Source organism: Streptomyces sp. NPDC036813 (assembly GCF_055609245.1).
Genome location: NZ_JBVJPV010000003.1, coordinates 1 through 115,343 on the forward strand (window position 1 = coordinate 1; position 115,343 = coordinate 115,343).

Annotated in this window: 91 protein-coding genes (1 of these 91 running past the window's edge); 52 read left to right on the forward strand and 39 right to left on the reverse strand. The window is 70.7% G+C overall.

What is annotated here, in order from left to right; genetic code table 11:
* The 4 genes from ACZ67Q_RS07625 to ACZ67Q_RS07640 form a co-directional block, all read left to right on the forward strand.
* The coding region (locus tag ACZ67Q_RS07625) for a ricin-type beta-trefoil lectin domain protein (RefSeq protein WP_471177806.1) at positions 1-6,540 on the forward strand (6,540 nt) is incomplete at its 5' end.
* 95 nt (positions 6,541-6,635) lie between these two features.
* A complete protein-coding gene (locus ACZ67Q_RS07630; RefSeq protein ID WP_471177809.1) occupies positions 6,636-7,373 on the forward strand; it encodes a hypothetical protein in 738 nt (245 codons plus the stop codon).
* 76 nt (positions 7,374-7,449) lie between these two features.
* The gene (locus ACZ67Q_RS07635) at positions 7,450-7,545 is read left to right on the forward strand and encodes a putative leader peptide (RefSeq protein ID WP_469930871.1); all 96 of its coding nucleotides are present in this window, start codon (positions 7,450-7,452) and stop codon (positions 7,543-7,545) included.
* Positions 7,546-7,628: 83 nt separating this feature from the next.
* On the forward strand, positions 7,629-9,029 hold the full coding sequence (locus ACZ67Q_RS07640; RefSeq protein ID WP_471177812.1) for a sulfatase family protein: 1,401 nt from the start codon (positions 7,629-7,631) through the stop codon (positions 9,027-9,029).
* On the opposite strand, the gene ACZ67Q_RS07645 is transcribed toward ACZ67Q_RS07640, so the two are convergent.
* The 4 genes from ACZ67Q_RS07645 to ACZ67Q_RS07660 form a co-directional block, all read right to left on the reverse strand.
* Positions 9,026-9,673 (reverse strand): response regulator, encoded by a 648-nt coding sequence (locus tag ACZ67Q_RS07645; protein ID WP_471177815.1) that lies wholly within the window; start codon positions 9,671-9,673, stop codon positions 9,026-9,028. The two genes, ACZ67Q_RS07640 and ACZ67Q_RS07645, sit on opposite strands and share 4 nt — an antisense overlap.
* Positions 9,663-10,943, reverse strand: a complete 1,281-nt coding sequence (locus ACZ67Q_RS07650) for a sensor histidine kinase (protein ID WP_471178895.1) — start codon at positions 10,941-10,943, stop codon at positions 9,663-9,665. Before ACZ67Q_RS07650 ends, ACZ67Q_RS07645 begins: the two co-directional genes overlap by 11 nt.
* Before the next feature lie 95 nt (positions 10,944-11,038).
* Positions 11,039-11,773: an ABC transporter permease gene (locus ACZ67Q_RS07655; protein ID WP_471178898.1), complete on the reverse strand. Its 735-nt coding sequence runs from the start codon at positions 11,771-11,773 to the stop codon at positions 11,039-11,041.
* A gap of 5 nt (positions 11,774-11,778) precedes the next feature.
* Positions 11,779-12,681 (reverse strand): ABC transporter ATP-binding protein, encoded by a 903-nt coding sequence (locus ACZ67Q_RS07660; RefSeq protein WP_471178901.1) that lies wholly within the window; start codon positions 12,679-12,681, stop codon positions 11,779-11,781.
* Between the two features lie 265 nt (positions 12,682-12,946).
* On the opposite strand from ACZ67Q_RS07660, the gene ACZ67Q_RS07665 reads away from it, so the two are divergent.
* The 6 genes from ACZ67Q_RS07665 (at position 12,947) to ACZ67Q_RS07690 (ending at position 22,808) form a co-directional block, all read left to right on the forward strand.
* Positions 12,947-14,728, forward strand: a complete 1,782-nt coding sequence (locus tag ACZ67Q_RS07665; protein WP_471177819.1) for an ABC transporter ATP-binding protein — start codon at positions 12,947-12,949, stop codon at positions 14,726-14,728.
* A complete protein-coding gene (locus ACZ67Q_RS07670) occupies positions 14,725-16,581 on the forward strand; it encodes an ABC transporter ATP-binding protein (RefSeq protein WP_471177821.1) in 1,857 nt (618 codons plus the stop codon). The genes ACZ67Q_RS07665 and ACZ67Q_RS07670 overlap by 4 nt, the downstream gene beginning before the upstream one ends.
* Positions 16,578-17,879 carry an MFS transporter gene (locus ACZ67Q_RS07675; RefSeq protein ID WP_471177823.1) on the forward strand — a complete coding sequence of 434 codons (1,302 nt, stop codon included), beginning with the start codon at positions 16,578-16,580 and terminating at the stop codon, positions 17,877-17,879. Before ACZ67Q_RS07670 ends, ACZ67Q_RS07675 begins: the two co-directional genes overlap by 4 nt.
* Positions 17,880-18,322: 443 nt before the next feature.
* Positions 18,323-20,365 carry a M4 family metallopeptidase gene (locus tag ACZ67Q_RS07680; RefSeq protein ID WP_471177825.1) on the forward strand — a complete coding sequence of 681 codons (2,043 nt, stop codon included), beginning with the start codon at positions 18,323-18,325 and terminating at the stop codon, positions 20,363-20,365.
* A 231-nt stretch (positions 20,366-20,596) separates the two neighbouring features.
* Positions 20,597-22,237, forward strand: coding sequence for a M4 family metallopeptidase (locus tag ACZ67Q_RS07685; protein WP_471177827.1), 1,641 nt, complete (start codon positions 20,597-20,599; stop codon positions 22,235-22,237).
* A 58-nt stretch (positions 22,238-22,295) separates the two neighbouring features.
* A complete protein-coding gene (locus ACZ67Q_RS07690) occupies positions 22,296-22,808 on the forward strand; it encodes a DUF1990 domain-containing protein (protein ID WP_471177830.1) in 513 nt (170 codons plus the stop codon).
* A gap of 534 nt (positions 22,809-23,342) precedes the next feature.
* Here ACZ67Q_RS07690 and ACZ67Q_RS07695 read toward each other — a convergent pair.
* The gene (locus ACZ67Q_RS07695) at positions 23,343-25,958 is read right to left on the reverse strand and encodes a glycosyltransferase family 1 protein (protein WP_471177832.1); all 2,616 of its coding nucleotides are present in this window, start codon (positions 25,956-25,958) and stop codon (positions 23,343-23,345) included.
* 334 nt (positions 25,959-26,292) lie between these two features.
* On the opposite strand from ACZ67Q_RS07695, the gene ACZ67Q_RS07700 reads away from it, so the two are divergent.
* From ACZ67Q_RS07700 to glgB, 4 genes are all read left to right on the forward strand, one after another.
* Positions 26,293-28,386 carry an alpha-1,4-glucan--maltose-1-phosphate maltosyltransferase gene (locus tag ACZ67Q_RS07700; RefSeq protein ID WP_471177835.1) on the forward strand — a complete coding sequence of 698 codons (2,094 nt, stop codon included), beginning with the start codon at positions 26,293-26,295 and terminating at the stop codon, positions 28,384-28,386.
* Positions 28,383-30,083 (forward strand): maltose alpha-D-glucosyltransferase, encoded by a 1,701-nt coding sequence (gene treS / locus ACZ67Q_RS07705; RefSeq protein ID WP_471177837.1) that lies wholly within the window; start codon positions 28,383-28,385, stop codon positions 30,081-30,083. Before ACZ67Q_RS07700 ends, treS begins: the two co-directional genes overlap by 4 nt.
* Positions 30,084-30,185: 102 nt before the next feature.
* Positions 30,186-31,598 (forward strand): maltokinase N-terminal cap-like domain-containing protein, encoded by a 1,413-nt coding sequence (locus ACZ67Q_RS07710; RefSeq protein WP_471177840.1) that lies wholly within the window; start codon positions 30,186-30,188, stop codon positions 31,596-31,598.
* A 44-nt stretch (positions 31,599-31,642) separates the two neighbouring features.
* Entirely contained in the window at positions 31,643-34,087 is a 2,445-nt protein-coding gene (gene glgB, locus ACZ67Q_RS07715) for a 1,4-alpha-glucan branching enzyme (protein ID WP_471177842.1), read from the forward strand.
* A gap of 260 nt (positions 34,088-34,347) precedes the next feature.
* Here the strand turns inward: glgB and ACZ67Q_RS07720 are convergent, their stop codons facing one another.
* The 4 genes from ACZ67Q_RS07720 to ACZ67Q_RS07735 form a co-directional block, all read right to left on the reverse strand.
* Positions 34,348-36,609, reverse strand: coding sequence for a HelD family protein (locus ACZ67Q_RS07720; RefSeq protein ID WP_471177845.1), 2,262 nt, complete (start codon positions 36,607-36,609; stop codon positions 34,348-34,350).
* A 144-nt stretch (positions 36,610-36,753) separates the two neighbouring features.
* Positions 36,754-37,086, reverse strand: a complete 333-nt coding sequence (locus ACZ67Q_RS07725) for a thioredoxin family protein (RefSeq protein WP_471177848.1) — start codon at positions 37,084-37,086, stop codon at positions 36,754-36,756.
* Positions 37,083-37,511 (reverse strand): MerR family transcriptional regulator, encoded by a 429-nt coding sequence (locus tag ACZ67Q_RS07730; protein WP_471177850.1) that lies wholly within the window; start codon positions 37,509-37,511, stop codon positions 37,083-37,085. Before ACZ67Q_RS07730 ends, ACZ67Q_RS07725 begins: the two co-directional genes overlap by 4 nt.
* 29 nt (positions 37,512-37,540) lie before the next feature.
* Complete coding sequence (locus ACZ67Q_RS07735) at positions 37,541-38,059, reverse strand: Lrp/AsnC family transcriptional regulator (protein ID WP_471177853.1); 519 nt, start codon at positions 38,057-38,059, stop codon at positions 37,541-37,543.
* 94 nt (positions 38,060-38,153) lie between these two features.
* Here ACZ67Q_RS07735 and ACZ67Q_RS07740 point away from each other — a divergent pair, with 94 nt between their 5' ends.
* Positions 38,154-39,056: an NAD-dependent epimerase/dehydratase family protein gene (locus ACZ67Q_RS07740; RefSeq protein ID WP_471177856.1), complete on the forward strand. Its 903-nt coding sequence runs from the start codon at positions 38,154-38,156 to the stop codon at positions 39,054-39,056.
* A 1-nt stretch (position 39,057) separates the two neighbouring features.
* Positions 39,058-39,957 (forward strand): aldo/keto reductase, encoded by a 900-nt coding sequence (locus tag ACZ67Q_RS07745; RefSeq protein WP_471177858.1) that lies wholly within the window; start codon positions 39,058-39,060, stop codon positions 39,955-39,957.
* Here the strand turns inward: ACZ67Q_RS07745 and ACZ67Q_RS07750 are convergent.
* Complete coding sequence (locus tag ACZ67Q_RS07750; RefSeq protein ID WP_471177861.1) at positions 39,941-40,570, reverse strand: maleylpyruvate isomerase family mycothiol-dependent enzyme; 630 nt, start codon at positions 40,568-40,570, stop codon at positions 39,941-39,943. The genes ACZ67Q_RS07745 and ACZ67Q_RS07750 overlap by 17 nt on opposite strands.
* Positions 40,571-40,661: 91 nt before the next feature.
* Between ACZ67Q_RS07750 and ACZ67Q_RS07755 the strand changes: the two genes are divergently transcribed.
* Positions 40,662-41,102 (forward strand): MarR family winged helix-turn-helix transcriptional regulator, encoded by a 441-nt coding sequence (locus tag ACZ67Q_RS07755; RefSeq protein WP_471177863.1) that lies wholly within the window; start codon positions 40,662-40,664, stop codon positions 41,100-41,102.
* Positions 41,103-41,176: 74 nt separating this feature from the next.
* The gene (locus ACZ67Q_RS07760) at positions 41,177-42,307 is read left to right on the forward strand and encodes a GNAT family N-acetyltransferase (RefSeq protein WP_471177866.1); all 1,131 of its coding nucleotides are present in this window, start codon (positions 41,177-41,179) and stop codon (positions 42,305-42,307) included.
* On the opposite strand, the gene ACZ67Q_RS07765 is transcribed toward ACZ67Q_RS07760, so the two are convergent.
* Both ACZ67Q_RS07765 and ACZ67Q_RS07770 read right to left on the reverse strand, forming a co-directional pair.
* The gene (locus tag ACZ67Q_RS07765; RefSeq protein WP_471177868.1) at positions 42,304-43,077 is read right to left on the reverse strand and encodes a DUF2127 domain-containing protein; all 774 of its coding nucleotides are present in this window, start codon (positions 43,075-43,077) and stop codon (positions 42,304-42,306) included. The two genes, ACZ67Q_RS07760 and ACZ67Q_RS07765, sit on opposite strands and share 4 nt — an antisense overlap.
* An 86-nt stretch (positions 43,078-43,163) precedes the next feature.
* On the reverse strand, positions 43,164-44,837 hold the full coding sequence (locus tag ACZ67Q_RS07770) for an MFS transporter (RefSeq protein WP_471177871.1): 1,674 nt from the start codon (positions 44,835-44,837) through the stop codon (positions 43,164-43,166).
* A gap of 163 nt (positions 44,838-45,000) precedes the next feature.
* Here ACZ67Q_RS07770 and ACZ67Q_RS07775 point away from each other — a divergent pair, with 163 nt between their 5' ends.
* Positions 45,001-45,621: a TetR/AcrR family transcriptional regulator gene (locus tag ACZ67Q_RS07775; protein ID WP_471177873.1), complete on the forward strand. Its 621-nt coding sequence runs from the start codon at positions 45,001-45,003 to the stop codon at positions 45,619-45,621.
* A gap of 175 nt (positions 45,622-45,796) precedes the next feature.
* On the opposite strand, the gene ACZ67Q_RS07780 is transcribed toward ACZ67Q_RS07775, so the two are convergent.
* Positions 45,797-47,194, reverse strand: coding sequence for a cation:dicarboxylate symporter family transporter (locus tag ACZ67Q_RS07780; RefSeq protein WP_471178903.1), 1,398 nt, complete (start codon positions 47,192-47,194; stop codon positions 45,797-45,799).
* A gap of 142 nt (positions 47,195-47,336) precedes the next feature.
* Here ACZ67Q_RS07780 and ACZ67Q_RS07785 point away from each other — a divergent pair, with 142 nt between their 5' ends.
* The 7 genes from ACZ67Q_RS07785 (at position 47,337) to ACZ67Q_RS07815 (ending at position 54,568) form a co-directional block, all read left to right on the forward strand.
* Complete coding sequence (locus tag ACZ67Q_RS07785) at positions 47,337-48,965, forward strand: sensor histidine kinase (protein ID WP_471177876.1); 1,629 nt, start codon at positions 47,337-47,339, stop codon at positions 48,963-48,965.
* Positions 48,962-49,681, forward strand: a complete 720-nt coding sequence (locus ACZ67Q_RS07790; protein ID WP_471177879.1) for a response regulator — start codon at positions 48,962-48,964, stop codon at positions 49,679-49,681. The genes ACZ67Q_RS07785 and ACZ67Q_RS07790 overlap by 4 nt, the downstream gene beginning before the upstream one ends.
* 16 nt (positions 49,682-49,697) lie before the next feature.
* The gene (locus ACZ67Q_RS07795; protein WP_471177882.1) at positions 49,698-50,603 is read left to right on the forward strand and encodes an amidohydrolase family protein; all 906 of its coding nucleotides are present in this window, start codon (positions 49,698-49,700) and stop codon (positions 50,601-50,603) included.
* A 75-nt stretch (positions 50,604-50,678) separates the two neighbouring features.
* Complete coding sequence (locus ACZ67Q_RS07800; protein ID WP_471178906.1) at positions 50,679-52,052, forward strand: extracellular solute-binding protein; 1,374 nt, start codon at positions 50,679-50,681, stop codon at positions 52,050-52,052.
* Positions 52,049-52,909 (forward strand): carbohydrate ABC transporter permease, encoded by an 861-nt coding sequence (locus ACZ67Q_RS07805; RefSeq protein WP_471177885.1) that lies wholly within the window; start codon positions 52,049-52,051, stop codon positions 52,907-52,909. Before ACZ67Q_RS07800 ends, ACZ67Q_RS07805 begins: the two co-directional genes overlap by 4 nt.
* Positions 52,910-52,917: 8 nt before the next feature.
* The gene (locus tag ACZ67Q_RS07810) at positions 52,918-53,757 is read left to right on the forward strand and encodes a carbohydrate ABC transporter permease (protein WP_471177888.1); all 840 of its coding nucleotides are present in this window, start codon (positions 52,918-52,920) and stop codon (positions 53,755-53,757) included.
* 97 nt (positions 53,758-53,854) lie between these two features.
* Positions 53,855-54,568 carry a helix-turn-helix domain-containing protein gene (locus ACZ67Q_RS07815; protein WP_471178909.1) on the forward strand — a complete coding sequence of 238 codons (714 nt, stop codon included), beginning with the start codon at positions 53,855-53,857 and terminating at the stop codon, positions 54,566-54,568.
* Between the two features lie 130 nt (positions 54,569-54,698).
* Here ACZ67Q_RS07815 and ACZ67Q_RS07820 read toward each other — a convergent pair whose 3' ends face one another.
* Positions 54,699-55,724 carry an ATP-dependent 6-phosphofructokinase gene (locus ACZ67Q_RS07820; protein ID WP_471177890.1) on the reverse strand — a complete coding sequence of 342 codons (1,026 nt, stop codon included), beginning with the start codon at positions 55,722-55,724 and terminating at the stop codon, positions 54,699-54,701.
* A 227-nt stretch (positions 55,725-55,951) separates the two neighbouring features.
* Here ACZ67Q_RS07820 and pta point away from each other — a divergent pair, with 227 nt between their 5' ends.
* The 3 genes from pta (at position 55,952) to pyk (ending at position 60,797) form a co-directional block, all read left to right on the forward strand.
* Entirely contained in the window at positions 55,952-58,054 is a 2,103-nt protein-coding gene (pta, locus tag ACZ67Q_RS07825) for a phosphate acetyltransferase (protein WP_471177893.1), read from the forward strand.
* Complete coding sequence (locus tag ACZ67Q_RS07830) at positions 58,051-59,253, forward strand: acetate kinase (RefSeq protein WP_471177895.1); 1,203 nt, start codon at positions 58,051-58,053, stop codon at positions 59,251-59,253. The genes pta and ACZ67Q_RS07830 overlap by 4 nt, the downstream gene beginning before the upstream one ends.
* 113 nt (positions 59,254-59,366) lie before the next feature.
* Positions 59,367-60,797 carry a pyruvate kinase gene (pyk, locus tag ACZ67Q_RS07835; protein ID WP_471177896.1) on the forward strand — a complete coding sequence of 477 codons (1,431 nt, stop codon included), beginning with the start codon at positions 59,367-59,369 and terminating at the stop codon, positions 60,795-60,797.
* A gap of 92 nt (positions 60,798-60,889) precedes the next feature.
* Here pyk and ACZ67Q_RS07840 read toward each other — a convergent pair whose 3' ends face one another.
* The 4 genes from ACZ67Q_RS07840 to ACZ67Q_RS07855 all read right to left on the reverse strand — a co-directional run bounded on the left by ACZ67Q_RS07840 (position 60,890) and on the right by ACZ67Q_RS07855 (position 65,214).
* Positions 60,890-62,257: a hypothetical protein gene (locus ACZ67Q_RS07840; RefSeq protein WP_471177897.1), complete on the reverse strand. Its 1,368-nt coding sequence runs from the start codon at positions 62,255-62,257 to the stop codon at positions 60,890-60,892.
* A complete protein-coding gene (locus ACZ67Q_RS07845; protein ID WP_471177899.1) occupies positions 62,247-62,786 on the reverse strand; it encodes a DUF6114 domain-containing protein in 540 nt (179 codons plus the stop codon). The genes ACZ67Q_RS07840 and ACZ67Q_RS07845 overlap by 11 nt, the downstream gene beginning before the upstream one ends.
* Before the next feature lie 148 nt (positions 62,787-62,934).
* Positions 62,935-63,600, reverse strand: a complete 666-nt coding sequence (locus ACZ67Q_RS07850) for a DUF6230 family protein (RefSeq protein ID WP_471177900.1) — start codon at positions 63,598-63,600, stop codon at positions 62,935-62,937.
* A 642-nt stretch (positions 63,601-64,242) separates the two neighbouring features.
* Entirely contained in the window at positions 64,243-65,214 is a 972-nt protein-coding gene (locus ACZ67Q_RS07855; RefSeq protein WP_471177902.1) for a tetratricopeptide repeat protein, read from the reverse strand.
* 257 nt (positions 65,215-65,471) lie between these two features.
* Between ACZ67Q_RS07855 and ACZ67Q_RS07860 the strand changes: the two genes are divergently transcribed.
* Complete coding sequence (locus ACZ67Q_RS07860; protein WP_471177904.1) at positions 65,472-66,092, forward strand: TetR/AcrR family transcriptional regulator; 621 nt, start codon at positions 65,472-65,474, stop codon at positions 66,090-66,092.
* A 4-nt stretch (positions 66,093-66,096) separates the two neighbouring features.
* Here ACZ67Q_RS07860 and ACZ67Q_RS07865 read toward each other — a convergent pair whose 3' ends face one another.
* The 4 genes from ACZ67Q_RS07865 to ACZ67Q_RS07880 form a co-directional block, all read right to left on the reverse strand.
* A complete protein-coding gene (locus ACZ67Q_RS07865) occupies positions 66,097-67,797 on the reverse strand; it encodes an acyl-CoA mutase large subunit family protein (protein WP_471177906.1) in 1,701 nt (566 codons plus the stop codon).
* 95 nt (positions 67,798-67,892) lie between these two features.
* Positions 67,893-68,231 carry a DUF3817 domain-containing protein gene (locus ACZ67Q_RS07870; RefSeq protein WP_471177908.1) on the reverse strand — a complete coding sequence of 113 codons (339 nt, stop codon included), beginning with the start codon at positions 68,229-68,231 and terminating at the stop codon, positions 67,893-67,895.
* Between the two features lie 77 nt (positions 68,232-68,308).
* Entirely contained in the window at positions 68,309-68,818 is a 510-nt protein-coding gene (locus ACZ67Q_RS07875; RefSeq protein ID WP_471177910.1) for a MarR family winged helix-turn-helix transcriptional regulator, read from the reverse strand.
* Between the two features lie 33 nt (positions 68,819-68,851).
* Positions 68,852-70,114, reverse strand: a complete 1,263-nt coding sequence (locus tag ACZ67Q_RS07880; protein ID WP_471177912.1) for an MFS transporter — start codon at positions 70,112-70,114, stop codon at positions 68,852-68,854.
* A gap of 86 nt (positions 70,115-70,200) precedes the next feature.
* On the opposite strand from ACZ67Q_RS07880, the gene ACZ67Q_RS07885 reads away from it, so the two are divergent.
* Positions 70,201-71,184, forward strand: coding sequence for an ArsR/SmtB family transcription factor (locus ACZ67Q_RS07885; RefSeq protein ID WP_471177914.1), 984 nt, complete (start codon positions 70,201-70,203; stop codon positions 71,182-71,184).
* A gap of 5 nt (positions 71,185-71,189) precedes the next feature.
* On the opposite strand, the gene ACZ67Q_RS07890 is transcribed toward ACZ67Q_RS07885, so the two are convergent.
* Positions 71,190-71,486, reverse strand: a complete 297-nt coding sequence (locus tag ACZ67Q_RS07890; protein ID WP_469810663.1) for an MTH1187 family thiamine-binding protein — start codon at positions 71,484-71,486, stop codon at positions 71,190-71,192.
* The gene (locus ACZ67Q_RS07895) at positions 71,483-71,827 is read right to left on the reverse strand and encodes a DUF3817 domain-containing protein (protein WP_471177916.1); all 345 of its coding nucleotides are present in this window, start codon (positions 71,825-71,827) and stop codon (positions 71,483-71,485) included. The genes ACZ67Q_RS07890 and ACZ67Q_RS07895 overlap by 4 nt, the downstream gene beginning before the upstream one ends.
* A 161-nt stretch (positions 71,828-71,988) precedes the next feature.
* On the opposite strand from ACZ67Q_RS07895, the gene ACZ67Q_RS07900 reads away from it, so the two are divergent.
* The 4 genes from ACZ67Q_RS07900 (at position 71,989) to ACZ67Q_RS07915 (ending at position 74,636) form a co-directional block, all read left to right on the forward strand.
* Positions 71,989-72,621 carry an AIM24 family protein gene (locus ACZ67Q_RS07900; RefSeq protein ID WP_471178912.1) on the forward strand — a complete coding sequence of 211 codons (633 nt, stop codon included), beginning with the start codon at positions 71,989-71,991 and terminating at the stop codon, positions 72,619-72,621.
* A gap of 1 nt (position 72,622) precedes the next feature.
* Positions 72,623-73,273 carry an AIM24 family protein gene (locus tag ACZ67Q_RS07905; protein WP_471177918.1) on the forward strand — a complete coding sequence of 217 codons (651 nt, stop codon included), beginning with the start codon at positions 72,623-72,625 and terminating at the stop codon, positions 73,271-73,273.
* Positions 73,270-74,067: an AIM24 family protein gene (locus tag ACZ67Q_RS07910; RefSeq protein ID WP_471177920.1), complete on the forward strand. Its 798-nt coding sequence runs from the start codon at positions 73,270-73,272 to the stop codon at positions 74,065-74,067. The genes ACZ67Q_RS07905 and ACZ67Q_RS07910 overlap by 4 nt, the downstream gene beginning before the upstream one ends.
* Positions 74,068-74,159: 92 nt before the next feature.
* Positions 74,160-74,636 (forward strand): MarR family winged helix-turn-helix transcriptional regulator, encoded by a 477-nt coding sequence (locus ACZ67Q_RS07915; protein ID WP_361631810.1) that lies wholly within the window; start codon positions 74,160-74,162, stop codon positions 74,634-74,636.
* A 131-nt stretch (positions 74,637-74,767) separates the two neighbouring features.
* Here the strand turns inward: ACZ67Q_RS07915 and meaB are convergent, their stop codons facing one another.
* Complete coding sequence (meaB, locus tag ACZ67Q_RS07920) at positions 74,768-75,724, reverse strand: methylmalonyl Co-A mutase-associated GTPase MeaB (protein WP_471177922.1); 957 nt, start codon at positions 75,722-75,724, stop codon at positions 74,768-74,770.
* A 43-nt stretch (positions 75,725-75,767) separates the two neighbouring features.
* Positions 75,768-76,967 (reverse strand): acetyl-CoA C-acetyltransferase, encoded by a 1,200-nt coding sequence (locus ACZ67Q_RS07925; RefSeq protein WP_471177924.1) that lies wholly within the window; start codon positions 76,965-76,967, stop codon positions 75,768-75,770.
* Between the two features lie 150 nt (positions 76,968-77,117).
* Between ACZ67Q_RS07925 and mce the strand changes: the two genes are divergently transcribed.
* The 7 genes from mce (at position 77,118) to ACZ67Q_RS07960 (ending at position 87,297) form a co-directional block, all read left to right on the forward strand.
* The gene (mce, locus tag ACZ67Q_RS07930; RefSeq protein ID WP_471177927.1) at positions 77,118-77,558 is read left to right on the forward strand and encodes a methylmalonyl-CoA epimerase; all 441 of its coding nucleotides are present in this window, start codon (positions 77,118-77,120) and stop codon (positions 77,556-77,558) included.
* A 233-nt stretch (positions 77,559-77,791) separates the two neighbouring features.
* Positions 77,792-82,024, forward strand: coding sequence for a polarized growth protein Scy (scy, locus tag ACZ67Q_RS07935; RefSeq protein WP_471177929.1), 4,233 nt, complete (start codon positions 77,792-77,794; stop codon positions 82,022-82,024).
* A 240-nt stretch (positions 82,025-82,264) separates the two neighbouring features.
* Complete coding sequence (locus ACZ67Q_RS07940) at positions 82,265-83,200, forward strand: cellulose-binding protein (protein WP_471177932.1); 936 nt, start codon at positions 82,265-82,267, stop codon at positions 83,198-83,200.
* Positions 83,201-83,296: 96 nt separating this feature from the next.
* Positions 83,297-84,256 (forward strand): ABC transporter ATP-binding protein, encoded by a 960-nt coding sequence (locus ACZ67Q_RS07945; protein WP_471177935.1) that lies wholly within the window; start codon positions 83,297-83,299, stop codon positions 84,254-84,256.
* Positions 84,257-84,259: 3 nt separating this feature from the next.
* The gene (locus tag ACZ67Q_RS07950; RefSeq protein WP_471177938.1) at positions 84,260-85,030 is read left to right on the forward strand and encodes an ABC transporter permease; all 771 of its coding nucleotides are present in this window, start codon (positions 84,260-84,262) and stop codon (positions 85,028-85,030) included.
* A 120-nt stretch (positions 85,031-85,150) separates the two neighbouring features.
* Positions 85,151-86,437: an ABC transporter ATP-binding protein gene (locus ACZ67Q_RS07955; protein WP_471177940.1), complete on the forward strand. Its 1,287-nt coding sequence runs from the start codon at positions 85,151-85,153 to the stop codon at positions 86,435-86,437.
* On the forward strand, positions 86,434-87,297 hold the full coding sequence (locus ACZ67Q_RS07960; protein ID WP_471177943.1) for an ABC transporter permease: 864 nt from the start codon (positions 86,434-86,436) through the stop codon (positions 87,295-87,297). The genes ACZ67Q_RS07955 and ACZ67Q_RS07960 overlap by 4 nt, the downstream gene beginning before the upstream one ends.
* Positions 87,298-87,304: 7 nt before the next feature.
* Here the strand turns inward: ACZ67Q_RS07960 and ACZ67Q_RS07965 are convergent, their stop codons facing one another.
* Positions 87,305-87,637, reverse strand: coding sequence for an ATP/GTP-binding protein (locus ACZ67Q_RS07965; RefSeq protein WP_471177946.1), 333 nt, complete (start codon positions 87,635-87,637; stop codon positions 87,305-87,307).
* A gap of 242 nt (positions 87,638-87,879) precedes the next feature.
* Between ACZ67Q_RS07965 and ACZ67Q_RS07970 the strand changes: the two genes are divergently transcribed.
* A complete protein-coding gene (locus ACZ67Q_RS07970) occupies positions 87,880-88,908 on the forward strand; it encodes an LLM class flavin-dependent oxidoreductase (RefSeq protein ID WP_471177948.1) in 1,029 nt (342 codons plus the stop codon).
* A gap of 82 nt (positions 88,909-88,990) precedes the next feature.
* Here the strand turns inward: ACZ67Q_RS07970 and ACZ67Q_RS07975 are convergent, their stop codons facing one another.
* Entirely contained in the window at positions 88,991-89,383 is a 393-nt protein-coding gene (locus ACZ67Q_RS07975; RefSeq protein WP_471177951.1) for an SCO5389 family protein, read from the reverse strand.
* A gap of 275 nt (positions 89,384-89,658) precedes the next feature.
* Between ACZ67Q_RS07975 and nucS the strand changes: the two genes are divergently transcribed.
* Positions 89,659-90,330: an endonuclease NucS gene (gene nucS, locus ACZ67Q_RS07980; RefSeq protein ID WP_471177953.1), complete on the forward strand. Its 672-nt coding sequence runs from the start codon at positions 89,659-89,661 to the stop codon at positions 90,328-90,330.
* 68 nt (positions 90,331-90,398) lie between these two features.
* Here nucS and ACZ67Q_RS07985 read toward each other — a convergent pair whose 3' ends face one another.
* From ACZ67Q_RS07985 to ACZ67Q_RS08005, 5 genes are all read right to left on the reverse strand, one after another.
* A complete protein-coding gene (locus ACZ67Q_RS07985) occupies positions 90,399-92,924 on the reverse strand; it encodes an ATP-binding protein (RefSeq protein ID WP_471177956.1) in 2,526 nt (841 codons plus the stop codon).
* Positions 92,925-93,235: 311 nt separating this feature from the next.
* A complete protein-coding gene (locus tag ACZ67Q_RS07990; protein WP_247463973.1) occupies positions 93,236-93,559 on the reverse strand; it encodes an STAS domain-containing protein in 324 nt (107 codons plus the stop codon).
* A 146-nt stretch (positions 93,560-93,705) separates the two neighbouring features.
* Entirely contained in the window at positions 93,706-94,554 is an 849-nt protein-coding gene (locus ACZ67Q_RS07995) for a 3-hydroxyacyl-CoA dehydrogenase family protein (protein ID WP_361631778.1), read from the reverse strand.
* A 326-nt stretch (positions 94,555-94,880) separates the two neighbouring features.
* A complete protein-coding gene (locus ACZ67Q_RS08000; protein WP_471177959.1) occupies positions 94,881-95,417 on the reverse strand; it encodes a hypothetical protein in 537 nt (178 codons plus the stop codon).
* Positions 95,418-95,472: 55 nt separating this feature from the next.
* Complete coding sequence (locus ACZ67Q_RS08005) at positions 95,473-103,233, reverse strand: golvesin C-terminal-like domain-containing protein (RefSeq protein ID WP_471178915.1); 7,761 nt, start codon at positions 103,231-103,233, stop codon at positions 95,473-95,475.
* A 1,289-nt stretch (positions 103,234-104,522) separates the two neighbouring features.
* Between ACZ67Q_RS08005 and ACZ67Q_RS08010 the strand changes: the two genes are divergently transcribed.
* Both ACZ67Q_RS08010 and ACZ67Q_RS08015 read left to right on the forward strand, forming a co-directional pair.
* Entirely contained in the window at positions 104,523-105,002 is a 480-nt protein-coding gene (locus ACZ67Q_RS08010) for a hypothetical protein (RefSeq protein ID WP_471177962.1), read from the forward strand.
* Between the two features lie 50 nt (positions 105,003-105,052).
* Positions 105,053-106,045, forward strand: coding sequence for a L,D-transpeptidase family protein (locus tag ACZ67Q_RS08015; protein ID WP_471177964.1), 993 nt, complete (start codon positions 105,053-105,055; stop codon positions 106,043-106,045).
* A gap of 40 nt (positions 106,046-106,085) precedes the next feature.
* Here the strand turns inward: ACZ67Q_RS08015 and ACZ67Q_RS08020 are convergent, their stop codons facing one another.
* Positions 106,086-106,637: an SMI1/KNR4 family protein gene (locus ACZ67Q_RS08020; protein WP_471177967.1), complete on the reverse strand. Its 552-nt coding sequence runs from the start codon at positions 106,635-106,637 to the stop codon at positions 106,086-106,088.
* 88 nt (positions 106,638-106,725) lie between these two features.
* On the reverse strand, positions 106,726-107,154 hold the full coding sequence (locus tag ACZ67Q_RS08025) for an ATP-binding protein (protein ID WP_471177969.1): 429 nt from the start codon (positions 107,152-107,154) through the stop codon (positions 106,726-106,728).
* An 84-nt stretch (positions 107,155-107,238) separates the two neighbouring features.
* Here ACZ67Q_RS08025 and ACZ67Q_RS08030 point away from each other — a divergent pair, with 84 nt between their 5' ends.
* Both ACZ67Q_RS08030 and ACZ67Q_RS08035 read left to right on the forward strand, forming a co-directional pair.
* On the forward strand, positions 107,239-108,087 hold the full coding sequence (locus ACZ67Q_RS08030) for a helix-turn-helix domain-containing protein (RefSeq protein ID WP_471177971.1): 849 nt from the start codon (positions 107,239-107,241) through the stop codon (positions 108,085-108,087).
* Positions 108,047-108,238 (forward strand): DUF397 domain-containing protein, encoded by a 192-nt coding sequence (locus tag ACZ67Q_RS08035; RefSeq protein WP_471177974.1) that lies wholly within the window; start codon positions 108,047-108,049, stop codon positions 108,236-108,238. The genes ACZ67Q_RS08030 and ACZ67Q_RS08035 overlap by 41 nt, the downstream gene beginning before the upstream one ends.
* Here the strand turns inward: ACZ67Q_RS08035 and ACZ67Q_RS08040 are convergent.
* Positions 108,235-108,873: a TetR/AcrR family transcriptional regulator gene (locus ACZ67Q_RS08040; protein WP_471177976.1), complete on the reverse strand. Its 639-nt coding sequence runs from the start codon at positions 108,871-108,873 to the stop codon at positions 108,235-108,237. The genes ACZ67Q_RS08035 and ACZ67Q_RS08040 overlap by 4 nt on opposite strands.
* A gap of 80 nt (positions 108,874-108,953) precedes the next feature.
* Between ACZ67Q_RS08040 and ACZ67Q_RS08045 the strand changes: the two genes are divergently transcribed.
* The 4 genes from ACZ67Q_RS08045 (at position 108,954) to ACZ67Q_RS08060 (ending at position 113,130) form a co-directional block, all read left to right on the forward strand.
* Positions 108,954-109,739: an ABC transporter ATP-binding protein gene (locus tag ACZ67Q_RS08045; protein ID WP_471177978.1), complete on the forward strand. Its 786-nt coding sequence runs from the start codon at positions 108,954-108,956 to the stop codon at positions 109,737-109,739.
* Positions 109,740-109,749: 10 nt separating this feature from the next.
* Complete coding sequence (locus tag ACZ67Q_RS08050; protein ID WP_471177981.1) at positions 109,750-110,499, forward strand: ABC transporter permease; 750 nt, start codon at positions 109,750-109,752, stop codon at positions 110,497-110,499.
* A 13-nt stretch (positions 110,500-110,512) separates the two neighbouring features.
* Complete coding sequence (locus ACZ67Q_RS08055; protein WP_471177983.1) at positions 110,513-111,085, forward strand: cob(I)yrinic acid a,c-diamide adenosyltransferase; 573 nt, start codon at positions 110,513-110,515, stop codon at positions 111,083-111,085.
* A gap of 224 nt (positions 111,086-111,309) precedes the next feature.
* Positions 111,310-113,130, forward strand: a complete 1,821-nt coding sequence (locus tag ACZ67Q_RS08060) for a glycosyl hydrolase family 18 protein (protein ID WP_471177985.1) — start codon at positions 111,310-111,312, stop codon at positions 113,128-113,130.
* A 63-nt stretch (positions 113,131-113,193) separates the two neighbouring features.
* Here the strand turns inward: ACZ67Q_RS08060 and ACZ67Q_RS08065 are convergent, their stop codons facing one another.
* The 3 genes from ACZ67Q_RS08065 to atpD form a co-directional block, all read right to left on the reverse strand.
* On the reverse strand, positions 113,194-113,640 hold the full coding sequence (locus ACZ67Q_RS08065) for a DUF2550 domain-containing protein (RefSeq protein WP_471177988.1): 447 nt from the start codon (positions 113,638-113,640) through the stop codon (positions 113,194-113,196).
* Positions 113,641-113,772: 132 nt separating this feature from the next.
* The gene (locus tag ACZ67Q_RS08070) at positions 113,773-114,147 is read right to left on the reverse strand and encodes a F0F1 ATP synthase subunit epsilon (protein WP_361631758.1); all 375 of its coding nucleotides are present in this window, start codon (positions 114,145-114,147) and stop codon (positions 113,773-113,775) included.
* A 114-nt stretch (positions 114,148-114,261) separates the two neighbouring features.
* Positions 114,262-115,343, reverse strand: the 3' portion of a protein-coding gene (atpD, locus tag ACZ67Q_RS08075) for a F0F1 ATP synthase subunit beta (RefSeq protein ID WP_469810629.1). Its footprint extends 355 nt past the window's final position; only the last 1,082 of its 1,437 coding nucleotides appear in the window; the start codon falls outside the window, past its right edge — the gene reads right to left on this strand; its stop codon occupies positions 114,262-114,264.

Sequence of the window (115,343 nt, forward strand, 5' to 3'; positions counted from 1 at the left end):
ACCGACGCGGACAACGGCAACGGTGCCTACAAGGGCGAGTACTGGGTCGTCACCACGAAGGACGGCACGCGTTACTACTTCGGCCTGAACAAGCTTCCCGGCTGGGCGTCGGGCCAGCCGACCACCGACTCCGTCCTCACCGTTCCCGTGTACGGCAACCACGAGGGTGAGGACTGCTACAAGGCCGGTGACTGGGCCCACTCGTGGTGCACCCAGGGCTGGCGGTGGAGCCTGGACTACGTCGAGGACATCCACGGCAACGCGATGTCCCTGTGGTGGAAGAAGGCGCAGAACTACTACGCGCGCAACTTCGACTTCAAGGCGCCGGTCGTCTACGACCGTGACGGCTGGCTGGACCACATCGACTACGGCCAGCGCAAGGACACCCTGTTCTCCGCGACCGCTCCGGCCCGGGTGAACTTCACCGTCGCCGAGCGCTGCCTGGACGAGGGCACGCTGACGTGTTCGGACGCCAACTTCGAGGACAAGGACCCGGGCAAGTACCGCATCTGGTACGACACCCCGGCCGACCTGAACTGCAAGCAGGTCACCTCCACCTACAAGACGAAGTGCTGGAACGCGGGCCCCTCGTTCTGGAGCCGTAAGCGGCTGACCCAGATCCAGACCTCCGCGCAGCGCCGCACGGACACCACCGCCCGCCAGGTCGTGGACCGCTACGCGCTCAAGCAGAGCTTCCCCGTTCTGAAGACCGGCCCGAACACCGCGCTGTGGCTGGAGTCGGTGCAGCGCACCGGCTACGCCCGCAACGGCAGCACCGACCGCAGCGTCACCATGAACGCGGTGCGTTTCGAGTCCAACGCCGAGGACATGCCCAACCGGGTGATGCGCCCGGGCGACCCGCGCCCGGGTTTCTCCCGGCTGCGGATCGCGCGTGTCATCAACGAGTACGGCGGCGAGACCGTCGTCACCTACAAAAAGCCCGAGGGTGACTGCGCGACCGGCACCAACCTCCCGGACAAGAAGGACACCGCGGGCCTGAAGGCGAACACCCGCCTGTGCTACCCGTCGTTCTGGGCGCCGGACCCCGAGGTCGAGGACATCGACTGGTTCCACAAGTACGTGGTGGACTCCATCGAGGAACTCCCCAACGTCGACGGCGCGTTCGCGACGAAGACGGCGTACGTCTACAAGAACCCGGGCTGGAAGCTCGCCGACCAGGAGTTCACCAAGAAGTCCACCCGGACCTATTCGCAGTTCGCGGGCGTCGAGCAGACCACCGTGATCACCGGTACCGATGACGCGTCGATCGGCTCCAAGCGCTCCAAGGCCGTGACCCGCTTCTTCCGCGGCATGGGTGACACCGTGCCGGTGAAGGACATCACCGGCACCGAGATCGCCAAGGACCGCGAAGCGTTCGCCGGCCGTATCGCCGAAGAACTCGACTACAACAACGCCGACGACGCCGACACCGCATGGGTGTCCCGCTCGGTCACCGTCCCCGAGGCCACCGAGCTGGCCCACCGCGACCGCGACGACGGCCTCGACCCGCTGCGCGCCTGGCGCGTCACCGAACCGGACGAGATCGCCTACACGAAGTCGTCCGGCACCAACAGCGACGACACCCGCACCGAACGCGTGGTCAAGACCCACACCACCTACGAGCCGACCTACGGCCTGCCGGTGCTGGTGGAATCGCTGGGTGACACGGGCAAGACCGGCGACGAGTCCTGCACCAAGTCGGAGTACGTCCACAACACGGCGAAGAACCTCATCGGCCTGTCCAAGCAGGTTCTCGAGTCGCCGACGACCTGCGCCGCGGCCAACTTCGCCGACCTGTCGACCCTCAGCGGCGGTACGCGGACGGCGTACGACGGTCAGGGTTACGGAGTCGCGCTCGCCGATACCACCAAGGGTGAGGCGTCCGAAACCTGGTCGATCAACGGCGACGGCAACGGCTGGCAGTCCGACGGCACCACCGAGTTCGACGCCATCGGCCGCGTCACCCGCACCACGGACCAGGACCACAAGACCGCGGGCCTGATCACCTACGAGCCGGCCACCGGCCAGGTCTTCAAGATCACGGAGACCAACGCGGTCGGTCACTCCGAGACCCGGGAGCTCGAGCCCGGTCGCGGCACCACGACCAAGACCACGGATGCGAACAACCACGTCACGCAGGCCGAGTTCGATCCGCTGGGGCGGGTCGAGAAGGCTTGGGCTGCTGACCGCGCCCCATCTGACACCGTGGTGCCGGACTTCCGCGCCGTGTACACGGTTCCGCCGTACGTGGAGGGCGAGGACCGCAAGCCGTCCTACGTCACCACGTACTCGCGCGGCTACAACGACAAGATCGACACATCTGTCACGATCTATGACGGTCTCGGCCGCGAGCGGCAGACGCAGGAGCAGGCGGACGGCGGCGGCTGGCTGATCACCGACACGCTGTACAACAGCTCCGGTGAGGTCTGGCAGACCAACAACGCCTACCTGACCTACGAGTCCAAGCCCGGCGAGCTGTTCTCCCCGGAAGCGGACACGCAGGTCCCCAACATCACCCGCTACACCTACGACGGCTCCGGCCGCGTCCTCCAGGAGACCCCGGTCCTCAAGGTCGCCGATCCGCTGACCAAGGAGACCGTCTCCAAGGAGGTCCCGGAGCGGGCCACCAAGTATGAGTACGGCCTCGACTGGTCCAAGGTCGACAACCCGCAGGGCACCTCCGACTACCGCATCTACACCGACGCGCTCGGCCGCAGCTCCCGGGTCGACACCTTCAACCCGGACGCGCCCGGCGGCTTCACGTCGATGAAGTACGAGTACAACGCGCGCGGCCAGCTCGCAAAGGCGACCAACTCCGCTGATGCCGCGCACCCGTGGACGTGGACGTACGACCACCGCGGCCGCACGGACACCGCTACCGACCCGGACACAGGTACCACACACAACACCTACGACACCCACGACCGCGTTCTCACCACGACGAACGCCCGCAACACCACGATCTGGCACGGCTACGACCAGCTGTCGCGCCCGACCGAGCAGCGCCTGAACGACGCCAACGGCGCCCTTCTGGCCAACCTCACGTATGACTTGGCGCCTGGTGGCAAGGGCATGCCCTACACCGCCACCCGCTACACCGACGGTGAGGCCTACACCCAGCAGGTCAACGGCTACACGAAGGACTACCAGCCGACCTCGACCACGCTGACGCTGCCGACCACTCTGGCCTCCACCTGGGGTCTGGACTCGTCGTACACGTACGACTACAAGTACGCCGACAACGGCATGCTGGAGGAGTCCACGCTGCCGAAGATCGGCAAGCTCGGCTCCGAGAAGCTCGTCGTCCGGTACAACGAGGACGGCAAGCCGCTCTCCATCTCCGGCAAGGACTGGTACGGCTCGGAGACGGTCTACGACCCCTACGGCCAGGTGCTGCGCTCCACGCTCGGCGCCCAGCCCTACCGGGTCTGGACGCAGAACACCTTCGACGAGTCCAGCGGTGAGCTCAAGGACCAGCAGGTCTACCGGGAGAAGAGCGACGACCAGTCCCTCGTCTCGGGCAACCTCGTCTCCAAGCGGTCGTACACCTACGACCCGTCCGGCAACGTCACCTCCATCCAGGAGGGGGCGACCGGCATCGACGAGCGCCAGTGCTTCGCCTACAACCCCCTGGGCGAGCTGAAGACGGCCTGGACCTCCAAGGACCAGTCCACCTGCACGGCTCCCAAGAACACCGACGGTACGCTGAACGTGGCGGCCGGCAAGGACAACTCCGGCTACTGGCAGGAGTACGAGTACGACCTGCTCGGCAACCGCACCAAGCTGACCGAGAAGGACCTCGGCGGTAACACCGCCAAGGACGCCACGACCACCTACGCCTATGGCAAGGCCGACGGCAGCCAGCCGCACACGCTGACCAAGGTGTCCAAGACCTACACGACCCCGCAGGGTGCGCAGGTCAAGGCCGAGGCGGAGCGACTGTACGAGCTCACCGGCGAGACCAAGACCATCACCTCGATCCAGAACGGTGACAAGCAGTCGCTGAGCTGGACCTACGACGGTCAGGTCGACCGGATCACCGGTGCGGGCACGGGCGGCGAGACCCCCTATGTGGGTCTCGCCGACAAGTGCCTCGACCTGAGGTCCGGCCTCGCAGTTGCGGGTACGGCGCTTCAGCTCTACGGCTGCAACGCCTCCCCGGCGCAGAACTGGCGCTTCAGCCAGACCCCGGGCGGCACCAACCCCGACCAGGGCACGCTGAACGTTTACGACAAGTGGTGTGTCCAGCCCGCCGGCAACACCGCCGGGGCGGCTGTCCAGATCCAGAAGTGCGACGGCTCGGCCGGCCAGGAGCTCAAGCGCAACGCGTCGGGCCAGCTGACCCACGTGGCCTCCGGGCTCTGCCTCGCGGTCCAGGGCGCCAACTCGGCGAACTCGACCCCGATCGTGCTCGCCGCCTGCGACAGCACCAAGGCCGAGCAGCAGTGGTTGCCACAGAACGACACCCGCTACATCTACGGCCCCGACGGCCAGCGCCTGCTGACCGTCAAGGGCAAGCAGGCCACGCTGAGCCTTGGTGAGGCCGAGGTCACCGTCCAGAAGGGCGGCGTGCTGGTCAACACCCAGCGCACCTACGACGCCCCCGGCGGTGCGGTCATGCGCTACGCCTACGGCACCGGCGCCGACAAGCTGGTCGCCATCAGCGGTGACCATCAGGGCAGCCCGTACGCCGAGGTCGCCCTCGACGGCGGCATGTCGGTGCGGATCCGCAAGCAGGACCCGTTCGGCAACCAGCGCGGTACCGACACGGCCGGCGTCAACATGCAGACTCATACCGGCTTCCTGGGGTCGCCGCTGGACGACAGCTCCGGCTTCGTGCCTCTCGGAGCGCGTCTGTACGACCCGGTGGTGGGACGCTTCCTGTCCGCCGACCCGGTGCTCGACTTCAACGACGTCCTGCAGTCCAACGGGTACGCCTACGCGCACAACAACCCGGTGACGTTCTCCGACCCGTCGGGCGAGTCCATCGTCCTGACCGCTTCCGAGCGGGCCGCGGCCCTCGCGGGCGCGGGTCTGTCCGCGGCGCAGGTCGCGCAGGCGCAGGCGATGCAGGGCAAGTCCCTCACCTCGGTCATCCTGGCCGTGGCGTGGGAGACGCTGAAGGACTTCATCGGCATCAACGACGCCATGGCGTGCTTCGGCGGCGACATGTGGTCCTGCATCAGCATCGCGGTCGACGCCATCCCGTGGACCAAGCTCGGCAAGATCCCGTCCGTCATCAAGGCCGTCAAGCGCACCATCAAGGCCGTCGAGTCCTTCAAGGCGGCCAAGAAGGCGGCCGAGATCGTCCTCAAGGCGGCCAAGGCAGCCGAACGGGCAGCGCTGAGGGCGAAGAAACTCGCGATCGAACGCGCCAAGAAATTGGCGGCGCAACGAGCGAAGAAGAGAGCCGCAGAAGCAGCCAAGAGAGCCGCGGACAAGGCGGCGGACGCAGCCAAGAAGACCGGCAACCGCGTCCAGAAGCAGGCCCAGGCCAAGGCGGCCCCGAAGGTGTCGTCCCACACCCGCGGTGGCGGTGGCGGCGGCAAGGGCGGCGGCGGCAGCGGCGGGAGCTCCAAGCCCGGCGGCAAGTCCGGCGGCTCCTCCAAGAGCAACGGCGGATCAAGCGGCAGCGGCGGCTCGGGCAAGGCCGAGGGCGGCGAGAGCGGCGGGACGTGCAACAGCTTCGTCCCGGGCACCAAGGTCCTCATGGCCGACGGCACCACCAAGCCGATCGAGCAGGTCAAGACCGGCGACAAGGTCGTCACGACCAACCCGAAGACCGGTGAGCGCCGCATCGAGGCCGTCACGGCCGAGATCACGGGCCACGGCCTGAAGCACCTCGTCAAGGTCACGATCGACACCGACGGCAAGAAGGGCAGCAGGACGGCCCAGGTCACCGCGACCGACGGCCACCCCTTCTGGGTCCCCGAGCTCCACTCCTGGATCAAGGCCACCGATCTGCACGCAGGCGAATGGCTCCAGACCAGCGCGGGCACCTACGTCCAGATCACCGCGATCGACCGCTGGACGGCCCAGGAAGCCACCGTCCACAACCTGACGGTGTCCGACGTCCACACGTACTACGTCGTGGCGGCCGCCACTCCCGTTCTCGTCCACAACTGCGAGGCGAAGCAGTGGGAGCCGTTCCGAGAGGGTGTCGACCACAGCGACCAGGGCACCCTTCCGGCGGACGCCGGCATCGGCCATGGCGCGTCCCTCGCCGAGGGCGAGTACCACTTCATCGTCCGACCGGATGGATCGGTCCGCGCGATGGAGAACTACTCGATGTGGGATCTCAACGCCGACGCCGGACACACTGCCCTGGGTGATCGACAGCCCGTCATCATGGCAGGAACGTTCGACGTGGACGCCGATGGTGCGATCTCCCGGATCGACAACTTCTCCGGCCACTACCGGCCGGCGGACGAACCCGGGTACAGACCGCTCCTGGACATCACACGTGACGCGTTCCGCCGACACGGTTGGAGCTTCGACGACTCCGCTTGGGATTACTACTCGGGGCCGCCGGGCCACTGAGCCGGTGACGTGACTACCGGGGGCAGCCTCTTCGAGGCTGCCCCCGGTAGTCTTTTCCGTATCCGGGAACGAATTACCTGCGGAGGAGTCGCGACATGGTCCAACCGACTCCCCCGAGCCCCGACGTACCCCTCATACGCCTGCTGGAGAGTGAGACAGCCACATCCGTGGACCCGAGGCTCCTGGAAACGGCGCGGACACTGCGGGACCGTGGAGAGGCACTCGGTGAGACCTTTCTGTCCCGATGCGCTGACGCCCTCGGTCTGCGCCTGCCGGATCTCTTCCTCATGGCCGGGCTCGCTTTGCCGCCACAGGAGTTCCTGCTGGACGAGCGCGTCGGTCGTGAACTGCCCACTCTCGTGCGGGAAGCGCTGTGCCTCCCGACGGAAGAGGTGCGCCGGCTGCGGCAACGCGCGCTTGATCTGCCCCGGACGCCGATCACCATTGCGCCGCGGCCGTCCCGGTCCTACGAGCAGTACCCGTCCGGCCTCGGGGGCCTACTCGTGAGCATGCTCGCCGTGCGCAACCTCCACTGGACCGCATCGGCCAAGGTTCTGTACCTCATGAGCGGTGTCTATCTGTCGGCTGCATCCATCGGGGCGGTGGGACGCGGTGACAGAGAGATCGACGGCGCCCTGCTGGGGGGACTCGGCTCGGTGCTGGGCCTGGCACCACCGATACTGAGCGCACTCAGTGGTCTGCCCGCGCACTCCATCGTCCCCGAGCCGACTCCTGAGACGGTCGAGGTGTCGGGACTGCTCTGGGACGTCCGACGCCTCAGCGCAGCGCAGGTGGCGGAGCTCAGCGAGGCAGCCGCACGCCGTCGCACGTGAACGCCGTATGACAACACCCCTGTGGTCGGCGACGGCGTATTGACGCCCGTCCCCCCGCCTGGCACCGTCCCTGATCATGAGGCTCTCCGCTGTCCGCACAGCCGTGTGCGTCGCGCTCGTGGCGCGGCGGCACGTCGACCTGTGCCGTCAGGCCAGCGCGATCTGTAGCTGAGGCGCGGCCTCCGCCCTCCCCCTGCCTTCCTTCCCTCCCTCGCCGTGCCCGTCCTGGGGCACGGCCGCCTCCGAGGATCCGAAATGTCTGCAATATCCCGCCGTGCCTTCACCGGCCTGATCGGCGGCGGCGCCGCGACGGCCGTCGCCGGTACGGCCGCCGCCGAAGCCGCCGTTCCCGCCGAGCGCCCCTTCCGTGCCCGTGAGCGCGCGCACGGCCGCCCCGGCAAGCGCCCCAACATCCTCTTCGTCTTCGCCGACGACCTCGGCTGGGCCGACCTGTCCGTCTACGGCGCCCCGCACATCAAAACCCCGAACCTGGACCGGCTCGCCGCGCAGGGCGTGCGCTTCACCGACGCCTACTCCGGCTCGGCGACCTGCTCCCCGACCCGGTTCAGCCTCTACACCGGCCGCTTCCCGGGCCGTGCCAAGGGCGGCCTGGCCGAGCCCATCGCCAACCGCTCCCAGGGCCTGGACCCGCACCACCCGACGCTCGCCTCGCTGCTGAAGAAGGCGGGGTACGCCACCGCCCTGATCGGCAAGTGGCACTGCGGCTGGCTGCCCGACTTCAGCCCCACCAGGTCCGGCTGGGACGAGTTCTTCGGCAATTTCGGCGGCGCCCTCGAGTACTTCTCCAAGCTGGGCCAGCTCGGCGACTACGACCTGTACGAGGGCGACGCCGAGTACAAGGACCTGCGGTACTACACGACCGTACTGACCGAGCGGGCCGTGGAGTACGTCGGCCGGCGGCACGAACAGCCGTGGCTGCTGAACCTCAACTTCACCACCCCGCACTGGCCGTGGCTCACCGAAGACGACGAGGAGACCGCCGCCGGGATCGCCGCGAAGGTCCGCGCGGGCAACGTGCTGGGCGCGCTGCTGCACAACGACGGCGGCTCGGTGGAGAAGTACACGGAAATGGTGCAGAGCCTGGACCGGGCCGTCGGCGAGGTGCTGGCCGCGCTGCGCCGCTCCGGCCAGGAGGAGAACACGATCGTGGTGTTCTCCTCCGACAACGGCGGGGAGCGCTTCTCCTACCAGTGGCCGCTCAGCGGTGAGAAGGCCTCACTGCTGGAGGGCGGCATCCGGGTGCCGACGATCCTGCGCTGGCCGGCCCGCATCGACGGCCGGCAGGTCAGCCATGTCCCCGTGTACACCCCGGACTGGACGGCGACCCTGCTGGAAGCGGCCGGCGCCCGCCCCGACCCGGCGTACCCGCTGGACGGTCACAGCCTGGCCGGTTACCTGCTGCGCGGCGAACGGGCGCCGGAGCGCGACCTGTTCTGGCGGGTGCGGGGCAACCGGGCCCTCAGAAGGGGCGACTTCAAGTACTACCGGGACGCCGACGGCAAGGACCACCTCTTCGACCTCGCGGCCGACGCCCGCGAACAGGCCGACCTGTCCCCCGACCGGCCGGAGCTGCTCGCCGAGCTGAAGGCGGCCTGGGAGAAGGTGGACGCGACCCTGCTGCCGTATCCCGGTTAACCCAGGATCCCCCGGTCGTACCCCACCGCCACCGCTGCCGCGCGGTCGTTGACGCCGAGTTTGGCGTACAGGTGGGTGAGGTGGGTCTTCACCGTGGCCTCGCTGATGAACAGTTCGCGGGCGATCTCCTTGTTGGAGGTGCCCTTGGCGACCAGCGCCAGCACCTCCCGCTCGCGGGCGGACAGCGGCTCGTTGCCCGGGGACTTGGGCGCGCGGACCGCCGAGACCAGGCGGGAGGCCACCGCCGGGGAGAGCACCGTGCGGCCCTCGGCGGCGGCCCGGACCGCGGTGAACAGCTCCTCGCGGGGCGCGTCCTTGAGCAGATAGCCGGTCGCGCCGGCCTCGATCGCGGGCAGTGTGTCGGAGTCGGTGTCGTACGTCGTCAGGACGAGCACGCGGGCGCGGGCACCGCGCCGGGTCAGCTCCCGGATGGCGTCCACCCCGCCGCCGCCCGGCATCCTCAGGTCCATCAGGACCACGTCCGGGTCGAGGGCGGCGGCCCGCTCGACGGCCTGCACCCCGTTCGCGGCCTCGCCGAGGACGGTGAAACCGGGGGCGGAGGCGAACATGCCGCGCAGTCCGTCCCGTACGACGGGATGGTCGTCGACGATCAGCAGGGAGATGGGCGTCGTCTCATCGGTCATGGCGCACCAACGGTACGCGAGCCGACAGGGCCGTGCCGTACCCCGGTTCGGACTCCACCGTGAAGGAGCCGGCGATGCGTTCGGCACGCGCGCGCATGCCGCCGAGGCCGAAGCCGCCGGCGCTGCTGCGCTCGGGCAGGGTGAGCGGGTCGAAGCCGCGGCCGTCGTCGCGGATGTCGAGGACGACCTCGTCGCCCATGAAGGACAGGGTGACCCCGGCGCGGGTCGCGTCCGCGTGCCGGGCGGTGTTGGCGAGGGCCTCCTCGGCGATGCGCAGCAGCGTGGCGGAGACCTCGGCGTGCAGTTGCTCGGCGGTGCCGGTGACGGTGAAGTCGGCGCGGACGCCGGTGCGTTCGCCCCAGGCGGCGACGGTCTTCTTCAGCGCCTCGGGCAGTTCGTCGCGGTCGAGGGCGGCGGGGGCGAGGTTGTGCACGGAGCGGCGGGCCTCGCCGAGGCTGTGCCGGGCCAGGTCCATCGCGCGCACGGTGTGGTCGCGGGCGAGGTCCGGGTCGGGGGTGTTCACGACGACCTGGAGCTGGGCGATGATGCCGGTCAGCCCCTGCGCGAGGGTGTCGTGGATCTCGGCGGCCAGCCGCCGGCGCTCGTCGGCGACGCCCGCCTCGCGGGCCTGGACGAGCAGCTGGGCGTGCAGCGCGGCGTTCTCGTCGAGGGCCTGCTGGAGCGCGGTGTTGGTGCGTTCCAGTTCGACGATGGTGTCGGCGCGGGCCCGGGAGCGTTCCTCCTCCTGGTGGGTGAGGTGGCCGACGACCATCCACAGCACGTTGTTGACCACCAGCATCCCGAAGAACACGCCCCACTGCGAGGCGTTCTTCAGGGGCAGCCCGCCGGACTGCGAGCCGGCCAGGGTGACGGACGTGGCGAACAGGCCGATGCGGTGCCGGCCGCGTCCGGGGATCAGCTCGTCGGCGTCGAAGTAGCCGGTCACGGCGTACAGGGCGAAGAAGGGGTTGAGCCAGGTGAGCGCGAAGGCGATCGCCCAGCGCACCGCGTAGAAGACCGCGCCCGCGCGGGAGGGGGTCCGGCGGCGGCGCCCGGTTCCGGTGGCGGGGCCGTGCGGGCGGAGGTCCCAGTACAGGTGGAGTGCCAGCGCCGCGCCGACGAGCGCGGCGGCCGCGTACCGCCGGCCCGGCCCGGCCATGATGTCCTGGGTGGCCACCGCGATGAGCGTGGCGATGCCGAGCATCCCGTACGGGCCCCAGCGGTGGAACTGGTCCCACCGCTGTTCGAGCTGCGTGTCCTTGGCGACCATGCCCCCAGTCTGCATACGACCGCTCCCTCGTCCCGGCATACGACCGCCGCTTCCGCCTCGGTCAGGATCTCCCGCTCCTTCGCGCATGCCGTCGCCTACTCCCAGCGGAACCAGCGCACGGCCGCGCCCGTCAGCAGCACCGTCCAGACGGCGAGCACCCCGAGGTGGCCCCAGCCGGGCCAGTGGCCGGCGGCGGCCTGGTTCAGGGCCTGCGCGGCGGCGCCGAACGGGGTCCAGCCGACGATCCGGGCGAGGAGGTCCGGCATGGCCTGCACCGGCACCCATACGCCCGCGCAGAACATCATCGGGAAGAACACCGCCGAACCGATGGCGCTCGCGATCTTCGTCGTGCGCGACAGCGCGGTGACCACCGCGCCCAGCGCGAGGCCGGCCGCCGTCGCGAGCAGCAGGGCGAGCAGGTATCCGGCGGTCTGCCGGGGCAGGGCCACGTCGAAGGCGATCCGGCCGACGGCGAGCGCGAGCAGCGCGGAGAGCAGGGCGGCACCGCCGTACACCAGCATGTGGGCGGCGAGCAGGGCGGAGGGGCGGACGGGCGTGGCGGACATGCGGCGCAGGATGCCGCGCTCGCGGTATCCGGTGACGGTCTGCGGCAGGCTCTGCACCCCGCCGACGATCAGCCCGAGCAGCACCGTCACCGGCACGTACACGTCGACTGTGCGCAGGCCGCCGAGGGAGGCGTCGGGGTGCCGGAAGGACGGGATGGAGCCGAGGATCGCCAGCAGCAGGGCCGGGAAGAGCAGGATCCAGAAGAGGGCTGCTGGTTCGCGGCGGAACAGCCGGATCTCGGTGCGCAGCACGGCGGGGTTCAGGGCGTTCATCGGGCGGCCTCCGTCAGGTCCAGGAACGCGTCGTCGAGCGTGGCGTCGGTGACGCGCAGCTGGTGGGCGGTGATGTGGTGGCGGGCGAGGAGCGTGATCACGGCGTTGACGGTCTCGTCGGTGCCGGAGAGCGTGACGCGGCCGTCCTTGTGCTCGACGCGGGCGAGCGCGGGCAGCGCGGCGAGGGCGCTGTCGTCGAGCGGCGCGGACGGGGTGAAGCTGATGACGGTGGCGCCGGCCGAGCGGCGGATGAGCCCGTCGGGGGTGTCGAGGGCGGCGACGCGGCCCCGGTCGATCACCGCGACGCGGTCGCACAGCCGCTGGGCCTCCTCCATGAAGTGGGTGACCAGCAGGACGGTGACCCCGCTCGCGCGGACGTCCTCGATCAGCTGCCAGGTGTCGCGGCGCGAGCGTGGGTCCAGGCCCGTGGTCAGCTCGTCGAGGACGACGACCCGGGGGTTGCCGATCAGCGCGAGGGCGATGAACAGCCGCTGCTTCTGCCCGCCGGACAGCTTGGCGAAGCGGGTGGTGAGCTTGTCCGTCAGCCCCAGCCGTTCGGCGAGCGGCCGCCAGTCGAGCGGGCGGTCGTAGAAGGCGGCGTACAGCTCCAGGGCCTCGCGCACGGTGAGCTTGGGTTGCAGCTCGCTCTGCTGGAGCTGGGCGCCGAGCACCCGGGCGACCTGCTCGCGGTCGGCGACCGGGTCGAGGCCGGTGACCCGGACCCGCCCGGCGTCGGGGACGCGCAGGCCCTCGACGCACTCGACGGTGGTGGTCTTGCCGGCGCCGTTCGGGCCGAGGATCCCGAAGATCTCGCCCTCGCGGACGCTGAACGAGACGCCGTCGACGACCGGGCGGCCGCCGTAGGACTTGCGCAGATCGGTGACTTCGATGACAGGGATGTCGGTCATGGCACCAGGGTCCCGGCGCGGCCCGGTCCGCGGCATCGGCCTTCGCGCTCGAGCCGGCATCAGCCGATCGGTTGATAGGGCGCTACGACGTCGCCTCCGACACGGCGCTACGACGTCCCCTCCGGCACGGCGCTACGGCCTTGCCTCCCGCACGTGCCGGGCCGCCGCCCTGCCGTGGTCGTAGGTCCAGCGGCGGAGCCCGGTCCGTCCGAAACTCGGTGGGCGATGTCAGTGGCAATCCGTAGGCTCGCTGCTGATGTCCACGACACGTGCAACCACCCGGGACCGGTCCGCCGTTCGGACGTTGCTGCGCCTGTGGCCGTATGTGCGGCCCGTGCGGGCGCGGCTGTCCGTCGCGGCGTTCGTCGCGATCGTCGCCTCCTTGGTGGGGCTGGTGATCCCGCTCGTGCTCAAGTGGATGGTGGACGGTCCCGTCGCCGACCGGGACCCGGCCGGGGTGTGGCTCGGCGCGCTGTACCTGCTGCTGCTCGGCCTCGCGGAGGCGCTGCTGTTCGGGCTGCGGCGGTGGCTGGTGGCCCGGCCGCTGTCGCACGTCGAGGCGGAGATGCGGGCCGATCTGTACCGGCATCTGCAGCGCCTGCCGGTGGCCTTCCACGACCGGTGGGCGTCCGGGCAGCTGCTGTCGCGCGGCACCACGGATCTGATGCTGCTGCGCATGTTCCTCGCCTTCCCGCTGACGTTCCTGCTGGTCAACGGAGTGACGATCGTCGTCGGCGTGCTGATCATGCTGGCCCAGGACTGGACGCTGGGGCTGGTGATCCTCGGTCCGGTGGTGCCCATGATCGCGATGTGCATGGTCTTCGAGAGGCGGTACGCCGATGTGGCGCGCCTCGCGCAGGACCAGGTCGGCGATCTGACGACGGTCGTCGAGGAGAGCGTGCTCGGCATCCGGATCATCAAGGGCTTCGGCCGGCACCGCAGCCAGGCGCACGCCTTCCGCAAGCTGTCGCACACCCTGCGCGGCACGGAGCTGCGCAAGGCGCGGCTGCTGGCGGTGATCTGGGCGGTCATCGTGACGCTGCCGGAGGTGGCGATCGGGGCGGCGCTGGTGGTGGGGGCCGTGCAGGTCGCCGACGGTGACCTGTCCACGGGCACGCTGGTGGCCTTCCTGTCCACGGCACTGGCGCTGCGGTGGCCGGTGGAGTCGATCGGCTTCCTGCTCGCGATGAGCCAGGAGGCGGCGACGGCGACGGAACGGTACTTCGAGGTGATGGACGAGGTGGCGGAGTCGTCGGACGTGCCCGCGCGGCCGCGGTACGACGAGGAGGGGCTGCGTCTGCACCAGGTCACGTTCCGCTACCCCGACGCACCCCCCGACGCCGCGCCCGTCCTCGACCGGGTCGATCTGCACATCCGCCCTGGTGAATCCATGGCCCTGGTAGGCGGTACCGGCAGCGGCAAGACGACCCTGACGGCGCTCGTCCCGCGGCTGCACGAGGTGACCTCCGGCAGGATCACGCTGGACGGCGAGGACATCACAGCCATGCCCCGCGAGGTGCTGCGCGCGAAGGTGGCCGTCGCCTTCGAGGAGCCCACCCTGTTCTCGGCGAGCGTCGGCGAGAACGTGCTGATGGGCGCCGGGGAGCAGGCGGGTGTACCCGAGCTGGAGCGTGCGCTCGCCGTCGCCCAGGCCGACTTCGTCGACGCCCTGCCGCAGGGCCGCGACACCCAGGTCGGCGAGCAGGGCCTGAGCCTGTCCGGCGGCCAGCGCCAGCGTCTCGCGCTGGCCCGCGCGGTCGTCGGCCGGCCCCGCTTCCTCGTCCTGGACGACCCGCTGTCGGCGCTGGACGTGCACACGGAGGCCGCGGTGGAGGCCGCGCTGCGCCAGGTGCTCGCCGACACCACGGCCCTGATCGTCGCGCACCGTCCCTCCACCGTGCTGCTCGCCGACCGCGTCGCGCTGCTGTCGGGCGGCCGGATCGCCGCCGTCGGCACCCACCAGGAGCTGCTGCACACCAACGCCGAGTACGCGCACCTGATGTCGGGCCTGGACCGCCCGGAGGAGGACGAGAGATGACGGCCCCCACGACGTCCGTCCCCGCCGCCGGCGAGGACGAGCCACCCCGCCCGGGTCACGACGGCGACCCCTTCGACCGGGACGTCCTGCCCTCCCCGCCGGGCGCCACCGGCGCGCTGCTGCGCTCCCTGCTCGCGCCGATGAAGGCGCGGGTCGCGCTCACCACGCTGGTGCTGCTGCTCCAGCAGGCGGCCGTGCAGGCGGGCCCGCTGCTGGTGGCGTACGCCATCGACAGCGCCGTACCGGCGTTCCGGGACGACCGGCACGGCCCGCTGATCGCGGTCGCCGTCGGGTATCTGCTGTGCGCGGCCGTGTCCGGGGCTCTGCAGTTCGTGTTCATCGCCGCCTCGGCGCGGGTCAACCAGGACGTGCTGCTCGATCTGCGCGGCCGGATCTTCCGGCACGCCCAGGCGCTCAGCATCGACTTCCACGAGCGCTACACCTCGGGCCGGCTCATCTCCCGTTCCACCACGGACGTGGAGTCGCTGCGGGAACTGCTGAGCGAGGGCCTGCAGGAGCTGGTCACGGTCATCCTGTCGTTCGTGTACATCTCGGCCATGCTGCTGTGGCTGGATCTCGGCCTCGGCGCGGTGGCGGTGGCCTCCTTCGTACCGCTGTACCTGCTGGTGCGCCTCTACCAGCGGCGCGCGGGAGAGGTGTTCCGGCGGCGGTCGACGGCGATCGCCTCGGTGATCGTGAAGTTCGTGGAGACGATGAACGGCATCCGGCCGGTGCGCGCCTTCCGCCGCGAGGCGGCCAACGACGCCGAGTTCCGGGTGCTGAACCGCCGCCACGAGCGCACCAACGGCGACGCGCTGCTGGAGATGGCCCGCTATGTCGTCGGCTCGCGTCTGGTGGCCAACACGGCGGTGGCCGCCATCGTCCTGTGGGGCGCCTACCGGGTGGCCGACGGCTCGCTGGAGCTGGGGATCCTGGCGGCGGCGGTGCTGTATCTGCGGCGGCTGTACGACCCGATCGACCGGCTCGGGATGTTCCTGAACTCCTACCAGTCGGCGGCCGCGTCCCTGGAGAAGATCGCCGGGCTGCTCGCCCAGACGCCGACCGTGCCCGAGCCGTCGCAGCCGAGGGAACTGCCGCCGCTGAAGAGCGAACAGCCCGGCCGCGAGGTCGTCTTCGACGGCGTGCGGTTCGCCTACCGCACGGGCGGCGAGGTGCTGCCCCGCTTCGATCTGACGCTGCCGGCCGGGCAGACGGTGGCCGTCGTCGGCTCCACCGGCGCGGGCAAGTCGACGCTGGCCAAGCTGCTCGCCCGGTTCTACGACCCGAGCGAGGGGCGGGTGCTGCTCGACGGCGTGGACCTGCGCGAACTGGCTGTGCCGGAACTGCGGCGCGGGGTGGTGATGGTGACGCAGGAGGCGTTCCTGTTCTCCGGCACGGTCGCCGAGAACATCGCCATCGGCCGCCCGGAGGCGAGCCGGGAGGAGATCGAGCAGGCCGCGAAGGCGATCGGCGCGCACGAGTTCATCAGCGCGCTGCCCGACGGCTACGACACCGACGTCCGCAAGCGGGGCGGCCGTATCTCCGCGGGGCAGCGGCAACTGGTCGCGTTCGCGCGGGCGTTGCTGGCCGATCCGTCCGTGCTGATCCTGGACGAGGCGACCAGTTCGCTGGACATCCCCGGGGAGCGGGCGGTGCAGCGGGCGATGGCGACGGTCCTCCAGGGGCGTACGGCGGTGGTGATCGCGCACCGGCTGTCGACGGTGGAGATCGCCGACCGGGTGCTCGTGATGGAGCACGGCCGGATCGTGGAGGACGGCACCCCGGCGGACCTGATCGCGGGCACGGGCCGGTTCTCGGACCTGCACCGGGCATGGCGGGAGAGTCTGGCGTGACGGCCACCGACCGGCGCCCCGGCGCCCCCACGGGGCCGTTACCCGGCGGGGACGACACCGAAGTCCTGCGGGTGCCGGGCTTCCGGCGTCTGTGGTCCGCGAACAACTTCCGGTTCGCGGCGTCGGAGGTGGCCGGATTCGCCCTGCCCGTCACCGCGCTCGTGCTGCTGCACGCGTCGCCGCTCACGATGAGCCTGATCTTCGTGTGCAGCCGCGCCGGGTATCTGACCGTGGGCCTGCCCGCCGGCGTGTGGATCGACCGGATGCGCAAGAAGCCGGTGCTGGTCGCGGCGGACGTGGCCTACGCCCTCGCCTTCGGCAGCATCCCCGCGGCCCATCTCCTCGGTGTCCTGACCGTGGCCCAGCTGGCGGTGGTGGCGCTGGTGGTGAGTCTCGCCGGGGTCTTCTTCGACGTGGCGCACAGCAGTGTGCTGCCGCAGGTGCTGCCGCGGCGCAGGGTGGCGGACGGCAACGCACGCCTCCAGTCGTCGGAGACGGCGCTGCGGGCGCTCTCCCCCGGGCTCGCGGGCGTGCTCACCCAGAGCGTGGCCGCCCCAGTGCTGTACGCCTTCGCCGCGCTGTGCCATCTGGCGTCGATGCTGCTCCTGCGGCGGCTGGAGCCGGAGGGCGACGTGGCCCGCGGCCGGGACGCGGCCGAGCGCCGGTTCGGGCGGGAGATCGCCGACGGCCTGCGTCTGCTCTTCCGGCAGCCACTGCTGCGCCTGCTGCTGCAGCAGGCGGCGCTGAACAACCTTGGCGCGGGTGTCGTTCTGGCCATGCTGCCGGTGTTCCTGCTCGGCGAACTGAGCCTGTCCGCCTGGCTGTTCGGCCTGCTGTCGACGCTCGGTGCGGTGGCGGGGTTCGCCACGTCCCTGCTGGCGCCTCGGCTGCGGCGCCGGTGTGGGGAGATCCGGATGACGCTCGTGTTCTGCGCGCTGGCCCCCGTCGCCGTCGTCGCGGCGCCGCTCGCCGGGGACTTCCGGGGCGCGGCGGTGCCCCTGATGGCGCTGGCGGAAGTGCTCATCAGCGTGGCCGTCGTGGGCCGGGCGGTGTCCACCGCCGGACTGCGGGCGCGGGTGACACCGGACGCCTACCTGGGCAGGGTGACGGCCGCCTACAGCGTGGTCACCCAGGGGGCGACACCGCTGGGGGCGCTGGCCGGCGGGCTGATCGCCGGGCACTGGTCCACGGGTGCGGCGCTGTGGGCGGGCGCGCTGGTCATGGCCGTACCCCTGCTGCTGCTCCTGCTGTCACCGCTGGCCGGGCACCGCCGGTTGCCCGCCGAGTGGGAAGTCTGACCATCCGTCAGGCCACCCGTCTCGTACCGTCCGCCTGACCGCCCGACCGCCCGACCCGACCGCCCGCCCGACCGTCCGGCGCGCACCCGGGCGTCCGCCCGGCGTCCGGGTCGTCGGCCCGCGTTCGGGCATGCGACCGGCGCCGTGGGCGTGCGTCCGGGATTGCCGCCGGCGGGCCAACAGTCCGCATACCGAACATGAACATCCGGTCAACGGACGATTTCCAGCCAACTTCCTGACGCGCTCCTGACAGGAGCCGAGATCTCCTGCCACTCTTCCCACGGCCACTGCACAGCAACCCCACAGACCCTCCCTCGCTGTGCCGTCGCCGATCGCACTGCCGCACGTGTGTTCACGCACCTCCCAGTTCTGCCCGGACGGCTCGATCGGCCGCCCGGTCTCCCCTGGCCGCGCGATCCGCGGCCACGCAGAAGGAGTCAGTGTTGAGAAGCAGTTCCTCGCGCAGACGCACCTCCCACACCCTGCACCGCCGGGCGGCCGGTGTCGCCCTCGTCGGCGTCTCCGCCCTGCTCGCCGCGGCCGTCCAGTCGGGCGCCGCCAGTGCCGCCCCGGCCGCGCCGGTGGCCGGCAAGGCGAACCCCGCCCACATGGCCGTCAAGCTCTCCGCGTCGCAGCGCGCGGAGCTGCTGCGCGACGCCGACGCCGCCAAGGCGCAGACCGCGACGCGGATCGGTCTCGGCTCGCAGGAGAAGCTCGTCGTCCGTGACGTGATCAAGGACGCGGACGGCACGCTGCACACCCGCTACGAGCGCACCTACGCCGGCCTGCCCGTCCTGGGCGGCGACCTGGTCGTGGACAGCTCCAAGGGGCAGACGCAGCGCGTCATCAAAGCGACGAACGCCCAGCTGAAGGTCGCGGACCTCACCGGCAAGGTCGCCCGGGCGACCGCCGAGCAGCGGGCCGTGCAGCGCGCCAAGGCCCTCGGCTCCTCCAGGACGACGGCCGACTCCTCGCGCAAGGTGATCTGGGCGGCAAGCGGCAAGCCGGTACTCGCCTACGAGACGGTCGTCGGCGGCCTCCAGGACGACGGCACCCCGAACCAGCTGCACGTCATCACCGACGCGGCCACCGGGCAGAAGCTGTTCGAGTTCCAGGGCATCGAGAACGCGACCGGCACCGGCAACACCCAGTACAGCGGCACCGTCCCGCTGACGACGACCCTGTCGGGTTCGACGTACACGCTGAACGACGGCGATCGCGGCGGCCACAAGACGTACAACCTGAACCACGGCACGTCCGGCACCGGCACGCTGTTCTCCCAGACGAGCAACACCTGGGGCAACGGCACCACGTCGAACGCCGCGACGGCGGGTGCCGACGCGCACTACGGCGCCGCGGTGACGTGGGACTTCTACAAGAACACCTTCGGCCGCTCCGGCATCCGCAACGACGGTGTGGGTGCCTACTCCCGGGTGCACTACGGCAACGCGTACGTCAACGCGTTCTGGGACGACAGCTGCTTCTGCATGACCTACGGCGACGGCTCCGGCAACGCCGACCCGCTGACCTCGCTCGACGTGGCCGGCCACGAGATGAGCCACGGCGTCACCTCCAACACCGCCGGGCTGAACTACTCCGGCGAGTCGGGCGGCCTGAACGAGGCCACCTCCGACATCTTCGGCACCGGCGTGGAGTTCTACGCCAACAACAGCTCCGACCCCGGTGACTACCTCATCGGCGAGAAGATCGACATCAACGGCAACGGCACCCCGCTGCGCTACATGGACAAGCCCAGCAAGGACGGCGGCTCCGCCGACTCCTGGTACTCGGGCGTCGGCAACCTGGACGTGCACTACTCGTCCGGCGTCGCCAACCACTTCTTCTACCTCCTGTCGGAGGGCAGCGGCGCCAAGGTCATCAACGGCGTCAGCTACAACTCGCCCACCTCGGACGGACTTCCGGTCACCGGCATAGGCCGGGACAAGGCGCTGCAGATCTGGTACCGGGCGCTGACCACGAAGTTCACCTCCACCACGAACTACGCGGGCGCCCGCACCGGCACCCTGGCGGCGGCCGGTGAGCTGTACGGCACCACCTCCGCCGAGTACAAGGCGGTGCAGGACGCGTGGGCGGCCGTCGCGGTCGGCTCCCGCTCGGGCGGTGGCGGCGGCGGCGGCACGGTGTTCGAGAACACCACCGACGTCTCGATTCCGGACAACGGCCCGGCCGTCACGTCGTCCATCAACGTCACCGGACGCACCGGCAACGCCCCGTCCAACCTCCAGGTGACGGTCGACATCGTGCACACCTGGCGCGGTGACCTGGTCATCGACCTGGTGGCCCCCGACGGCTCGGCGTACCGCCTGAAGAACTCCAGCGGTTCGGACTCGGCGGACGACGTGCACGCGACGTACACGGTCAACGCCTCGTCCGAGGTGGCCAACGGCACCTGGAAGCTGCGCGTCCAGGACGTGGCGTCCTACGACACCGGCTACATCGACGGCTGGAAGCTGACCTTCCCGTAAACCGTCGTCCCACGGAGCAGGGTTCCGCCCCGGTGGTGCAACTCCCGGGGCGGCGCCCGCTTTTTACATTTCGGAAACGTTTACCGGACAGTCAACTTTCGGCCAACATCACCTCGGGGTCATGACATGTACGCGTCCGAGGTGCCAGTCTTCCCTCACCCGCCGCACAACCTCACGACCACCTCGGCCGGTTGCCCCACAACCGGCCGGTCTCCCCCACAAGGAGCTTGTGTGTCCAGCCCCTTCGCGCGTCACAAGCGCACCACTCTGGCCATCGCCACCGCCGTCGCGGCCGGAGCCCTCCTCACCACCGGTCTGACCACCGGTTCCGCAGCCGCCCAGTCGTCGGCCCCCCTCGCGGCCGCCCCGGCGCAGCTGTCCGCGGCCGCCCGCACCTCCCTCATCCAGGAGAAGCAGGCCGACGCCGCCGCCACGGCCCACCGGATAGGCCTCGGCGCCCAGGAGAAGCTGGTCGTCAAGGACGTCGTCAGAGACGCCGACGGCACCACGCACACCCGCTACGAGCGCACCTACGCCGGCCTGCCGGTCCTCGGCGGCGACCTCATCGTGCACCAGGCGGCGTCCGGTGCGGCCAAGGGCGTCACCAAGGCCGTCAACGCCACCATCAAGGTCGCCTCGCTCACCCCCGCCCTGGCCCCGGCCAAGGCCGAGAAGCAGGCGCTGACCGCCGCTCGGGAGGCCGGCTCGCAGAAGACCGCGGCCGACTCCTCCCGCAAGGTGATCTGGGCGGCGAGCGGCAAGCCGGTCCTCGCCTACGAGACGATCGTCGGCGGCCTCCAGGACGACGGCACCCCGAACCAGCTGCACGTCATCACCGACGCGGCCACGGGCAAGAAGCTCTACGAGTTCCAGGGCATCGAGAACGCGACCGGCAAGACGCTGTACTCCGGCACGGTCAGCCTCAACTCCGTTCAGTCGGGTTCGACGTACCAGCTCACCGACACCGCGCGGGGCAACCACAAGACCTACAACCTGGCGCGCAAGACGTCCGGTACGGGCACCCTGGTGGCCAACTCGACCAACGTCTTCGGCACCGGCACCGCCTCCACCTCCTCCTCCGACCAGACCGCGGCCGCCGACGCCGCCTACGGTGCGGCGGAGACCTGGGACTTCTACAAGAGCACCTTCGGCCGCTCCGGCATCAAGAACAACGGCGTCGGCGCCTACTCCCGCGTCCACTACGGCAACGCGTACGTCAACGCCTTCTGGGACGACAGCTGCTTCTGCATGACCTACGGCGACGGCTCGGGCAACGCCGACCCGCTGACCTCGCTCGACGTCGCGGGCCACGAGATGAGCCACGGCGTCACCTCCAACACCGCCGGGCTGAACTACTCCGGCGAGTCGGGCGGCCTGAACGAGGCCACCTCCGACATCTTCGGCACCGGCGTGGAGTTCTTCGCGAACAACGCCTCGGACCCCGGTGACTACCTCATCGGCGAGAAGATCGACATCAACGGCGACGGCACCCCGCTGCGCTACATGGACAAGCCCAGCAAGGACGGCGGCTCGGCCGACTACTGGTCCTCCACCGTGGGCAACAAGGACGTGCACTACTCGTCCGGTGTCGCCAACCACTTCTTCTACCTCCTGTCGGAGGGCAGCGGCGCCAAGACGATCAACGGCGTCAGCTACAACTCGCCCACCTACAACGGCTCCGCCGTCACCGGCATCGGCCGCGCCAAGGCGCTGCAGATCTGGTACAAGGCGCTCACCACGTACATGACGTCCACGACCAACTACAAGGCCGCCCGCACGGCGACCCTGAACGCGGCGTCGGCGCTGTACGGCTCCACCAGCGCCGAGTACAAGGCGGTCGCCGCCGCCTGGACCGCGGTCAACGTCAACTAGCGCACCCGGCGGCACCCGGAACGGAAACGTTCCGGGTGCCGCCGTACTCTTGGGCCCCATGTCCTTCACGTACGAGGCGGTCGGCGCGACCCGCGAGGACCTCGCCGCCTGCCCGCCCGGCTTCCGCCCCCTGCACGTGCGCACCCGCCTGGGCGAGGGCGAGGCGGTCTTCCGCCGGGCCGCCGACGCGGTCCTCACCTGGGAGATGCACCGGGAACTTGGCGTGGGCATCGACGCGAGCGCCGACCGCGCCGCCGAGGGAGTCGACGTCACCGTCACCCTCGCCGGCATGATCAAGGCCCCCTGCCGCATCGTCTGGACGACGGACGAACCCCGCCGGGCCGGCTGGGCCTACGGCACCCTCCCCGGCCACCCCGAATGCGGCGAGGAGGCCTTCGTCGTCGACCGCACGGGCGACGGCACGGTCTGGCTGACAGTGGCCGCCTTCAGCCGCCCGGCCAAGTGGTACGCCAAGGCAGGCGGCGCAGCCACCAGAGCCTTCCAACACGCCTACGCCCACCGCTGCGGCACCGTGCTCCGCAAACTCTGCGCCCCGCAGGACGAGTCCTAGGGGGCGTCTCGCCGGCCTGCACCCGCGTACGGCGGGAAGGGGACACGGCGGGGAGTGGCCGCCCGCAGCGTCCGGCACCGGCACAGGGCGCCCCCGTCGGAAACGGGCGGCCGGACCGAGGACGGACACTCCCCGCCGGGGCCCCGACCCACAACGCACCGCAGGCGAGGACACCAGCCCACCACGCACCGCAACGGGCCGCCGCAGGCACCCAAGGGGCGCGGGGAACGGCGCGAGCAACCACCCACGCCCCGCAGCCGAACCACGACCCAGGCGCCGCAGGCACAACGCACCCGCAGCCGAACCACGACCCAGGCGCCGCAGGCACAACGCACCCGCACCCGAACCCTGACCCGGCACCGCAGGCACAACGCACCCGCACCCGAACCCTGACCCGGCACCGCAGGCACAACGCACCCGCACCCGCACCCTGACCCGGCACCGCAGGCACAACGCACCCGCACCACGAACCCTGACCCGGCGCCGCAGGCACCCACGCCGCAGGCACCCCGCCATGCCGCCGACAGGCACCCGCTACCTCAGCAACACCCCACCCTCCCCCATCTCCTCCGCCGGCACCGAGACCAGCCCCAGCTCCGCCCCGGCCGCCAGCAGCCGATGCGACGGCAGGATCCGCACGGTGTACCCGTAGGGCCCGGTCCGCTCCAGCGACAGCGGCCCCTCGTAGCTCCACCGCCCCTCCGCGTCCGGCCCGCCCACCGGCTTCAGCGGCACGGCCGTCCCCCCGGTGATGCGGTCCTCCGCGTCCACCCGCCCGGACACGACCTGTACCTCCACGTCCTCCGGCCCGAGATCACCGAGCTGCACGCGCACCCGCAGGGTCAGCGTCGTCCCCAGTTCCGCCGTCGCACTGGTCGCCGACGTCTCCACGTGATCCACGGACACGGCCGGCCAGGCTCCCCGCACGCGCGCCTTCCACTCCGCCAGCTCCCGCGCCACCTCCGGCCGCAGCACCCGGTGCGCCTGCGCCGCCGGCGCGTACAGCCGCTCCACGTACTCCCGGACCATGCGCCCCGCCAGCACCTTCGGCCCGAGATGCGTAAGCGTCTGCCGCACCATCTCGATCCACCGGTCCGGCAGCCCGCCCCGCCCCCGCTCGTAGAACCGCGGAGCGATCCGCTGCTCCAGCAGCTCGTACAGCGCGGCCGCCTCCAGATCGTCCCGCCGGTCGGGATCGGTCCCGGCACCGTCGGCCGTGGGGATCGCCCAGCCGAAGTCGGGCTGGAACCACTCGTCCCACCACCCGTCCAGCACGGACAGGTTCAGGCACCCGTTCAGCGCGGCCTTCATCCCGGAGGTGCCGCAGGCCTCCAGCGGCCGCAGCGGGTTGTTCAGCCACACATCGCACCCGGGGTACAGCTTCTGCGCCATGGCCATGCCGTAGTCCGGCAGGAACACCAGACGGTGCCGCACCCGCGGATCGTCGGCGAACCGCACCAGCTCCTGCACGAGCCGCTTGCCCCCGTCGTCGGCCGGATGGGCCTTGCCCGCGACGACGATCTGGATCGGCCGCTCGGAGTGCAGCAGCAGCTCCATCAGCCGGTCCCGGTCGCGCAGCATCAGCGTCAGCCGCTTGTACGACGGCACCCGCCGCGCGAACCCGATGGTCAGCACGTCCGGATCGAGGACGCCGTCGATCCACCCCAGTTCCGCGGCGCCCGCGCCGCGCTGCCGCCACGACGCCCACAGCCGCTGCCGCACCTCGGTCACCAGTTGCTCGCGCAGATCCCGGCGCAGATCCCAGATCTCCTGGTCGGAGAGGTCCGCGACGGAGTCCCAGCGGTCGGAGCCGCCCACGGTCAGCGCGTCCTCGGCGCGCTGGGCGCCGATCTGCCGGGCGCCGAGCCGGAACACCTCCGGGGCCACCCAGGTCGGTGCGTGCACCCCGTTGGTCACGGAGGTGATGGGCACCTCCTCGGGGTCGAATCCCGGCCACAGTCCGGAGAACATCTCCCGGCTCACGCGGCCGTGCAGCAGCGACACACCGTTGGCGCGCTGGGCGAGCCGCAGCCCCATCACGGCCATGTTGAACAGGTTCGGCTCACCGCCCGGGTACGTCTCCATGCCGAGCCGCAGCACCCGGTCGACGTCGATGCGCGGCAGCTCGGCGTCGGGCCCGAAGTGCCGGGCCACCAGCTCCCGGTCGAAGCGGTCGATGCCGGCCGGGACGGGCGTGTGCGTGGTGAACACCGTGCCGGCCCGTACCGTCTCCAGCGCGGAGTCGAAGTCCAGCCCGGTGTCGCACAGCTCGGCGATGCGTTCCAGGCCGAGGAACCCGGCGTGCCCCTCGTTGGTGTGGAAGACCTCCGGGTCCGCGTGCCCGGTCAGCCGGCAGTACGTCCGTACCGCCCGGACGCCCCCTATCCCGAGCAGCATCTCCTGCAGCAGCCGGTGCTCGCTGCCGCCGCCGTAGAGCCGGTCGGTCACCCCGCGCTCGCCGAGGTCGTTCTCCTCGACGTCGGAGTCCAGCATCAGCAGCGGTACCCGCCCGACCTGGGCGACCCAGATCCGGGCGAGCAGCGAGCGGCCGCCGGGCAGGGCGAGGGAGACCTGGGCGGGGGTGCCGTCGGCCTCCTCCAGCAGCGTCACGGGCAGTTCGTTCGGGTCGAGCACGGGGTAGTGCTCCTGCTGCCAGCCCTCCCGGGACAGGGACTGCCGGAAGTAGCCGTGCCGGTACAGCAGCCCCACCCCGATCAGCGGGACGCCGAGGTCGCTGGCCGACTTGAGGTGGTCGCCGGCCAGGATGCCGAGACCGCCGGAGTACTGCGGCAGTGCGGCGGTGATACCGAACTCGGGCGAGAAGTAGGCGACGGCGGCGGGCAGATCGCCGGACTGGGCCTGGTACCAGCGCTCGCCGCTCACATAGTCGTGCAGATCTCCGGCGACCGCGGTGAGGCGGCGCAGGAAGCGGCGGTCCTGGGCCAGTTCCGCGAGCCGGGCGGGCCGCACACTGCCCAGCAGCCGGACCGGGTCACCGCCGGATTCGGCCCACTGCTCGGGGTCCACCGACTGGAACAGGTCACGGGTCTCCGTATGCCACGACCAGCGCAGATTGCGCGCCAGGTCGCTGAGCGGGCGGAGGGGTTCGGGGAGAACGGGTCGGACGGTGAATCGACGGATCGCCTTCACAAGTCACCTCGACGCGAGTGGCTGCCGCCGGCACACCGGGATGTGCCGGCTCGTCCCTTACGACGGTACCGGCGCGGGTGCCCGCCTCGCCGGGGACCGGGCCCGCAGACCCCCGTTCGGCCTGAATCGACCCCGTGTGTGGACACCCGGCTGGAAACGATCCGGTCTTGTGCGTAGACATACGCGTGAGTAGTTAACAAAGTGCCGGATTGCCCACCAGAAGAGTGTGGGAAGGCTCCTCCGGTAGTTACCGGGGTACCCCTCTTGGCACAACTGCAGACCAGACCTCCCCACAGCCATCCGCCCACCCACGTTGACGCGGACAGGAGCGGTCATGCCCGCCACGCACCACTCGTCAGCACCCCCGACCCAGAGCACCGCCGCACCCCCGAAGTCACCCCCGGAAGCGGCCGCGCGCACCGCCGTACCCACGACGGCCGCGCCGGCCACCGCCGTGGGCCGGATACCCGTCCTGGACGTCCGCCCGGTCGTCCAGCGCGGCCGCCGTCCGGCCAAGGCGGTGACCGGCGAGTCGTTCGAGATCTCGGCCACCGTGTTCCGTGAGGGCCATGACGCCGTCGCCGCCAATGTCGTCCTCAGGGACCCCGAGGGCCGCGCGGGACCCTGGACGCCGATGCGGGAGCTGGAGCCCGGCACGGACCGCTGGGGGGCCACGGTGACCGCCGGGGCGCCCGGCCGGTGGACGTACACCGTGGAGGCGTGGAGTGACCCGGTGAGCACCTGGCGCCACCACGCGAAGATCAAGATCCCGGCCGGCATGGACACCGAGCTGGTCCTGGAGGAGGGCGCGCGGCTGTACGAACGGGCCGCCGGGCCGCTGAGCGGCGAGCAGCGGGACGTCCTGCTGGACGCCGTCGCCGCCCTGCGCGACGAGGGCCGGCCCTCCGCCTCCCGGCTGGCCGCCGCGCTGACGCCGGAGGTGGACGCGGTGCTGGCCGCGCATCCGCTGCGCGACCTGGTCACCGCCTCCGACCCGCTGCCGCTGCTGGTGGAGCGGGAGCGGGCGCTGTTCGGGTCCTGGTACGAGTTCTTCCCGCGCTCGGAGGGCACGCCGGAGCAGCCGCACGGCACCTTCCGGACGGCGGCGCGGCGGCTGCCGAAGATCGCCGCGATGGGTTTCGACGTCGTCTATCTGCCGCCGATCCATCCGATCGGCACGACCTTCCGCAAGGGGAAGAACAACACCCTGACCGCCGAGCCGGACGACGTGGGCGTGCCGTGGGCGATCGGCTCCCCGGAGGGCGGTCACGACACGGTCCACCCCCGGCTGGGGACGATCGAGGACTTCGACTGGTTCGTGGGGCAGGCCCGCTCGCACGGTCTGGAGGTCGCCCTGGACTTCGCGCTCCAGTGCTCCCCCGACCATCCGTGGGTGCAGAAACACCCGGAGTGGTTCCACCACCGGCCCGACGGGACGATCGCCTACGCCGAGAACCCGCCGAAGAAGTACCAGGACATCTTCCCGATCGCCTTCGACGCCGACATGGACGGCCTGGTGGCCGAAACCATTCGGGTGCTGCGGTACTGGATGGACCACGGGGTGCGGATCTTCCGCGTCGACAACCCGCACACCAAGCCGGTGGTCTTCTGGGAGCGGGTGATCGACGACATCAACGCCTCCGACCCGGACGTGATCTTCCTGGCCGAGGCGTTCACCCGCCCGGCGATGATGCACACCCTGGCCCAGATCGGCTTCCAGCAGTCGTACACGTACTTCACCTGGCGCAACGACAAGCAGGAGCTGACGGAGTACCTCACGGAGCTGTCCGGCGAGGCCGCGACCTATATGCGGCCGAACTTCTTCGCCAACACCCCGGACATCCTGCACGCCTACCTTCAGCACGGCGGACGGCCCGCCTTCGAGGTCCGCGCGGTGCTGGCCGCGACCCTCTCCCCCACCTGGGGCATCTACTCCGGCTACGAGCTGTGCGAGAACACCCCGCTGAAGCCGGGCAGCGAGGAGTACCTGAACTCGGAGAAGTACCAGCTCAGGCCGCGTGACTGGGAGGCCGCCGAGCGCGAGGGCCGCACCATCGCCCCGCTGATCACCCGCCTGAACGACATCCGGCGCCGCAGCCCGGCCCTTCAGCAGCTGCGCGACGTGCACTTCCACCACGCCGACCAGGACGCGGTCATCGCGTACTCCAAGCGGAGCGGTTCGAACACGGTTCTGGTGGTGGCGAACCTCGATCCCCACCACACCCAGGAGGCCACGGTCTCGTTGGACATGCCGCAACTCGGCCTGGACTGGCACGAGATGACGCTGGTGCGCGATGAGCTCACCGGCGAGACCTATCACTGGGGCAGGGCCAACTACGTGCGACTCGAACCGGGCCTGAGGCCCGCGCATGTCTTCACCGTCCTGCGACCGTCCATCCCGCAGACCGGAGGGTCACCCACAACATGATCGTCAACGAACCCGTCCCGGACAAATTCGAGGACACCCCGGCGAAGGACCGGGATCCCGACTGGTTCAAGCGTGCCGTCTTCTACGAGGTCCTCGTCCGGTCCTTCCAGGACAGCAACGGCGACGGCGTCGGCGACCTCAAGGGCCTGACCGCCAAACTCGACTATCTGCAGTGGCTGGGCGTCGACTGCCTGTGGCTGCCGCCCTTCTTCAAGTCACCGCTGCGGGACGGCGGCTACGACGTCTCCGACTACACCTCGGTGCTCCCCGAGTTCGGTGACCTGGCGGACTTCGTGGAGTTCGTCGACGCCGCCCACCAGCGCGGCATGCGCGTGATCATCGACTTCGTCATGAACCACACCAGCGACCAGCACCCGTGGTTCCAGGAGTCGCGCAACAACCCCGACGGGCCCTACGGCGACTACTACATGTGGGCCGACGACGACAAGCAGTACCAGGACGCGCGGATCATCTTCGTCGACACCGAGGTGTCGAACTGGACCTTCGATCCGGTGCGCAAGCAGTACTTCTTCCACCGGTTCTTCTCCCACCAGCCGGACCTGAACTACGAGAACCCGGCCGTGCAGGAGGAGATGATCTCCGCCCTGCGGTTCTGGCTGGACCTCGGCATCGACGGCTTCCGGCTGGACGCGGTGCCGTATCTGTACGCGGAGGAGGGCACGAACTGCGAGAACCTGCCCGCCACGCACGAGTTCCTGAAGCGGGTGCGCAAGGAGATCGACGCGCAGTACCCGGACACGGTGATCCTCGCGGAGGCCAACCAGTGGCCGGAGGACGTCGTGGACTACTTCGGCGACTTCGAGTCCGGCGGCGACGAGTGCCACATGGCCTTCCACTTCCCGGTCATGCCGCGCATCTTCATGGCCGTACGCCGCGAGTCCCGCTACCCGGTCTCCGAGATCCTCGCGAAGACGCCGCCGATCCCGTCGGGCTGCCAGTGGGGCATCTTCCTGCGCAACCACGACGAGCTCACGCTCGAGATGGTCACGGACGAAGAGCGCGACTACATGTACGCGGAGTATGCCAAGGACCCACGGATGCGGGCCAACATCGGCATCCGCCGCCGGCTCGCGCCCCTGCTGGACAACGACCGCAACCAGATCGAGCTGTTCACCGCCCTGCTGCTCTCGCTGCCCGGGTCACCGATCCTGTACTACGGCGACGAGATCGGCATGGGCGACAACATCTGGCTCGGCGACCGCGACAGCGTGCGCACGCCGATGCAGTGGACGCCGGACCGCAACGCCGGCTTCTCCTCCAGCGACCCCGGGCGGCTGTTCCTGCCCACGATCATGGACCCGGTCTACGGCTACCAGGTCACCAACGTCGAGGCGTCCATGGCGTCGCCCTCCTCGCTGCTGCACTGGACCCGCCGGATGATCGAGATCCGCAAGCAGAACACCGCATTCGGACTGGGGTCCTACACCGAGCTGCCGTCGTCGAACCCGGCGGTGCTGGCGTTCCTGCGCGAGTACGAGGACGACCTCGTGCTGTGCGTGCACAACTTCTCCCGCTTCGCCCAGCCCACCGAGCTGGACCTGCAGAGGTTCGAGGGACGCCACCCGGTAGAGCTGTTCGGCGGAGTGCGCTTTCCGGCCATCGGGGAGCTGCCGTACTTGCTCACGCTCGCAGGCCACGGTTTCTACTGGTTCCGGCTCCGCAAGGACGGCGCCTAGGGCTGAGAACCCGGGACGGGGCGGTTTCCACCGTCCCGCCCGGGGCACGCAAGAGTAAGCCCCCCGCCCCACCCCCCTCCCCCGGGGAAAGGACGTGACGCCATGGCGGAAACGGTCACCGTCTCGGGTACCACCAGCCCCGGCCTGCTCGCGTCACTGGATCCACTGTTGCGCGAGTGGCTGCCGAGGCAGCGCTGGTTCGCGGGGAAGGGCCGCCCGGTCACCGGTTTCTCGCTGGTGGCAGCCACCGAGCTGCTCCCGGCGTCGGGCCGCCTGGGCCTGTACCACCTGCTGGTACGCGCCCACCAGCCGCACACCCTGGGCGCCGCCGACACCCACCCCGGGGACTGCTACCAGCTGCTCATAGGCGCGCGCGAGGCGCTGCCGCCCCGGCTGGCGCCCGCGCTGATAGGCCATGTCACCGACGGCCCGCTCACCGGGCGCACGGTGTACGACGCCCTGTACGACCCCCGGCCCGCCGATGTGCTCCTGGAGGCCCTGCGCTCCCAGGCCCGCATCGGCGGGCTGCGTTTCGAGCGGGTCCCGCAGCCGGAGATACGGCCCGGCCTGGTGCCCCGCGTGATGACGGCCGAGCAGTCGAACTCCTCCGTCGTCTACGGCGACACGTTCATCCTGAAAGTGCTGCGCCGGGTCGTCCCCGGCGTCAACCCCGATCTGGAGCTGCCGCTGGCCCTGGCCCGCGAGGGCTGCGCCCGGGTGCCCGCGCCGGTGGCGTGGATCGAGGCGGACCCCCAGGACACGACGGACCAGGCCGGCGAGCCGTACGTCCTCGGTGTCCTCCAGCCCTTCGTGCAGGGCGCGGCCGACGGCTGGGAGCTGGCGCTGCGGCAGCTGGCCAAGGGCGAGGACTTCGCCGCCGAGGCGCGCGAGCTGGGACGCGCCACCGCCGAGGTGCACATGGCGCTGGCCCATGCGCTGCCGACCGTCACGCTCGGTCACGCGCAGCTGGAGCCGCTGGTCCGCGGCATGATCGAGCGGTTGGACAGCGCCGTACAGCAGGTGCCGGTGCTCGGCCCGTATGCGCCGGGGCTGCGGACCGCCTTCGAGGCGCTGGCGGACCTGGCCGCCGAGGGGCACACCTGGACCGCGCAGCGCGCGCACGGCGACCTGCACCTGGGGCAGTGCCTGCGCTCCCCCGCCGGGGACTGGGCCCTGATCGACTTCGAGGGGGAGCCGGCCCGGCCGCTGGCCGAGCGGCGGATGCCGCAGCCGGTGGTGCGGGACGTGGCGGGCATGCTGCGCTCCTTCGACTACGCCGCGCACTCGGCCAAGACGCCGGCACCGCAGTGGGCGCGCACCTGCCGCGCCGCGTACTGCACCGGATACGCCGAGGCGAGCGGCTTCGACCCGCGCACCGACCCCGTCCTGCTGCGCGCCTATGAGACCGACAAGGCCATTTACGAGGTCGTCTACGAGGCCCGGCACCGCCCGGACTGGCTGCCGGTGCCGATGGCGGCGATCGAGCACCTCGCTGCCGTGCCCGACCCGAGCTGACCGGCCCGCCGTCCGACCGACGTCCCCTTCCAGGAGGCTCCCCCGTGACCCCCCGTCGACAGTCCAGCGGTTCGGATCCGAAGAAGGCCAAGAAGGCCGCCAAGAAGACGGCGGCCGACAAGGCGGTGAAGAAGACGGCCCCGGCCGAGGAGACCCCGCGGCAGACCGCCCCGGCCGAGGAGACCCTGCGGCAGACGGCCCCGGCAAAGGGCGCGGCGGTGACGGCCGCGCCTGCCGCGGAGGTGCCGCGGCAGGATGCGGCGCCGCGCGTTCCGGACCCGGAGGTCACCGTCCCCGTCCCCGTCGCTCCCGCCCTGGACGACGGTGACCGTGAGCGTCTGCTCGCCGGGACGCACCACGATCCGCATGCGGTGCTCGGCGCCCATCCGGCGGCGGGCGGCGTTCTCGTGCGGGCCCTGAGGCCCTACGCCCTGTCCGTCACCGTGGTCGCCGACGGGGTGCGTGCCGAGCTGCACCCCGACGGGGACGGCTTCTTCTCGGGCCTGCTGCCGCTGCGCGAGGTCCCGGCGTACCGGCTGCTGGTGGCGTACCGCGACACCGTCCTGGACACCGAGGACGCATACGGTTTCCTGCCCACCCTCGGCGACCTGGACCTGCATCTGATCGGCGAGGGACGGCACGAGCAGCTGTGGGAGGTGCTCGGCGCGCACCCGATGACACACCAGGGCGTGGCCGGCACCCGCTTCTCGGTGTGGGCGCCGAACGCGCGCGGGGTGCGGGTGGCCGGCACCTTCAACTACTGGGACGGCACCGCCTTCCCGATGCGCTCCCTGGGCTCCACCGGGGTGTGGGAGCTGTTCGTGCCCGGCGTCGGCGAGGGTGAGCTGTACAAGTTCGAGATCACCCGGCCGGACGGCTCGAAGACGCTGCGGGCGGACCCGCTGGCCCGGCGCACACAGGTCCCGCCGGAGACGGCGTCGATCATCACGTCCTCGGACTACGAGTGGAACGACGAGGAGTGGCTGGCGCGCCGACCGGAGGTGCCCGCGCACGAGGGCCCGTTCTCGCTGTACGAGGTCCACCTGGCCTCCTGGCGCCCGGGGCTGACGTACCGTGAGCTCGCCGAGCAGCTCCCGGCGTACGTCAAGGACCTCGGGTTCACGCACGTGGAGCTGATGCCGGTCGCCGAGCACCCCTTCGGCGGTTCGTGGGGCTACCAGGTCACCGGCTTCTACGCGCCGACGGCCCGGCTCGGCACCCCGGACGACTTCCGGTACCTGGTGGACAAGCTGCACCAGGCCGGCATCGGCGTGATCATGGACTGGGTGCCGGCGCACTTCCCGCGCGACGAGTGGGCGCTGGCGGAGTTCGACGGGCGGCCGCTGTACGAGCACTCCGATCCGCTGCGGGCCGCCCACCCGGACTGGGGGACGCTGGAGTTCGACTTCGGCCGCAACGAGGTGCGCAACTTCCTGGTCGCCAACGCGGTGTACTGGTGCGAGGAGTTCCACATCGACGGTCTGCGCGTGGACGCCGTCGCCTCCATGCTCTACCTGGACTACTCGCGCGAGTCGGGCCAGTGGACGCCGAACCAGTACGGCGGCCGGGAGAACCTGGACGCGGTGGCGTTCCTGCAGGAGATGAACGCGACCGTGTACCGGCGGGTGCCGGGCGTGGTGACCGTCGCGGAGGAGTCCACGGCCTGGGACGGGGTCACCCGGGCCACGCACCACAAGGGCCCGAGCGGCTTCGGCGGGCTCGGCTTCGGGCTGAAGTGGAACATGGGCTGGATGCACGACTCGCTGCAGTACGTGAGCCACGACCCGATCCACCGCAGGTACCACCACCACGAGATGACGTTCTCGATGGTGTACGCGTACAGCGAGAACTACGTGCTGCCCATCTCCCACGACGAGGTGGTGCACGGCAAGCGGTCGCTGGTGTCGAAGATGCCGGGCGACTGGTGGCAGCAGCGCGCCAACCTGCGCGCCTACCTGGCTTACATGTGGGCCCACCCGGGCAAGCAGCTGCTGTTCATGGGCCAGGAGTTCGCGCAGGGCTCGGAGTGGTCCGAGGTGCGCGGCCCGGACTGGTGGCTGCTCGACCCGTCCTACGGCGCCGAGCCCGACCACCGGGGCGTGCTGGACCTGGTCCGCGACCTGAACGCCCGCTACCGGGCCACCCCGGCGCTGTGGCAGCGGGACATCCACCCCGACGGCTTCCAGTGGATCGTCGGCGACGCCGCCGAGGACAACGTCTTCGCCTTCCTGCGCCACGACGCCGACGGCAGCCCCCTGCTCGCGGTGTCCAACTTCGCCCCCGTGGTGCGCCCCGACTACCGCCTCGGCGTCCCCGACGACATCCCCGCCTGGCACGAGGTGATCAACACGGACGCGGCCCGCTACGGCGGCAGCGACGTCACCGGCCCCGACCCGGTCAAGCCGGAGCCGCAGGGCTGCCACGGCCGCCCCGCGAGCATCCGGCTCACCCTGCCCCCGTTGGCGACGGTGTGGCTGCGGCCTGCCTGAGCGCGGCGGCGGGGCCAAAGTGGTCCCGTTGCCGGCGGCGGCCAGCGGCCGTGGCTGCCGGCCGCCCGGATGACGCGGCTGCGGCTGGGGGCCGTCCGGATCTCGCGGCTGCCGCCCCTCGGGCGGGCTGCGGGGCGGGACGCCCCGGTCGACTGCTGCCAGAGGTCACGGCCCTCGCGGGGCGCATGCGGAGGGGCGCGCGCCCTTGGCGGAACCCCGCCGAGGCCGGCCCGAAGGGCCCGGACCCGGCGGGGCGCTCGTCACCGGGCCGCTTCCGCCATGCCCTGCGGCAGCTCCCCGGTGTGCAGGACGCCGAGGCGCTGGGTGGCGCGGGTGAGGGCGACGTACAGGTCGCTCGTGCCGTAGCGGCCGGGCTCGACGACCAGGACGGAGTCGAACTCCAGGCCCTTGGCCTGGCGCGGGTCGAGCAGGACGACGGTCCGCGTCAGGTCGGGCTCGGCGCCGGCCGTCACGCCGTCCAGCCGCGCGGCGAGGCGGCGGTGCAGCTCGCGCGGCGCGATGACGGCGAGCCGGCCCTCCGCGGGGGTCAGTTCGGCGACGGCCTTCTCGACGGCGCCGGGCAGGTCGTCGGTGCCGCGCACCCAGGGCCGTACGCCGGTGGAGCGCACGGACTGCGGGGGCTCGAAGCCGGGGTGCTCGGCCCGCACGACCGCCGCCGCCAACTCCATGATCTCTACGGGGGTGCGGTAGTTGACGCCGAGGCGGGTGTGCTCCCAGCGGTCTTCGACGTAGGGCGCGAGGATGCCCTCCCAGGAGCCGACGCCGGCCGCCTCGGCGGTCTGCACCGGGTCGCCGACCAGGGTCATCGACCGGGTCGGGCTGCGGCGCATCAACAGCCGCCACGCCATCGGCGACAGCTCCTGCGCCTCGTCGACGATGATGTGCCCGAACGCCCAGGTGCGATCGGCCGCGGCGCGGTCGGCGGCGGAGCGGTGGTCTGCCTCCTCCTGGCGTTCGGCGAAGCGCTCGGCGTCGATGATGTCGTGCGCGGACAGCACCTCGGACGACTCCGGGTCGTCCTCCTCCTTGTCCTCGAACTCGTACGTCCGGGAGGCGTAGGAGACGTCGAGGACGCCCTGCGCGTAGGCGATCTGCGTCTCGCGTTCCCGCTCGGCGCGGGCTCGGGCCTGCCGGTCGTCCTCGCCGAGGAGTTCGGCGGCCTCGTCCAGCAGGGGCACGTCGGCGGTGGTCCAGGCCCGGGTGACCGGGCGGCGGATCGCGGCCGCGTCCTCCTCGCCGAGACAGCCCTCCGGCTCGGCGAGGAAGTCGGCGACCAGGCGCTGCGGGGTGAGCACCGGCCACAGCTGGTCGACGGCCGCCCAGACCTCGGGGTTCTCGGCGAGCTCGTCGCGGATCTGCGTGATGTCGCTCGCGTCGAGGAGGCTGGAGCCGTCGTAGGGGTCGGTGCCGACGCGCTCGGCGTACAGCTCGGTGAGGGTGTTGAGGATGTGGCCCTCGAAGTACTCGCGCGCTGCGTTGTGCGGCAGCTTGGTGGCGCGGGTCTTCTCCCGGGCGACGGCCACGAGCCCCTCGTCGAGCATGAGGACCTCGCGGTCGTGCTCGACGGCGATGACCGGGTCGGGCAGCGCCTGCCGGTCGCGTACGACGGCGGCGAGCACGTCGGCCATCTCGGCGCGGCCCTTCACCGCGGCCGCCTCAGGGGTGTCCGTGGCCGTCGCCCTGACGCCCGGGAACAGCTCGCCGACCGTGGCGAGCAGCACGCCGGTCTCGCCGAGGGAGGGCAGGACCTCCCCGATGTAGCCGAGGAAGGCCGGGTTCGGGCCGACGATCAGCACGGCCCGCTTGGCGAGCAGCTCGCGGTGCTCGTAGAGGAGGTAGGCGGCGCGGTGCAGGGCGACGGCCGTCTTGCCGGTGCCGGGACCGCCCTCGACGACCAGCACCCCGCGGTGGGGCGCCCGGATGATCTCGTCCTGCTCGGCCTGGATGGTCTGCACGATGTCGCTCATCCGGCCGGTGCGCGCGGAGTTCAGCGCGGCCAGCAGTACGGCGTCGCCGGTGGGGTCCTCGTGGCCGGTGCGCTCCTGGTCTCTCACGTCGAGGAACTCGTCGTGCAGATCGGTGACCCTGCGTCCCTCGGTGGAGATGTGCCGGCGGCGGCGCAGGCCCATCGGGGTGTGCCCGGTGGCCACGTAGAACGGCCGGGCCACCTCGGCACGCCAGTCGATCAGGATCGGGGTGCGTTCGGTGTCGTCCTCGCGCAGCCCGATCCGGCCGATGTGGTGGCCGGTGCCGTCGGTGAAGTCGATCCGGCCGAAGCACAGCGAGCCGTCCACCGCGTTCAGCGCGGCGAGCAGCCCCGAGCGTTCGGCGACGAGGATGTCCCGCTCCAGGCGGGCCTGCATGGGCTTGTCGCCCTGCGCGAGCGCGTCCTGGACGGCGGACTCGGTGTCCCCGATCAGCGCGTCCACGCGCGCGTACAGCCCGTCGATGAATTCCTGCTCGTGCCGCAATTCATCGTCCGGAAATTCGGTGTTTGACAATTCCGCTCCCGCCCGGATATACTGTGCTCACTTAAGCTTCTTCGTGACCTCTCCCAAGAGAAGTCGCGAATGAACAAATATAGCGAAAGAAATCCCCCGAGCACAATTGCTCGGGGGATTTCCCGCATCCAGGGCGCGGGGCGCTCAGAGCACGTCGTCGAGCTCCTGGAGCAGCCGCCGCTTGGGCCGGGCGCCCACCATCGACCTCACCGGCTCACCGCCGGAGAAGACCATCAGCGTGGGCGTGGCCATCACGCCGTATCCGATCGTCGTCTCAGGATTGCGGTCCACGTCGATCTGCACGATCTTGATCCGATCGCCCTCCTCGGCGGCGATGGCGCCCAGCACCGGAGCGAGCTGCCGGCACGGCCCGCACCATTCGGCCGTGAACTGCACCAGCACCGGCAGGTCCGCCCCCAGCACCTCGTCCGCGAAATCCGCGTCCGTCACCTCGGTCACGCCGTCCGTCCTGATCATTTGTCCTGCCCTCCCAGCTCGCACCGCGGCTCCGGACCCCCCGGAACCAGCGCCCCGGCGGCCAGCTCGCCCAGCGCCTGCTCGGCCCGCGCAAGCTGCGCTGCGACGCTCGCCCGCACCCCGCTCAGCTCACCGATCAGCGCGTCCAGCTCGGCCAGCTTGCGCCGGTAGACCGCGACCGACGCCGGGCACGAGTCCCCCTCGGGGTGCCCGGCGCGCAGGCACTCCACGAACGGCCGGGTCTCCTCCAGCTCGAACCCGAAGTCCTGCAGCGTCCGGATCTGCTCCAGCAGCCGCAGGTCGTCGTCGTCGTAGCTGCGGTGCCCGTGCTCGTCCCGGCGTGCGGGCAGCAGCCCGCGCGCCTCGTAGTACCGCAGCGTGCGCGTGGTGGTCCCGGCCCGTGCGGCCAGCTCGCCGATTCGCATGTCCGCGACCGTATGCCTTGACGCCGACGTCAAGGCAAGCGCGGCAGGAGCGGCTTGTGCGACACCGGGGAGGACAGCACGATCGAGGTGGTGGTCCGCCCGAGGGCCGAGATCTGCGCCAGCACCTCCTCCAGATGGCCGGTGTCCTCCACGGCGACCTTCAGGATCCAGCAGTCCTCGCCGACGACGTGGTGCGCCTCGGTGATCTCCGGGCGGGCGGTCAGCTCCAGGGTCCTCGGGTGGGTGAGGGTGTAGCCGCCGTGCGGGTCGACCCGGATGAAGGCCTGGATGCCGTAGCCGAGGCGGGCGGGGGACACGCGGGCGCCGTAGCCGGTGACGACCCCGGCCGCCTCCAGCCGCCGGACCCGTTCGGTCACCGCCGCCGGGCTGAGCCTGACACGGCGGCCCAGCTCGCTGAGCTTGATCCGGCCGTCGGTCTGGAGCAGGTCGAGGATCTGCCGGTCCAGCGCGTCCAGGGATGCCGAGGTTTCGTTGGCGGCGGCGCGAAGATGCCGAGGTTCTTTTGGTGCGGCAGCCGGAACTCCCACGGTTCCCCCTTCAGTACGGACACAAGTGCCGAAAGAATTATGGGCGTTGATCCACTGCTCGCTCCACTCTTTGCTCCAGTCCGAGGGGGACGGAATGCGTGAGGTTCTGGTCGTCGGCGGGAACCGCTATTTCGGCAAGCGGCTCATCGAGCGGCTGCTGGCCGCCGGGGACCGCGTGACGGTGCTCAACCGGGGCTCCTCCCCGCCCCCGCCGGGCGCCCGCCATCTCGTCGCCGACCGCGACGACGAGACGGCCCTGCGGGCGGCGCTGGGCGCGGCGCACTTCGACGCCGTCGTCGACCAGGTCTGCTACACGCCGCGCCAGGCGGAGACCGCGCGCCGGGTGTTCACGGGCCGCACCGGCCGGTACGTGATGACGTCGACGGTCGAGGTGTACGAGTACGAGGACTCCGTGGCGCCCGTACGGGAGGACGCCGTCGATCCGCGCACCGTGGCCGTGGACCTCGAACTCCCCTGGGACGACGCGGCGTTCACGGAGTCCCGTTACGGCGAGGGCAAGCGGCAGGCGGAGGCGGTGTTCGCGGCGTCGAAGGACCTGCCATGGACGTCGGTGCGGGTGGCCCATGTGCTGGGCGGCGCCGACGACTTCACCGGGCGCCTCACGCACTACGCGGACCGGATCGCGGCGGGCGAGCCGATCGCGGTGCCGCCGGTCGAGCGCCCGGCGACGTACATCCATGTCGAGGAGATCGCCGACTTCCTGTTCTGGGCGGTGGGCCAGGACTTCACGGGCCCGGTCAACGCGGCCTCGCACGGACTGCTGACCACGCGGGACCTGTGTACGGCGGTGGCGGAGCACCTGCCGGAGGGCACGACCGTGTTCCGGTCGGTGGAGGTCGGCCAGGTCTCCCCCTTCTCCTTCGCGCGCTTCTACGGCATGGACAACTCCCGGGCCGTCCGGCTCGGTTTCCCCTTCTCGCACGTACGGCAGTGGCTGCCGCACGCGGTCGCCGAGACCCTCGGAAAGGACGCCTGACATGCGGATGCGACAGCTCGGCGAGCTGAAGGTGAGTGCGGTCGGACTCGGCGCGATGCCGCTGTCCCTGGAGGGCCGCCCCGAGGAGACGCGCGCCGTGGCCACCGTGCACGCGGCGCTGGACGCGGGCGTGACCCTGATCGACACCGCGGACTCCTACCACCTGCCCGGCACCGCGCCGGGACACAACGAGCTGCTGGTGGCCCGGGCACTGACGGGCTACGGCGGCGACACCTCCGGCGTCCTGGTGGCGACGAAGGGCGGCCGGGGCCGGCCGGCCGACGGCAGCTGGACGGTCGACGGCTCGCCGCGCCACCTGCGGTCCGCGGCCGAGGCGTCCCTGCGGCGGCTGGGCGTCGAGGCGATCGGCCTGTACCAGCTGCACAAGCCGGACCCCGCTGTCCCCTTCGCCGAGTCGGTGGGCGTCCTGCGCGAGCTGCTCGACGAGGGGAAGATCCGGCTGGCCGGGGTCTCCAACGTCACCGCCGAGCAGATCCACCAGGCCCGCGCGATCCTCGGCGAGCGGCTGGTGTCGGTGCAGAACCGCTACTCCCCCGCCGTGCGCGACAGCGAGCCCGAGCTGCGGCTCTGCGCCGAACTGGGCCTGGCGTTCCTGCCGTGGAGCCCGCTCGGCGGCATCACCCGCAGCTCGCTGGACGGGCCGTCCCGGCTGGAGGGCGGGGAGCGCTTCGCCGCGTTCCACGGCGTGGCGCGGGAGCGGGGAGTCAGCCCGCAGCAGGTCTGCCTGGCGTGGCTGCTGGCCCGCTCCCCGTCCGTCGTCCCGATCCCGGGGGCGAGCCGCCCGCAGACCATCCGGGACTCGGCGGCCGCGGCGGATCTGGTGCTGAGCGAGGAGGAGCTGATGGCGCTGGAGGCGTCGGCGGTCAGTACGCGGGGGTGACGGGGGTGAGGTGCCCGGTCGCCGCTGCCTCACGGCCGGTCAGCAGGAGCAGCAGCGCGGTGATCGGGCCGCGCACCTCCTCACCGTCCCCGCGGACCCAGTCGATGTCGGTGGCGACCAGGCGGGCCCGGGGCAGCGGCCAGGGGCGGGGCGGGAAGCGCATCGTCCAGACCCGCTCGGCCGCGTCCCGGGCCGCGGCCGGGGGCACCGGGCGCTCACGGCCGAGGGCGAGGGCGATGTCCTGACCGTGGACGAGGATGTCGAGCAGCGTCTCGCGGGGTGTGGTGAAGGGGGCGGGCCGGTGGCAGCCGACGATCGAGCGGAGGTGGGCGAGGATGGCGGCAGTGGTCTGCTCGGCCTCGCGCATCGCCGTCGCGCGGATCATGCGGTCGAAGTCGCCGCGGGCCCGCAGGCACTCGCGCAGCGCCCAGCGGTGGTTCACCCGTCCCGGGAGGGTCAGGTGCGCGGCCACGTCCCGCACCCGCCAGTCGCCGCACTGGGTGGGTGTCTCCCACTCCTCCGGGCTCAGCTCCTGGAGCAGGCCGGCGAGGGTCGCCCGCTCACGGTCGACGATGCGCCAGCGCTCGTCCGGGTCCAGCACCGCGCGGTCCATGGGATCACCACCCACTGAAGTGGTAAGATTCTCTGACCAAATTAGTCAGGGTCTCTGACTACAGTCAAGTGGGTGGGAAGGAATGCCGGGCATGGTCACGGAGAGCGAGCTCAACACGGGCCTGCTCCTGTTCATCCCGTACCGGGCCCTGGAGATGCGCGTCTTCGCCGCCCTCGCCGACGCCGGCTTCGACGACCTCACGCCCGCGCAGGCCCGGGTCCTGCAACGCGTCGGCCCGCACGGCACACGACTGACCGAACTCGCCGAGCAGGCACAGGTCACCAAGCAGACGGCGGGCTTCCTGGTCGACCAGCTGGAGAAGGCGGGCTACGTCCGCCGGGCCCCCGACCCGTCGGACAGACGGGCCCGCCTCGTCGTCCTCGCCGACCGCGCCCACGCGGCCCGCCCGATCGCCGAGACGGTGGTCACCGAGGTGGAGCAGGAATGGGAACGGCACCTCGGCAAGCGCCGGATGAGGCAACTGCGCGAGGCACTGACGCTGCTACGGGAGATCACGGACCCGTGGGCTTAGCCCCGGCGACCGACGGTGGGGCGCGCGGCTCAGGTCGAGGTGTTCGGGTGCGGGGGCGTCCTATGCTGCCGGGCGTGGCGGAGCGCGTGGTGGCGGGTGGGTACGACGAAGTCGCGGAGCAGGACGTGCGGAGTCTGCGGACGCGGTTCTGCCGGCTGCGGGCCGGGGGCGGCGAGCCGGTCGCCGAGTTGGAGGCGGTGTCCTTGCGGCTGCGCTTCGGAGCGGTGGCCGTCGCCGCCGAGGGCATCGGCGGGGTCGAGACCCAGCCCGGGTTCCGGCGCCAGGGCCACATGAGCCGGCTGTTGCGCCGGGCACTGGACGGTATGGCGCAGCGGGTCGACGTCGCCTTCGTGTCCGACGCGATCGAGGGCCTGTACGAGAAGTTCGGCTTCGTCGGGGCGCTCGCCGAAGGCAGCCTGGTCGTTCCCGTGCGCGCCGTCGAGTGCGCGACGGGGGCCGGCCTGGAGGCGGACGTGCCGGGGATCGGGGACGGCTCGGCGGCCGACCTCCCGGCGATGATCCGGCTCTACAACTCCGCGCACGCGCGGCGGCCGTGGACCCTCGAGCGCCAGGCCGGCTGGAACCGGCTCCTCCCCCCGACCACCTGGAAGCCCGGCTCCCGCACCCTCGTCCTGCGGGCGGGCGACACGACGGCCGGATACGCCGTCCTGGAGGGCCGGGCCTTCGGCGACCCCCTGGGCACGGTGACCGTGGACGAACTCGTGGCCGAGGACGCGACCGCGGCGCGCCTGCTGCTCGTGGCCCTCGCCCGGCTGTGCTGGCAGCGGCGCCTCGCCGAGTTCACCGTGCGAGAGCCCGCCGACAGCCTCGTCGGCCGGGTGGCCCGCGGCATGGGCTGCGCGTACCGGCAGAGCTTCCCGCCCAGCGGCGGCATGATGGCCGCCGTCCTGAACCGGCCGGCCCTGGTGACCCGGCTGGAGCCCGAGCTGCGCCGCAGGGCCGCCACCGGCCAGGGCCCGGATCCGCTCCACGACACGGCGTTCGACGCGCTGCGGCACGGCGACCTGGTCCCCGACGACCGGGTGCTCGTCCGGCTGCTCCTCGGCCACTGGTCGGCCGAGGACGCCGACGCGCACGGCATGCGGGTCCCGCCGCGCCACCGGGACCTGTGCACGGCGTGGTTCCCCGGCGGCGGCACCCCGGCCCTGCCGATGCCGTACGCGCACCGCCTGGACCGCTACTAGGGCGCCTGGACGGTGACCTTCGCCGCCTCCTCCACCTCCAGCAGGGAGGCGCTGTGGCGTTCCTCCTCGAAGGCGCGTCGGCCGCCGCGCAGGCCGAACAGCCGCTTGGCCAGGGCGATGTAGAGAACGGCGAGGATGTTCAGGACCAGCGTCGTGATCTTCAACGCGCTGACGTGCTCGGTCAGTTCGTAGATCTCCAGCGGGAGGAAGGCGGCGGTGGCGACCACCGTCAGGTACTCCGCCCAGCGCTTGGCGTACCACAGGCCGACGGCCTCGACGATCTCGATCAGGGCGTAGGCCAGCAGGAGACCGGCGACCAGCAGCAGGGTGGAGTGCTTGTAGCCGAACGCCTTCTGGATGGACCCGACGACCGGTGAGTGGTCGAGGTCGTAGTGGAAGTGCCGGAAGACCGGCCGGAAGACGTCGAGGTTGTCGTCGAAGAGCCGGCGCACCGCGTCCTGGCTGTTGGAGAACTTCCACACGGCCGCGGCGACCAGCACGATGAACACCCCGCGCAGCACCCGCTCGATCGCGAGGAAGCGCAGGATGAACAGGTCCCGCAGCACCTTCCCGCGCGGCACCAGGGGCGCGTCGGCGGCCGGCCCGGAGCCGTGCGGCTCACCGAGCACGAAGTCCCCGCAGCGCAGGCACCGCCACACCTCACCGAGCGCGGTCTCGGCGTGCAGCCGCACCCGCAGCCGGGGGTCGTCCGGCGCGTACGTCACGTGGCCGCGCCGCGCGCACGTCCGCCGGTTCCAGTCGATGTTCATCCCCCGGGCCTCCTGTACTGCGCGGCGTGCCGCGCCTGGTGATCGGCGCGGCACGCTAGTGGACCCGGTTAAGAGTTCGGTGAGAGTCAGCCGGCCTTGCTGAGCTGTGCTTCCTTCTCGTCGGCCGGCTGCTCCGTGCACGTTTTGTCCCGGCGCGGCAGCAGCACCGCGACCAGCACCGTGCCGACGCCGAGGATCACCGCGCCGACCAGGCTGGTGTGGGCGACCGCGTCGGCGAACGAGGAGCCGACGGCGTGGCTCATCTGTCCGGCGCCTTCGGCGAGTTGCTGCGCCTGCGCCTTGAGCTGCGCGGCCTGCTGCGGGCTGCTCGCGTGCGCCGCCTGCCCGGCCAGCGCGCGCGCCTTGTCGCCGATGCCCTGCGCGACGGCGTACCCGGCGCCGACGGAGTCCTGCGCGGTGGCCAGGGTGCCGGCGGGCAGCTTGCTGCCCTTCGTGGCGTCCGCGAGGTGGTCGGAGTACGACGTGGCGAGCAGCGAGCCGAGGATCGCGATGCCGAGCGAGCCGCCCAGCTCCAGCGAGGTGTCGTTCACCGCGCCGCCCACGCCCAGCTCGGCCTCCGGGAAGGAGCCCATGATGGCGTCCGTGCAGGGCGAGAGGGCGAGACCGATCGCCAGACCGAGGATGATCAGGGGCGCCACGAAGTCGCCGTACGACGATCCCGCGTCGACCCGGGTCAGCAGCGCCAGCGCGGCCGTGCCGCCGACCATGCCCGCGCTCACCGTCCACTTCATGCCGACCCGCGGCGTGAGGTACCCGGTCAGCGCCGAGCCGACGAACACCGCGCCGGCCAGCGGAAGCATCCGCACGCCGGTGTCCAGGGCGTCGTAGCCGAGGACGAACTGCAGGTGCTGGGTGAGGTAGTAGAAGGCGCCGAAGACGGCCAGGAAGAACAGGGCGACGGCAAGGTTGGAGCCGGCGAAGCGGCGCTCGGTGAAGCGGCGCACGTCCAGGATCGGGCGCGGGTGGCGCAGCTCCCACAGGACGAAGGCGACCAGCGCGACGCCGGCCACGACCGCCGCGGTGACGGCCTTGGCGCCCCAGCCGAAGTGCGGCCCCTCGATGATCATGTAGACGAGCGCGCCGGTCCAGATCACCGACAGCAGACCGCCGACGTAGTCGATCCGGTCGTGGTGGCCTGCCTTGGACGGCGGGATCAGGACGAAGGCGGCGACGACGGCGACGGCCGCGATCGGCACGTTGATCAGGAAGGTCGAGGACCAGCCGTGGTCGCGCAGCAGCGCGCCCGCGACGACCGGTCCGGCGGCGATGGCGAGCCCGGCGGTGGCGGTCCACAGGGTGATCGCCTTGGCCCGTTCCTTGCGCGGGAAGGTCGCGGCCAGCAGCGACAGCGTGGCGGGCATGATCAGCGCCGCGCCGACGCCCATCACGGCACGGGCGGCGATGACCGCCGTGGAGCTGTCGGCGAGGTACCCGGCGACCGCGCCGCCGCCGAAGACGACGAGCCCGAGCACGAGCGCGCCGCGGCGGCTGTACTTGTCGCCGATCGCGCCGAGCAGCAGCATCAGCGCGGCGTACGGGACGGTGTAGCCGTCGATGACCCACTGCAGGTCGGCGCTGGACAGCCCGAGGTCACGGGTCATGTCGGGCGCCGCGACCGTGAGGGCGGTGTTCGCCATCACGATGATCAGCAGGCTCAGACAGAGGACGAGGAGTGCCCACCAGCGCCGGCGGTAGGGGCCCTCCATCCTCTCGACCGGTTCGTTCATCACGAGTCGCATGGCAGGGATCGCCTTCCTCGACGTCGAAACTTGCACAGTGGAGTGCAGTTGCACAACCATGTGCAATGTACGTCTGTTGCACACCGTTGTGCAAATCGATGGACGGACCGCTGCGCATCGCTGTGCAAGTCGCCGGGAGACCCGCGTTCGGGAGGAAGGCACAATGACTGCCATGACCACGGGTAACAGCCGCGCCGACGCCAACCGGCGCCGCATCCTCGACGTCGCCCTCGCGGAGCTGCTGCGCGACCCCGACGCCTCCATGGACCAGATCGCGCGCGCCGCCGGTGTCGTACGGCGCACGGTGTACGGGCATTTCCCGAGCCGCGAGGCGCTGATCGGCACGCTGGTGGACGAGGCGGTGCAGGCGCTGGCGGCCGCGCACGCCGGGGGCCGCGAGGGCGTGGACGACCCGGCCGAGGCCGTGGCCCGCTCGGTGCTCGCGGTGTGGGAGATCGCCGACCGCTACCGGCTGCTCGTCGCGCTCGCCCAGCGCACGGTCACCATGCAGGGCATCCGCGAACGCCTCACCCCGGTCCGCGAGACCAGCGTCCGGCTGCTCCAGCAGGGCCTGGACGAGGGCGTCTTCGCATCGGCACTCCCGGCACCGGCCCTCGCCTACGTCCACGAACAGATCCTCTTCGCCCTGATGGAGGCCGTGAACGACGCCCTGGTCCCGCCCTCGGAGGCGGGCCGCTCGGCGGCGGTGACCGTCCTGACGGCGGCGGGAGTCCCGGCGGGAAAGGCGACGGAGCTGGTGGGGAAGCTGGCGGCGGAGTCCTGAACAACGCAGAAAAGGGCACCCGGCAACGGTTCAGGCGATGCCGGGTGCCCTGGTCGGATACGGCACGGAGGTGCCGGTGAGGGGCGCGGGGCGGTATCCCTGTGCGGCTGCGCCGCGTGGGCGCGACCAGCCGGACACGGCCGGCACCCGCACGACGACCCGCACCCCCGCGGAGCTACGCCGTGGCCAACTCCTTCTCCGCCGCAGCCGGCGAGGCGACGCCGTCGTCCAGCAACGTCTTCTCGTCGAACGGGATCTCACCCGCCAGCACCGCGCGGACGCGCACCGTGTCGATCTCCTTCGTCCACGTCCCCACCAGCACCGTCGCCACCGCGTTGCCCGCGAAGTTGGTCAGCGCGCGGGCCTCGCTCATGAAGCGGTCGATGCCGACGATCAGGCCGATGCCGTCCACCAGCGCCGGCTTGTGCGACTGCAGACCGCCGGCCAGTGTGGCCAGACCCGCACCGGTGACGCCCGCCGCGCCCTTGGACGCGACCAGCAGGAACAGCAGCAGCGGGATCTGCTCGCCGACCGACATCGGCGTTCCCATGGCGTCGGCGATGAACAGGGACGCCATGGTCATGTAGATCATGGTTCCGTCGAGGTTGAAGGAGTACCCGGTCGGGACCGTGATGCCGACGACGGGCTTGCTGACGCCCAGGTGCTCCATCTTCGCGATCAGCCGCGGCAGCGCGGACTCGGAGGAGGAGGTGGACAGGATCAGCAGGAACTCACGGCCGAGGTACTTGAAGAAGGTGAAGACGTTGAGCCCCGCGACGATCCGCAGCAGCGCCCCGAGGACGACGAAGACGAACAGCGCGCAGGTGAGGTAGAAGCCGAGCATCAGCACGGCCAGGGACTTCAGCGCGTCCACGCCCGCCGAGCCGACGACCGCGGCCATCGCGCCGAACGCGCCGATCGGCGCCGCCCACATGACCATCGCCAGGACGCGGAAGACGAGCCGCTGGATGTGCTCGATGCCGCGCAGCACCGGCTGCCCGGCAGCGCCCATGGCCTGCAACGCGAACCCGCACAGCAGCGCGACCAGCAGGGTCTGCAGCACCTGGCCCTCGGTGAAGGCGGAGACGATCGTGGTCGGGATGATCCCGAGCAGGAAGGTGGTGGTGTCCTTGGCCTCGGCGTCGACCTGCGCGTGCCCGACGCTCTTGACCGCGTCGGTGACCGCGAGGCTCGAGCCGGGCTCCAGGATGTTGCCGACGACCAGGCCGATCGCGAGGGCGACCAGCGACATCACCAGGAAGTAGGCGAGGGCGATACCGCCCACCGCGCCGACCTTGGCCGCCTTGCGGACCGAGCCGATGCCGAGCACGATCGTGCAGAAGATGATCGGCGAGATCATCATCTTGATCAGGTTCACAAAGCCCGTGCCGATGGGCTTCAGCTCGACCGCGAAGTCGGGCGCGGCCAGCCCGACGACGATGCCGAGGGCGACCGCGACGATCACCGCGATGTACAGGTAGTGGGTGCGGTCCCGCTTCACAGCGGGCGCGGCAGGTGCCGTTGGGGATGTGCTGGCGGCCACGGCTGCCCTCCTTGACGTCTTCGTCGGCATCACCGGCGTGCGGCTCACGTCCGGGCGTTTTGGGGATTGCCGTGACTATCTCCCGCCCCTGTGAGAGCGGTCACCCTTCCGTTCATTTAGTTCACCGTCGGAGCATTTAGTCCACCGCCGGACGGAGAGGCAGACTGACGGCATGCGCCTCACCCTGCCGAGACCCCGCAGCCTGGCGGGCCAGCTGTTCGCCATGCAGGCCGTCCTGCTCGCGCTCGTGGTGGCCGGGTACGCGCTGTTCACGTACGTCAGCGACCGCAGCCAGGCCGAGCAGGCGGCCGGCCGGCAGGCCACGGCGGTGGCCCGGTCGGTGGCCGACGCGCCGTCGGTGCGCTCCGCGGTCCGCGGCCCCGACCCGACGGCCGAGCTCCAGCCGTACGCGCTGCGGATCATGCGGGACACCGACGTCGACTTCGTCACGATCATGAACCCGCAGGGCATCCGCTGGACCCACCCCGACCCGAACCAGATCGGCAGACGCTTCCTCGGCAACACCGCCCGCGCCCTGCGGGGCGAGACGTTCACCGAGACCTACACCGGCACCCTCGGCCCCTCGGTCCGCGCGGTCACGCCGGTCGAGGACGACGACAAGCGGATCGTCGCCCTGGTCAGCGCCGGCATCCGGGTGGAGGCGATCAGCGCGCGGGTGCAGGACCAGGTGACCGCGCTGCTCGGCGTCGCGGCCGGGGTGCTGGCGCTCGGCGCGATCGGCACCTACGTGATCAACGCCCGGCTGCGGCGGCACACCCACGGCATGAACGCGGCCGAGCTGAGCCGCATGCACGCCTACCACGAGGCCGCGCTGCACGCCGTACGCGAGGGGCTGCTGCTGCTCGACGGGCAGTACCGTGTGGCGCTGGTCAACGACGGTGGACGGGAGCTGCTGGGGGTGAGCGGGGACGTGGTGGGCCTGCCGGTGACGGAGCTGGGGCTGCCCGCGCCGCTCACGGGTGCGCTGCTGGCGTCCGAGCCGCGGGTGGACGAGGTGCATCTGACGGCGGAGCGGGTGATCGTCGTGAACACCTCGCCGGTGTCGGGCGGGGAGCGCCGAGGCACGATAGTGACCCTGCGGGACGTGACGGAACTCCAGTCCCTGATGGGCGAACTGGACTCCGAGCGGGGCTTCACCCAGGCCCTGCGCTCCCAGGCGCACGAGGCCGCCAACCGGCTGCACACCATGGTCTCGCTGATCGAACTGGGCCGGGCCGAGGAGGCGGTGGACTTCGCCACGGCGGAGCTGGAGCTGGCGCAGGCCCTGACCGACCAGGTGGTGGCCGCGGTCAGCGAACCGGTGCTCGCCGCGCTGCTGCTGGGCAAGACGGCCCAGGCGAACGAGCGGGGGGTGGAGCTGGTGGTGTCGCCGGACAGCCGGCTGGACGACGGACTGCTGCCCGAGTCCCTGTCCGCCCGGGACCTGGTGACGATCCTCGGCAACCTGATCGACAACGCGGTGGACGCGGCGCAGGGCGGGGTGGCGCCGCGGGTGACGGTGACGGCCCACTCCGAGGTGTCCGACGGCTCCGAGCTGGTGCTGCGGGTGGCGGACACGGGGCCCGGGGTGGACCCCGCGCACGCCGAGCTGGTCTTCCAGCGCGGCTTCTCCACGAAGCCGTCCGGCCCGGGCGGCCGCGGCCTGGGCCTGGCGCTGGTGCGCCAGACCGTGCAGCGGCACGACGGCACGCTGACCGTGCGCGAGGCGCCGGGCGGCGGCGCGGAGTTCGAGGCACGACTGCCGCTGCGGGTGGGCGCGGCGACCGGAGGCGAGGCATGAGCGGCGACGTGCCCGGGGCGGGGGGATCCGCGCGGCCGCCGATCCGGGTGCTGGTCGTCGAGGACGACCCGGTCGCGGCGGACGCGCACGTGATGTACGTCGGCCGGGTGCCGGGCTTCGTCGCCGTCGGCAAGGCGCACACCGGCGCCGAGGCCCGCCGCTTCCTGGACCGCACCCCGGTGGACCTGCTCCTGCTCGACCTGCACCTGCCGGACGTGCACGGCCTGCAGCTGGCCCGCACCCTGCGCGCGGCCGGCCACCACGCGGACGTCATCGCGGTGACGTCGGCGCGGGATCTGGCGGTCGTCCGCGAGGGCGTCTCGCTCGGTGTGGTCCAGTACGTCCTGAAGCCCTTCACGTTCGCCACCCTGCGCGACCGCCTCGTGCGCTACGCCGAGTTCCAGGCGGCGGCGGGCGAGGCGAGCGGTCAGGACGAGGTGGACCGCGCCCTGGCGGTCCTGCGCGCACCGGGGCCGGCGTCACTGCCGAAGGGCCTGAGCGGCCCGACGCTTGAGCGGGTGACGGTGGCCCTGCGCGACGGCGCCGAGGGCCTGACCGCCACCGCCCTCGCCGAGGCGGTCGGCATCTCCCGGATCACCGCCCGCCGCTACCTTGAACACCTGGTGAACACCGGCCGCGCGGAACGCCGGCCGCAGTACGGAACGGTGGGACGACCGGAGTTGGTGTACCAGTGGACGCGGGGCGCACACCGGTGAGGGCGGGGAGCCGTACATGAGTGAGGAGTCCACAGAGGTCCGGCGTTTCTGGACAGAGCTCGGTCTTCCCGGGCTGGTGGACGTGCACACGCATTTCATGCCCGAGCGTGTCCTGCGCAAGGTCTGGGCGTACTTCGACGCGCAGGGCCCGCTGACCGGTGGGCTCGCGTGGCCGATCACGTACCGCGAGGAGGAGGGGCAGCGGGCGCTGCTGCTGCGGGAGTTCGGCGTCCGCGCCTTCACCTCGATGCTCTACCCGCACAAGCCGGGCATGGCGCGCTGGCTGAACGGATGGGCGGCCGACTTCGCCCGCCGCACGCCCGACTGCCTGCACACCGCCACTCTGTACCCCGAGCCGGGTGTCGAGACCTGTGTCCGCGAAGCCGTGGAGGCGGGTGCGCGGGTGTTCAAGGCCCATGTCCAGGTGGGGGACTACGACCCGGCGGACGGCTCGCTGGACCGGGCCTGGGGGCTGCTCGCGGAGGCCGGCGTCCCGGTGGTGATCCACTGCGGTTCGGGTCCCGCGCCCGGCAAGCACACCGGCCCCGGCCCGATCGCGCGCGTCCTGGCCCGGCACCCGTCACTGCGGCTGATCGTCGCGCACCTGGGGATGCCCGAGTACGAGGAGTTCCTCGGCCTCGCCGAACGGTACGGGCAGGTGCGACTGGACACGACGATGGCGTTCACCGACTTCACCGAACGCCTCATGCCGTTCCCGCGGCGGGCCCTCCCCCGGCTCGCAGCCCTCGGCGACCGAGTCCTCCTCGGCTCCGACTTCCCGAACATCCCGTACTCCTACGCGCACCAGCTGCGGGCCCTGGAACGGCTGGACCTCGGCCGGGACTGGCTGCGGGCGGTGTGCCACGACAACGCGGCCGCTCTGTTCGGACTGCCCGGCGGCAATCCCCCGCACACGCATTGACCTGACTAGACCACTCAACTTACGTTCGCACCGCAGCAATCTCCGCGTCACAGTCTCGTGAGCCCGCTGGAGGTCATGCCCGTGCGCCCCACCGCCGCCGTCTGTTCGCTCGTGACCACCGTTCTGGCCGCCACCGCGCTCACCGCGTGCGGGGGCGGGTCGGGCAGCAGCCCCGACACCGTCAAGGTCTCCTTCAAGCAGTCGACCGACAACTCCGTCCATGTGATGGACGACTATCTCGCCGGCGTCAAGAAGCAGTTCGAGCAGAGCCATCCCGGCAAGAAGGTCCAGCTCGTCCCCGTCAAGGCGCCCGACTCGGAGTACTACACCAAGCTCCAGCAGATGCTCCGGTCGCCGAAGACCGCGCCCGACCTGGTCTACGAGGACACGTTTCTCATCAACTCGGACATCACCAGCGGGTACTTGAAGCCGCTGGACGCGTATCTCGCCAAGTGGCCGGACTGGCGGCAGTTCATGGACACCGCCAAGGCCGCCGCCAAGGGTCAGGACGGCAAGACGTACGGCGTTCCGGACGGGACGGACACCCGCGGGCTCTGGTACGACAAGGCAGTCCTCGCCAAGGCCGGCCTTCCGGTGCCCTGGCAGCCGAGGACGTGGGACGACGTGCTCGCCGCCGCGCGGGCCATCAAACAGAAGGTCCCCGATGTCACCCCGCTCAACGTCTACACCGGCAAGCCCGCCGGTGAGGCCGCCACCATGCAGGGGTTCGAGATGCTGCTGTACGGCACCGGCGACGGCCGCACCGATCCGCTGTACGACGCCGGCAGCAGGAAGTGGGTCGCCGGCGGGCAGGGGTTCAAGGACGCGCTGTCCTTCGTCGAGACCGTCTACAAGGAGAAGCTGGGACCCGACGTCTCCACCGCCCTCGATCCCAACATCCAGACCATCGTCCGCGGTGATCTGCTGCCCAAGGGCAAGCTGGGCATCGACCTCGACGGGTCCTGGCTGCCGCAGGACTGGCTGCCCGGAGCCGGTCACGAGTGGCCGCAGTGGTCGCGCAGGCTGGGGCTCGCCGCGATGCCCACGCAAGACGGGCAGGCGCCCGGCAAGGTGAGCATGTCCGGCGGATGGACCTGGGCCGTCCCGGCCAAGGCCGGCAACCCCGATCTCGCCTTCGAGTTCATCCGGACGATGCAGACCAAGGCGAACGCACAGAAGTGGTACGTCGCCAACTCCGGTATCGCGGTGCGGCGGGACGTCGCGAGCGATCCCGCCTACGCCACCGCCCAGCCCGGCATCAAGTTCTTCACCGACCTCGTCGCCAGCACCCACTACCGGCCCGCCTACCCGGCGTACCCGAAGGTGTCGACGGCGATCCAGGAGGCGATGGAGTCCGTGACGACAGGCGACGCGAGCGTCGGGAAGGCCGCGGCCGGCTACGACGACGCCCTGAAGGACATCACCGGCGGCCAAGTGGTCGAGAAATGACGGCGCGGTTCCTTCCGCGCACGCTGCCCCTCCTCCCCGCCCTGGCCCTGCTGCTGCTCTTCCTCGCCGGGCCCATCGCCTACTGCGCCTACATCGCCTTCACCGACCTCCAGCTCACCGGCCAGGCCCACTCCTCGTTCGTCGGCCTCGGCAACTTCCGCCGGGCCTTCCGCGACGAGGAGTTCCTCAACGCCGTATGGCTGACGCTCGTCTTCACCGTGGTGTCGTCGCTGCTCGGGCAGAACACGCTGGGGCTGGCGCTGGCCGGGCTGATGCGGCGGGCGTCGAAGCCGGTGCGCACGCTCACCGGCGGGATCGTGGTCACGGCGTGGGTGCTGCCGGAGGTGGTGGCCGGGTTCCTGCTGTACGCCTTCTTCCGCAGGGAGGGGACGCTCAACGCCATCCTGGACGCACTGCATCTGCCGTCGCAGAACTGGCTGTTCACGCTGCCCATCCTCGCGGTGTCCTTCGCCAACGTGTGGCGCGGTACGGCGTTCTCGATGCTGGTGTACTCCGCCGCCCTCGCCGAGATCCCGCAGGAGATCACCGAGGCCGCCGAGGTCGACGGGGCGAGCGGACCGCGCCGGCTGTGGCACATCACGCTGCCGATGATCCGGCGTTCCATCGGGACCAATCTGATGCTCAACACCCTGCAGACGCTGTCCGTGTTCGGGCTGATCTGGGTGATGACCCGGGGCGGCCCCGGCGGCCGCAGCGAGACGCTGCCGCTGTTCATGTACGAGCAGGCGTTCCAGAACAGCATGATCGGTTACGGCACCGCGGTCGCCCTGTTGCTGCTCGTCGTCGGCTCGCTGTTCTCCGTGGTGTATCTGCGGCTGCTGCGGACGGAGGTGTAGGCACCGGTATGAGCCGCCCCCTCGCCTCCCGCCGGGCCACCCGGCGCCTGGCCGCCGATCTCGCGCTGCTGGTCGTGGCCGCGGCCTTCTGCCTGCCGCTGGCCTGGGTCGTGCTGTCGTCCGTCGATCCGCACGCCGATCTGCGGGTGAAGGCGCCGGACGGGGTCACCTTCGGCAATTTCGACGCGATCCTCACCGCGGACATCACCTTCACCCCGCTGCTGAACAGCCTGATCCTGTGCGGTGGCGCGACCGCGCTGACCGTGGTGTGCGCCGCGCTCGCCGCCTACCCGCTGTCCCGGTTCCGCTCCCGGTTCAACCGGCCGTTCCTGCTGTCGGTCCTGTTCGCGACGAGCCTGCCGATCACGGCCGTCATGGTGCCGGTGTACGCGCTGTTCGTGCGGGTCGACCTGATCGACACCATGCAGGGCACGATTCTCTTCTTCGCCGCCTCCCAGCTCCCCTTCGCGATCTGGCTGATGAAGAACTTCATGGACGGCGTGCCGAAGGAGCTGGAGGAGGCCGCCTGGACGGACGGGGCGTCCTCCTCGCAGTCCCTGGTCCGGATCGTGCTGCCGCTGATGGGGCCCGGACTCGCCGTGGTGACCGTGTTTTCGTTCGTGATGATGTGGGGCAACTTCTTCGTGCCGTTCATGCTCCTGCTCACCCCGGACCAGATGCCGGCGTCGGTGAGCATCAACGAGTTCTTCGGCAACCGGGGCATGGTCGCCTATGGGCAGCTGGCCGCGTTCTCGGTGGTGTACTCGACGCCGGTGATCCTTTTGTACGTGCTGATCGCGCGGCGGCTGGGCGGCGGTTTCGCCCTGGCGGGAGCGGTCAAGGGGTGACACGTGCCGCAAACGGTAAACCTACGGAAACGTAGGTTCCTACAATCCGTGATCCTGGCCGAACCCACCGTAGTCACGCCTTGAGCGCCGCTCTATGTTGTGGCGGGTGCGCCATCCCTCTCCCTCGAACCAGCCCGGCCCCCCGTTCGACGCCCTGGCCGCCCGGCGGCTGCGCGCCGCCCTCGGCATGGGGCCCGAGCACGTCGCCCACGGCATGCGGGTGTCCTACGGGCTGCCGTACGTCACCCCGGATCTCGTGATCGCCTGGGAACGCGGCATGACCAGTCCCAGCAGTCCCGAGCTGACCGCCTTGGCCGGGGTCTTGTGGTGTGCGCCGGGCGAACTCATCGCCCGGCCGCGCACCCTGCGCGAGCACCGCATGGCCCGCGGCATCGCACCGGAGGACGTCGCCCGGGAGGTGGGCGTCGACGTGCGCTCGTATCTGCGGATGGAGGAGAGCGGGGACTGGCACGGCAACGAGCGCCAGTCGGTGGCGCTCGCCGACGTGCTCCGGCTGTCGCTGCCGGACTTCGTGGCCGTCACGGGGCGCGAGCAGCGCCTGGCGGAGCTGCTGCGCAGCGCGGCCAGTACCCGTTGGCAGGGGTATGTGCGCCCGGTCGCGAAGATCGCGCCGCTGGAGAGGGGCATCCTGGAGGAGGTCCTGCAGGAACTGCACGAGGACTACCAGGGCCACATGGCCGCCACCCTCAGCTGGGGCGGCGGCAGCAGCGACTCCAGCGACTCGGGCCGCGCCTTCCTGGACGACATCGTGGACAACTTCTGGACCGCGGTACGCAAGAGGACCGGCTAGCGGACGGGTGCCCCGCATACGGGGGCACCTCTCCCCGAGGACCCGGGCCGACCCGGCGGATCGGTCCCAGAAGACCGCGACCGGCCGGTCCCAGAAGACCGCGACCGGTCCCAGAAGACCGCGACCGGTTCTAGAAGACCGACTCGGCCTCGTCCATCCGGTCCTTCGGGACCGTCTTCAGCTCCGTCACCGCCTCGGCCAGCGGCACCATCACGATGTCGGTGCCGCGCAGTGCGGTCATCTTGCCGAACTCTCCGCGGTGCGCGGCCTCGACCGCGTGCCAGCCGAAGCGGGTGGCGAGCACCCGGTCGTACGCCGTCGGCGTGCCGCCGCGCTGGACGTGGCCGAGGATGACCGGCCGGGCCTCCTTGCCGAGGCGCCGCTCCAGCTCGTGCGCGAGGGCGGTGCCGATGCCCTGGAAGCGCTCGTGGCCGAACTGGTCGATCTCGCCCTTGAGGTAGTCCATGGTGCCGTCGGCCGGGTGGGCGCCCTCCGCGACGCAGACGACGGCGAACTTCTTGCCGCGGGAGAAGCGCTCCTCGACCATCTTCACCAGGTCGGCCGGGTCGAAGGGGCGCTCGGGCAGACAGATGCCGTGCGCGCCGGCGGCCATGCCGGACTCCAGGGCGATCCAGCCGGCGTGCCGGCCCATGACCTCGACGACCATCACGCGCTGGTGGGACTCGGCCGTGCTCTTCAGGCGGTCCATCGCCTCGGTGGCCACGCCGACGGCGGTGTCGAAGCCGAAGGTGCGGTCGGTGGAGGAGATGTCGTTGTCGATCGTCTTGGGCACGCCGACCACGGGCAGACCGGCGTCGCTGAGCATGCGCGCCGCGGTCAGCGTGCCCTCGCCGCCGATCGGGATGAGGGCGTCGATACCGAAGTCGCTGACGATGTCCGCCGCGTTCTCGCAGGCCTCGCGCAGCCGGTCGCGCTCGAGGCGGGAGGAGCCGAGGATCGTGCCGCCGCGGGCGAGGATGCCGCTGACCGCGTTCAGGTCGAGGCCGCGGTAGCGCCCGTCGAGCAAGCCGGCGTAGCCGTCCTCGAAGCCGATGACCTCGTCGCCGTAGTTGTCCACCGCCCGGTGCACGACCGATCGGATGACGGCGTTCAGGCCGGGGCAGTCGCCGCCTGCGGTGAGAACTCCGATGCGCATCGTGCTGTGTCTCCTGCTCGCTGTGGGTACCTGTGAGCCTCCTCCCGATTGTTCCACGTCGCTGACCAGCGGAACGTCTTGACGGGCGCCTTATCTGTGCCCAGGGGTATTGTCAAGAGGGTTCCGCTCACCCCCGTGGGCGATTTTTGTACACGGTGGTGTACACGAGACGTAGACCCCCGCAGGCCACACCACACCCCACCTCACAGATGAAACGGAGAGCACACGTGACGCGCAGCGTGTACGTGACCGGTATCGACCGCGGCGACGGCCGCCAGGTCGTGGAGCTGGGGGTCATGGAACTCCTGACCCGGCAGGTCGACCGGGTCGGCGTCTTCCGCCCGCTCGTCCACGACGGGCCGGACCGGCTCTTCGAGCTGCTGCGCGCCCGCTACCGGCTCTCCCAGGACCCGGCGACGGTCTACGGCATGGGGTACGACGAGGCGTCCGCGCTGCAGGCCGAGCGCGGCACCGACGAGCTGGTCGCGGCGCTCGTCGACCGTTTCCACCTGGTCGCCCGCGACTACGACGTCGTGCTGGTCCTCGGCACCGACTTCGCCGACACCCAGCTGCCCGACGAGCTGTCGCTGAACGCGCGCCTGGCCAACGAGTTCGGCGCGTCCGTGATCCCGGTCGTCGGCGGCCGGGGACAGGCGGCGGAGTCGGTGCTGGCCGAGACACGCAACGCCTACCGGGCCTACGACGGCCTGGGCTGCGACGTGCTCGCCATGGTCACCAACCGGGTCGCCCGCGAGGAGCGCGACGCGATCGCGGAACGGCTCGCCGGGCGGCTCCCGGTGCCCTGCTACGTCGTCCCCGACGAGCCCGCGCTCTCCGCGCCGACGGTGTCCCAGATCGCGCACGCGCTCGGCGCGAAGGTGCTGCTCGGCGACGACTCCGGGCTCGCCCGCGACGCCCTGGACTTCGTCTTCGGCGGGGCGATGCTGCCGAACTTCCTCGCCGCTCTGACCCCGGGCTGTCTGGTCGTCACCCCCGGGGACCGCGCCGACCTCGTCGTCGGCTCGCTGGCCGCGCACAGCGCCGGAACCCCGCCGATAGCCGGTGTGCTGCTCACCCTGAACGAGGTCCCGGACGAGGACATACTCACCCTGGCCGCGCGCCTCGCCCCGGGCACCCCGGTGCTGTCGGTGTCCGGCAACAGCTTCCCCACCGCCGCCCAGCTGTTCTCCCTGGAGGGCAAGCTGAACGCGGCCACCCCGCGCAAGGCGGAGCGGGCGCTCGGCCTGTTCGAGCGGTACGTCGACACCGCCGACCTCAACAAGCGGGTCTCGGCGCCGAGCAGCGACCGCGTCACGCCGATGATGTTCGAGCACAAGCTGCTGGAGCAGGCGCGCGCCGACCGGCGCCGGGTGGTGCTGCCCGAGGGCACCGAGGAGCGCGTGCTGCACGCGGCCGAGGTGCTGCTGCGCCGGGGCGTGTGCGACCTGACGCTGCTCGGGCCGGTCGACCAGATCCGCAAGAAGGCCGCCGACCTAGGGATCGACCTCGGCGACACGCAGCTGATCGACCCGGCCACCAGCGAGCTGCGCGACTCCTTCGCCGAGAAGTACGCGGCCCTGCGCGCCCACAAGGGCGTCACCGTGGAGCTGGCCTACGACGTCGTCTCCGACGTGAACTACTTCGGCACGCTGATGGTGTCCGAGGGCCTCGCCGACGGCATGGTGTCCGGCTCGGTGCACTCGACGGCGGCCACCATCCGCCCCGCCTTCGAGATCATCAAGACCAGGCCGGACGCCGCCATCGTGTCATCGGTGTTCTTCATGTGCCTGGCCGACAAGGTGCTGGTCTACGGCGACTGCGCGGTCAACCCCGACCCGAACGCCGAGCAGCTCGCCGACATCGCGATGCAGTCGGCCGTCACGGCCGCGCAGTTCGGCGTCGAGCCGCGGATCGCGATGCTCTCGTACTCCACCGGCACCTCCGGCGCCGGCGCCGACGTCGACAAGGTGCGCGAGGCGACGGAGCTGGCCCGGCTGCGCCGCCCGGATCTGAAGATCGAGGGGCCCATCCAGTACGACGCCGCCGTGGAGCCGTCGGTCGCCGCGACCAAGCTGCCGGGCTCCGAGGTCGCCGGGCAGGCCAGCGTGCTGATCTTCCCCGACCTGAACACCGGCAACAACACCTACAAGGCCGTGCAGCGCTCGGCCGGCGCGATCGCGGTCGGTCCGGTGCTGCAGGGCCTGAACAAGCCCGTCAACGACCTGTCCCGGGGCGCGCTCGTCCAGGACATCGTCAACACCGTCGCCATCACGGCGATCCAGGCCCAGTCCCCCGCCCTGTCCCCCGCAGAGAAGGCTCCCCAGCAGTGACCGGCACCCGCATCCTCGTCCTCAACTCCGGCTCCTCGTCGGTGAAGTACCAGCTGCTCGACATGCGCGACGAGAGCCGGCTGGCCGTGGGCCTGGTCGAGCGCATCGGTGAGCAGACCTCCCGGCTCAAGCACACCCCGCTGACCGGCGGCGAGGCCCGCGAGTTCAACGCCCCGATCGCCGACCACGACGCCGCGCTGAAGGCCGTGGCGGAGGAGCTGGCCAAGGACGGCCTGGGCCTCGACTCCCCGGAGCTGGCCGCGATCGGGCACCGGGTGGTGCACGGCGGGATGTTCTTCACCGAGCCCACCGTCATCGACGACGAGGTGATCGCCGAGATCGAGCGGCTGATCCCGGTCGCGCCGCTGCACAACCCGGCCAACCTCACCGGCATCCGTACCGCGCGGGCGCTGCGCCCGGACCTGCCGCAGGTGGCCGTGTTCGACACGGCGTTCCACACGACCATGCCGGAGTCCGCGGCGCGCTACGCGCTCGACCCGAAGATCGCCGACCGGTACCGCATCCGCCGCTACGGCTTCCACGGCACCTCGCACGCGTACGTCTCCCGGGCGACGGCGAAGCTGCTGGGCAAGGCACCCGAAGAGGTGAATGTGATCGTGCTGCACCTGGGCAACGGCGCGTCGGCGTCGGCCGTGCGGGGCGGTGTGTGCGTGGACACCTCCATGGGGCTGACGCCTTTGGAGGGGCTGGTGATGGGTACGCGTTCCGGTGATCTCGACCCTGCCGTCATCTTCCATTTGGCTCGTGTCGGCGGAATGTCCATGGACGAGATCGACACTCTCCTCAACAAGAGGAGCGGTCTGTTCGGGCTGTGCGGGGACAACGACATGCGGGAGATCCGGCGGCGGATCGACGAGGGCGACGAACAGGCGCGGCTCGCCTTCGACATTTACATTCACCGTCTGAAGAAGTACATCGGCGCCTATTACGCCGTGCTCGGCACGGTCGACGCGGTCGCCTTCACCGCGGGCGTCGGGGAGAACGCGGCGCCGGTGCGGCAGGCGGCGATCGAGGGCCTGGAGAGCCTGGGCCTGGCCGTCGACCCGGACCGCAACGCGGTCCGTGGCGACGAGCCGCGGCTGATCTCTCCGACGGACGCGCGAGTGGCGGTCGCGGTGGTGCCGACGGATGAAGAACTGGAGATCGCGACGCAGACCTACGCACTGGTCGGGCGGTAACGAAATGCGGCTCCGCCGCATGGGAACTGAGCGCACCTGAGCATTCGGGCACTCATTTGTACTTTCCGCCAGACGGAATATTCCGTAGCGAAACAAACCGATAGGATCGCCCCATGCGCCGTTCGAAAATCGTCTGTACTCTCGGCCCCGCGGTCGACTCCCACGAGCAGCTCGTAGCGCTGATCGAAGCCGGCATGAACGTGGCCCGCTTCAACTTCAGCCACGGCACCCATGCCGAGCACCAGAGCCGGTACGACCGGCTGCGTGCCGCGCAGAAGGAGACCGGCCGGGCCATCGGCGTCCTCGCCGACCTGCAGGGTCCGAAGATCCGCCTGGAGACCTTCGCCGAGGGTCCGGTCGAGCTGGAGCGCGGTGACGAGTTCGTCATCACGACCGAGGACGTCCCTGGCGACAAGCAGATCTGCGGCACCACCTACAAGGGCCTGCCCGGCGACGTGGCCAAGGGCGACCAGATCCTGATCAACGACGGCAACGTCGAGCTGAAGGTCATCGAGGTCGAGGGTCCGCGGGTGCGGACGATCGTCATCGAGGGCGGCGTGGTCTCCGACCACAAGGGCATCAACCTGCCCGGCGCCGCCGTGAACGTGCCCGCGCTGAGCGAGAAGGACATCGAGGACCTGCGCTTCGCGCTGCGCATGGGCTGCGACCTGGTCGCGCTGTCCTTCGTCCGTGACGCCAAGGACGTCGGCGACGTCCACCGGATCATGGACGAGGAGGGCCGCCGGGTCCCGGTCATCGCCAAGGTGGAGAAGCCGCAGGCGGTGCAGAACATGGAGGACGTCGTGATGGCGTTCGACGGCGTGATGGTCGCCCGTGGCGACCTGGCCGTCGAGTACCCGCTCGAAAAGGTCCCCATGGTGCAGAAGCGCCTGATCGAGCTGTGCCGGCGCAACGCCAAGCCGGTGATCGTGGCGACCCAGATGATGGAGTCGATGATCACCAACTCCCGTCCGACCCGCGCCGAGGCCTCCGACGTGGCCAACGCGATCCTGGACGGCGCGGACGCGGTCATGCTGTCGGCGGAGTCGAGCGTGGGCGCGTACCCGATCGAGACCGTCAAGACGATGTCGAAGATCGTCTCGGCGGCCGAGCAGGAGCTGCTGAGCAAGGGCCTTCAGCCGCTGGTGCCGGGCAAGAAGCCGCGCACGCAGGGCGGTTCGGTGGCCCGCGCGGCCTGCGAGATCGCCGACTTCCTCGGCGGCAAGGGCCTGATCGCCTTCACCCAGTCCGGCGACACGGCCCGCCGTCTGAGCCGCTACCGCGCGACGCAGCCGATCATCGCGTTCACCACGGACGAGAACACCCGCAACCAGATGACGCTCAGCTGGGGCGTGGAGCCGCACGTGGTGCCGTTCGTGAACAGCACCGACGAGATGGTCGAGCTGGTCGACCAGGAAGTGGTCAAGCTCGGCCGCTTCAACGAGGGCGACGTCGTCGTCATCACGGCCGGCTCCCCGCCCGGCGTCCCCGGCACCACCAACATGGTCCGGGTCCACCACCTGGGCGTCGCGGGCCGCGACTGACCCCGGCACAAAGCCCACAGCCACCGAGGGCGCCCCCTGCGACAGGGGGCGCCCTCGGTGGCTTTGCGGCTCCCGGAGGGGGTCGGGGAAGCTCAGTCGGTGGTGTACAGGTGCATGCCGGGGACGGTGAGCGTGCCGCCGAACTGGGCCGCCTGGACCACCTTCACGTTGGTGAAGTAGATCAGCGGGATGTTCAGCGGCGGCGGGTTGTCCGGGCTGAACGTGATCGGGATCAGGCCGAACAGATTGCCGGAGATCGACTCGGTGTACATGACCGTGTCGCCGTCGCGGATGGTGGACGTGGTGCCCTTGCCGGCCTGGACGTGGTAGGTCTTGCCGGACTGCTTGTCCTTCACCGTCTGGTGCAGGTCGCCGATGTCGGTGCCGCCCGAGATGACGTACTTCAGCACCTTCTTGGTGGTGCCCGAGGCGGTCTTCACCTCGACCACGCCCTGGTAGTCCGCGCTCTTCAGCAGCAGCGAACTGGCCTGGAGGTACCAGGGGTCGTCGGCCACCGTCTTGTTGTCGACGCCGCCCTGGGCGTCGGTGGCGGCCTTGCAGTCCGCGGGGTCCGTCGTGGAGCCGGCCGACGGACTCGGCGACGCGGTGGCCCCGTCGGCCGCCTTCTGCGCCGCGTCCGTGGCGTCCTTGGCCGCGTCGGTCACCTTGTCGGTGGTGTCCTTGACCGTGCCGGCCGCCTTGTCCGTGGTGTCCTTGACCGTCCCGGTGACCTTGTCGGTCGTGTCCTTGACGGTGCCGGTCGCCTGGTCGGTCGTGTCCTTGACCGTGCCGGCCGCCTGGTCGGCGGAGGGCGACGGGGAGGCGGACGGCGTGGAGGTGGCGGTGGGCGAGGGCGTGTTCTTCTGGCCGCCGCCGAGCAGACCGTCGAGCGCGTCGCCGATGTCCTGCAGCAGGTTCTTGTCCGTGGCGGACGGCGACGGGGCGGGCGCCGAGGCGGTGGACCCGCTCTTCGGGGCCGCGGAGGCCGAGGCCGACGGCGTGGGCTGGGCCTTGTCGCCGGAACCTGAATCCGGCGAAGAGGTCTTGTCCGTGCCGGAGTCGGCGGAGCCGGGCGCGCCGGAGTCTCCCCCGTCGGCCGACGGGTCCGGGGTCGCCCCGTCCTTGCCGTCCTGCGCGCCGCCGGCCGCGTCCTTGCTGTCGGAGGCGGAGGGCGACGGGGTGGCTGAGGCGTCCTTGCCGTCCTTGTCGAGGGCGGCGACGCAGTCCTTGTACTCGTCGGCCATCTTCGACGACGAGGGGTTGTTGTCGGCCACGGCGAGCGACGCCGTGAACCCCATGCCCATCAGGACCGCCGTGGGCATCGCCACGCTGGCTATCGCCCGGCCGGCCGGCATGTGGAACCTGGTGAACAGCGGCTTCTTGGGGGCCGCATGACGCGGACCGGTTCTCCCACGGAACGCCTCAGCGTCAGTCCCGCGGGTCACCTCGTCAGCCGGCACTGTGCCTCCCGTTCGCCCCGTTGGCCGGGCTCGTTCCTGACAGATCGTTCGGTTCGCCCGCCCCGTCCGGCGTCTGGCCGTAGCCGTCCTCGGGAGCGTCGGCGCCGGCCTCTTCGGCCCGCTCCCGCTTCGCCGGCCCGCCCGGCGCCCACGACACGGCCATGGCCCCGCCGATCAGCGAGAACAGGAAGCCCACGACGAAGCCGCCGAAGTTGGACACGGGGAGCGACACCAGCGCGAGCAGGATCGAGGCGACACCCGCGAAGACCCGGATGTGCTTCTGGAACCACAGGCTGATGCCCAGGACGACCAGCAGCACACCGATGATCAGCGAGCCGGCTCCGGCGGTGGTGGCCATGGCCAGCGTCAGATGGCCCACCTGCAGGTGTGCGTACGGAAAGTACATGATCGGAAAGCCACCGAGCATGACGAACAGTCCGGCCCAGAACGGCCGGGTGCCCCGCCAGGCGCGGAACTGCAGCCTCCGGCGGGTGAACTGGCCGGGTGCGGCAGAAGTCTCGGCGCTCATAGGAAAACAGCTCCCTGGTGCGGCATCGCTGTGGTGGGGATGTGGTGCGAGTGTGGGGGGTGTGGGTTACGCGGGCCCGGTGTGCACACGGCCCGGGAGCGGACGGGCGGGAGGCGCCTGAAGGCTCCCCCCGCCCGTCACGCTGTGCCTAGTAGCACTCGTGGGCGCCCGTCTGCAGCTTCATCTTCAGACCGGGCAGCGTGAAGGTTCCGGCCGTGGTCGCCCACGCCGTCTGCTGCACGCCGTACAGGTCGGCGCTCGTGGCCTGCTGGGCGAACCCGTACGGGTTGGCCTGCTCCTTGCCGCCCGCCATGCCGGGACCCTTGCCGCCCTTGTCGGCGCCGGTCTCGCCCGCCGGGACACCGATGTCGATGCCGTGGAACTCGGCACCGCCGGTCGTCTCGAGGTCGGCGACGTCGATGTACAGGCGGTCCGCCGAGACCTGCTTCTTCTCGTCGTCGCTGTTGCCCGCCGACAGGGTCAGGGTGACCGACCCGAGCAGCGGGATGTTCGGCGTGACGACGGACTGGCACAGGTTCTTGATGGTCGCGGACTTGAAGCCCGACACCGCCACCGGGTGCGCCGTCTTCTCACCACTGAGGGTGTACCCGGAGTCGATCGCGCCGTACTGCTCGAAACCCTTGCCGTGCAGCTCGTCGGCGGTGACCTTGAACGACTGCCCCGACACACTGAACGACGCGGCCAGCGCGCCCTGTGCCAGGGCGACGCCTATGGCAGCCGTGGCGGCCACGCTGGGCACCATGACCACAGCGAACCGCTTCCATCTGGTCCCGCCACGCACCTGGGACTCCATATTTCCTCCTTCTCGGACGTACATCTCCTGACCACCTGGCCCCCTCTACGGCGGCTCACCGGGCAGGGATGGGAGAAGTGCTACGTCCTCGGGAAGGAGCGCCCGCGCTCGGTGGCGCTGGTACGCGCCCGAATCACCGGCGATCACCCCCGAGCGACAACCACTGGTCGCGCCTGACACGCATCACGCACAACCTTGCTGGACAGGCTTCGCCGTGGCGAAGACCCCCCTGTCCAAGAGCCGGCGCCACTGCCGCCGGCTCTGCTCGGTGGGGACCCAGGAAGTCCCGTGACCCGATTGGCTGTCGGGCTGCGGGAATGGACCGAGCGTCGCCGATCGTGGTGCATTCTCGCCGCCGACACAAGGGGGTTCGTTACTCGCTAGTAACGGCCGGATCACCGCTCGGCGACCCAGAGGTCTCGGGCGGCGACACAGGGTGGCTCCGGGTGCGGGGACAAAACCGTTGATCGCTGGACAGAATCCGACAGAACCACTGCCTGGACTTACTCGCAGTAACAGCGGCCGCGATTACCAAGATTTGGTAAAGCGCGGCCGCGATGGAGGCGTCTCGGCGAACTTTTCACCCGGGCATCACATGCCCGGGCGTTTAGCGACTGGTCGGGGGACGGGTCCTCAGGCGGCTCAGAACAGGGCCCGCGCCAGCGCCCGCCGCGCCGCGGTCACCCGCGGATCGTCGGCCCCGACGACCTCGAACAGCTCCAGCATCCGCAGCCGTACGGCCTCGCGGTCGTCGCCCACCGTGCGCTGCACCGTGTCGACCAGGCGCCCGAAGGCGTCCTCGACGTGACCGCCCACCAGATCCAGGTCGGCGGCGGCGATCTGCGCCTGCACGTCGGCCGGCTTCTCGGCGGCGTCCTTGCGGACCTGCTGCGGGTCGAGGTTCTGCACCCGCTGAAGCAACTCGGCCTGCGCCAGGCCCAGTTTGGCTTCCGGGTGGGCCGGGTCGTCGGCCAGTACGTTCTGGTACGCCCGGATCGCCCCGGCCATGTCGCCCGCGTCCAGCGCCTGCGCGGCGGCGTTCAGCGCGGCGTCGTAGGGCCCCTCGGCCGGCGCCTGGACAGGCGCGCCGCCCGGCTCGGCCTCGGGGTCGACGGTCAGGCCGGTGATGCCGAAGCGCTGCTCGGCGACGGCCACCAGCTGCTCGAAGGTCTGGCGGATCTGCTCCTCGCCGGCCGCACCCTGGAAGAGCGGCAGCGCCTGGCCGGCGACGACGGCGAAGACGGCCGGGATTCCCTGGATGCCGAACTGCTGCATCAGCATCTGGTTGGCGTCGACGTCGATCTTGGCGAGCACGAGCCGGCCGTTGTACTCGACGATGAGGCGCTCGATCAGCGGGCTCAGCTGCTTGCAGGGCTGACACCACTCCGCCCAGAAGTCGATGACGACCGGCACCTCGGCCGACCGCTGCACGACATCCCGCTCGAATCCGGCCTCATCGACGTCGAAGACGAGGTCGGCGGGGGAGACGGCACCCGTCCCGCCCTGCCGCGCCGCTTCCGCGCGCGCCTGCTCGGCCTTGGCCTTGGCCTCCTGGGCCGCCTTCACCGCGGCGAGGTCGACGACGCCGCTCATGGACATGTTCCGTGGCTGCATGCGTCTATCCTCCCCCGTCCAGGTGCCTGCGTGAAAAACGATGTGAAAAGCCGGGCCCGCCCGATGTGTACGGAGCCGGACCGGCGATGTCTGTTCGGCGCCGGGTCCCCACCCACGCGCCGGTGGTCGTCGCCCGTGTACGTCCCTCACGAGCTTTCGCTACGAGTCGTAGCGTAATGCCATCGGAGGTCCGCGCGACACCACCCCCCGGTGATCTCCCTCACGACGGCGCCGGAACGGCCGGATATGGTCGTCGTATGCCGAGCCGCTCCCCCGCCGCCCGCCCCGGCCGTCCGCGCAGTGCCGCCGCGGACGCCGCGATCCTGGCGGCGACGCGCGAGGCGCTGGTCGAACTGGGCTGGTCCAAACTCACGTTGGGAGACGTGGCCACCCGCGCCGGGGTTGCGAAAACGACTCTTTACCGCCGCTGGTCGGGCAAGAACGAACTGGTGGTCGACGCGGTCGCGGAACTCTTCGACGAACTCCGGCTGCCCGACAGCGGCAGCCTTGCCTCAGACATCGAGGGCGTGGTGCTCCAGTTCGCCGCGATCCTCGCCCGACCGGAGGCCAAGAGCGGCCTGATGGCGGTGGTGGCGGAGTCGACCCGGGACGACGCCCTGCGCCTGCGCATCCGCGAGTCCATCGTGGAACGCCAGAAACGGCTCGTCCTGGAGGGCCGCGCCCGCGCCCAGCAACGCGGCGAGCTGCCCCCCGAGAGCGATCCCCGGGAGGCAGCCCGCACGGCCGACCTCATCTTCGACGTGGTGGCGGGCGCGGTGGTGCACCGCACCCTGGTCAGCGCGGAGCCGGCGGACGAGGAATGGGTCCGCAGCTTCACCCGCGTACTGCTGCTGGGGCTGAAGGAGTCAGCGGGCTAGCGGGCTAGAAGCCCGCCGGCTCGGTGTACACCCCCCACTCGTCCCGCAGGACCCCGCAGATCTCGCCCAGCGTCGCCTCGGCGCGCACGGCGTCCAGCATCGGCTCGATCATGTTCGCGCCCGAGCGGGCCGCGGCCAGCATGGCGTCGAGCGCCGCACGCACCGCGGACTCGTCCCGCGCCGTCTTGCGCTCGGCGAGCACCCGCACCTGCTCGCGCTCCACTTCGTGGCTCACCCGCAGGATCTCCAGGTCGCCGGTCACGGATCCGGTGTGGACGTTGACGCCCACGACCCGCTTCTCGCCCTTCTCCAGCGACTGCTGGTAGCGGAAGGCGGACTCGGCGATCTCGCCGGTGAACCAGCCGTCCTCGATCCCGCGCAGGATGCCGGAGGTGATCGGCCCGATCGGGTGCTGCCCGTCCGGGTGCGCCCGCAGGCCCCGCTCCTTGATCTGGTCGAAGATCTTCTCGGCGTCGGCCTCGATCCGGTCGGTGAGCTGCTCGACGTACCACGAACCGCCCAGCGGGTCGGCCACGTTGGCGACGCCGGTCTCCTCCATCAGCACCTGCTGTGTGCGCAGCGCGATCTCCGCCGCCTGCTCGCTCGGCAGCGCGAGGGTCTCGTCGAGCGCGTTGGTGTGCAGCGAGTTGGTGCCGCCGAGGACCGCGGCGAGCGCCTCCACGGCCGTCCGCACGACGTTGTTGTACGGCTGCTGGGCGGTCAGCGACACACCGGCGGTCTGCGTGTGGAAGCGCAGCCACTGCGACTTCTCGCTCCGCGCGCCGTAGACGTCCCGCATCCACCGCGCCCAGATCCGGCGCGCCGCGCGGAACTTGGCGATCTCCTCGAAGAAGTCGACGTGCGCGTCGAAGAAGAAGGACAGACCGGGCGCGAACACGTCCACGTCCAGCCCGCGCGAGAGCCCGAGCTCGACGTAGCCGAAGCCGTCCGCCAGCGTGTACGCCAGCTCCTGCGCGGCCGTCGCGCCGGCCTCGCGGATGTGGTAGCCGGAGACGGACAGCGGCTTGTAGGCGGGAATCTTCGCGCTGGTGTACTCCATCAGGTCGCCGATGAGGCGCAGATGGGGCTCGGGCTGGAAGAGCCACTCCTTCTGGGCGATGTACTCCTTGAAGATGTCGGTCTGGAGCGTGCCGTTGAGCACGCCCGGGTCGACACCCTGCCGCTCGGCGGCGACGAGGTACATGCAGAACACGGGCACGGCGGGGCCGCTGATGGTCATGGAGGTGGTGACGTCCCCGAGCGGGATGTCCTTGAACAGCACCTCCATGTCTGCCGCGGAGTCGATGGCGACGCCGCAGTGCCCGACCTCGCCGAGCGAGCGCGGGTCGTCGGAGTCGCGGCCCATGAGCGTCGGCATGTCGAAGGCGACGGACAGGCCGCCGCCGCCGTTGCCGAGGATCATCTTGTAGCGCTCGTTGGTCTGCTCGGCGTTGCCGAACCCGGCGAACTGCCGGATGGTCCACGTCCGCCCTCGGTAGCCGGTCGGGTACAGACCGCGCGTGAAGGGGTACTCCCCGGGCCAGCCGATCCGCTCGAAGCCCTCGTACGTGTCCCCCGGCCGGGGGCCGTACACCGGCTCCACCGGGTCGCCGGAGAGCGTGGTGAAGTCAGCGTCGCGCTTGCGTGCGGCGTCGTACCGGGCCTGCCAGCGTCGGCGGCCCTCCTCGATGGCGTCAGCGTCCATACCCTCGAATTTACTAGGACGTCCTAGTAAATGTCGATGGCTGACCGCCGTACGGATGCACGGCGGTGGCGGCCGAAGCCGGACGAACGGCGGCGTTACGCCTTGGCGGCGGCGGGGACCGGGTCGCCGGCCTTGGCCTCCAGCTCCCGGCTGACCTTGCGCTCGACGAAGAAGGCGGCCGTCGGGATGGTGCCCGCGATCAGTACCCACAGCTGCTTGCCTACCGGCCACTTCGCCTTGGAACCGAGGTCGAACGCGAAGATCAGGTAGATGACGTACAGCCAGCCGTGCGCGATGCCGACGACCCGGACGAAGCTGTCGGCCCCGTCCATGTGGATCCCGTACTTGGCGACGCAGCCGAGGGTCAGCAGGACCAGCAGCACGCCGGTGACGTAGGCCATGACGCGGTAGCGGGTCAGCACGCTCTTCTTCATGGCTTCGAGCGTAACCGCCCGTTGTGGGAGATCTTGCCCGGGGTCACCTGCTCCGGGCCCTCGGGCGCGCCGGACGCCTACTCCCCATCGAAGTCCTTCGCCGCGATCCGCAGCGGGCGCAGCAGTGCGAAGATCTCGCCGCACTCCTCCGCGTCGTACGCGCCGAGACCGAAGTCCATCGCCATCAGGTCGCGGGTGGCGGCCTCGACGACCTCGCGGCCCTTGCCGGTGATGGAGGCGAGGGTGCCACGGCCGTCGTTGGGATTGGGCCGCTTGGCCACCAGACCTGACCTGACCAGGCGGTCCACCGTGTTCGTCACGGACGTGGGGTGCACCATGAGGCGCTCCCCGATCTTGGACATCGGCAGCTCGCCCTCCTTGGAGAAGGTGAGCAGCACCAGCGCCTCGTAGCGCGCGAACGTCAGCCCGTACGGCTTGACCACCGCGTCCACCTCGGCGAGCAGGATCTGGTGCGCGCGCATGATGGACGTGATCGCGGCCATGGCCGGCACGTTGCCCCAGCGCTGCTTCCACAGCTCGTCGGCGCGGGCGATGGGGTCGAACGGGAGGCTGAGAGGCTTGGGCACGTCATCAGACCCTACCCGTCGGTCATATGGCGGTCAGCTCTGTCTCGCCTTTCGGTCGTCCGCCGCCTCGCTCGCCCGCCCGCGCGTCCGGCGCGCCTCGGCCGCCAGCAGGACGCAGACCGCCGTACCCGCCACGCCCGCTCCCGCGACGGTCGCCGTGACCCCGGCGAACTCGGCCACCACGCCGGCCAGTGCCATGCCCACGCCCTGGAAGGTCATCAGACCCGCCGTGAGCAGGGTCATCGCCCGCCCCCGCAGCTCCTCGGGCACGTCCCGCACCAGCCACTGGTCGAGGCCCAGGGTGTACGCCGCGCCGGCCCCGGAGACCACCAGCAACAGCAGGGTGACCGCGAGGCCCGGGCGCAGGGCGTATCCGGCGTACGGCAGCAGGGTCGCGCAGACCAGCGGCAGCGCGATCCGCTCGCGCACGGCGGGGCGCAGCCGTGCGCCGGCGAAGAGCTCGCCGGCGATCGTGCCGACCGGCAGCGCGCACATCAGCAGGCCGAGGCCCACCGAGCCGGCGCCCAGCTCCGCGGCGTACGGCGCGGCCAGCGCCTCGGGCGCGACGGAGAACACCGGCGGGAGCCAGAACAGGAGCAACAGCACCCTCAGCCTGCGGTGCGCGAGCACCTGGCGCGCGCCGCGCAGCGAGTCGGCGACCAGCGCCCCGCCGGCGCGCGCCCGCGCGGGCCGGCGCCGGGTGCCGAGGCGCAGCAGGGCCGCGGAACCGAGGAAGCCGGCGACGGTGATGAGCAGCGCGTGCCGCGGCGACACGGCGGTGAGCAGGACGCCTCCGACGCCGAACCCGGTGAGCAGGGCGCTCTGCGACACGATCCGCAGCAGGGAGCGGCCCAGCACGAACAGGTCGCCGTCACCCAGGATGTCGGCGAGCGTGGCCGTCCGGGTGCCCTGGAAGACCGGCGCGACGACGGCGAGGGCGCAGCGCAGCCCCAGCAGCACGGCGATCCCGGTGCCGGGGGCCGCCATCGGGGCCACACAGGCCGCGCACACCAGGTCGCACACCACCAGCACCCGCCGGGCCGGGTGGCGGTCGGCGAGGGAGGCGAGCAGTGTCCCGCCGACCAGGTAGGGCAGGAACCCGAGCGCGAAGGCGAGGGCGCTGAGCAGCGGCGAGCCGGTCCGCTCGTAGACCAGGACGGACAGGGCGATCTCGGCGACGACGAGTCCCAGCAGGGACAGGGCGTGCGCGGCGAAGACGGCGCGGAACTCACGGACGGCGAAGAGGTCGCGGTAGCCGACGGGCGCGGCGACGGCGGCCGGGGACTGTTCGGGCATGCGCAGCAGGGTCGCCGGGCGGCGGGGGCCGCCCGTAGCCTTTCGGCTGTCGCCGAATCTTCCTCTCACCCCTCCCGGAGGTGTCCGTGCCGTCCCGTCTGCACTTCGGGGAGGACGACTTCCTGCGCTGCCGGTTCGCCCTGTCGCCGCTGTGGGAGACGCAGGAGGTCGTCCGCACGCTCAAGCGGACCGAGCGGCACGGCTACCACGCCCAGTGGCTGCGCAGGATCCGTGCGGCGGCGAGCGGGCTCGACCTGAGCGCGCTGTGGCTGCTGATGCCGCGCCGCGGCCACTGCCCGGACTGGCTGTGCCCGCCGCCCCTCGGCCCGGCGGCCGGGTTCGAGGAGGAGATCGCCGCGGTGCGCGCGGCCGACCCGGTGGCCGCGCGCGCCGACACCGCCCGTTCCCTCGCGGACACCCCGGGCGCCCTGGAGTCGGCGCGGGGCCGGGCGTGGCTCGCGGATCCGGAGCGGATGGTGCGGGAGCTGGCGGATGCCATGGAGGAGGTGTGGCGCACCCTTGTGGCGCCGGACTGGCCGCGGTTGCGGGCGCTGCTGGAGGCCGACATCGCCTTCCACTCCCGGCGGCTGGCCGAGGTGGGCCTGGGCGGGCTGCTGCCGGAGATCAACCGGGGGTGCGGCTGGCACGCCGGGACGCTCACGGTGGAGTACCGCGGCGAGCACGAGCGGCACCTCGGCGGGCAGGGCCTGGTCCTGATGCCGAGCGTCTTCGTCTGGCCGGACGTGGTCAGCACGTTCGAGCCTCCCTGGCAGCCGACGCTCGTCTATCCCGCGCGGGGCATCGGCGGTCTGTGGGCGGAGCCGGCCAGGCGGGCGCCCGAGGCGCTGGCGCGGCTGCTCGGCCGGGGCCGGGCCGCCGTCCTCGCGGCCCTGGACGACCCGGCGACGACCACCGCCCTGGCCCACCGCCTGGGGCTGGCCCCGTCGTCGGTCTCCGCCCACCTGACGACGTTGCGGGACGCCGGGCTGCTGGTGGCGCGGCGCTACGGCCATCAGGTGCTGTACGAGCGGACCCCGCTGGGGATGGCGCTGGCGGCGGGCGGGGACTGAGGGGGCTACTCGGCGGCCAGGTGCCGCTCGACCGTCTCCACCTTGGAGGTGAGGCCGTCGCTCACGCCGGGGCGGATGTCCGCCTTGAGGACCACGGAGACGCGCGGGGCGCGTGCCTCGACGGCGGCGACGGCGCGCTTGACGACGTCCATGACCTCGTCCCACTCGCCCTCGACGGAGGTGAACATGGCGTCGGTGCGGTTGGGCAGCCCGGACTCGCGGACCACGCGGACGGCGTCGGCGACGTACTCCCCCACGTCCTCGCCGACGCCGAGGGGCGTCACGGAGAAGGCGACGATCATGCGTTCACCACGCCTTCCTGGCGCGCCCGGGCGGCGATCACGGCGTCCTCGGCCTCGCGGCGCAGCTTGCGCTCGGCGAAGAAGCCGCCGGTGGGCAGCACCGAGAGCAGGAAGTAGAGCGCGGCGGTCTTCAGCGGCCACTTGGCGCGGTTCCAGGCGTCCGCCCAGAAGAGCACGTACAGCACGAACAGCACGCCGTGGACCATGCCCATGACCGGGACCGCGTCGAAGTCCGTGGTCCGCTTCAGCACCGAGCAGACGAGCAGGATGAGGAAGGACACGGCCTCGGGTGCGGAGACCAGGCGGAGGCGGCGGAGGGCGGTGGCGGTCTTGATGTCCACGGGTCACCTTCGGTCGGGAGTTGCGGCTGCCGTTTGTGAACGCACGCACAAGCGTTCCCCCATTGTGGCAAACCGCGCCCGTAGGGGTCCGCTCAGGGTCGCTCTCCCTCCACGGGTGCTGTCCTGCCCCTCCGCCTGCCCGCTACTTTCCTTGCGTGGCGATGTTCCGACTGCAAGGCAGCAAGGTGCTCGCCGTCGACATGACCGGGGACGCCGTGAAGGCGAAGAACGGCTCGATGGTCGCGTACGACGGGCAGATGGCGTTCAAGAAGCTCACGGGGGGCGGTGAGGGTCTGCGGGGCATGGTGACCCGGCGGCTCACCGGCGAGCAGATGACGGTGATGGAGGTGAGGGGGCAGGGGACCTGCTGGTTCGCCGACCGTGCGTCGGAGATCAACCTGGTGACCCTCCAGGGGGACACGCTGTACGTCGAGTCGAGCAATCTGCTCGCGACCGACGCCGGCCTGAGGACGGGCACGACGTTCACGGGGCTGCGCGGGGCCACGCAGGGCAACGGGCTGTTCACGACCACGGTCGAGGGGCGCGGGCAGGCGGCGATCACCTCCGACGGCCCGGCGGTGGTGCTGCGGGTGTCGCCGCAGTACCCGCTGAGCGTCGACCCGGGCGCCTATGTCGCCCACCAGGGGAACCTGCGCCAGTCCTTCCAGTCCGGTGTGACGTTCCGCACGTTGATGGGCGAGGGCGGCGGCGAGGCCTTCCAGATCCGCTTCGAGGGGGACGGGCTGGTGTACGTGCAGCCGAGCGAGCGCAACACGATCGCGGGGGACGTCTGAGATGACCTTCCGTGAGATCAACTCCAAGATGGTCGAGGCGACCGTGGTGCCCGGGCAGCGGCTGTACAGCCAGCGCGGCGCGATGCTCGCCTACCGGGGCGACGTGAGCTTCACGCCCAACGTCCAGGGCGGCCAGGGCGGGGTCATGTCGATGATCGGGCGGCGCATCGCGAACGAGGCGACGCCGCTGATGACGGTCGAGGGCAGCGGCACCGTGCTGTTCGGGCACGGCGGCCACCACGTCCAGCTCATCCACCTCACCGGCGACACGCTGTACGTCGAGGCCGACCGGCTGCTCGCCTTCGAGGGCACCCTGACGCAGGGCACGGTGTTCCTGGGCGCGCAGGGCGGCGTCATGGGCATGGTCCGGGGCCAGGTCAGCGGCCAGGGGCTCTTCACCACGACACTCAAGGGGCACGGCGCGGTCGCCGTGATGGCGCACGGCGGCGTCTTCGAGATCCCGATCACCCCGCAGCGGCCCGTGCACGTCGACCCGCAGGCCTACGTCGCCCACCACGGCGACGTACGCAACAAGCTGTCCACCGCCCTCGGCTGGCGGGACATGGTGGGCCGCGGCTCCGGGGAGGCGTTCCAGCTGGAGCTGAGCGGCAGCGGTGCGGTCTACGTCCAGGCCTCGGAGGAGAAGCTGTGAGCACCCCCTACGGCGCCGGGCCGGTCGTGCACGACCCGTCGACCCTGCCCGCCGACGACAACGTCAACGCGTACACCTTCTGCGTGGAGCTCAAGGGGAGCCAGTGGTTCCTGCAGAAGGGGAAGATGATCGCCTACTACGGGGCGATCGAGTTCAACGGCGTAGGGCACGGCCGGCTGGACCGTCTGGTGCGTACCTCGTTCCATTCGCCTCTGCACGCGAGCGACTGGGTGGTGGCCGCCGGCTCGGGCAAGATGCTGCTCGCCGACCGGGCCTTCGATGTCAACTCCTACGACCTGGATGACGGCAATCTGACCATTCGCTCCGGCAACCTGCTCGCTTTTCAGCCAACTCTGTCGCTCAAGCAGTCGATCGTGCCGGGCTTTCTGACGCTGATCGGAACCGGAAAGTTCGTGGCCGCATCTAACGGGCCGGTGGTGTTCATGGAACCCCCGATCCGGGTGGACCCGCAGGCGCTCGTCGGGTGGGCCGACTGCCCGTCCCCGTGCCATCACTACGACCACGGGTATCTGACGGGTGTATGGGGCGGTCTACGTGCGATGACGGGCCTCGGCGGGGTGTCCGGAGAGGAGCATCAGTTCGAGTTCGTGGGCGCCGGCACGGTCCTTCTGCAGTCGACCGAGACACTCATGGCCGAGCAGGCCACGGGGGCGGTTCCACCGGAACCCGGGGTACCCGGGGGAGGCGGGGCGCACGGTCCGGCCGGAGGGCAGTCCGGGGTACCGCGCCTTCCCGGACAGCTGGGCGACCTCCAGCGTCGCTTCGGGCTGTGAGCGGTAGTCTGCGGAGTGTGACGTCGAACGCGTGCGCACAGTCACACCACCCTCAGTAGTTCGCCTTTCAACTTCTTAGGTAGACTTCATTCATGGAGACCGAGACGGCCACGCGGTGGCTGACGGATGCGGAGCAGTGTGCCTGGCGTACCCATCTGGAGGTCAACAGGCTGCTGACGTACCAGCTCGAAAAGGATCTGCAGCCGTTCGGCCTGACGATGAACGACTACGAGATCCTGGTGAATCTCTCCGAGTCGGAGGACCGGCGGATGCGGATGAGTGACCTCGCCTCCGCCACGCTCCAGTCCAAGAGCCGGCTCTCCCACCAGATCACGCGCATGGAGAACGCCGACCTCGTGCGCCGGGAGAACTGCGAGTCCGACCGGCGCGGGCTGTACGCCGTACTCACCGAGCACGGCATGGAGACGATGAAGAAGGTCGCACCCCACCACGTGGACTCGGTGCGCCGCCACTTCATCGACCTGCTGTCCCCGGAGGCCCTGACGGAACTGGACAAGTCCCTCAGGCCCATCGCCGACCACTTGCGAACGCAACGCGGCCGCCCCTGAGCGAACGCGACGGTGGCTGGCCGCAAGGGTGCCCCGAACGCCGAGAGAGGCGCGGGGACCGTGCGACCAGCCACCGATCAGCCGCACCCGCCGAACGACGGACCGGGCCGATCTCATGCGCGCACGCGGCGTCAGCCCTCCGTGAGACCGGCGACCAGCTCGTCCGCCGCCCGGTAGGGATCCATCTCCCCGGCGACGATGCGTTCCGCAAGCGTCGGCAGGTGGCTGTCCCCGTGCAGGTCACCGATCCGCTCCCGCAGCGCCGTCACCGCGATGGTCTCGACCTCGCGGGCGGCCCGCGCACGCCGGCGCTCGGCGAGCACCCCGTGCTCCTCCATCCACGCCCGGTGCTTCTCGAGGGCCTCCACGACCTCGTCGACGCCCTCCGCGCGCGCGGCCACCGTCTTGACGATCGGCGGGCGCCAGTCCCCCGGCCCGCGGGCCTCGCCGAGGCCCAGCATGTGGTTCAGCTCCCGCGCGGTGGCGTCGGCGCCGTCACGGTCCGCCTTGTTGACGACGTACACGTCGCCGATCTCCAGGATTCCGGCCTTCGCGGCCTGGATGCCGTCGCCCATGCCGGGGGCCAGCAGGACGACGGAGGTGTCGGCCTGCGAGGCGATCTCCACCTCCGACTGGCCCACGCCGACCGTCTCCACGAGGATCACGTCGCAGCCCGCCGCGTCGAGGACGCGGATGGCCTGCGGCGCGGCCCAGGCGAGGCCGCCCAGATGGCCCCGGGTGGCCATGGAGCGGATGTAGACGCCGGGGTCGGAGGCGTGGTCCGACATCCGCACCCGGTCGCCGAGCAGGGCACCGCCCGAGAAGGGCGAGGAGGGGTCGACGGCCAGGACGCCGACCCGCTTGCCCTGCTTGCGGTACGCCGTGACCAGCGCGGAGGTGGAGGTGGACTTGCCGACGCCGGGCGAGCCGGTGAGGCCGACGACATAGGCGTTGCCGGTCAGCGGGGCCAGCGCCGCCATGACCTCCCTCAGCTGCGGGGACGCCCCCTCCACCAGGGAGATCAGCCGGGCCACGGCACGCGGCCGGCCTTCCCTGGCCTGGGCCACCAGCGAGGAGACGTCCTGCATCACAGCTCCGTTCAGATCAGGATCGTACGAATATACGGACTGCTCAGGCCTTGGGTACCCGCACGATCAGCGCGTCACCCTGGCCGCCACCGCCGCACAGCGCGGCCGCGCCGACCCCGCCGCCCCGGCGCTTGAGCTCCAGCGCCAGGTGCAGCACCAGGCGGGCGCCGGACATGCCGATCGGGTGACCGAGCGCGATGGCGCCGCCGTTGACGTTCACCTTTTCCGTGGACACCCCGAGGTCCTTCATTGACTGCACGGCGACCGCCGCGAAGGCCTCGTTGATCTCGATGAGGTCGAGGTCGGAGACCTCAAGGCCCTCCTTCTTCAGGGCGTGCGCGATCGCGTTCGACGGCTGCGACTGCAACGAGTTGTCCGGACCGGCGACGTTGCCGTGGGCGCCGATCTCGGCGATCCAGTCCAGGCCCAGCTCCTCGGCCTTGGCCTTGCTCATCACGACCACGGCGGCCGCGCCGTCGGAGATCTGCGAGGAGGTGCCGGCCGTGATCGTGCCGTCCTTGGAGAACGCCGGACGCAGCTTGCCGAGGGACTCGGCCGTGGTGTCGGCGCGGATGCCCTCGTCCTTGCTGAACAGGACCGGGTCGCCCTTGCGCTGCGGGATCTCCACCGGAGTGATCTCGGCTTCGAAGACGCCGTTCTTCTGCGCGGCGGCGGCCCGCTGGTGGGACAGGGCGGCGATCTCGTCCTGCTCGGCGCGGCCGATGCCGAGGCGGGTGTTGTGCTTCTCGGTGGACTCGCCCATGGGGATGTTCTCCCACGGGTCGGTCAGGCCGTCGTAGGCCATCGCGTCCAGCATCTGCACCGCGCCGTACTTGAAGCCGTCACGGGACTTCGGCAGCAGGTGGGGGGCGTTGGTCATGGACTCCTGACCGCCCGCGACGATGATGTCGAACTCGCCGGCCCGGATCAGCTGGTCCGCGAGCGCGATGGCGTCGAGACCGGACAGACACACCTTGTTGATGGTGAGCGCCGGGACGTTCATGGGGATGCCCGCCTTGACGGCCGCCTGGCGCGCCGGGATCTGGCCCGCGCCGGCCTGGAGCACCTGGCCCATGATCACGTACTGCACCTGGTCGCCGCCGATCCCCGCGCGGTCGAGGGCGGCCTTGATCGCGAAGCCGCCGAGGTCGGCTCCGGAGAAGGACTTCAGAGAGCCCAGCAGCCGCCCCATGGGCGTCCGCGCCCCCGAGACGATCACCGAGCTGTTCGTTGCAGTTGCCATGAGCTGCGATCCCCTTACCGGCCTGCACGACCGAGGAGTGAACGAGGGTTTACTTCGAATGTACTGAGTGGCACTCCGTGCCGTCACCGGGCCGCCGGTGTGATCGCGCGCACGTTGCGTAACCACCGGGTCCGCGCTCCACTGACAAGCATGCTGACGCGAATCGACCACATCGGGATCGCCTGCCACGACCTCGACGCCACCGTCGAGTTCTACCGGGCCACCTACGGCTTCGAGGTGTTCCACACCGAGGTCAACGAGGAGCAGGGCGTGCGCGAGGCCATGCTCAAGATCAACGAGACGTCCGACGGGGGTGCCTCCTACCTCCAGCTGCTCGAACCGACCCGCGAGGACTCCGCGGTCGGCAAGTGGCTCGCGAAGAACGGCGAGGGCGTCCACCACATCGCCTTCGGTACCGCGGACGTGGACGCCGACTCCGAGGCCATCCGCGGCAAGGGCGTCCGCGTGCTCTACGACCAGCCGCGCATCGGCTCCATGGGCTCGCGGATCACCTTCCTGCACCCCAAGGACTGCCATGGCGTCCTGACAGAACTGGTCACTTCGGCCCCCGTTGAGTCGGACGAGCACTGACCCTCGTACATAAGGGCCGGTAGGGTTGGGTGCGGTCGCCGCCCAACCCTGCGGCGACCCGGTCCCTCCGTCACCGGCGGGACCAGTCCGGGGTCCGGTTCAGGGGGGCGAGCGACGGGGCAGCAGCCCATGCTCCGCCGTTGATCTGACACCATTCACCCGGGGGCCCCGTTCGGCGGATGGACGGTGCTCGTTGGAGAGACTTGCGACCAGGGGACGGATGGGACCGCGCAGTGCGGGGCTACGAGAGCCAGGAGCGGGAGCCGGCGGCTGACGTCGACCACCTCACTCGGTTCGAAGCCGAGATGAAACGGCTGAAGACCGAGCGGGAAAAGGCGATCCAGCACGCCGAGGACCTCGGCTACCAGGTCGAGGTGCTGCGCGCCAAGCTGCACGAGGCGCGCCGCACCATCATGTCCCGGCCCGCCTTCGACGGCGGGGACATCGGCTACCAGGCCGAGCAGTTGCTGCGCCAGGCCCAGATGCAGGCCGACCAGATCCGCGCCGACGCCGAGCGCGAGCTGAGCCAGGCCCGCGCCCAGACCCAGCGCATCCTGCAGGAGCACGCCGAGCAGGCCGCGCGGCTCCAGGCCGAGCTGCACCAGGAGGCGGTGACCCGGCGCCAGCAGCTGGACCAGGAGCTGGCCGAACGCCGCGCGACGGTCGAGTCGCACGTCAACGAGAACGTCGCCTGGGCCGAGCAGCTGCGCGCCCGCACCGAGGCACAGGCCCGTCGGCTCATGGAGGAGTCCCGCGCCGAGGCCGAACAGGCCCTGGCGAGCGCCCGCGCGGAGGCCGAGCGGCTGACCGCCGAGGCCCGCCAGCGGCTCACCAGTGAGGCCGAGTCGGCCCGCGCCGAGGCCGAGCAGCTCCTGCGCCGGGCCCGCGCGGACGCCGAGCGACTGCTCAACGCCGCCTCCACGCAGGCCCAGGAGGCCACCGACCACGCCGAGCAGCTGCGTACCTCCACCGCCAGCGAGTCGGAGGCCGCGCGCCGTCAGGCGCAGGAGCTCAGCCGCACCGCGGAAGCCCGCATCGCCGAGGCCGACACCGCGCTGCGCGAGGCCCGCGCCCAGGCGGAGAAGCTGGTCGCCGAGGCCAAGGAGGCCGCCGCGAAGGCGCTGGCGAGCGCCGAGGCCGCCAACGAGACCCGCACGCGCACCGCCAAGGAGCAGGTCGCCCGGCTGGTCGGCGAGGCCACCAAGGAGGCCGAGTCCACCAAGGAGGAGGCCGAGCAGCTGCTCGCCGACGCCCGCGCCGAGGCCGAGAAGCTGCTCGCCGAGGCCACGGAGAAGGCGCGCAGCGCCACCGCCGAGGAGGCCGCCACCCAGCTGTCCAAGGCGGCCAGGACCGCCGAGGACGTGCTCAACAAGGCGGCCGAGGACGCCAAGCAGACCCGGAAGGCCGCCGCCGAGGAGGCGGAGCGCATCCGCACCGAGGCCGAGGCCGAGGCGGACCGGCTGCGCGCCCGGGCGCACGAGATCGCCGAACAGCTCAAGGGCGCGGCGAAGGACGACACCGAGGAGTACCGGGCCAAGACGGTCGAGCTGCAGGAGGAGGCCCGCCGGCTGCGCGGCGAGGCCGAGCAGCTGCGCGCCGACGCGGTCGCCGAGGGCGAGAAGATCCGCGCCGAGGCCCGCAAGGAGGCCGTCCAGCAGATCGACGAGGCGGCCAGGACCGCCGAGGAACTGCTCGCCAAGGCCAAGGCGGACGCCGACGAGCTGCGCAAGACCGCGACCGCCGACAGCGAGAAGGTGCGCACCGAGGCCATCGAGCGGGCGACGAGCTTGCGCCGGCAGGCCGAGGAGACCCTGGAGCGCACCCGCGCGGAGGCCGAACGGCACCGTGCGGAGGCCGCCGAGCAGGCCGAGACGCTGAAGGCGGACGCCGAGCGGGCCGCGCGCGAGCTGCGCGAGGAGACCGAGCGGGCGATGGCCGCCCGGCAGGCGGAGGCGGCCGAGGAGCTGACCCGTCTTCAGTCGGAGGCGCAGGAGCGGCTCGCCGCGGCCGAGCAGTCCCTCGCGGACGCCCGTGAGGAGGCCGCCCGCATCCGCCGGGAGGCCGCCGAGGAGAGCGAGCGGCTGCGCGGCGAGTCCGCCGAGCGGATCCGTACGCTCCAGCAGCAGGCCGAGGCCGAGGCCGAGCGGCTGCGCACCGAGGCCGCCGCTGACGCCTCCGCCTCCCGCGCGGAGGGCGAGGCCGTCGCCGTACGGCTGCGCTCCGAGGCGGCGGCCGAGGCGGAGCGGCTGAAGTCGGAGGCGCAGGACAGCGCCGACCGGCTGCGCGCCGAGGCGCAGGCCGCGGCCGAGCGGCTGGCGGCGGAGGCGTCGGAGACGCTGGCCGCCGCGCAGGAGGAGGCGGCCCGCCGCCGTCGTGAGGCCGAGGAACTCCTCGGTTCGGCGCGCCAGGAGGCGGACCAGGAGCGTGAGCGGGCCCGCGCGCAGAGCGAGGAGCTGCTCGCGGCGGCCCGCACCCGCGTGGAGGAGGCGCAGACCGAGGCGACCCGTCTGGTCGAGGAGGCCGAGCGGCGCGCGGGCGAGATGGTGTCCGCGGCCGAGCAGCACGCGCAGCAGGTGCGGGACTCCGTGGCCGGGCTGCACGAACAGGCGCAGGACGAGATCGCCGGGCTGCGCAGCGCCGCCGAGCACGCGGCGGAGCGCACCCGCCGGGAGGCGCAGGAGGAGGCCGACCGGGTCCGCACGGACGCCTACGCCGAGCGGGAGCGGGCGGGCGAGGACGCCGCGCGGCTTCGCCGCGAGGCCAACGAGGAGGCACAGGCCGCCAAGGCGCTCGCCGAGCACACGGTGACGGAGGCCGTCGCGGAGGCCGAGCGCGTGCGTTCCGACGCCGCCGAGCACGCCCAGCGGGTGCGCACCGAGGCTTCGGAGACCATCGCGCAGGCCGACCAGCAGGCGGCGCGCACGCGGGCGGACGCCCGGGAGGACGCCAACCGCATCCGCTCGGACGCCGCGACGCAGGCGGACACCCTCATCAGCGAGGCCCGCAGCGAAGCGGAACGCCTCACCACCGAGACGGTCGCCGAGACCGACCGGCTGCGCACGGAGACCGTCGAGGAGGCCGAGCGCGTCCGCACCGAGGCGCTTCAGGAGGCCGAGCGCGTCCGTACGCAGGGGCGGGAGGAGGCCGACCGGCTGCGCACCGAGGCCGCCGACATCCGCGCGCAGGCCGACCAGGACGCGACCCGTACGCGGGCGGACGCCCGGGACGACGCCAACCGCATCCGCTCGGACGCCGCGACGCAGGCAGACACCCTCATCGGCGAGGCCCGCAGCGAAGCGGAACGCCTCACCACCGAGACCGTCACCGAGACCGACCGGCTGCGCGCCGAGACGATCGCCGAGACCGACCGGCTGCGCACCGAGACCGCCGCGGAGGCCGAACGCGTCCGCACCGAGGCGCTTCAGGAGGCCGAGCGGGTCCGTTCGGAGTCGGTCGCCACGGCGGAGAAGCTGGTCGGGGACGCCACGGCGGAGGCGGAGCGGCTGCGTGCCGAGGCCGCCGAGACGGTGGGCAGCGCCCAGCAGCACGCCGAGCGCATCCGTACCGAGTCCGAGCGGGTCAAGGCGGCGGCGGCCGAGGAGGCCGAGCGGCTGGTCACGGCCGCCCGCGAGGAGGCCGAGCGCACCCTGGACGAGGCCCGCAAGGACGCCAACAAGCGCCGCAGCGAGGCCGCCGAGCAGGTCGACAAGCTCATCACGGAGGCCACGGCCGAGGCGGACAAGCTGCTCACCGAGGCGCAGCAGCAGGCGCTGAAGACGACCGCGGACGCCGAGTCCCAGGCGGACACGATGGTCGGCGCCGCCCGCAAGGAGGCCGAGCGGATCGTCTCCGAGTCGACCATCGAGGGCAACCAGATGGTGGAGAAGGCGCGTTCGGACGCGGACGAGCTTCTGGTCGGCGCGCGCCGGGACGCCACGCAGATAAGGGAGCGGGCGGAGGAGCTGCGCGACCGCATCACGTCCGAGATCGAGGAGCTGCACGAGCGGGCCCGCCGCGAGGCCGCCGAGACGATGAAGTCGACCGGCGACCGCTGCGACGCGCTCATCAAGGCCGCCGAGGAGCAGCTGGCCAAGGCGGAGGCGAAGGCCAAGGAGATCGTCTCGGAGGCCAACTCCGAGGCGGGCAAGGTCCGTATCGCCGCGGTGAAGAAGGCCGAGGGGCTGCTCAAGGAGGCCGAGCAGAAGAAGGCCAGGCTGGTCAAGGAGGCCGAGGAGCTCAAGGCCGAGGCGGTCCGCGAGGCGCGGCGCACGGTCGAGGAGGGCAAGCGCGAGCTGGAGGTCCTGGTGCGGCGCCGCGAGGACATCAACGCCGAGATCTCCCGCGTCCAGGACGTGCTGGAGGCGCTGGAATCCTTCGAGGCCCCCTCGCCGGCCAAGGACTCCGCGGTCAAGGCGGGTGCGACGGTCGGCGCCCCTCGTTCGGGTGGCAAGTCGTCAGACGGCTAGCGTCCGCGGGCGGCGAGGGGCCAGTCTGAGCCAACGGCACGGAGGGGAAGCGGAAGTGACGCGGCGATGTTCCACGGTCCTGGGCAGGGCCTTTGACGGTGTCTTGGCAAGTGGTCCGCCGCTCAGCCACCCAAAAGGGGTGTCATTCTCCAGATCAAACACGTATCCGCTCGATGACACGCCGTTCTGACCCCTAGGATTCCACCTATCACCTCACCGGTCTCATTCGACAGGAACCCCATGAGCGACACTTCCCCCTACGGCTTCGAGCTTGTGCGGCGTGGGTACGACCGCGCTCAGGTGGACGAACGTATCTCCAAGCTCGTCTCCGACCGTGACCAGGCCCTCTCCCGTATCACCGCTCTGGAAAAGCGCATCGAGGAGCTGCACCTCGAGACGCAGAACGCCCAGGCCCAGGTGACGGACGCCGAGCCGTCCTACGCCGGGCTCGGCGCGCGCGTCGAGAAGATCCTGCGCCTTGCCGAGGAAGAGGCCAAGGAGCTGCGCGAGGAGGCCCGGCGCGCCGCCGAGCAGCACCGCGACCTCGCCGAGTCGGCGGCCCAGCAGGTGCGCAACGATGCGGAGTCCTACGCCGCCGACCGCAAGGCGAAGGCCGAGGACGAGGGCGTCCGGATCGTCGAGAAGGCCAAGGCCGACGCGGCGCAGCTGCGCTCCGAGGCGCAGAAGGACGCGCAGTCCAAGCGTGAGGAGGCGGACGCCCTCTTCGAGGAGACCCGCGCCAAGGCCGCGCAGGCCGCCGCCGACTTCGAGACGAACCTCGCCAAGCGCCGTGAGCAGTCCGAGCGCGACCTGGCCTCCCGTCAGGCCAAGGCCGAGAAGCGGCTCGCGGAGATCGAGCACCGCGCCGAGCAGCTGCGCCTGGAGGCGGAGAAGCTGCGCACGGACGCCGAGCGCCGCGCCCGCCAGACGGTGGAGACGGCTCAGCGCCAGGCCGAGGACATCGTGGCGGACGCCAACGCCAAGGCCGACCGCATCCGCTCGGAATCCGAGCGCGAGCTCGCGGCGCTCACCAACCGCCGCGACTCCATCAACGCCCAGCTGACGAACGTCCGCGAGATGCTCGCCACGCTGACCGGTGCGGCGGTCGCTGCCGCGGGGTCCCCGGGTGACGACGAGCAGGTTTCTCGTGGGGTGCCGGCGCAGCAGTCGCGCTGACCGCGTTCGCCAACGCCCGGGATACGGCGTCCGAACGACTGAAGAAGCCCTCCGCCAGCACTGGCGGAGGGCTTCGTTCCGTCTTAGCGTGGCCGCATGATCGAGCTCGAGGGGCTGACCAAGCGGTACGGCGAGAAGGTGGCGGTGAACAATCTGAGCTTCACCGTCAGACCCGGCATCGTCACCGGCTTCCTCGGTCCCAACGGCGCGGGCAAGTCGACCACCATGCGGATGATCCTGGGTCTGGACCGGCCCACGGCAGGGGATGTGCGGATCGACGGCATCCACTACGACCAGCTGAAGGACCCGCTGACGTACATCGGCGCGCTGCTGGAGGCGAAGGCCTGGCACGGCGGGCGCAGCGCCTACAACCACCTGCTGTGCCTCGCGCAGAGCAACGGCATCCCCACCCGCCGGGTGCGGGAGGTGCTGGAGACCGTCGGTCTGACGGCGGTGGCGAGGAAGAAGACCAAGGGCTTCTCGCTCGGCATGGGGCAGCGGCTCGGCATCGCCGCCGCGCTGCTCGGCGATCCGCGGATCCTGATGTTCGACGAGCCGGTCAACGGCCTCGACCCGGAGGGCATCCACTGGATCCGCAACCTGATGAAGTCGCTGGCGGCGCAGGGGCGGACGGTGTTCGTCTCGTCCCATCTGATGAGTGAGATGGCGCTCACCGCGGACCATCTCGTCGTCATCGGACAGGGCCGGCTGCTGGCCGACACCTCGATGGCCGACTTCATCGCCCGTAACTCCCGCGCCTTCGTCCGGATCCGCACCCCGCAGCGTGAGCGGCTGCTGGACGTGCTGCACCAGGCGGGCATCACCGTCGTGGAGACCGGCAGCGGGGTGCTGGAGGTGGAGGGCGGCAAGAGCGAGCAGATCGGTGAGCTGGCGGCGCAGCACCAGATCGTGCTGCACGAGCTGAGCAGTCAGCAGGCCTCGCTGGAGGAGGCGTTCATGCAGCTGACCGCGCAGGCGGTGGAGTACCACGCACACGACGGCACAACCCCGGCGCCGCAGGAACCGTGGGGCGCCGGCTGGCAGAAGGGGGACTGAGCCATGGCGGCGGTCCAGGTCATCCGCTCGGAGTGGACCAAGATCCGGTCGGTGGCGTCCACGGTCTGGACGCTCTCCCTCGCCGTGGTGGTCACCATCGCCCTCGGCATGCTGATCTCGGCGCTGTCGAAGAACGAGTTCGACAACATGAGCCGCCGCGATCGGCTCTCCTTCGACCCGACCTTCATCAGTTTCGCCGGGATGACCCTCGGCCAGCTCGCGATGATCGTGTTCGGCGTGCTGGTGGTGTCGAACGAGTACAGCACCGGCATGATCCGCACCTCGCTGGCCGCGGTGCCCCGGCGCGGCATGTTCCTGTTCAGCAAGGTGGCCGTCGCGACCGGGCTGGCGCTGGTGGTCGGCATGGCGACCAGCTTCGCCACGTTCTTCCTCGGGCAGGCGATGCTGGGTGAGCACCGGGCCTCGATCGGCGATCCCGGGGTGCTGCGCGCGGTGTTCGGCGGCGGGCTGTACATGACGCTGATCGCGGTGTTCTCGATGGGCGTGGCCGCGATGCTGCGCTCACCGATGCTGTCGCTCGGCATCCTGATGCCGTTCTTCTTCCTGATCTCGAACATCCTCGGCAACGTCAGCGCGACGAAGAAGATCGGCCGGTACCTGCCCGACCAGGCCGGCAGCAAGATCATGCAGGTGGTCACCCCGGTCGGCGACGACACCCCCTACGGCCCCTGGGGCGGCCTCGGGATCATGGTGGCGTGGGTGGCGGCGGTCCTGGCCGGCGGTTACGTCCTGCTGAAACGGCGTGACGCCTGAGCCTCGGCCCCTGCCCGCCCTTTGCCTTCTCTTGGGTGGAACCGTCAGCGCCTGGATATCCTCCTAACCCTTACGGGGGCGTGTGCCCTGCTGTCCTGAACCTTGCGATGGGTGCGGAGCATGATCGAAGCAGTCGGCCTGACAAAGCGCTACGGCGACAAGACCGCTGTGTACAACCTCTCCTTCCAGGTACGGCCCGGCGCCGTCACCGGGTTCCTCGGGCCGAACGGCTCGGGCAAGTCGACGACCATGCGGATGATCCTCGGCCTGGACAACCCCACCGCCGGGTCGGTCACGATCTGCGGCCACCCCTACCGCCGGCTGCCCAACGCCGCCCGCCAGGTCGGCGCCCTGCTGGACGCCAAGGCCGTGCACGGCGGCCGCTCCGCCCGCAGCCACCTGCTGAGCCTGGCGCAGCTGTCCGGCATCCCGGCCCGCCGCGTCGACGAGGTGCTCGGCGTGGTCGGCCTCCAGGACGTGGCGAAGCGGCGCTCCAAGGGCTTCTCGCTCGGCATGGGCCAGCGGCTCGGCATCGCCGCCGCGCTGCTCGGCGACCCGCAGGTGCTGCTCTTCGACGAGCCGGTCAACGGTCTCGACCCCGAGGGCATCCTGTGGGTGCGCAACCTGATGAAGGCGCTCGCCGCCGAGGGGCGCACGGTGTTCGTCTCCTCCCATCTGATGAGCGAGATGGCGCTCACCGCCGACCACCTCATCGTCATCGGGCGCGGGCAGCTGCTCGCCGACATGAGCGTGCAGGACTTCATCGCGGCGAACTCCGCCGGCTTCGCGCGGGTGCGCACCCCCGACAGCGAGCCGCAGCAGAGGGAGAAGCTCACGGCCGCGCTCACCGAGGCCGGCGGCCAGGTGCTGCCCGAGCAGGACGGCGCGCTGCGGGTGACGGGACTGGCGCTGCCGCAGATCTGCGACCTCGCGCACGAGCACGACGTACGGCTCTGGGAGCTGAGCCCGCACCAGGCCTCGCTGGAAGAGGCGTACATGCGGATGACGCAGGCGGCCGTCGACTACCGCTCCACGATCGACCAGAAGGCCGCCTTCCTACAGCCGCTGCCGCCGGGCGCCGAACCGCCGATGCCGGTACCCGGACAGGGCCAGCCCGGCTGGTACGCCCCGCCGCCGCCCCAGCAGGGCGGGCAGCCGTTCCCGCCACCCCAGAGTCAGCCGGGCCCGTGCGGCGCCCCGCAGGCACCCCTCGCGGCCCCGTACGGCGCCCCGCAGGGACCGGGCGCGGCCCCGGTGAACCCGTACGCCCAGCAGGCCCCCGCCCAGCCGGTCGCCCCGCAGGCCCCCGCGCAGCCCGCCGAGACCCCCGCGCCGCAGGCCCAGCCGCCCGCGTCCGCCGCATCCTCCGCCGAACCGACCACCGCCCAGTCCGAGGACGCCCGATGAGCTCGCCCCAGATCCCGACGCCGCAGGCCGCGCCGACCTGGCAGACGGCGCCCGGCGCCCCCGCCTACACCTCGCCCATCCCGATCGTGCGCACGCACCTCGGGCACGCCCTCGCCTCCGAGTGGACCAAGCTGCGCTCGGTGCGCTCCACGCTGTGGACGCTCGGGGTGTTCGTACTGCTCGTCGTCGGCATCGGCCTGATGACCGGCGCGCTCCTCGCGGCCAACGCTTCGCCGGAGGACCTGGCGACCAGCAGCCCGCTGCCGTACGGCCTCTTCGGGGTGCTGCTGGGCAGCGTCTGCGTCATGACCCTCGGCGTGCTGACGACGGCCTCCGAGTACGGCACCGGCATGATCCGCACCACGACAGTGGCCTGCCCGACACGCGCGCGGGTGCTGACGGCGAAGGCGATCGTGCTGTTCGCGGTGGTGTTCACGGTCACGCTGGTGTCGACCACGTTCGTCTCGTTCGCGCTGACCGGGATCCTCCCCGACGCGAAGGCGGCGTCCGGCGGGGAGTGGTTCAAGGCCACCGTCGGCGTCTCGCTCTACATCGCGCTGCTCGGCCTGTCCTCCCTGCTGATCGGGTCGATCATCCGGCACTCCGCCGGCGCCATCACGGTCATGATCGGTCTGGTGCTGGCCCCGCTGGTGATCGCCCTGTTCATGGTGACGGAGTCGCTGCAGAAGGTCCGCGAGTTCCTGTTCGACTACTCGATCCCGACCCAGCTCGGCGTGTTCTACACGACATCCATCGGCGAGAGCGGCCCCTCCGGCTGGGACCCGCTGTGGATCGCCCTCGTCGCGACGGCCGCCGCGTTCGCCGCCGCGTGGGCGCTGCTGGAGAAGCGGGACGTATAAGGGCGTACTAGAACTTCGGCGCGTTCCGGGACCGCTGCACCCGCGTGGTGCGGCGGTCCCTGGCGTTCCAGCAGGCCTTGTGCCAGTGGCGGCGGTCGTCGACACCCGCGTGCTCGGGCCAGGCGACGACGTGCGGGACGCCGTCGGGGATCAGCTGGTCGCAGCCCGGGCAGCGGTAGCTCTTGCCCTGGGCGCTCGCGCCCGCCACGTGCCGCACGCTCCAGTGGTCACCCTGCCAGCTCACCGACGACTGCCAGCCGCCGTAGCGGCTCGTCTGGTCGTCCTCGGCGCTGCGGCCGGGCGAGCCGGAACCCTTGGGACGGTTGCGACGCGGGGACACGGAACACCTCACGGAGCTATACAGGGGGCACGGGCCGTTTCCAGCGTACGCGGCGCGCTCCGGGGTACTCCCCGCTCCAAGGGGGGCGGAGCGCCTCGCCAAGTGCCCCTGCGGGACCTCCCGTTCCCGGGATTCTCCCGACAATCCGCAAATTACTCCGTCAGGCCGTGTCCTCGGCACGTGTCAGACGGTTATGCCGGGTGGGGGAGCTCCGCGTCGGAGCCGAGGAAGCAGGAAAAGCGATGCGCGTTGGAAGTTTCGTGTTGGCGGCCCAGTTCCCCGGCCAGGGCCCGGGAGAAGCGCTGCACCGCGCGGTCCGCTCCGCGGAGGTCGCCGAGGAGGCGGGACTCGACACGGCCTGGCTGGCCGAGCACCACTTCGTGCCGTACGGCACGTGCCCGTCGGCCGTCACCCTGGCAGCGCTGCTGCTGGGCCGCACCCGCAGGCTGCGGGTGGGTACGGCGGTCAGCGTGCTGCCGACGGCGCATCCCGTCGCGCTCGGCGAGCAGGCCGCCCTGCTGCATCTGACGAGCGGCGGCCGGTTCTCGCTGGGCGTGGGGCGAGGCGGGCCGTGGGTGGACCTCGAGGTGTTCGGCTCCGGCCTCGGGGCGTACGAGCACGGCTTCCCGGAATCACTCGATCTGCTGACGCGGTGGCTGCGCGACGCGCGGGTTTCGGCGGACGGCGAGCGGTTCCGCTTCCGCGAAGTGCCCGTCGTGCCGAGGCCGTCGGAGGCGCTGACGGACGACCCGGGCCCGGAGGTGATCGTGGCGTGCACCTCGCCGTCGAGTGTGCGGCTGGCTGCCGAGCGCGGACTGCCGATGCTGCTCGGGATGCACATCGGGGACGAGGAGAAGGCCGAGATGGTCGCCCTGTGGCGGCGGTCCGCACGGGCGGCGGGCCGTGGCGAGGACGAGATCCGGTCGGCCGCGCATGTCTCGGCCGGCGTCTGCCAGCTCGCCGACCGGCGCACGGACGCGGTGGAGACGCTGACCAAGGCCATGCCGGGCTGGCTGAAGCAGGGGCTCGACGCCCATGTCACCGTCGACGGCCGGCAGCGGCGGATGCGGGACCCGCTGGCGTACACCGAGCTGCTGTGCGGGCTGCACCCGGTCGGCACGCCGCGGCTCGCCGTCGACCGGCTCACGGCGACCGGCGAGCGGACCGGTATCTCCCGGTTCGCCCTGCTGGTGGAGGGTTCGGGCGACCTCGCGGCGACGGAGGAGAACGTCCGGCGCCTGGGCGCCGAGGTACTCCCCCATCTGCCCTGAGAGCGTCCCGGGGAGCTTGCCGCTCCGGTTTCGATGTCTGCACCTCCCACGGGCGGAGCGGCAAGCGGGTGACCTCACTGCGTCAGCAGTCCCGCAGCTCCGGGGACTGGTTCAGCAGCTGGTTGCGGATCGAGGTGAAGCGCGCCAGCGTCTCGTCCACGGAGGAGTCGAGCGGGAACACCGCCACGCGGTGGCAGTTCTGGAAGGCCAGCCGCACACCGAAGTGCCGTTGCAGCGCACCGCGTATCGCGTCGCTGGCGAGCGCGCGCAGCAGCTGGCCGCGCGCCTGCTCGTCCGGCGGGGGCGTCTGGTTGTCGGCGAACTGGCCGCCGTCCACCTTCAGCTGGGCCACCAGGGAGCTGATCATCTCCCATGCGTAGGGCAGGGAGGTCCGGACGCAGTCGACGAATGCTGCTTCGTCGACCTCGCCTCGCTCGGCCTGTTCGAGTAGGGCCGGTGAGACGTCGAGCGACATGGGTTCTCCTCTCGCACCCCCGCACAGCAGGGGTTGCCGGACACGGAAAGGGGAGCCCGCGATGCCGAGATACCGAACACGGTGAGTACACGCATAGCGACCTCCCGTTTTCTACGGTAGGCAACAGACCGTGACGGCACCAGGCGAATGGGCAGATAGGAACGCCCAGTTGGGCACACAATCGGCCAGTGTGGAACAGGCGGAATCAGGGAGATTAGGGGCGGCTCACAGGGCGAATCGCGTGCACGGGTGTCCGTCGAGTAGCGTTGCCGACCATGCGTCTCGTCATTGCCCGATGCTCCGTGGACTACGCCGGCCGGCTCACCGCCCACCTGCCCTCCGCGCCCCGACTGATCCTGGTCAAGGCGGACGGCAGCGTCTCCATCCATGCCGACGACCGGGCCTACAAGCCCCTGAACTGGATGTCGCCGCCGTGCACGCTGAAGGAGGGCACGGGCGAGGAGGATGGCGTCTGGACCGTCGTCAACAAGGCGGGCGAGAAACTGATCATCACGATGGAGGAGATCCTCCACGACTCCTCGCACGAACTGGGTGTCGACCCCGGCCTGATCAAGGACGGCGTGGAAGCGCACCTTCAGGAACTGCTCGCCGACCGCATCGAGACCCTCGGCGAGGGCTACACGCTCATCCGGCGCGAGTACATGACCGCGATCGGCCCCGTGGACATCCTGTGCCGTGACGCCGACGGCCAGACCGTCGCGGTGGAGATCAAGCGGCGCGGTGAGATCGACGGCGTCGAGCAGCTCACCCGCTACCTGGAGCTCCTCAACCGCGACCCGCACCTCGCGCCGGTGCGCGGCATCTTCGCGGCGCAGGAGATCAAGCCGCAGGCCCGCGTCCTGGCCACGGACCGCGGCATCGGCTGCCAGGTCCTGGACTACAACGCCCTGCGCGGCATCGAGGACGACAAGCTCCGGCTGTTCTGAGGAACGTCACGCCGTACGGCGATGAGGGCCGGACCCCGGTGGGGTCCGGCCCTTCGCCGTGTGCCGGGTCAGATCACCGACTCCGTGCTGCTCGCCGTGCCGCTCTGCGGCGCGCTCGCCGAGCTGCCGGACCCTGCGGGGGCGCTGGAGGAGGCGGGGCCGCCGGCGGTGTTGGAGGTGGACGGTGACGACGTGTCGGTCGGCGACGCGGACGGCGGGGCCGTCTCCGAGTCGGACGGCGTGGGAGACGACGAGGTGGACGTGGACGGCTTCGGGGACGTCGTCGGCTTCGGGGAGGTCTTCGTCGGCGGGTTCGTCGCCGGGTCCGACGGCTCCGTGGGAGCCCCTCCGCCCGTCTCCTGCGTCCCCGTCGGCCGGTCCGACGGCCCCGTCGTCGGGGTCGGGTCGTCCGCCGTGCCGTACGTGCCGTCGGGGCCCGGGTCGGTGGGGCGGCCGGTGGGGGTGCCGGTGGCGCCGCGGCGGTCGTCACCGTTCTTCTGCGGGGCGTCGGCGCCCAGGGTGCCGTCATCGATGTCCTGGCTGGCGGACGGGTTGACGCCGACCTGGTCGGACGGGGTGTGCGCGTCGTTGTCGGACGTGGCGCCCAGCGTCACGACCGTACCGAGCACGGCGACGAGCAGCGCTCCTGCGCCGGCCGCGACGAGGTTGCGGCGGGCCATGTTCCTCAGACCGCCGCGGGGCTTGGCGGCGGGGCCGTGGGGAGCCGGCGCGGCCTGGTGGGTGACGACGGTGACGCCGTCGTCCGGGGTGGGCCGGGGCAGCGGCGGAATCGGCGCGAGCACACCGGCCGCCGGGGAGGCGGACTCCTCGGAGCGGGCGGCCGCCACCTCCTCCCCCGCCGTCACCGGGATGCCCGGCACGTCACCCGCGCGGTCGGCGACCAGGGCGAGAGCGCGGCGGCCCGCGACGGTCCCGCGCTTGTCGGAGACCGCGCCGCGCAGCCCGACGGAGGCCTCGAGCTCGGCGCGGGCCCGGTCGAGCCGCCCGGCGCACAGTGCGAGGACGCCCAGTTCGTGGTGGAAGTAGGCCTGTTCGGCGACCTCGCCGGCGAGCCGCGACGCCTCGGCGCCCGCGCGCAGGGCCCGCTCCCAGGCGCCCCACTCCAGGCCCGCGGCGAACGCGGGCGCGGCGGCGCGGGCGAGCGCGACGGCCGTGTGTTCGCCGTCCTCCTCGTCGGGCCCCGCGGAGACGAGCGGCGTGAGGGCGGCCAGTACGGCGTCGGCCTCGGCGCAGACCCGTTCGGGGGTGACCGAGGGATGTCCGGCCCACCAGGTGTAGTGCCGGGCGGCGGTGCGGGCCTGCTCGGTGGCGTCGTCGGCGTATCCGGCGGCCTCCAACTGGGTCTGGACGCCGGCGGCGAGCCGGTAGCGGGAACCGACCGGGGAGACCAGTCCGCAGGAGGCGAGTTCGCCGAGCGCTGCGTCGGCGTGGGTGTCGCCGACGAGGGCGGGCAGGTGCGCCTGGTGCGGCACCTCACCGCCGAGGGCGACGGCGAAGCGCAGGGTGGCGCGGGCGGACGCGCTGAGGCGGGACGCGAGCAGCGGGGCGGGCGCGGCGGCCTCGCCGAGGGAGGGCAGCGGTATGTCCTCGTCCGCGTCGGCCGGTACGGGGCCGTCGAAGGGCACCGCGTCCTCGAAGACGCCGTACTCGTCGACCGCGTCGGCGCCCGCGCGCAGCCGGTCGCGCTGCCGCAGCAGGGCGCCGGCCTGGACGAACCTCAGCGGCAGGCCCTCGGACTCGAACCACAGGTCGCCCGCCCAGTTGGCCTCGTCCTCGGTGAGGACGCGGCCGAGGGACTGCTCGATGAGCTCGACGCCGCCGGCCCGGTCGAGTCCGCTGAGGAAGACCTCCTCGACGGCGGAGTCCGCGGACGGGGCGGCCACGTCGGGGGTGGCGGCGAGCAGCCAGGCGCACTCGGGGGTGGCGTCGAGCAGCTCGTCGAGCGCCGTCCCGCCGAACTCCAGGTCGTCGAGGACGACGACGGCGCCGATGTCACGGACGCACTCCAGCAGTTCCTCGCGGCCCGGGCGGTGCCGGGGCGCGCTGTGCACGGTGCGCAGGAGGTCGTGCAGCAGATCGTCGGCGGTGCGGTGGAAGCCGTTGAGGCGGACGACGCCGTCGGGGGCGAGGTCCGCGCAGTCCTCGGCGACCAGGTCGAGGAGGCTGGTGCGGCCGGAGCCGGCGGGGCCGGTGAGGCGTACGGAGCGGCCGCGGGCCAGGAGGCGGACCAGGCGCTCGCGTTCCTCGTCGCGGCCCAGCAGCGGCAGCGCGGGCCGGGCGGGTCCGGGCGGGACGGGCGGCGCGGCGGCGCGGTCGGCGTCGGCGCGGTCGGCGGCGCTGCGCCGCGTGGGACGTTCGGGTTGTCCGGCGGGCGGGCAGGGCTCTATCTCGCTGCCGTCGACGGGGTTGACGGTGAGCAGGAGATCCCCGGAGACGACCTGGACCATGCGGGCCTGCGCGGGCCCGTGCTGGCCGAGGTCGGGTGTGAGGGGATCCCTGGACGGGCGCGGGCGCGGCGCGTGGCCGTCACCCTCGCGGCCGTGCTCCTCGGGCCCCCGGGTGTTCGGGTCCATAGGTTTCAAGCCCCCCAAAAGCGTCGTGTGGCGGTAGCCCCTCCCGGCCTTGCTGCACACTGCGCTGTCGCTTCTGGTCCGGTGCCCGGTCGAGGGTTGCGGGCGGCGGGCAGACGAACCGTAAACCTTCGCTCAGTATCTCCGACAGCCCGGGGTACCGTGCCGCCCGAGACGTCACAGTCCGGTGAGGATTGGGCGCGTGGGGCGTTTCGCCGGGTCTCGGCCGTGCGCCGGGTGCCCCCGGACGCCGGGGTCACACCCGCCGGAGCACATCACGCGGTCGCACCGGGGGCGGGGAGCCCGCGTCGGGGCTACACCCGGGGCAGGGAGTCCACGGCGAGGCCGCCTTCGATGGCGAGGATGCGGTGCAGCCGGGTCGCCACCAGCAGGCGCTGCATCTGCGGGGGTACGCCGCGCAGCACCAGGCGGCGGCCGCAGCGGCCGGCCCGGCGGTGGACGCCCATGATGACGCCCAGCCCGGTGGCGTCCCAGGAGTCCAGCTCTGACAGGTCGAGCACGAGGTCGCCGACTCCGTCGTCGACCGCCGAGTGCAGGACCGTACGGGCGTCCGCCGCGCTGCGGACGTCGAGGCGGCCCCCGACGACCAGCTCGACGTGGTCGCCCCTGATGTGCATATGCGCTCCTCGGGTGAGTGCGGTGGCTACTCCATGACGTGGGTGTGCCAGGTCTGACTGCGCCGGTGGCGGTGCGGTTGCTGGCTGTAAGCGAACCGATACCTGATTCACCCCGGAGAGTGACCTCTCCGGGGTGAGTGCGGTGATCAGTACGTGTAGAAGCCCTGCCCGCTCTTGCGCCCGATGTCACCGGCGTCCACCATCCGGCGCATCAGCTCCGGCGGGGCGAACTTCTCGTCCTGCGACTCGGTGTAGATGTTGCTGGTGGCGTGCAGCAGGATGTCGACGCCGGTGAGGTCGGCGGTGGCGAGGGGGCCCATGGCGTGGCCGAAGCCCAGCTTGCAGGCGATGTCGATGTCCTCGGCGGTGGCGACGCCCGACTCGTAGAGCTTGGTGGCCTCGACGACGAGCGCGGAGATCAGACGGGTCGTCACGAACCCGGCGACGTCGCGGTTGACGACGATGCAGGTCTTGCCGACGGACTCGGCGAACTCGCGGGCGGTGGCGAGGGTTTCGTCGCTGGTCTTGTAGCCGCGGACCAGCTCGACGAGTTGCATCATCGGCACCGGCGAGAAGAAGTGCACGCCGACGACCCGCTCCGGGCGCTCGGTGGCCGCGGCGATCTTGGTGATCGGGATGGCGGAGGTGTTGGAGGCGAGGACGGCCTCCGGGCGCACGATCTTGTCGAGGGCACGGAAGATCTCGTGCTTGACCTCGAGCTTCTCGAAGACGGCCTCGACGACGAGGTCGGCGTCGGCGGCGGCGTCCAGATCGGTGGTGGGCGTGATCCGGGCGAGGGCGGCCTCGGCGTCCTGTGCCGCCAGCTTGCCCTTGCTCACGAACTTGTCGTACGACGCCTTGATGCCGTCGGTGCCGCGGGTCAGTGCCTCGTCGGTGACGTCGCGCAGGACGACGTCCCAGCCCGCCTGTGCGGAGACCTGGGCGATGCCGGACCCCATGAGACCGGCCCCGATGACGGCGAGCTTCCGTGCCACTGTGCGACTCCCCTGATACGCGCTGTCGTCAGGCCCCGGCGTCCCGTCCCCTCGTCCGCTCGGAGGGTGCGCCCGGCACCTCGGGACGGAACTCACCGAGGCGCCACCGGGCAGGGGGAGGGTCGCGCAGGGGCCAACTTCTCTCCGGCGGACACTAGCGCCCGTGAGGGGCAGCGCGGCGGAGTTAGTAACGCGTTTCACGTCTCACGGGGTGAGACGCCGGTCACGTCGGAACGTGCGGGGGATGTGACGCCGTGTCGGATGCCGACGGCGGTCATGGAGCCGCGGTGACGGGTCCCCGGAACGGGGACCCGCACCGTGTGCGCTCAGTACGTCTGGTAATACGGCGAGCCCACCGTCTCCGCGATCCCGAAGGGTCTGAATTCGGGGTCGGTGAGCACGCGGTATACGAACTCCGAGGCGGGCATGTCGAACCGATGGAAGGGCTCCAACGGGTCGACACGCGCCAGCACCGGCCACGTCGCGGGATCCGCCGCGGTGTCGGCCAACCAGTAGTACTCCTCTTCGATGAAGGAATACCCCCACTGGACGAGGCCCTTGCCGCTTTCTGCCTGATTCGCGCCGAGAATGCCGTACGGTTCGTAGATCCGGCGGCTGTCGGGGTTTCCCTGGACAGTTCTCAGCAGCGTCTCATGATTGGCGGGAACCGATTCGGTGTCACCCTGCGCCGTGAGCAGCAGGACGTGATCACTGAACGCGCCCCATTCGGGGAAGCGCCGACGCAGCTCCTTGAAGTCGGCCGGCAGAGGGGTGCCCAGCACCTGTTCGGCTTCGGACCAGTCCGGTTCGCCCGGTTCGGCGTCCCAACCGATCTCGGCCACCAGGCGATCAACCCATTCCATTGCACCCCTCCGCACAGCCTGCTCAACGGCATTGTCTACTGACCGAAGTTTTTCGTCAGGGCTTGTTCCAAATCGTCTGGTTGACTATCTGGACTCCTGTCGAAGTGTAGGCGCTCATGGTAACACCCAAGGGAATCGGGTTGCTGTCGTTCTCGTAGACCGGAATCGACGAGTAGTAGACGGTATTTCCTGCCGCAATCGAATCCGCGATCTTCTGCTCAGCCCCAGACATCACCGGAGAATTCGCGTTCCGGTAGAGCGGAACGAGATTGCGCCGGTCGGTACCACTGCCACCCAGCTGGCGTGCCAGCAGGTGACCGCGGTTCATCGTGGGCTTGTTCCCGAGCTGGAAGCCCGGAGGAACGCTGTCCCAGAAGCCGGGGGTCGACGGAGGCCACGGCGCGTTGCTGCCCATGATCTCCGTGTCGGGTCCGTTCAGGACATTGGCACCGTCCTTGTCGGTGTAGTTGAACCCGCCGGCGGTGAGGCAGGCGTAGGCACCCGTGGCGCGGCCCTGCTGGTCGAGCGGGGCGTAATAGACCATGCTCGTGCCTCGGGAGCAGTCACCTCGGTCGAACGGGCGCAGGGCGTCACCGGGTTGCCATTCCTTCTTGGAATCCGGCTTGAGGAGGAGCCCCTTGCTGTAGTCCGGCTTGTCACCGGGGTCCGACTCGTATCCATTGGGCGCGGTCGGACTGTTCCACCCCAGTTCGTTCAGGAATGCGGCCGCCGCGAGGCCGTAGCCGGTCACGCGGCTGAGCAGACCGGTGCCGCCGCTCTCCACCGCACCGGCCGCGTCCGACAGTGCCCCCTCGACGGCTGAGGCGCCTTCCTTCAACGCGCTCCCGGCCACGTCGATCGCGTCCCCGACGGGACCGAGGAAATGGCCGTCGATCTCGACCATGCTGGTGGGGTTGCCGCCACCGAAGGCGTAGCGGTTCCCGGTGAAGGGGTCGGTTCCCAGGCCCATGTCGGCGAGGGCGCCGTTGTACATGTCCCGGGTGGTGAACCGGTTGAGGCCCGGGCTGTAGTCCCGGAAGCCCATGTCGTAGGTGCCGGACCGGGCGTCCCAGCGCTTGGCGTTGTAGCGGTAGGGGTTGTAGACCTCCTTGGAAGGGTCGGCGGCGTCCGGCTTGTCGATGCCCGTGAACTCCGACTTGTCGTCGTTGCCGTAGGCCGTGTAGCCGTACGTCGCCTTGGCGTCGCCGTTGTCGTCCGTCAGGGTCTCGACGTCGGTGTGGCTGTTGTAGCCGTAGTAGCCGTCCTCCGTCGTGCCGTCGCTGTTGTGGGTCATCTGCGACAGGCGTTCGCCCCACGGGCTGTACTGGTAGGACTTGGTCAGCTCGCCGGCGACCTTCTCGTCCAGGACCTCACCCGACAGGCCCAGGTACTCGTAGCCCGTCGTCTTGCCGTCGGCGGTTTTGGACGTGGTGCGGTCGAGGGGGTCGAAGGTGTAGGTCGTCGACTTCATCGCGCCCGTGTCGTCCGTCTTCTCGGACTTCACGACGTGGTCGAAGCCGTCGTACACGCTCCGGGAGACGACCTGCCCGCCCGAGGTGACCGACTGCTGCCGGCCGAACGGGTCGTAGGTGTAGTTCGCCGTCGTACCGCCGGTGAGGGCGGTCAGCAGGCGGTTGCGGTCATAGGTGTAGGTGGTGGTGGCGCCCTGGACCGTCTGGCTGATGACGTTGGCGTTGTCGTCGTGGACGTATGTCTCCGTGCCCGCGCCGTTGCCCGTCTTCACCGCCTTCGCCAGCCGGTCGGCCGGGTCGTAGGTGTAGTCCGTCGTGGAGGACAGGTACGCCGAGTGGTCGTCGGCGTTCATCTTCTTCGAGACGTCCTGCGCCTTGTTGCCGTTGGGGTCGTAGGCGTAGGTGTGCGAAGCGACGAGAGTGCCGTTGGGCTTCTTCTCCGTCGTGGACTTGACCGGGCCGTCGAGGAAGTACGTGTGGTCGACGGTGTTGCCGTTGGCCTTGGTCTCCTGGAGCTTCTGGCCGCGGTCGGTGTAGGTGTACGACGTGACCTTCGGGTCGGTGTCCGTCGCGCTCTTGCCGACCGAGACCGTCTTGACCAGCTCGCGCAGGTCGTAGGTGTACTTCGCGTACTGGTCGGGGTGGGTGACGGTCTCCGGCTTGCCGTCCGGGTCGTAAGTGTAGGACGTGGACTTCTTGGCCGTACCGTTGAGGGACTCGGTCACCTTCTGGACCTGGTTGAGGCCCGTGTAGGTGATGCCGTAGTTGTCGATCTGCGCGCCGGAGGAGTTGTCGTCGATCGACGTGAGGTTGGCGTTCGCGTCGTAGGTGTACGTGAACGTCTTCTGCTCGGTGTCGGTGTCGGCGGAGTTGTCGCGGACCAGCTTCACGCCGTCCGCCACGACCGTGCCGCCGCTGTTCTGGAACAGTTGCAGCTTGGCCGTGTTGCCCTGCTTGAACGCGAACGAGCCGAGCGACACCCAGGTGCCCGTGCCGGTGCTCTGGTCGACCGTCTTGTCGGCCGTCCCGCCGTCGTACGTGACCGTGTACTTAGCTGTCTTGGCCGCACCCGACACCTTCGGGTACTTCACGAACGCCTCGTAGGTGCCGTCCGCCGGGATGTTCAGCGTCCAGGTGAAGGCGTCCGTGCCGGTGCCGGCCGCGTGCTCCGCGTGGTCGTAGCCCTGCTGACCGGTGAGGTCACCGGTCGTCCAGGTGCCGGTCTTCGACGTGTTCTGGGCGTCGGAGTTGTCCACCAGGACGACGTCCTTGCCGACCGGCACACCGTCGTCCGAGCGGGACTTCAGCTTGCCGTCCGGGTAGTAGGACCAGTTCATCGTGCGGTTGGAGGAACCACCCGCCGACGTCAGTGTCCTCGCCGTCTGCCGGCCCAGGTCGTCGTAGTCGTAGGTCGTGGTGATGTCCCACGGGTCCGTGGAGGACTTCGCCCACCCGTTGTCGAAGTAGGTGTAGGTGGTGGTGTTGCGGACCATCTGGCCCTCTGACGGCGGCAACGACGTCGCCGCCACCCGGCCCACCTCGTCGTACGTCGTCTGCGTGTAGACGTTCGGGTCGTTGTAGCGGGCGTCCGCCGGGTCGTAGGGCTGGTACTGCTTGACCGGGCGGTTCAGCGCGTCGTACTCGGTGCGCTGGGTGAACGCGTCCGTCGAGCCCGCCGCCACCGACCGCGGGGTGAGCACCTTCACGGTGTTGCCGACCTGGTCGTACTCGTACTTGGTCGTGCGGTACGTGATCGGCGACGTGCCTTCGTGCGGAGCCTTGACCTCGGTGGTCTTGCCGCGCTCGTCGTAGCTGATGAGCGTGGTGTTGTTCTCGGCATCCGTCGTGGAGACGACCAGGCCGTCCTGGTCGTAGGACTTCTTGCTCGTCTTGCCCGCCGCGTCCGTGACAGCCGTGACCCGGTGGTCCAGGTCGTAGGTCGTCTTGGTCGTGTAGTCGGTCGTGTCGGCCGTCGCGTTCTTCTTCGGGTCGATGACCGTGACGAGGTTGCCGACGGTGTCGTACACGTAACTGATCGCGTCGCCCTCGGCGTTCACCACCGAGGTGACCTGGCCGATCGGGTCGTAGTTGTTGGTCGTGACGTAGTCCGTCGCGTCCGACGTGGTCAGGGTGCCCTTGGGCTCCGTCGTCGTCCTGAGGTTGCCGATCTTGTCGTAGGTGTAGCTCGTCACCCTCTCGTCCGAGGTGGAGGTGTCCTTGGGCGCGGCGGCCGAGGTGATCTCGTCCGCCGCGTCGTACACCGCCGTCGACACCGCGCCGTTGGGAGCCGTCGACTTGGTGACGTTGTCGTTGGCGTCGTACTCGGGCGCCGGCGTCGTGATCAGCACCCCCGCGGCCTGGTCCTTCGGCACCGTGCTGACCAGCGGACGCCCGTACGTGTCGTACGTCTGCGTGGTCTTCTTGCCCAGGGCGTCGGTGACCTGGGTGACCTGGCCGCGCTCGTCGTAGACGTACGTCGTCGACTTGCTGAGCGCGTCCGTGATCGTCGCCGGGTAACCCGTCGGGCCGAAGCCGCTGTACGTGGCCGGGTTGCCGTTGGCGTCCGTCGCCTTGGTCAGCTCGCCGTAGGAGTCGTACTCGTACGACGTGGTGTAGTCACCCGCCGTGGTGGTGGCGACGCCCTTGGGGTCGGTGACCGTCTTGAGGTTGCCGAAGGAGTCGTAGCCGAACTGCCAGGCGCGGCCCTCCGGGGAGGTCTTGCGGAACAGGTCGGCCGAGAAACCGTCGGCACGGGTCTGGTACTCGAACTTCGCCGCGTTCGCCGGCCACTTGGTGGAGTCGGTCACGCAGGTGGACGTCTGGTCCGGCACGCCCGCCTTGTTGTTCTCCGCGTCGCGCTTCCAGAGCGGGTAGCCCGTCTTGGCGTCGTAGCAGTACGCGGTCTTGGCGCCGTTGGCCTCCTCCAGGTACGTGACGTTGTTGTCCGCGTCCCAGCTCATCTTGGTCGTCTGGGACTTGGCGTTGGTCGTCTGGACCGGGCGGCCGAAGTCGTCCGTGACGTACTGGGTGGCGTGGTTCTCGGCGTCCGTCACCGTGGTGTCGGTGAACTTGGTGTTCGCCGTGTCCGCCGCGTAGGCGAAGGCCGTGTCGCCGCCGAGGCGGTCGGTGATGGTCTTCGTCCACCAGTGGTACTTGGGGTCGTCACCGTTCTGCGGCGCGTAGTACGCCAGCTGGGTCGCGTGGCCACGCGGGTCGGTGACCTTGACCAGCTTGACGTTCTTGTTGCCCTGGGTGGCGTCGTAGGTGAACTTGAAGACCTTCGGCTGGGACGAGCCGTCACCGTCGGTGAACTGACCCAGCAGGCCCTTCGTCGTGTAGTAGAAGGAGATCTTCCGGCCCGAGATGTCCGTGACGGACTTGATGTGGTCGTAGATCTTGGAGTTGGTCAGCTTGGTGTCGGTGACCTTGGCGCCCGTGTCGTCGATGTAGTCGTACGACGCGTCGCCCTTCTTGTAGTAGTCGACGGTCAGCGACTGCCGGCCCGCCGGGTCGGTGACGTAGGTGAGGAACTTCGTCGGCTTGTTGTTGGACTTGCGCTCCTCGTAGGTGTACGTCTGCGTGTTGCCGTTCTTGTCGACGACCGACGTCAGATAGCCGTCGCAGTCGAACAGGAAGCGCGTGCCGTCCGGGCGCAGCAGTGTCCAGGCGTCGGTGGTGTTGTCCTTGTCCGGGGTGCAGTCCAGGCCCGCCTTGGCCGTGATCCGGTAGTGGACGCCCGCGGGGGCCTTCCAGCTGCCGTCGGCCTGCTTGCTGAAGACGTGCGTGGTGCCGTCGCCGTCGGGCAGGCGGATCTCGGTCGGGTTGGGGTTGGGGTGGAAGTCCAGCGGCGCGCCCAGCCGGATCGGGCCGGCGAACTGCATGGACCAGCCGGCGCCGGAGACCGTGTCGGAGGTGTCCAGCGAGTTGTACGCGAACCGCGCGAACGTGGTCAGGCCGCGGCCCGGGTTGGTGAACGCGTTGTAGGACCAGACGGTGTTGCCGGAGGCCAGGTTGTTCATCACCGTCGAGCCGGCGCCGGTGTTCTTGCCGGTGTAGGAGTAGAACTTCTCCAGGCCCAGCGCGTCGGAGGTGGGGTCCTCCACAGCGACGTTCTGCTTCAGCGGCTGGATGGAGGTGTTGGTCACCGACAGCCAGGAGCCGTCGGAGACCTTCTTCACGTCCCAGCCGAGGACGTAGTCGGTGCGCTTGTTGCCATTGTCGGAGTTGATCGGCGTGTTGACGGTGGCCTGGATCGTCGCCGACTGGCCCGGGGAGAGGGCCGGGATCGCCGTCGACGCCTGGTTGCCGCCGGTGGTGACGTCCGTGCCGTCGGGCAGCTTCCAGGTGTACGACAGGACGCGCTCGCCGGACGCCCATGCGGTGGACGTGGTGTTGGTGACCGTGAAGTCCACCGTGTAGGTGGAGTTCGGGGTCATCCGGGCGGGGGTCTGCGGGGCGTAGTACGTGTCGTCCGTGGTGGAGTCGACGTAGATCACCCGCAGCAGCGGGCCGAGCTGCGGGTCGGCCGCCTCCGAGGCCAGGAAGAGCGTGCGCTCCTGCGGGCCCGTGGCCGACTCGTCCTTCAGCTTGATCAGGGCGCCGTGGTTGGAGGTGGGCGTCTTGATCCAGCCCTGGGTCAGGGAGGTGGCGTCCCACCAGTGCCGGCCGACCTCGGAGACCTGGGCGATCGTGTCGGAGACGGTGCCGGAGTAGTCACCGCCCGCCGTGGTCCACGCGGTGGTGGAGGTGGCGTTGTTCCAGGTGGCCTGCGTCTCGTCGAAGTCCTTGTTGAGCCCGTGGAGTTCGTAGGTGGCGCCGTCGGTGCCGGTCGTCGTCTCCGCGCCCCACATGAACAGGCGCGACTCCAGCACGGTGGCCGTGGTCGGGATGGCGCTGGTGGTGAACTTCAGCGCCGCGCGGGCCTTGGCGTAGGTGGTGGAGTTGTTGCCCACCTCCAGCCACTTCTGGCCGACGCCGTAGGAGGCGATGGTGTCCTCGTTGGTGGTCGGCTGGCCCGAGGCGAGGGTGGTGTCCGTGACCCCGGACGTGCCCTGGATCAGCCGCATGGTGCGGCCCGCCTTCGGCACGCCGACGATCCGGGTCGGGGAGCCCAGCAGCTGGCCGTTCTTCGTCTTCACCGCGAGCTGGTAGTAGTACGACCGGCCGATCTCCTGCGAGGAGGAGTCCGGGGTCGGGGTCGCGGTGGTGTCGGTGTACGCGGTCAGCGACTTGTCGATCGGCGCGACCAGGGTCGCCGCGGACGGCGTGAACGCCTGCTGCGTGGAGCGGTGCAGCTGGTACTCGGCGATGTCGTAGCCGGTGTCGCCGGTGGTGTTGGTGTACGCCTTCCAGCTCAGCTCCGGGCCGGTGGAGTGGATCACCGTGGGCGAGTCGAGCGTGGTGCCGACCTTGCCGTAGGTGACGGTCAGCCGCGGGATCGTCGCCGTCTCGCCGCCGTAGTCGCCGTCGCCGGACTCGTAGCGCGGGCCGCCGGTCGGGGCGGTCGCCGACTCGTCGGTGGCCTTGAGGACGAAGCCGTTGTTGGCGTACGTGCCGTTCAGCCACCCCTGGACGGTGTCCGTGACCGGGAACTTGTGCCACTGGTTGTACTCGCCGGTGTTCTTCACGATCGACGCCGGGTTCACCCAGCGCACCGCGTCGGCGATCACGGCGGTCGAGGTGGACGCCGGGCCGTCACCGAGGACGACCTTGCCCGCCGTACCCGCGTTGAAGTTGATCTGCGAGCCGCCGTTCAGCGACGACCACACACCGTTGGTGCCCGTCTGCTGGTTGACGGTGTAGGTGGCCGTGCCGTCCTTGGACGTCACCGTGTACGGCGCGTTCGTGGCGCGGTCGGTCGCGGCGACGTAGTGCACGTCGACCCGGTACGACGCCGTCTCCGGGATCTTCGGCTGCCAGGTGTAGGTGTCACCGGCGACCGAGTCCTTGTTGGCGAGGTAGTCGCCGTTGATGCCGTACTGCTTGAGCGTCGACGTCGAGGCCGGCCAGCTGCCGGTGGCGGCGGTGGTGCCCGCGTCGCCGTCGTCGACCTGGACGCTGGTGCCGGACAGCTCACCCACGAGGGAGCTGGTGTTGGTCCAGTTCGCCGTGGTCTCGTCCCACGCACCGGTCGCCCGGTAGGCGCCGACGGTGACATCGTTGGCGTTCGTCGTGTGCGCCTGGTCGAAGTACATCTCCAGGCGAGCGGAGTCGATCTTCGTGCCGGACGGTATCTCGCTCAGCGGGAACTTGATCAGCGAGCGGGAGATGCCCGTGTCGGTCTTGCCCGCCGCCAGCTTCCACGAGGTGTTGAAGTTCGTGGACGCCTGGTCCGACAGGACCATCGTGTCCTGCGAGTCGGTCGGGGACGGCGCGATGGTGATCGTCGGGTCGATGACGACCGGGTACTGGCGCTCCTTGGCGGCGAGCCACTTCTCGTCGGGCGTGACCGTCAGCTTCCAGCCCTCGCCGTCCCGGGTCAGCCGCTGCGTGACCTTCGTGCTGTAGGTCCTGCCGAAGACGGAGGTGTCGGCCTTCCTGGCGTCCGTCATGTACGGCGCCGGGATCACCATCACCGGGGTGTTCGGCAGCTCGCCGTACAGCGCGATCGAGCCGTCCGGGCGGGCCTTCGGGGTCAGGCCGGCGGTGTCCAGGGTGAAGGTGAACTTCAGCGGACCGGTGGGCGGTGCGGAGAGGGTGATGTTCTCCTTCACGCGGCCGGGGCCGACGCCGTACTCCAGGTCGGCGCCGTTCACGGCGTCCTGGTAGGTGACCTTCTCACCCTTGACCGTGGGCTTGAGCTTCTTGCCCGCGCCCTGAAGGCCGAGGGTGACGCTGCGGCCGTCCGGCGCCTGGAAGCGGACCAGTTTGCCGGCATCCTCGCCGAACCAGCTGCGGCCCTCGTTGGTGGTGTTGGCGTAGGCGAAGCCCTGGGCGTCGGACGCGCGGACGGTGGTGTCGATGTCCTTCCAGGACTTCGCCTTCGCGTCCTGGTAGGAGGTCGGCACGGCCGACAGCTCCGCCTCGACACGGCCGTCCGACAGTTGCCAGAAGCGGGCGCTGGAGGTGCGCCGGTTCGTCAGCTCCCTGACCCGGACGGCCTTGGGTGCGTTCGCGGCCTTCGGCAGCTTCTGCCGGTCGGCCATGTCCAGTTCGTCGTGGGACGGGGGTTTGTCGAGCGGATGCTCGTCATCTCCCGTGAACCATCCCTTTACGGCGTCGACAATTCCCGTGCCGTCGCCGTTGTCATGTGCGGGCGCGGCGTAGGCGACCTGGGGTAGCGCGCTGCTTGTCAGCGCGGCCACGACCAGGCACGCGATAAGCCTGCCCCGTGCGGGTCTCACTGCAACCCATTCCTTTTCTCGGACGTCATAAAAGGCGCCGGAAACGCCCGACAAGCCCTGTGAGCAGGCCAGACGTAGCGGCGCGGCGGTTCTAATCACCCGCATGATGCCGTGTCAAGCCAGGCCGCAAGTCCGACAGTTCCCGAATTTTGGAGAATGGGCGCCCGGTTTGTCCCCTCGCTTGCGCGGGCCATTCGGCATGGCATATAAGGAGCCGGTTCCGGAGCGGAAAGGGAATGTTCATGGGCGAGGAAAAGCCGCCGGCCGAGGCTGCCGAGAAAACGAGCGAAATGGCAAAGGAAACGCCCCGATCCCCGAGTTCGGAGGAAAACGCGCCCGTCTCGCCCTCCCGTCGCCCCGACCGCGCCGGGCTGCTCGCCGCGGTCGCCGTACTCGCGGTGTGCAGCGGGCTGGTGCTGTACGGCGTCCTCTCCGGCGACGACGACGGCGGCGCGGACTCCTCCCGCCCGCGGACCCCCACGGCCTCCGTCACCTACGAGGTGACCGGCACCGGCACCGCCGACCTCACCTTCCAGGCCCGCAGCGAGTCCGGGACGGCGACCGTGGTGCGCGGCGCGCGCCTGCCCTGGCGTACGACGGTCGACGTACCCGTCGGCAAGGAGCCGCTCATCAGCATCGTGCTCGGCAAGGACGGCGGCACCGCGCGCTGCGCCCTCGCGATCCGGGGACGGCAGGTCCAGAGCGCGACCGCGACGGGGTCGTTCGGCCGGGCGACCTGCTCCGGCGCGCTGTCGCCGGCGGCTGGCTGAATCCCACTCCCTGTCTCTCTCCTGCTCCCGACGAAGGGTTTCCTCCCGTGTTGCCCGACATATCCGAAGCGTCCGTCGTCCGGCCGGCCTCCCCCCGCGCCCGCACACTGCTGGCGACGGCCGCCACCTGTGGCGTCCTGCTCTTCGTCTCCGGCTGCGGGAGCGACGGGGGCGACGGCGCCCGGTCCGCCGAGCAGGTGGCGGCCGATGTGAGCGACTCGGCCGCGACCCCTGGGGGTGACGGCTCGGCGAGCGCGTCCGCGTCTGCTTCGGCGTCGCCGTCGGGCTCGGCGTCCGCCTCCGCATCGGCCCCGCCGTCCACGTCCACGTCCGCCTCGGCGTCGGCGTCGGTGAAGGCGGGCGCCGGGACGTCCGCGAAGGCGACGGCGGCCGGGTCGGCCACGAGGACCGGAGCCGGCGGCGCGGGGAGCACCGGCACCGCGAGCGCCCCGGACTTCCCCGTCCCCGTGCAGGTGGGCGACGCGACCCAGGTCATCACGGTCAAGGCGAACGGCTCCTACGCCACGGTGACGGCGTGGGCCAAGGGTTCCTCGGGCTGGAAGGCGCAGTTCTCGACGAGCTCCGGACGGGTCGGCTCCAACGGCGTGACGGACGGGGCGACGCGCCGTCAGGGGACGTACACGACGCCCTCCGGGACGTACACCATCACGCAGGGCTTCGGGGTGGAGTCGAGCGGCACGAGCATGCCGTACCACGTGGTCGACTCCGACGACTGGTGGGTGGAGGACCCGGAGTCGACGTTCTACAACTCGATGCACGGCGAGCAGGGCGCCGACTTCCCGCTGACCGAATCCGGCGACCGGGGCAGCGAGCACCTCGTCAACTACCCGACGCAGTACGCCAAGGCCCTGGTCATCGACTACAACCGCCGGCCGGCCACGCCGGGCCGGGGCGCGGGAATCTTCCTGCACGTCAACGGCAAGGGTGCGACGGCGGGTTGTGTGTCGGTGCCGCGCGCGACGATGGACCAGATCATGGGCTGGATCCGCCCCGGCGCCCACCCGCGGATCGCGATCGGCTGACACATGACCGCGCGACGGCGTAGCTCCTGCGCCGGTGCCGTCAGTGTGGCCGGCTGGCGGAAGGGGCGCCGGAGGCGGGGTCGAACGTCGTGCCGAGTTCGTACTGTGCCATCCCGAAAGGGCGGAAATCGGGGTCGGCGAGGACGCGGTAGAGGAACTCCGAGGTGGACATGTCGTACCGGTGCCATGCACCGACGTCATGGGAGCGGGCGAGGACGGCGTACTCGCCCGGCCGCTCCGCGTCGATCAGCCAGAAGTATTCGTCGGCCCATTCGGTGGAGCCCCACTCCACCAGCCCCTTGCCGCCCGGCGCGTAGATCGCATAGGGGTGGACCGCCGAGATGCCTGTGAGCCCGCTGTCCCGGTCGACCGACAGGGAGACCCGCCAGCGGGTCAGGAAGTCGAACGCGCGGCCTTCGTCGCGCCCCAGAAAGTAGAGCGACTCGCTGAACACGCCGCCGCCGAACGCCTCGTAGAGCTCCTTGTAGTCCGCCGGCAACGGAACCCTCAGCTCTCCCTCGATCGCCGCCCAGTCGGCGGACATCCCGAGCGGCTCCCACCCGGTCAGCTCGATCACTCGCCGCACCCACATCGACGTCCTCCTCAGCAGGGAGCCATCATCAGGTCGTGGCATTCCCCCCTCCGACGAGCCCTCCTTGCCGCACAGCCTGCCACCCCGCTCATGCCTGCGGCGACTTGCTCGCACACTCGAACCAGACCGTCTTGCCCTCGCCGGTGCGGTGGGGTGTCACGCCCCAACGGTCCGTCACCGCCTCCACCAGCAACAGGCCGCGGCCTCCCTCGGCGAGCAACTCCCCGCTCCCCCGCACCGGCAGCCGCGCCTCGCTGTCGGAGACCTCTACGCGCACCGTCCCCGGCAGCAGCACGATGCATACGGCGCAGCGCCTGCCGGGCACGTGCCGCACCACGTTCGTCAGCACTTCCGTCAGCGCCAGTTCCGCCGCGTCGGCCACCTCCGACAGGCCCGAGCGCAGCAGGTACAGGCGCAGAATGCGGCGCAGGTGGCGCACGGAGTGGCCGCCCAGCGCGAGCTCCGCGCGGTAGTACGCCTCAAGGTCCTTCGCCGGACGCCCAGTTACGTCGTTCATGCCCTCAGCCTGCGACGGACCGCATACGCTCGACTACACAGCGAAATCAACACCGTGAGGTGTTGCCGGCCGGAGGTGACCACTGTGGCCAACGTCCAGAATCTCGACCCGACCGCGTCCCCGCTCGACTACTACGGCTGGGAGTTACGGCGGCACCGGGAAGCGGCCGGTCTCAAACAGAACCAGCTCGGCGAGATCATCTTCTGCACGGGGTCCCTGATCGGACAGATCGAGACAACGAAGAAGGTCCCGACGCGGGACTTCTCCGAGCGGGTGGACGCGGCGCTGGGGACGGACGGGCTGTTCTCACGGTTGATCGGGCTGGTACTGCGCAGCCAACTGCCGTCCTGGTTCCAGCCCTACGCCGCCATGGAGGCCAAGGCCACCTACATCTCGACGTATCAAGCGCAGGTGGTGTACGGGCTTTTGCAGACAGAGGGGTACGCGCGGGCGGTGCTCGCGACCGGCGCGCCGGATGACCTCGACGGTCTGGTGGCTGCTCGCATGGAACGCCAGCGGATCCTGGAGCGGGATCACCCCCCGTTCACTTGCGTGGTCGTGGACGAGGCAGCGCTGCTCCGCCCGATCGGCGGCCGGGAGGTCATGCGGCTCCAACTCGGCCGCCTGTTGGAGTTCACCCGTAACCGCTGGACGCACATCCAGGTGCTGCCGAACTCCGTCGGTGAACACGCCAGCCTGGCAGGTTCGTTCAACCTGCTTCGCTTCGATGACGACCCGGACATCGTGTACACGGAGGACGTGATCTCGGGCCATATGACCGCAAGCCCCGAGATCGTCAGGGAGGCAGTGCTCCGTTACGCTCACCTGCAGGCCGCGGCTCTCTCCGTGGATGATTCCGCGGCACTGATCGCCCGTGTGATGGAGGAACGCTATGGAGACCGCTCCCAGGCTGAGGAACGCACAGTGGCGTAAGTCCACCTACAGCGGCAACACCGGCGGTGATTGCGTCGAGGTCGCCGACAGCCTCCCCGTCGTCCCCGTCCGCGACAGCAAGAACCCCGCCGGCCCCGTCCTGCTCATCGGCGGAGCCGCCTGGCAGGCGTTCGTGGACGGGCTGCGCTAAGCCTCGCGGACCGCGTACCCCAGCACCCGTTCGCTCAGCAGCTCCTCGACCTCGTCGAGGAGCTGAAGCGTTTCCCGGGACACCTCTGCCGGCTTGCGGTCCTTGAGCATCTCGCGGCCGATGGAGGCGAACACCGTCGCGTAGATCCAGCAGATCTGGCCGGCCATCAGATCCGGCAGCGGATCGTCCTCGGCGGCGCCGGTCTCCTCGCACAGGGCCGCTCTCAGGTTGTCGTGGCTGTCCTGCTGAAGGCTCCACAACCGGGAGCGCAGCGTCGGCGCCTCCTGGATGACCCGCATGAAGCGGCTGTATCCCTCCATCAGGCCGACGCGCGGCGATACGGCCTCGATCTCCTCGCGCAGTTCGCGCAGGACGGCGCGCGCGGCGGACTCCCCCACGTCCCGGCCCCGGACCCACCGGGCCAGCCGGTCGACGACGCCGGCCGAGCGGTCCAGGAAGAGGTCCTCCTTGGCGGGGAAGTAGTTGTAGACCGTGTTGACGGAGACGTTCGCCGCCTCGGCGATCTCCGCGACCGTCACCGCCTCGAAGCCGCGCTCCAGGAACAGACCCGTGGCCACATCCGAGATGTACTGCCGTGTCTGCCGCTTCTTCCGCTCCCTGAGCCCCTCTGCCATGGCCCCATCCTAACTTCGCTGGAGCTACTGAAACCTTGGGGTCATTGCAAAATTTCAGGGACTCTGTTTTTCTGGGAGGCATGCCAGCAGTCATCAGCGCGGCCTCACTGGCGCGCACCTTCACGACCAAGCGCGGCCCCGTCGAGGCCGTACGCGGCATCGACCTCACCGTCCACGAGGGCGAGATCCTGGGCTTCCTCGGCCCCAACGGCGCCGGGAAGACGACCACCCTGCGGATGCTGACCACCCTGCTGAAACCGACGGGCGGCAGCGCCACCGTCGCCGGGCACGACCTGGCGGGTGACCCGGTCGGCGTGCGGCGGACCTGCGGTTACGTCGCCCAGTCCGGCGGCGTCGACCCGCAGATCGACGTCCGGGAAGAGCTCGTCACGCAGGGGCGGATGTACCGGCTGAGCAAGGGCGAGGCCGTCGCCCGCGCCGAGGAACTCGCCCGCGACCTGGACCTCACCGAGCTGCTCGACCGCAAGTGCGGCGCGCTCTCCGGCGGTCAGCGGCGCCGGCTGGACATCGCGATGGCGCTCACCCACCGCCCGCGCGTGCTCTTCCTCGACGAACCCACCACCGGACTGGACCCCGGCAGCCGCGCCGACCTCTGGGACCTGGTGCGGCGGCTGCGGGACGAGCACGGCACGACCGTCTTCCTCACCACGCACTACCTGGACGAGGCCGACGCCCTCTCCGACCGCCTGGTGATCGTCGACAAGGGCACGGTCGTCGCCGAGGGCACGCCGACCGCGCTCAAGCTGCGCCACGGCGGCTCGATCGACGCCACGCTCCAGGACACGTTCCTCGCCATCACCGGCCGGGGTCCCGCCCCGGCCGACGCCGCCCCCGTAGCCGTATAGGACGCCACCCATGCTTCTGCACGACACCGGCCTCATCTACGGCCGCTATCTGCGCCAGACCCTGCGCTCGCGCTTCGCGATGCTCTTCGGCGTGCTGATGCCGCTGCTGTACCTGCTGTTCTTCGGGCCGCTGCTCACCGATCTGCCGCTGGGCGGCAAGGGCAGCTCCTGGCAGGTGCTCGTGCCGGGCCTGCTGCTCCAACTCGGTCTCTTCGGCGCTCTGTTCGCCGGTTTCATGATCATCCTGGAGAACGGCGTGGGCGTCGTCGAGCGGATGCGGGTCACGCCCGTCAGCCGGCTGGCGCTGCTGCTCGGCCGGGTCCTGCGGGACGCCACGGTGTTCGTCTTCCAGGCCGTACTGCTCGTCCTCGCGGCCCTGGTCATGGGACTGCGCGCACCGCTGCCCGGCGTACTGATCGGCTTCGCGTTCGTCGCACTGCTGACCGTGTCACTGGCGTCGCTGTCGTACGCGGTGGCGATGAAGGTGCGCACCCCGCAGGAGTTCGGGCCGCTGATCAACGCGGTCTCCATGCCGTCGATGCTGCTGTCCGGGCTGATGGTGCCGATGACTCTCGCCCCGCACTGGCTGGACGTACTGTCCCACTTCGTACCGTTCCGCTATCTGGTGGACGCGATGCGCGACGCCTACGTCGGCGAGTACGCCACCGCGCACATGCTCTACGGCACCCTGGTGGCCGTCGGATTCGCGGCGCTCGCCGTGACAGTGGGCACACGAGTGTTCCGGAAGGCCGGCGCGTAACTACGCTGGCCACATGGTCAATCTGACGCGCATCTACACGAGGACCGGCGACCAGGGCACCACCGCCCTCGGCGACATGAGCCGGGTCCACAAGACCGACCTGCGCATCGCCGCGTACGCCGACGCCAACGAGGCGAACGCGGTGATCGGCACGGCGATCGCGCTGGGCAACCTCGACGAGGAGGTCGTCAAGGTCCTCACCCGCGTGCAGAACGACCTGTTCGACGTGGGTGCGGACCTCTCGACGCCGGTGGTGGAGAACCCGGAGTTCCCGCCGCTCAGGGTCGAGCAGTTCTACATCGACCGGCTGGAGGCGGACTGCGACCGCTTCAACGAGCAGCTGGAGAAACTGCGCTCCTTCATCCTGCCGGGCGGCACGGCGGGCGCGGCCCTCCTCCACCAGGCATGCACGGTCGTACGCCGGGCCGAGCGCTCGACGTGGGCGGCCCTGGAGGCCCACGGCGACCTCATGAACCCCCTGACGGCGACCTACCTCAACCGCCTCTCCGACCTCCTGTTCATCCTGGCCCGCACGGCGAACAAGGAGACCGGCGACGTGCTGTGGGTGCCGGGCGGCGAGCGCTAGGCTCCGCCGACCCCGTCCCAGATCCGGCGGCTCGTGACCTTCCTCCCGTGAAGGGTCACGGGCCGCAAGCGATCGTGGGGGCAGGGGAGTTGGGGACGGACAGCCGCAAAGTCAACTGGTCCAGACCTATTGACCCGTGGTCCAGACCTTTCTATTCTCGCGGCACCGTGGGCGTGAAGGCTCAGTCATGCCCCTGACATCCCCACATACAGAGGAGGCGCACCATGCGCTTCAGACACCGCGCCGCGGCAGGGTTCGCGACCCTGCTGCTCCCCCTGGCCGGCCTGGTCGGCCTCGCGGGACCCGCCCAGGCCGCGGGCAACGCGACGGCGAGTTTCACCAAGACCAGCGACTGGGGCACCGGCTTCGGCGGTCAGTGGACCATCAAGAACACCGGTACCGCGAGCATCTCCTCCTGGACCGTCGAGTGGGACTTCCCCTCCGGCACGTCCGTCACCTCCGCCTGGGATGCCGACGTCACCTCCTCCGGCACCCACTGGACCGCGAAGAACAAGTCCTACAACGGCTCCATCGCCCCCGGCGCCGCCGTCTCCTTCGGCTTCAACGGCGCCGGCCCCGGATCCCCCTCCAACTGCAAGCTCAACGGCGACAGCTGCGACGGCACGACCGTCCCCGGTGACGCGGCGCCCTCCGCGCCCGGCACCCCCACCGCCTCCTCCGTCACCGACACCTCGGTGAAGCTCAGCTGGGGCGCGGCCACCGACGACAAGGGCGTCAAGAACTACGACGTGCTGCGCGACGGCTCCAAGGTCGCGACGGTGACGACCACGTCGTACACCGACACCGGGCTCAGCGCCGGCACCGACTACTCCTACACCGTGCAGGCCCGTGACACCGCCGACCAGACCGGCCCGGTCAGCGGCGCGGTCAAGGTGCACACCACCGGCGGCACCACCACTCCCCCGCCCACCGGCGACAAGGTCAAGCTCGGCTACTTCACCGAGTGGGGCATCTACGGCCGCAACTACAACGTCAAGAACCTCGTGACGTCCGGCTCCGCCGCCAAGATCACCCACATCAACTACGCCTTCGGCAACGTCACCAACGGGCAGTGCGCGATCGGCGACTCCTACGCCGACTACGACAAGGCGTTCACCGCCGACCAGTCCGTCAGCGGCGTCGCCGACACCTGGGACCAGCCGCTGCGCGGCAACTTCAACCAGTTGCGCGAGCTCAAGGCCAAGTACCCGAACATCAAGGTGCTGTGGTCCTTCGGCGGCTGGACCTGGTCCGGCGGCTTCGGCCAGGCGGCGCAGAACCCGGCCGCGTTCGCCCAGTCCTGCTACAACCTGGTCGAGGACCCGCGCTGGGCCGACGTCTTCGACGGCATCGACATCGACTGGGAGTACCCGAACGCCTGCGGGCTGAGCTGTGACACCTCGGGAGCCGCGGCCTTCAAGAACGTGATGGCCGCGCTGCGCGCCAAGTTCGGCGCCAACAACCTGGTCACCGCGGCCACCACGGCCGACGGCTCGGCCGGCGGCAAGATCGAGGCCGCCGACTACGCGGGCGCCTCCCAGTACGTCGACTGGTACAACGTGATGACGTACGACTTCTTCGGCGCCTGGGACGCCAAGGGCCCGACCGCCCCGCACTCCCCGCTCACCTCGTACACCGGCATCCCGAAGGCCGGCTTCACGACCGCCGACGCCATGGCCAAGTTCAAGGCGATCGGGGTGCCCGCGAAGAAGCTGCTCATCGGCATCGGCTTCTACGGCCGCGGCTGGACCGGCGTCACCCAGGACGCCCCGGGCGGCACCGCCACCGGACCCGCCGCCGGCACCTACGAGCAGGGCATCGAGGACTACAAGGTCCTCAAGACGTCCTGCCCGGCCACCGGCACGATCGCCGGCACCGCCTACGCGCACTGCGGCAGCAACTGGTGGTCCTACGACACCCCCGCCACCATCGCCGGGAAGATGAGCTGGGCCAAGAACCAGGGCCTCGGCGGCGCGTTCTTCTGGGAGTTCAGCGGCGACACCGCGAACGGCGAGCTGGTGAACGCGATCAGCAGCAACCTGTAAGAGCGAACGGCACCACACCTCTTCACCCTCCCCCGGGCTTCGTCCGGGGGAGGGTGAAGCTGGCTACGCCACATTCACCCGCTGACCGGGCGGGGCTGCCTCCAGCCACGCGAGAAATCCGGTCAGCGCGTCTTCGCTCATCGCGAGTTCGAGGCGCGTACCCCGATGGAGACAGGCGAGGATCACCGCGTCGGACAGCAGCGCCAGCTCCTCCTCGCCCTCCGGCAGCCGGCGTCCGGCCACCTCGATGGAGCCGCGCTCCAGGACCCGGCGCGGACGCGGGGCGTAGGAGAAGACCCGGAACCACTCGACGCGGTCGCCGCTGTACCGGGCGACGCCGTACGACCAGCCTTTGCCGCTGGTGTCGGGGTTCTCCGCCACGTCCCAGCGCAGGCTGCAGTCGAAGGTGCCCCCGGAGCGCTGGATCAGCCTGCGCCGCAGACCGAAGACGAACAGACCCAGCACCACGAGGGCGACGACGATTCCGCACACAGTCAGAGCGAGGACCATCGACTACCGACCTCCTCGACTCCTAGGTAACGGAACGGAAAAAACATCCAGATCTGCCTCAGCCGCGGTCGGCTCCGGATCACTCCGGTGCCGACCGCGGCTGAGTAGGTCATCGTAAGGCGTACTCGCGTCTCAGCGGGCCGTCGCCGCACGCAGTCGTACGTCCGCTCGGCGCTCCGCCGTGGCGTCGCCCTCCGCCTTCGCGCGCTCGAGCTCACGCTCCACGCGCTGGACGTCGATCTCGTCGGACAGCTCGGCGATCTCCGCGAGCAGCGACAGCTTGTTGTCGGCGAACGAGATGAAACCGCCGTGCACCGCTGCGACGACCGTCCCTCCCTCGCTCGTCCGGATGGTCACCGGGCCCGACTCCAGCACACCGAGCAGCGGCTGGTGACCGGGCATGACGCCGATGTCGCCGGACGTGGTGCGCGCGACGACCAGGGTGGCCTCGCCGGACCAGACCTGGCGGTCGGCGGCGACCAGCTCGACGTGCAGCTCAGCAGCCAAGGGTGGCTCCTCGGGTCACCACCCGGCGGTTGTGCCGGGTGTTGGGGTCAATTCTAGTAGGCGTGGCAGAGGGGGCGGGACGTACCCGCCCCCTCACACGAACTCAGGCCGAGTTCAGGAGACGCCGAGCTCCTTGGCGTTGGCCTTGAGGTCCTCGAGGCCACCGCACATGAAGAACGCCTGCTCGGGGAAGTGGTCGTACTCACCGTCGCAGATCGCGTTGAACGCGGCGATCGACTCGTCGAGCGGCACGTCCGAGCCGTCCACGCCGGTGAACTGCTTGGCGACGTGGGTGTTCTGGGACAGGAAGCGCTCCACACGACGGGCACGGTGGACGACGAGCTTGTCCTCCTCGCCGAGCTCGTCGATACCGAGGATCGCGATGATGTCCTGGAGGTCCTTGTACTTCTGCAGGATGTTCTTCACGCGCATGGCCGCGTTGTAGTGGTCCTGCGTGATGTAGCGCGGGTCCAGGATCCGGGACGTGGAGTCCAGCGGGTCCACGGCCGGGTAGATGCCCTTCTCGGAGATCGGACGGGACAGAACCGTCGTCGCGTCGAGGTGGGCGAAGGTGGTCGCCGGGGCCGGGTCGGTCAGGTCGTCGGCGGGGACGTAGATCGCCTGCATCGAGGTGATCGAGTGACCGCGGGTCGACGTGATGCGCTCCTGGAGGAGACCCATCTCGTCGGCCAGGTTCGGCTGGTAACCCACCGCGGACGGCATACGGCCGAGCAGGGTGGAGACCTCGGAGCCGGCCTGCGTGAAGCGGAAGATGTTGTCGATGAAGAACAGCACGTCCTGCTTCTGGACGTCACGGAAGTACTCGGCCATGGTCAGGCCGGCCAGCGCGACGCGCAGACGGGTGCCCGGGGGCTCGTCCATCTGACCGAAGACCAGCGCGGTCTTGTCGATGACGCCCGAGTCGGACATCTCCTCGATCAGGTCGTTGCCCTCACGGGTGCGCTCACCGACACCGGCGAACACGGAGACACCGTCGTGGTTGTTGGCGACGCGGTAGATCATCTCCTGGATGAGCACCGTCTTGCCGACGCCGGCGCCGCCGAACAGACCGATCTTGCCGCCCTTGACGTACGGGGTCAGCAGGTCGATGACCTTGACGCCGGTCTCGAACATCTCGGTCTTCGACTCGAGCTCGTCGAAGTTCGGGGCCTTGCGGTGGATGGACCAGCGCTCGC

Excerpts from the sequence above, each read along its gene's own strand:
- ACZ67Q_RS07630 (WP_471177809.1), top strand. The coding sequence starts at position 6,636 with ATGGTCCAACCGACTCCCCCGAGCCCCGACGTACCCCTCATACGCCTG.
- ACZ67Q_RS07635 (WP_469930871.1), top strand. The coding sequence starts at position 7,450 with ATGAGGCTCTCCGCTGTCCGCACAGCCGTGTGCGTCGCGCTCGTGGCG.
- ACZ67Q_RS07640 (WP_471177812.1), top strand. The coding sequence starts at position 7,629 with ATGTCTGCAATATCCCGCCGTGCCTTCACCGGCCTGATCGGCGGCGGC.
- ACZ67Q_RS07645 (WP_471177815.1), bottom strand. The coding sequence starts at position 9,673 with ATGACCGATGAGACGACGCCCATCTCCCTGCTGATCGTCGACGACCAT.
- ACZ67Q_RS07650 (WP_471178895.1), bottom strand. The coding sequence starts at position 10,943 with ATGGTCGCCAAGGACACGCAGCTCGAACAGCGGTGGGACCAGTTCCAC.
- ACZ67Q_RS07665 (WP_471177819.1), top strand. The coding sequence starts at position 12,947 with ATGTCCACGACACGTGCAACCACCCGGGACCGGTCCGCCGTTCGGACG.
- ACZ67Q_RS07670 (WP_471177821.1), top strand. The coding sequence starts at position 14,725 with ATGACGGCCCCCACGACGTCCGTCCCCGCCGCCGGCGAGGACGAGCCA.
- ACZ67Q_RS07690 (WP_471177830.1), top strand. The coding sequence starts at position 22,296 with ATGTCCTTCACGTACGAGGCGGTCGGCGCGACCCGCGAGGACCTCGCC.
- ACZ67Q_RS07700 (WP_471177835.1), top strand. The coding sequence starts at position 26,293 with ATGCCCGCCACGCACCACTCGTCAGCACCCCCGACCCAGAGCACCGCC.
- treS (WP_471177837.1), top strand. The coding sequence starts at position 28,383 with ATGATCGTCAACGAACCCGTCCCGGACAAATTCGAGGACACCCCGGCG.
- ACZ67Q_RS07710 (WP_471177840.1), top strand. The coding sequence starts at position 30,186 with ATGGCGGAAACGGTCACCGTCTCGGGTACCACCAGCCCCGGCCTGCTC.
- ACZ67Q_RS07725 (WP_471177848.1), bottom strand. The coding sequence starts at position 37,086 with ATGATCAGGACGGACGGCGTGACCGAGGTGACGGACGCGGATTTCGCG.
- ACZ67Q_RS07730 (WP_471177850.1), bottom strand. The coding sequence starts at position 37,511 with ATGCGAATCGGCGAGCTGGCCGCACGGGCCGGGACCACCACGCGCACG.
- ACZ67Q_RS07740 (WP_471177856.1), top strand. The coding sequence starts at position 38,154 with ATGCGTGAGGTTCTGGTCGTCGGCGGGAACCGCTATTTCGGCAAGCGG.
- ACZ67Q_RS07745 (WP_471177858.1), top strand. The coding sequence starts at position 39,058 with ATGCGGATGCGACAGCTCGGCGAGCTGAAGGTGAGTGCGGTCGGACTC.
- ACZ67Q_RS07750 (WP_471177861.1), bottom strand. The coding sequence starts at position 40,570 with ATGGACCGCGCGGTGCTGGACCCGGACGAGCGCTGGCGCATCGTCGAC.
- ACZ67Q_RS07755 (WP_471177863.1), top strand. The coding sequence starts at position 40,662 with ATGGTCACGGAGAGCGAGCTCAACACGGGCCTGCTCCTGTTCATCCCG.
- ACZ67Q_RS07765 (WP_471177868.1), bottom strand. The coding sequence starts at position 43,077 with ATGAACATCGACTGGAACCGGCGGACGTGCGCGCGGCGCGGCCACGTG.
- ACZ67Q_RS07770 (WP_471177871.1), bottom strand. The coding sequence starts at position 44,837 with ATGCGACTCGTGATGAACGAACCGGTCGAGAGGATGGAGGGCCCCTAC.
- ACZ67Q_RS07775 (WP_471177873.1), top strand. The coding sequence starts at position 45,001 with ATGACTGCCATGACCACGGGTAACAGCCGCGCCGACGCCAACCGGCGC.
- ACZ67Q_RS07780 (WP_471178903.1), bottom strand. The coding sequence starts at position 47,194 with ATGCCGACGAAGACGTCAAGGAGGGCAGCCGTGGCCGCCAGCACATCC.
- ACZ67Q_RS07785 (WP_471177876.1), top strand. The coding sequence starts at position 47,337 with ATGCGCCTCACCCTGCCGAGACCCCGCAGCCTGGCGGGCCAGCTGTTC.
- ACZ67Q_RS07790 (WP_471177879.1), top strand. The coding sequence starts at position 48,962 with ATGAGCGGCGACGTGCCCGGGGCGGGGGGATCCGCGCGGCCGCCGATC.
- ACZ67Q_RS07795 (WP_471177882.1), top strand. The coding sequence starts at position 49,698 with ATGAGTGAGGAGTCCACAGAGGTCCGGCGTTTCTGGACAGAGCTCGGT.
- ACZ67Q_RS07800 (WP_471178906.1), top strand. The coding sequence starts at position 50,679 with ATGCCCGTGCGCCCCACCGCCGCCGTCTGTTCGCTCGTGACCACCGTT.
- ACZ67Q_RS07805 (WP_471177885.1), top strand. The coding sequence starts at position 52,049 with ATGACGGCGCGGTTCCTTCCGCGCACGCTGCCCCTCCTCCCCGCCCTG.
- ACZ67Q_RS07810 (WP_471177888.1), top strand. The coding sequence starts at position 52,918 with ATGAGCCGCCCCCTCGCCTCCCGCCGGGCCACCCGGCGCCTGGCCGCC.
- ACZ67Q_RS07820 (WP_471177890.1), bottom strand. The coding sequence starts at position 55,724 with ATGCGCATCGGAGTTCTCACCGCAGGCGGCGACTGCCCCGGCCTGAAC.
- pyk (WP_471177896.1), top strand. The coding sequence starts at position 59,367 with ATGCGCCGTTCGAAAATCGTCTGTACTCTCGGCCCCGCGGTCGACTCC.
- ACZ67Q_RS07845 (WP_471177899.1), bottom strand. The coding sequence starts at position 62,786 with ATGAGCGCCGAGACTTCTGCCGCACCCGGCCAGTTCACCCGCCGGAGG.
- ACZ67Q_RS07850 (WP_471177900.1), bottom strand. The coding sequence starts at position 63,600 with ATGGAGTCCCAGGTGCGTGGCGGGACCAGATGGAAGCGGTTCGCTGTG.
- ACZ67Q_RS07855 (WP_471177902.1), bottom strand. The coding sequence starts at position 65,214 with ATGCAGCCACGGAACATGTCCATGAGCGGCGTCGTCGACCTCGCCGCG.
- ACZ67Q_RS07860 (WP_471177904.1), top strand. The coding sequence starts at position 65,472 with ATGCCGAGCCGCTCCCCCGCCGCCCGCCCCGGCCGTCCGCGCAGTGCC.
- ACZ67Q_RS07865 (WP_471177906.1), bottom strand. The coding sequence starts at position 67,797 with ATGGACGCTGACGCCATCGAGGAGGGCCGCCGACGCTGGCAGGCCCGG.
- ACZ67Q_RS07870 (WP_471177908.1), bottom strand. The coding sequence starts at position 68,231 with ATGAAGAAGAGCGTGCTGACCCGCTACCGCGTCATGGCCTACGTCACC.
- ACZ67Q_RS07880 (WP_471177912.1), bottom strand. The coding sequence starts at position 70,114 with ATGCCCGAACAGTCCCCGGCCGCCGTCGCCGCGCCCGTCGGCTACCGC.
- ACZ67Q_RS07890 (WP_469810663.1), bottom strand. The coding sequence starts at position 71,486 with ATGATCGTCGCCTTCTCCGTGACGCCCCTCGGCGTCGGCGAGGACGTG.
- ACZ67Q_RS07900 (WP_471178912.1), top strand. The coding sequence starts at position 71,989 with ATGTTCCGACTGCAAGGCAGCAAGGTGCTCGCCGTCGACATGACCGGG.
- ACZ67Q_RS07905 (WP_471177918.1), top strand. The coding sequence starts at position 72,623 with ATGACCTTCCGTGAGATCAACTCCAAGATGGTCGAGGCGACCGTGGTG.
- ACZ67Q_RS07915 (WP_361631810.1), top strand. The coding sequence starts at position 74,160 with ATGGAGACCGAGACGGCCACGCGGTGGCTGACGGATGCGGAGCAGTGT.
- meaB (WP_471177922.1), bottom strand. The coding sequence starts at position 75,724 with ATGCAGGACGTCTCCTCGCTGGTGGCCCAGGCCAGGGAAGGCCGGCCG.
- ACZ67Q_RS07925 (WP_471177924.1), bottom strand. The coding sequence starts at position 76,967 with ATGGCAACTGCAACGAACAGCTCGGTGATCGTCTCGGGGGCGCGGACG.
- mce (WP_471177927.1), top strand. The coding sequence starts at position 77,118 with ATGCTGACGCGAATCGACCACATCGGGATCGCCTGCCACGACCTCGAC.
- ACZ67Q_RS07940 (WP_471177932.1), top strand. The coding sequence starts at position 82,265 with ATGAGCGACACTTCCCCCTACGGCTTCGAGCTTGTGCGGCGTGGGTAC.
- ACZ67Q_RS07945 (WP_471177935.1), top strand. The coding sequence starts at position 83,297 with ATGATCGAGCTCGAGGGGCTGACCAAGCGGTACGGCGAGAAGGTGGCG.
- ACZ67Q_RS07950 (WP_471177938.1), top strand. The coding sequence starts at position 84,260 with ATGGCGGCGGTCCAGGTCATCCGCTCGGAGTGGACCAAGATCCGGTCG.
- ACZ67Q_RS07955 (WP_471177940.1), top strand. The coding sequence starts at position 85,151 with ATGATCGAAGCAGTCGGCCTGACAAAGCGCTACGGCGACAAGACCGCT.
- ACZ67Q_RS07960 (WP_471177943.1), top strand. The coding sequence starts at position 86,434 with ATGAGCTCGCCCCAGATCCCGACGCCGCAGGCCGCGCCGACCTGGCAG.
- ACZ67Q_RS07970 (WP_471177948.1), top strand. The coding sequence starts at position 87,880 with ATGCGCGTTGGAAGTTTCGTGTTGGCGGCCCAGTTCCCCGGCCAGGGC.
- ACZ67Q_RS07975 (WP_471177951.1), bottom strand. The coding sequence starts at position 89,383 with ATGTCGCTCGACGTCTCACCGGCCCTACTCGAACAGGCCGAGCGAGGC.
- nucS (WP_471177953.1), top strand. The coding sequence starts at position 89,659 with ATGCGTCTCGTCATTGCCCGATGCTCCGTGGACTACGCCGGCCGGCTC.
- ACZ67Q_RS07985 (WP_471177956.1), bottom strand. The coding sequence starts at position 92,924 with ATGGACCCGAACACCCGGGGGCCCGAGGAGCACGGCCGCGAGGGTGAC.
- ACZ67Q_RS07990 (WP_247463973.1), bottom strand. The coding sequence starts at position 93,559 with ATGCACATCAGGGGCGACCACGTCGAGCTGGTCGTCGGGGGCCGCCTC.
- ACZ67Q_RS08000 (WP_471177959.1), bottom strand. The coding sequence starts at position 95,417 with ATGGAATGGGTTGATCGCCTGGTGGCCGAGATCGGTTGGGACGCCGAA.
- ACZ67Q_RS08005 (WP_471178915.1), bottom strand. The coding sequence starts at position 103,233 with ATGGTCCTGTCGGACCAGGCGTCCACGAACTTCAACACCTCGTGGAAG.
- ACZ67Q_RS08010 (WP_471177962.1), top strand. The coding sequence starts at position 104,523 with ATGGCAAAGGAAACGCCCCGATCCCCGAGTTCGGAGGAAAACGCGCCC.
- ACZ67Q_RS08020 (WP_471177967.1), bottom strand. The coding sequence starts at position 106,637 with ATGTGGGTGCGGCGAGTGATCGAGCTGACCGGGTGGGAGCCGCTCGGG.
- ACZ67Q_RS08025 (WP_471177969.1), bottom strand. The coding sequence starts at position 107,154 with ATGAACGACGTAACTGGGCGTCCGGCGAAGGACCTTGAGGCGTACTAC.
- ACZ67Q_RS08035 (WP_471177974.1), top strand. The coding sequence starts at position 108,047 with ATGGAGACCGCTCCCAGGCTGAGGAACGCACAGTGGCGTAAGTCCACC.
- ACZ67Q_RS08040 (WP_471177976.1), bottom strand. The coding sequence starts at position 108,873 with ATGGCAGAGGGGCTCAGGGAGCGGAAGAAGCGGCAGACACGGCAGTAC.
- ACZ67Q_RS08045 (WP_471177978.1), top strand. The coding sequence starts at position 108,954 with ATGCCAGCAGTCATCAGCGCGGCCTCACTGGCGCGCACCTTCACGACC.
- ACZ67Q_RS08050 (WP_471177981.1), top strand. The coding sequence starts at position 109,750 with ATGCTTCTGCACGACACCGGCCTCATCTACGGCCGCTATCTGCGCCAG.
- ACZ67Q_RS08055 (WP_471177983.1), top strand. The coding sequence starts at position 110,513 with ATGGTCAATCTGACGCGCATCTACACGAGGACCGGCGACCAGGGCACC.
- ACZ67Q_RS08060 (WP_471177985.1), top strand. The coding sequence starts at position 111,310 with ATGCGCTTCAGACACCGCGCCGCGGCAGGGTTCGCGACCCTGCTGCTC.
- ACZ67Q_RS08065 (WP_471177988.1), bottom strand. The coding sequence starts at position 113,640 with ATGGTCCTCGCTCTGACTGTGTGCGGAATCGTCGTCGCCCTCGTGGTG.